This window comes from Mesorhizobium sp. ESP-6-4 (assembly GCF_020164735.1).
Taxonomy (GTDB): Bacteria; Pseudomonadota; Alphaproteobacteria; order Rhizobiales; family Rhizobiaceae; genus Mesorhizobium.
In genome coordinates this window covers 284529-399871 of sequence record NZ_JAIUGS010000001.1, presented here as the reverse complement: position 1 = coordinate 399871, position 115343 = coordinate 284529, and the positions used below count along the sequence as shown (strand labels likewise).

Annotated in this window: 94 protein-coding genes and 2 pseudogenes (1 of these 96 only partly in view); 42 read left to right on the top strand and 54 right to left on the bottom strand. The window is 62.3% G+C overall.

The genetic code is table 11. The features are described 5' to 3' along the window. The 5 genes in view from LB523_RS01820 to pcaD are tightly spaced (at most 11 nt apart) and all read right to left on the bottom strand, a layout consistent with a single transcriptional unit that may run on beyond the window. A protein-coding gene (locus LB523_RS01820) for a 3-carboxy-cis,cis-muconate cycloisomerase (protein WP_224600697.1) crosses the window boundary here: on the bottom strand, positions 1 to 425 show its beginning. The gene continues 628 nt to the left of window position 1, outside the view; 425 of the gene's 1053 nt are visible here — the first part of the coding sequence; it begins with the start codon at positions 423 to 425; the stop codon falls past the left edge of the window. Between the two features lie 11 nt (positions 426 to 436). Continuing rightward, positions 437 to 1051 (bottom strand): protocatechuate 3,4-dioxygenase subunit alpha, encoded by a 615-nt coding sequence (gene pcaG / locus LB523_RS01815; RefSeq protein WP_224600696.1) that lies wholly within the window; start codon positions 1049 to 1051, stop codon positions 437 to 439. Then, complete coding sequence (pcaH, locus tag LB523_RS01810) at positions 1051 to 1803, bottom strand: protocatechuate 3,4-dioxygenase subunit beta (protein WP_224600695.1); 753 nt, start codon at positions 1801 to 1803, stop codon at positions 1051 to 1053. The genes pcaG and pcaH overlap by 1 nt, the downstream gene beginning before the upstream one ends. Next, positions 1796 to 2194: a 4-carboxymuconolactone decarboxylase gene (pcaC, locus tag LB523_RS01805; RefSeq protein ID WP_224600694.1), complete on the bottom strand. Its 399-nt coding sequence runs from the start codon at positions 2192 to 2194 to the stop codon at positions 1796 to 1798. The genes pcaH and pcaC overlap by 8 nt, the downstream gene beginning before the upstream one ends. Next, the gene (gene pcaD / locus LB523_RS01800) at positions 2187 to 2999 is read right to left on the bottom strand and encodes a 3-oxoadipate enol-lactonase (RefSeq protein ID WP_411966428.1); all 813 of its coding nucleotides are present in this window, start codon (positions 2997 to 2999) and stop codon (positions 2187 to 2189) included. Before pcaD ends, pcaC begins: the two co-directional genes overlap by 8 nt. Before the next feature lie 92 nt (positions 3000 to 3091). Here pcaD and pcaQ point away from each other — a divergent pair, with 92 nt between their 5' ends. From pcaQ to LB523_RS01760, 8 genes are all read left to right on the top strand, one after another. Further along, positions 3092 to 4009 carry a pca operon transcription factor PcaQ gene (gene pcaQ / locus LB523_RS01795; RefSeq protein ID WP_224600692.1) on the top strand — a complete coding sequence of 306 codons (918 nt, stop codon included), beginning with the start codon at positions 3092 to 3094 and terminating at the stop codon, positions 4007 to 4009. A gap of 181 nt (positions 4010 to 4190) precedes the next feature. Continuing rightward, the gene (locus LB523_RS01790; RefSeq protein ID WP_224600691.1) at positions 4191 to 5507 is read left to right on the top strand and encodes an ABC transporter substrate-binding protein; all 1317 of its coding nucleotides are present in this window, start codon (positions 4191 to 4193) and stop codon (positions 5505 to 5507) included. An 85-nt stretch (positions 5508 to 5592) separates the two neighbouring features. After that, complete coding sequence (locus LB523_RS01785) at positions 5593 to 6267, top strand: ABC transporter ATP-binding protein (protein WP_224600990.1); 675 nt, start codon at positions 5593 to 5595, stop codon at positions 6265 to 6267. Next, entirely contained in the window at positions 6264 to 6992 is a 729-nt protein-coding gene (locus LB523_RS01780) for an ABC transporter ATP-binding protein (protein WP_224600690.1), read from the top strand. Before LB523_RS01785 ends, LB523_RS01780 begins: the two co-directional genes overlap by 4 nt. Next, entirely contained in the window at positions 6989 to 7885 is an 897-nt protein-coding gene (locus LB523_RS01775) for a branched-chain amino acid ABC transporter permease (RefSeq protein ID WP_224600689.1), read from the top strand. The genes LB523_RS01780 and LB523_RS01775 overlap by 4 nt, the downstream gene beginning before the upstream one ends. Beyond that, positions 7882 to 8943 (top strand): branched-chain amino acid ABC transporter permease, encoded by a 1062-nt coding sequence (locus LB523_RS01770; protein WP_224600688.1) that lies wholly within the window; start codon positions 7882 to 7884, stop codon positions 8941 to 8943. Before LB523_RS01775 ends, LB523_RS01770 begins: the two co-directional genes overlap by 4 nt. A 2-nt stretch (positions 8944 to 8945) precedes the next feature. After that, positions 8946 to 9731, top strand: a complete 786-nt coding sequence (locus tag LB523_RS01765; RefSeq protein WP_224523338.1) for a coniferyl-alcohol dehydrogenase — start codon at positions 8946 to 8948, stop codon at positions 9729 to 9731. A 36-nt stretch (positions 9732 to 9767) separates the two neighbouring features. Beyond that, complete coding sequence (locus tag LB523_RS01760) at positions 9768 to 11213, top strand: aldehyde dehydrogenase (RefSeq protein WP_224600687.1); 1446 nt, start codon at positions 9768 to 9770, stop codon at positions 11211 to 11213. Positions 11214 to 11382: 169 nt separating this feature from the next. Here LB523_RS01760 and LB523_RS01755 read toward each other — a convergent pair whose 3' ends face one another. The 5 genes from LB523_RS01755 to LB523_RS01735 all read right to left on the bottom strand — a co-directional run bounded on the left by LB523_RS01755 (position 11383) and on the right by LB523_RS01735 (position 16249). Further along, on the bottom strand, positions 11383 to 12255 hold the full coding sequence (locus LB523_RS01755) for a sugar phosphate isomerase/epimerase family protein (protein WP_224600686.1): 873 nt from the start codon (positions 12253 to 12255) through the stop codon (positions 11383 to 11385). Then, positions 12239 to 13015, bottom strand: coding sequence for an ATP-binding cassette domain-containing protein (locus LB523_RS01750; RefSeq protein WP_140546490.1), 777 nt, complete (start codon positions 13013 to 13015; stop codon positions 12239 to 12241). The genes LB523_RS01755 and LB523_RS01750 overlap by 17 nt, the downstream gene beginning before the upstream one ends. After that, positions 13012 to 13998 carry an ABC transporter permease gene (locus tag LB523_RS01745; protein WP_224600685.1) on the bottom strand — a complete coding sequence of 329 codons (987 nt, stop codon included), beginning with the start codon at positions 13996 to 13998 and terminating at the stop codon, positions 13012 to 13014. The genes LB523_RS01750 and LB523_RS01745 overlap by 4 nt, the downstream gene beginning before the upstream one ends. Before the next feature lie 124 nt (positions 13999 to 14122). Next, the gene (locus LB523_RS01740; protein WP_224544927.1) at positions 14123 to 15112 is read right to left on the bottom strand and encodes a substrate-binding domain-containing protein; all 990 of its coding nucleotides are present in this window, start codon (positions 15110 to 15112) and stop codon (positions 14123 to 14125) included. Between the two features lie 60 nt (positions 15113 to 15172). After that, entirely contained in the window at positions 15173 to 16249 is a 1077-nt protein-coding gene (locus LB523_RS01735) for a LacI family DNA-binding transcriptional regulator (RefSeq protein WP_224600684.1), read from the bottom strand. Between the two features lie 144 nt (positions 16250 to 16393). Here LB523_RS01735 and LB523_RS01730 point away from each other — a divergent pair, with 144 nt between their 5' ends. Further along, on the top strand, positions 16394 to 17425 hold the full coding sequence (locus LB523_RS01730) for a hydroxyacid dehydrogenase (protein WP_224600683.1): 1032 nt from the start codon (positions 16394 to 16396) through the stop codon (positions 17423 to 17425). A gap of 15 nt (positions 17426 to 17440) precedes the next feature. Here LB523_RS01730 and LB523_RS01725 read toward each other — a convergent pair whose 3' ends face one another. Then, positions 17441 to 18115, bottom strand: a complete 675-nt coding sequence (locus LB523_RS01725; RefSeq protein ID WP_140838959.1) for a GntR family transcriptional regulator — start codon at positions 18113 to 18115, stop codon at positions 17441 to 17443. Positions 18116 to 18254: 139 nt separating this feature from the next. Here LB523_RS01725 and LB523_RS01720 point away from each other — a divergent pair, with 139 nt between their 5' ends. The 8 genes from LB523_RS01720 (at position 18255) to LB523_RS01685 (ending at position 27073) form a co-directional block, all read left to right on the top strand. After that, a complete protein-coding gene (locus tag LB523_RS01720) occupies positions 18255 to 18842 on the top strand; it encodes an amino acid synthesis family protein (RefSeq protein WP_224544930.1) in 588 nt (195 codons plus the stop codon). Next, the gene (locus tag LB523_RS01715) at positions 18835 to 20646 is read left to right on the top strand and encodes an alpha/beta fold hydrolase (protein ID WP_224544931.1); all 1812 of its coding nucleotides are present in this window, start codon (positions 18835 to 18837) and stop codon (positions 20644 to 20646) included. The genes LB523_RS01720 and LB523_RS01715 overlap by 8 nt, the downstream gene beginning before the upstream one ends. Positions 20647 to 20651: 5 nt before the next feature. Then, the gene (locus LB523_RS01710) at positions 20652 to 21704 is read left to right on the top strand and encodes an LLM class flavin-dependent oxidoreductase (protein WP_224544932.1); all 1053 of its coding nucleotides are present in this window, start codon (positions 20652 to 20654) and stop codon (positions 21702 to 21704) included. Further along, the gene (locus tag LB523_RS01705) at positions 21701 to 23176 is read left to right on the top strand and encodes an aldehyde dehydrogenase (protein ID WP_224600682.1); all 1476 of its coding nucleotides are present in this window, start codon (positions 21701 to 21703) and stop codon (positions 23174 to 23176) included. Before LB523_RS01710 ends, LB523_RS01705 begins: the two co-directional genes overlap by 4 nt. A gap of 61 nt (positions 23177 to 23237) precedes the next feature. Beyond that, positions 23238 to 24242 carry an ABC transporter substrate-binding protein gene (locus LB523_RS01700; RefSeq protein ID WP_224544934.1) on the top strand — a complete coding sequence of 335 codons (1005 nt, stop codon included), beginning with the start codon at positions 23238 to 23240 and terminating at the stop codon, positions 24240 to 24242. Between the two features lie 65 nt (positions 24243 to 24307). After that, complete coding sequence (locus tag LB523_RS01695) at positions 24308 to 25168, top strand: ABC transporter permease (RefSeq protein ID WP_224544935.1); 861 nt, start codon at positions 24308 to 24310, stop codon at positions 25166 to 25168. A 1-nt stretch (position 25169) separates the two neighbouring features. Beyond that, the gene (locus LB523_RS01690) at positions 25170 to 25970 is read left to right on the top strand and encodes an ABC transporter permease (protein WP_224544936.1); all 801 of its coding nucleotides are present in this window, start codon (positions 25170 to 25172) and stop codon (positions 25968 to 25970) included. Continuing rightward, positions 25967 to 27073, top strand: coding sequence for an ABC transporter ATP-binding protein (locus LB523_RS01685; protein ID WP_224544937.1), 1107 nt, complete (start codon positions 25967 to 25969; stop codon positions 27071 to 27073). Before LB523_RS01690 ends, LB523_RS01685 begins: the two co-directional genes overlap by 4 nt. Before the next feature lie 106 nt (positions 27074 to 27179). Here the strand turns inward: LB523_RS01685 and otsB are convergent, their stop codons facing one another. The 8 genes from otsB to LB523_RS01645 all read right to left on the bottom strand — a co-directional run bounded on the left by otsB (position 27180) and on the right by LB523_RS01645 (position 37651). After that, complete coding sequence (gene otsB, locus LB523_RS01680) at positions 27180 to 27962, bottom strand: trehalose-phosphatase (RefSeq protein WP_224544938.1); 783 nt, start codon at positions 27960 to 27962, stop codon at positions 27180 to 27182. Then, positions 27959 to 29749 carry a trehalose-6-phosphate synthase gene (locus tag LB523_RS01675; RefSeq protein ID WP_224544939.1) on the bottom strand — a complete coding sequence of 597 codons (1791 nt, stop codon included), beginning with the start codon at positions 29747 to 29749 and terminating at the stop codon, positions 27959 to 27961. The genes otsB and LB523_RS01675 overlap by 4 nt, the downstream gene beginning before the upstream one ends. A gap of 148 nt (positions 29750 to 29897) precedes the next feature. Beyond that, positions 29898 to 32060: an amylo-alpha-1,6-glucosidase gene (locus tag LB523_RS01670; protein ID WP_095769803.1), complete on the bottom strand. Its 2163-nt coding sequence runs from the start codon at positions 32058 to 32060 to the stop codon at positions 29898 to 29900. Positions 32061 to 32213: 153 nt separating this feature from the next. Next, a complete protein-coding gene (locus LB523_RS01665) occupies positions 32214 to 33272 on the bottom strand; it encodes a glycosyltransferase family 4 protein (RefSeq protein ID WP_224600681.1) in 1059 nt (352 codons plus the stop codon). A 78-nt stretch (positions 33273 to 33350) separates the two neighbouring features. Further along, positions 33351 to 34163 (bottom strand): ABC transporter permease, encoded by an 813-nt coding sequence (locus LB523_RS01660; protein ID WP_224600680.1) that lies wholly within the window; start codon positions 34161 to 34163, stop codon positions 33351 to 33353. A gap of 3 nt (positions 34164 to 34166) precedes the next feature. After that, on the bottom strand, positions 34167 to 35447 hold the full coding sequence (locus LB523_RS01655; RefSeq protein ID WP_224600679.1) for an ABC transporter permease: 1281 nt from the start codon (positions 35445 to 35447) through the stop codon (positions 34167 to 34169). Positions 35448 to 35456: 9 nt separating this feature from the next. Then, positions 35457 to 36509, bottom strand: a complete 1053-nt coding sequence (locus LB523_RS01650; protein WP_095769807.1) for an ABC transporter substrate-binding protein — start codon at positions 36507 to 36509, stop codon at positions 35457 to 35459. After that, positions 36506 to 37651: an ABC transporter ATP-binding protein gene (locus LB523_RS01645; RefSeq protein ID WP_224600678.1), complete on the bottom strand. Its 1146-nt coding sequence runs from the start codon at positions 37649 to 37651 to the stop codon at positions 36506 to 36508. The genes LB523_RS01650 and LB523_RS01645 overlap by 4 nt, the downstream gene beginning before the upstream one ends. A gap of 283 nt (positions 37652 to 37934) precedes the next feature. Here LB523_RS01645 and LB523_RS01640 point away from each other — a divergent pair, with 283 nt between their 5' ends. The 3 genes from LB523_RS01640 (at position 37935) to LB523_RS01630 (ending at position 41916) form a co-directional block, all read left to right on the top strand. Next, positions 37935 to 39323 carry a PLP-dependent aminotransferase family protein gene (locus LB523_RS01640; protein ID WP_224544944.1) on the top strand — a complete coding sequence of 463 codons (1389 nt, stop codon included), beginning with the start codon at positions 37935 to 37937 and terminating at the stop codon, positions 39321 to 39323. Positions 39324 to 39327: 4 nt separating this feature from the next. Then, the gene (locus tag LB523_RS01635) at positions 39328 to 40572 is read left to right on the top strand and encodes an NAD(P)/FAD-dependent oxidoreductase (RefSeq protein WP_224600677.1); all 1245 of its coding nucleotides are present in this window, start codon (positions 39328 to 39330) and stop codon (positions 40570 to 40572) included. Between the two features lie 138 nt (positions 40573 to 40710). Next, complete coding sequence (locus LB523_RS01630; RefSeq protein ID WP_224600676.1) at positions 40711 to 41916, top strand: ROK family transcriptional regulator; 1206 nt, start codon at positions 40711 to 40713, stop codon at positions 41914 to 41916. 23 nt (positions 41917 to 41939) lie between these two features. On the opposite strand, the gene LB523_RS01625 is transcribed toward LB523_RS01630, so the two are convergent. The 3 genes from LB523_RS01625 to LB523_RS01615 all read right to left on the bottom strand — a co-directional run bounded on the left by LB523_RS01625 (position 41940) and on the right by LB523_RS01615 (position 45243). After that, positions 41940 to 43232, bottom strand: a complete 1293-nt coding sequence (locus LB523_RS01625; RefSeq protein WP_411966432.1) for a PQQ-dependent sugar dehydrogenase — start codon at positions 43230 to 43232, stop codon at positions 41940 to 41942. A gap of 40 nt (positions 43233 to 43272) precedes the next feature. Further along, the gene (locus tag LB523_RS01620; RefSeq protein WP_224600674.1) at positions 43273 to 43725 is read right to left on the bottom strand and encodes a DUF2231 domain-containing protein; all 453 of its coding nucleotides are present in this window, start codon (positions 43723 to 43725) and stop codon (positions 43273 to 43275) included. Positions 43726 to 43866: 141 nt separating this feature from the next. Next, positions 43867 to 45243, bottom strand: a complete 1377-nt coding sequence (locus LB523_RS01615; RefSeq protein ID WP_224600673.1) for an aspartate aminotransferase family protein — start codon at positions 45241 to 45243, stop codon at positions 43867 to 43869. Between the two features lie 204 nt (positions 45244 to 45447). Between LB523_RS01615 and LB523_RS01610 the strand changes: the two are divergent. Beyond that, positions 45448 to 46606, top strand: a pseudogene (locus LB523_RS01610) (NAD(P)/FAD-dependent oxidoreductase). Here LB523_RS01610 and fghA read toward each other — a convergent pair. Further along, complete coding sequence (gene fghA / locus LB523_RS01605; protein WP_224600672.1) at positions 46563 to 47396, bottom strand: S-formylglutathione hydrolase; 834 nt, start codon at positions 47394 to 47396, stop codon at positions 46563 to 46565. The pseudogene LB523_RS01610 and the gene fghA overlap by 44 nt on opposite strands. Before the next feature lie 276 nt (positions 47397 to 47672). Between fghA and LB523_RS01600 the strand changes: the two genes are divergently transcribed. Further along, positions 47673 to 49169, top strand: coding sequence for an aldehyde dehydrogenase family protein (locus LB523_RS01600; protein WP_224600671.1), 1497 nt, complete (start codon positions 47673 to 47675; stop codon positions 49167 to 49169). 34 nt (positions 49170 to 49203) lie between these two features. Here the strand turns inward: LB523_RS01600 and LB523_RS01595 are convergent, their stop codons facing one another. The 4 genes from LB523_RS01595 to uxuA form a co-directional block, all read right to left on the bottom strand. Beyond that, positions 49204 to 50265 (bottom strand): maleylacetate reductase, encoded by a 1062-nt coding sequence (locus LB523_RS01595; protein WP_224600670.1) that lies wholly within the window; start codon positions 50263 to 50265, stop codon positions 49204 to 49206. A gap of 270 nt (positions 50266 to 50535) precedes the next feature. Next, a complete protein-coding gene (gene ftsZ / locus LB523_RS01590; RefSeq protein ID WP_095769817.1) occupies positions 50536 to 51528 on the bottom strand; it encodes a cell division protein FtsZ in 993 nt (330 codons plus the stop codon). Positions 51529 to 51749: 221 nt separating this feature from the next. Continuing rightward, complete coding sequence (locus tag LB523_RS01585; RefSeq protein WP_224600669.1) at positions 51750 to 52790, bottom strand: proline racemase family protein; 1041 nt, start codon at positions 52788 to 52790, stop codon at positions 51750 to 51752. A gap of 134 nt (positions 52791 to 52924) precedes the next feature. Beyond that, positions 52925 to 54109, bottom strand: a complete 1185-nt coding sequence (uxuA, locus tag LB523_RS01580; protein ID WP_224600668.1) for a mannonate dehydratase — start codon at positions 54107 to 54109, stop codon at positions 52925 to 52927. Between the two features lie 168 nt (positions 54110 to 54277). On the opposite strand from uxuA, the pseudogene LB523_RS01575 reads away from it, so the two are divergent. From LB523_RS01575 to LB523_RS01525, 11 genes and pseudogenes are all read left to right on the top strand, one after another. Continuing rightward, a pseudogene (locus LB523_RS01575) lies at positions 54278 to 55062 on the top strand (SDR family NAD(P)-dependent oxidoreductase). 1037 nt (positions 55063 to 56099) lie between these two features. Further along, positions 56100 to 57431: a UDP-glucose dehydrogenase family protein gene (locus tag LB523_RS01570; RefSeq protein WP_224522961.1), complete on the top strand. Its 1332-nt coding sequence runs from the start codon at positions 56100 to 56102 to the stop codon at positions 57429 to 57431. 1083 nt (positions 57432 to 58514) lie between these two features. Continuing rightward, positions 58515 to 58943, top strand: coding sequence for a hypothetical protein (locus LB523_RS01565; protein WP_224600667.1), 429 nt, complete (start codon positions 58515 to 58517; stop codon positions 58941 to 58943). Positions 58944 to 59340: 397 nt separating this feature from the next. Next, entirely contained in the window at positions 59341 to 62079 is a 2739-nt protein-coding gene (locus tag LB523_RS01560; protein WP_224600666.1) for a non-ribosomal peptide synthetase, read from the top strand. Continuing rightward, complete coding sequence (gene nadE / locus LB523_RS01555) at positions 62076 to 63059, top strand: NAD(+) synthase (RefSeq protein ID WP_181174700.1); 984 nt, start codon at positions 62076 to 62078, stop codon at positions 63057 to 63059. Before LB523_RS01560 ends, nadE begins: the two co-directional genes overlap by 4 nt. 2 nt (positions 63060 to 63061) lie before the next feature. Next, positions 63062 to 65080, top strand: coding sequence for an asparagine synthase (glutamine-hydrolyzing) (gene asnB / locus LB523_RS01550; RefSeq protein ID WP_224600665.1), 2019 nt, complete (start codon positions 63062 to 63064; stop codon positions 65078 to 65080). Beyond that, positions 65077 to 66630 carry a class I adenylate-forming enzyme family protein gene (locus LB523_RS01545; RefSeq protein WP_224548571.1) on the top strand — a complete coding sequence of 518 codons (1554 nt, stop codon included), beginning with the start codon at positions 65077 to 65079 and terminating at the stop codon, positions 66628 to 66630. Before asnB (LB523_RS01550) ends, LB523_RS01545 begins: the two co-directional genes overlap by 4 nt. A gap of 54 nt (positions 66631 to 66684) precedes the next feature. Then, positions 66685 to 66951, top strand: coding sequence for an acyl carrier protein (locus LB523_RS01540; protein ID WP_095768673.1), 267 nt, complete (start codon positions 66685 to 66687; stop codon positions 66949 to 66951). Between the two features lie 45 nt (positions 66952 to 66996). Beyond that, positions 66997 to 67710, top strand: a complete 714-nt coding sequence (locus LB523_RS01535; RefSeq protein WP_224600664.1) for a N5-glutamine methyltransferase family protein — start codon at positions 66997 to 66999, stop codon at positions 67708 to 67710. A gap of 337 nt (positions 67711 to 68047) precedes the next feature. Beyond that, positions 68048 to 69742 carry a type I secretion system permease/ATPase gene (locus LB523_RS01530; protein ID WP_224600989.1) on the top strand — a complete coding sequence of 565 codons (1695 nt, stop codon included), beginning with the start codon at positions 68048 to 68050 and terminating at the stop codon, positions 69740 to 69742. 11 nt (positions 69743 to 69753) lie between these two features. Next, positions 69754 to 71109, top strand: coding sequence for an HlyD family type I secretion periplasmic adaptor subunit (locus LB523_RS01525; protein ID WP_224522968.1), 1356 nt, complete (start codon positions 69754 to 69756; stop codon positions 71107 to 71109). A 21-nt stretch (positions 71110 to 71130) separates the two neighbouring features. Here the strand turns inward: LB523_RS01525 and LB523_RS01520 are convergent, their stop codons facing one another. The 6 genes from LB523_RS01520 to LB523_RS01495 are packed head-to-tail and all read right to left on the bottom strand — an operon-like array spanning position 71131 to position 77300. Beyond that, entirely contained in the window at positions 71131 to 72393 is a 1263-nt protein-coding gene (locus LB523_RS01520) for a polysaccharide biosynthesis/export family protein (protein WP_224600663.1), read from the bottom strand. A gap of 15 nt (positions 72394 to 72408) precedes the next feature. Continuing rightward, entirely contained in the window at positions 72409 to 73620 is a 1212-nt protein-coding gene (locus LB523_RS01515; protein ID WP_224600662.1) for a hypothetical protein, read from the bottom strand. A 26-nt stretch (positions 73621 to 73646) separates the two neighbouring features. Next, positions 73647 to 74651 (bottom strand): SDR family NAD(P)-dependent oxidoreductase, encoded by a 1005-nt coding sequence (locus LB523_RS01510; RefSeq protein WP_140839031.1) that lies wholly within the window; start codon positions 74649 to 74651, stop codon positions 73647 to 73649. A gap of 53 nt (positions 74652 to 74704) precedes the next feature. After that, positions 74705 to 75394: a sugar transferase gene (locus tag LB523_RS01505; RefSeq protein ID WP_224600661.1), complete on the bottom strand. Its 690-nt coding sequence runs from the start codon at positions 75392 to 75394 to the stop codon at positions 74705 to 74707. Next, entirely contained in the window at positions 75391 to 76527 is a 1137-nt protein-coding gene (locus tag LB523_RS01500) for a DegT/DnrJ/EryC1/StrS family aminotransferase (protein WP_224600660.1), read from the bottom strand. The genes LB523_RS01505 and LB523_RS01500 overlap by 4 nt, the downstream gene beginning before the upstream one ends. A 50-nt stretch (positions 76528 to 76577) precedes the next feature. Beyond that, positions 76578 to 77300, bottom strand: coding sequence for an NDP-sugar synthase (locus LB523_RS01495; RefSeq protein ID WP_095768666.1), 723 nt, complete (start codon positions 77298 to 77300; stop codon positions 76578 to 76580). A 646-nt stretch (positions 77301 to 77946) separates the two neighbouring features. Here LB523_RS01495 and LB523_RS01490 point away from each other — a divergent pair. Continuing rightward, a complete protein-coding gene (locus LB523_RS01490; protein WP_095768696.1) occupies positions 77947 to 78618 on the top strand; it encodes a LuxR C-terminal-related transcriptional regulator in 672 nt (223 codons plus the stop codon). Here LB523_RS01490 and LB523_RS01485 read toward each other — a convergent pair. Continuing rightward, positions 78615 to 80294 carry a PAS domain S-box protein gene (locus LB523_RS01485; RefSeq protein ID WP_224600659.1) on the bottom strand — a complete coding sequence of 560 codons (1680 nt, stop codon included), beginning with the start codon at positions 80292 to 80294 and terminating at the stop codon, positions 78615 to 78617. The two genes, LB523_RS01490 and LB523_RS01485, sit on opposite strands and share 4 nt — an antisense overlap. Positions 80295 to 80618: 324 nt before the next feature. Between LB523_RS01485 and LB523_RS01480 the strand changes: the two genes are divergently transcribed. Continuing rightward, positions 80619 to 81302 (top strand): helix-turn-helix transcriptional regulator, encoded by a 684-nt coding sequence (locus tag LB523_RS01480; RefSeq protein ID WP_224522975.1) that lies wholly within the window; start codon positions 80619 to 80621, stop codon positions 81300 to 81302. 241 nt (positions 81303 to 81543) lie between these two features. Further along, complete coding sequence (locus LB523_RS01475; RefSeq protein ID WP_224600988.1) at positions 81544 to 82611, top strand: NAD-dependent epimerase/dehydratase family protein; 1068 nt, start codon at positions 81544 to 81546, stop codon at positions 82609 to 82611. 260 nt (positions 82612 to 82871) lie between these two features. On the opposite strand, the gene LB523_RS01470 is transcribed toward LB523_RS01475, so the two are convergent. Genes LB523_RS01470 through LB523_RS01450 form a run of 5 tightly spaced genes read right to left on the bottom strand, consistent with a single transcriptional unit; the run spans position 82872 to position 91795 of the window. Further along, positions 82872 to 85097, bottom strand: a complete 2226-nt coding sequence (locus LB523_RS01470; protein WP_224600658.1) for a lipopolysaccharide biosynthesis protein — start codon at positions 85095 to 85097, stop codon at positions 82872 to 82874. A gap of 28 nt (positions 85098 to 85125) precedes the next feature. After that, positions 85126 to 87339: a GumC family protein gene (locus tag LB523_RS01465; RefSeq protein WP_224600657.1), complete on the bottom strand. Its 2214-nt coding sequence runs from the start codon at positions 87337 to 87339 to the stop codon at positions 85126 to 85128. Between the two features lies 1 nt (position 87340). After that, positions 87341 to 89335 carry an asparagine synthase (glutamine-hydrolyzing) gene (gene asnB / locus LB523_RS01460; protein WP_140839041.1) on the bottom strand — a complete coding sequence of 665 codons (1995 nt, stop codon included), beginning with the start codon at positions 89333 to 89335 and terminating at the stop codon, positions 87341 to 87343. Between the two features lies 1 nt (position 89336). Further along, positions 89337 to 90590, bottom strand: a complete 1254-nt coding sequence (locus LB523_RS01455; protein WP_224600656.1) for an O-antigen ligase family protein — start codon at positions 90588 to 90590, stop codon at positions 89337 to 89339. Further along, positions 90587 to 91795, bottom strand: a complete 1209-nt coding sequence (locus tag LB523_RS01450) for a glycosyltransferase family 4 protein (RefSeq protein ID WP_224600655.1) — start codon at positions 91793 to 91795, stop codon at positions 90587 to 90589. Before LB523_RS01450 ends, LB523_RS01455 begins: the two co-directional genes overlap by 4 nt. Positions 91796 to 92617: 822 nt before the next feature. On the opposite strand from LB523_RS01450, the gene LB523_RS01445 reads away from it, so the two are divergent. From LB523_RS01445 to LB523_RS01435, 3 genes are all read left to right on the top strand, one after another. Beyond that, entirely contained in the window at positions 92618 to 94093 is a 1476-nt protein-coding gene (locus LB523_RS01445; protein ID WP_224600654.1) for a calcium-binding protein, read from the top strand. 511 nt (positions 94094 to 94604) lie between these two features. Then, complete coding sequence (locus tag LB523_RS01440) at positions 94605 to 95411, top strand: hypothetical protein (protein WP_224600653.1); 807 nt, start codon at positions 94605 to 94607, stop codon at positions 95409 to 95411. Positions 95412 to 95709: 298 nt separating this feature from the next. After that, positions 95710 to 95937 (top strand): hypothetical protein, encoded by a 228-nt coding sequence (locus LB523_RS01435; protein WP_224600652.1) that lies wholly within the window; start codon positions 95710 to 95712, stop codon positions 95935 to 95937. Positions 95938 to 96780: 843 nt separating this feature from the next. Here the strand turns inward: LB523_RS01435 and LB523_RS01430 are convergent. The 15 genes from LB523_RS01430 to LB523_RS01360 form a co-directional block, all read right to left on the bottom strand. Then, positions 96781 to 97029, bottom strand: a complete 249-nt coding sequence (locus LB523_RS01430; protein ID WP_224600651.1) for a cytochrome C oxidase subunit IV family protein — start codon at positions 97027 to 97029, stop codon at positions 96781 to 96783. Next, positions 97026 to 97661: a cytochrome c oxidase subunit 3 gene (locus LB523_RS01425; RefSeq protein ID WP_140839053.1), complete on the bottom strand. Its 636-nt coding sequence runs from the start codon at positions 97659 to 97661 to the stop codon at positions 97026 to 97028. Before LB523_RS01425 ends, LB523_RS01430 begins: the two co-directional genes overlap by 4 nt. Then, positions 97658 to 99301, bottom strand: coding sequence for a cytochrome c oxidase subunit I (gene ctaD, locus LB523_RS01420; protein WP_224600650.1), 1644 nt, complete (start codon positions 99299 to 99301; stop codon positions 97658 to 97660). The genes LB523_RS01425 and ctaD overlap by 4 nt, the downstream gene beginning before the upstream one ends. Next, positions 99298 to 100251: a cytochrome c oxidase subunit II gene (gene coxB, locus LB523_RS01415; RefSeq protein ID WP_224600649.1), complete on the bottom strand. Its 954-nt coding sequence runs from the start codon at positions 100249 to 100251 to the stop codon at positions 99298 to 99300. Before coxB ends, ctaD begins: the two co-directional genes overlap by 4 nt. Continuing rightward, positions 100248 to 100988: an SCO family protein gene (locus tag LB523_RS01410; protein ID WP_224600648.1), complete on the bottom strand. Its 741-nt coding sequence runs from the start codon at positions 100986 to 100988 to the stop codon at positions 100248 to 100250. Before LB523_RS01410 ends, coxB begins: the two co-directional genes overlap by 4 nt. Positions 100989 to 100996: 8 nt before the next feature. After that, a complete protein-coding gene (locus LB523_RS01405; RefSeq protein WP_224600647.1) occupies positions 100997 to 101440 on the bottom strand; it encodes a hypothetical protein in 444 nt (147 codons plus the stop codon). After that, positions 101433 to 102539, bottom strand: coding sequence for a hypothetical protein (locus LB523_RS01400; protein WP_224600646.1), 1107 nt, complete (start codon positions 102537 to 102539; stop codon positions 101433 to 101435). The genes LB523_RS01405 and LB523_RS01400 overlap by 8 nt, the downstream gene beginning before the upstream one ends. Continuing rightward, on the bottom strand, positions 102536 to 103078 hold the full coding sequence (locus tag LB523_RS01395) for a c-type cytochrome (RefSeq protein ID WP_224548647.1): 543 nt from the start codon (positions 103076 to 103078) through the stop codon (positions 102536 to 102538). The genes LB523_RS01400 and LB523_RS01395 overlap by 4 nt, the downstream gene beginning before the upstream one ends. Beyond that, the gene (locus tag LB523_RS01390) at positions 103075 to 103602 is read right to left on the bottom strand and encodes a DUF3341 domain-containing protein (protein WP_224548649.1); all 528 of its coding nucleotides are present in this window, start codon (positions 103600 to 103602) and stop codon (positions 103075 to 103077) included. Before LB523_RS01390 ends, LB523_RS01395 begins: the two co-directional genes overlap by 4 nt. After that, complete coding sequence (gene nrfD, locus LB523_RS01385; RefSeq protein ID WP_224600645.1) at positions 103599 to 104957, bottom strand: NrfD/PsrC family molybdoenzyme membrane anchor subunit; 1359 nt, start codon at positions 104955 to 104957, stop codon at positions 103599 to 103601. Before nrfD ends, LB523_RS01390 begins: the two co-directional genes overlap by 4 nt. Beyond that, the gene (locus LB523_RS01380) at positions 104950 to 107916 is read right to left on the bottom strand and encodes a TAT-variant-translocated molybdopterin oxidoreductase (RefSeq protein ID WP_224600644.1); all 2967 of its coding nucleotides are present in this window, start codon (positions 107914 to 107916) and stop codon (positions 104950 to 104952) included. Before LB523_RS01380 ends, nrfD begins: the two co-directional genes overlap by 8 nt. After that, complete coding sequence (locus LB523_RS01375; RefSeq protein ID WP_224600643.1) at positions 107900 to 108556, bottom strand: cytochrome c3 family protein; 657 nt, start codon at positions 108554 to 108556, stop codon at positions 107900 to 107902. Before LB523_RS01375 ends, LB523_RS01380 begins: the two co-directional genes overlap by 17 nt. Positions 108557 to 109028: 472 nt before the next feature. After that, entirely contained in the window at positions 109029 to 111308 is a 2280-nt protein-coding gene (locus tag LB523_RS01370) for a xanthine dehydrogenase family protein molybdopterin-binding subunit (RefSeq protein WP_224600642.1), read from the bottom strand. A gap of 2 nt (positions 111309 to 111310) precedes the next feature. After that, a complete protein-coding gene (locus LB523_RS01365; RefSeq protein WP_224600641.1) occupies positions 111311 to 112333 on the bottom strand; it encodes an FAD binding domain-containing protein in 1023 nt (340 codons plus the stop codon). A 1-nt stretch (position 112334) separates the two neighbouring features. Further along, entirely contained in the window at positions 112335 to 112901 is a 567-nt protein-coding gene (locus LB523_RS01360) for a (2Fe-2S)-binding protein (protein WP_224600640.1), read from the bottom strand. 238 nt (positions 112902 to 113139) lie between these two features. Here LB523_RS01360 and LB523_RS01355 point away from each other — a divergent pair, with 238 nt between their 5' ends. The 3 genes from LB523_RS01355 (at position 113140) to LB523_RS01345 (ending at position 114977) form a co-directional block, all read left to right on the top strand. Then, a complete protein-coding gene (locus LB523_RS01355; protein ID WP_224600639.1) occupies positions 113140 to 113583 on the top strand; it encodes a PPC domain-containing DNA-binding protein in 444 nt (147 codons plus the stop codon). Between the two features lie 9 nt (positions 113584 to 113592). Further along, entirely contained in the window at positions 113593 to 114606 is a 1014-nt protein-coding gene (locus LB523_RS01350) for an ATP-dependent DNA ligase (RefSeq protein ID WP_140839077.1), read from the top strand. 89 nt (positions 114607 to 114695) lie between these two features. Further along, positions 114696 to 114977 (top strand): hypothetical protein, encoded by a 282-nt coding sequence (locus tag LB523_RS01345; RefSeq protein ID WP_095768638.1) that lies wholly within the window; start codon positions 114696 to 114698, stop codon positions 114975 to 114977. The last annotated feature ends 366 nt before the right edge of the window (positions 114978 to 115343 follow it).

The following is a 115343-nucleotide window of genomic DNA, read 5'->3' as shown; positions in this document are numbered from 1 at the left end:
TCGAGACCGGCGAGCCGCACGACATTCTCGCTGAGCAGCAGGCCGACATGCTCGACCGCCCCGCTCAGGCGCAGCACCAGTGATGTATCGATCACATCCTGGCTGGTGGCGCCGAAATGAACGAATGCATCGTGCGGCACGCCAACAGCAGCCTTGATCTGTCGCACCAGTTCCGGCACCACGACGCCGTCGGCGGCGACGCCGGCGCGCAGCTTCGCCGTATCCGGCCGGAACGCCGCCAGCGCCTTCGAGATCGCCGTCGCCGCATCGCGGGAAATCGCGCCGCACTCGGCCTCCGCCTCGGCCAGCGCCCGCTCGAAGCTGAGCATCGCGGCGATGTCGGCTTCGACGGAAAAATGTCTGGCCGCCTCTTCGTCGCCGAGCAGGCCGGAAAGCAGCGGGTGATCGAAGGGCGAAACGGTCATGGCGGCCACGGTCAGCTGTCGAAGAAGACCGTCTCCTTTTCGCCCTGCAGGTGGATGTCGAAGACGTAAGTATCGCCCCGGCGCTCGGCGATCAGCGTCGGCACACGCAGGCGATGCTCGATGCGGGCGAGGATCGGGTCCTCGGCATTGGCCTTTTCCTCGTCCGAAAAATAGAGCCTGGTGTGCAGGCCGACATTGATGCCGCGCGCCACGATCCACAGCGTGATGTGCGGCGCCATCAGCCGGCCGTCGCGAAACGGCACGCGGCCCGGCTTGATCGTCCGGAACAGGCAGACGCCCGTTTCCATGTCGGTCGGCTGCCGGCCCCATCCAGGGAAATTCGGATCGGCGGCGCCGCGCAATTCCGACGGCGAATTGTAGAGCCCGTTGGCGTCCGCCTGCCAGATCTCGATCAGCACATCCTTGAGCGGCGTGCCGGTGCCGTCGAGCACGCGGATGCGCAGCTCGATGCGCTCGCCCTTGGTCTCGCCGTTGAGCATCGTCGAGCCAAGGTCGTTCGCATAGACGCCGCCGATGCCGCAGAAATTGGGCGTCAGCCCGATATGCACGTAAGGGCCGGCGGTCTGCGAAGGGCTTTCCTTCAACCGGTCGAGCGACTGCGCCATCAATTGCCCTCCGGCCTGTTCTCGAACAATGTCGAGCGGCGCCCGCGCAGCACGATGTCGAACTTGTAGGCGAGCGCATCCATCGGGATGGTCGACTGCATGTCGAGCGCGGCGATCAGCGCCTCGATAGCTTCCCTGTTGGAAATGCCGCCGACGATCGGACAACGCCAGATCAGCGGATCGCCCTCGAAATACATCTGTGTGATCAGCCGCTGCGCGAAGCCATGGCCGAACACGGAAAAATGGATATGCGCCGGCCGCCAGTCGTTCGGCCCATTCGGCCACGGATAGGGCCCGGGCCTGACCGTGCGAAAGGCGTAGCTGCCGTCTTCGCCGGTGATCGTGCGGCCGCAGCCGCCGAAATTAGGATCGAGGGGGGCGAGATAGGCGTCCTTCTTGTGACGGTAGCGGCCGCCGGCATTGGCCTGCCAGAATTCGAGCAGCACGCCAGGCACGCCCTTGCCCCGCTCGTCGAGCACGCGTCCATGGACGATGATGCGCTCGCCGAGGGCGCTCTCGCCAGGCCTGGCGAAATTGTGGATCAGGTCGTTGTCGAGCTCGCCGAACATCGCGTGCCCGAAGACCGGTCCGGTCAGTTCCGACAGCGTGTTGCCGAACGACACCAATGCCTTCTGCGGCGAGCGCAACACCGAGCTTTTGTAGTTCGGCGTCAACGCCGGCGGATGCCGTTGGCGGTCGCGCTGGAAGAAGGCGCCGGTCTCGGGTGAACGGTTCGAGCCTCGCTCAGCCATGGGCGGCTCCGTCCATCTGCGCGAACACCTCCTTGGCAATCTTGAAGGCGCGGTTGGCTGCCGGCACGCCGGCATAGACCGCGACGTGCAGGAAGGCCTCGCAGATGTCGTCGCGCGACGCGCCGGTATTGGCGGTGGCCCGCACATGCATGGCGACCTCCTCGTCATGGCCAAGTGCTGCAAGCAGCGCCAGCGTCACGATCGAACGCTCGCGCTTCGACCAGCCCGGCCGCGCCCATACCGTTCCCCAGGCGGCCTCGGTGATCAACTGCTGGAACGGCCGGTCGAAATCGGTCGCGGCATCCTCGGCACGGTCGACGTGGGGATCGCCAAGCACGGAGCGGCGGACCTCGAGACCCGTCCGGTAGCGGTTCTTCGTGACATCATCCATGGGCAGACGTTTCCTCAGGCAACGAGGCGACGAAATCGCGGATCAAGCTGACGAGCGCGTCGGGCTGCTCGATGCACGGGATGTGCGCGGCATTGCGGATCACTTCAAAGCGCGCGCCGGGGATCATTCCGGCCAGCGAGCGGACAAGATCCGGCGGCGTCGAACCGTCCTGATCGCCGACGATGCAAAGCGTCGGCACCGCGATGCGCCGCGCGCTTTCGGTGAAATCGGCATCGCGCACCGCCATGCAGGTGCCGATGTAGCCAGACAGAGCCTGCCTGGTCAGCATGTTGCAGCAGCCGGCCAGGTCCGCCGCACGCTTGGCATGGAATTGCGGCGTGAACCACACTTTCATGATGCCTTCGGCGATCGCCTCGATGCCGTCACGCTCGACAGTCGCGATGCGCGTGTTCCAGCTTTCGGCGGTGCCGATCTTGTGCGCCGTGTCGCTGAGGATCAGCGCCTCCACGCGTTTGGGATGGCGGGTATAGAGGCGCTGCGCGATCAGGCCGCCGACCGACAGGCCGCACAGCACCACCTTCCCGAAGCCGAAATGATCGATGAGGCCCAGCAGGTCGTCGACATGGTCGTCGATCGAGCGCACGCCGCCGCCGATATCCGACAACCCATGCCCGCGCTTGTCGTAGACGAGCATCGGTATTTCGCCGGCAAGCCGCGCGACGACGTCGTCCCAGATCCGGAAATCGGTGCCCAGCGAATTGATGAAGATGATCGGACGCGACGTGCCCGTCGCCTCGATGTAGCGGTGATGCAGCGTCACGCCGCCTATGCTGACGAATGGCACGATTTCGATCCTCCAAAGCCACATTGCACCAGCGGTTTGGTTCGGTAAAATGATATTTTGCGGCGTTTCATTAACTCTGAGGTTATCGAACCATGGCCGAAAGCCGGATCCGCTTCCGCCATCTGCAGGCCTTTCTCGAAGTCGCTCGGCAAGGCAGCGTGGCGCGCGCGGCCGACTTCCTGCATGTCAGTGCGCCGGCCGTGACCAAGACCTTGCGTGAGCTGGAAGAAGCGCTCGGCGTCGCCGTGGTCGAGCGCGACGGGCGCGGCATCCGGGTCACGCGTCTCGGCGAGATCTTCCTCGGCCATGCCGGCTCGGCGATCTCGGCGCTGAAGCGCGGCGTCGATTCCGTACGCCAGGACGGCGCTCTCCATCGCGACCCGATCCGCATCGGCGCGCTGCCGACGGTGTCGGCGCGCGTGATGCCGCTCGCCATGAACCTGTTCCTCGAGGAAAACACCGGCGCCGCGCTCAAGATCGTCACCGGCGAGAACGCCGTGCTGCTCGAACAGTTGCGCGTCGGCGCGCTCGACCTCGTCGTCGGCCGGCTCGCGGCGCCGGAGCACATGACCGGCTTCTTCTTCGAACATCTCTATTCCGAGCAGGTGCTGTTCGTGGTGCGGGCCGGGCATCCCCTGTCGGAACCCGGGGCAGACATCTTCGCGCGGCTCGACGACTTCCCCGTCCTGATGCCGACGCGGGAATCCGTCATACGCCCCTTCGTCGACCGGCTCTTCATCACCAACGGCATGACCGCGCCCGCCACGGAGATCGAAACCGTTTCCGATTCCTTCGGCCGTTCCTTCATGCGCCAGAGCAATGCGATATGGATCATCTCGGCCGGCGTCGTTGCCAATGAGATCGCCAGCGGCGCTTTCGTCGCACTGCCGGTGGATACGGAGGAGACCAAAGGGCCGGTGGGTTTGACCATGCGCACCGACACCGCGCCCTCGCCCGCCTTCACCATCCTGTTGCAGACGATCCGCGAAGCCGCGCGGCACCACGCCTGACGATCGGGCTAGCAGTTCGAATTTCGCTAACCCAGCGGTTAATAAAACACCGTAAAATATCATTTTACCGAACCAAACCGCTAGTGCAATGTGATCTCCGGAGGATCGAAAGCCGTGCCGTCCGGCCGCAAGCGGAAGACCCGTTTGCCGTCGTGTCGAACGGCGACTGAGGGAGGAGCAGATGTCTCATAATATCGGCAGCAAGCCCGCCAAATCGGGCATTTCACGACGCCAGTTCATCGCCACATCGATGGCCGGTGGCGCAGCACTTGCGTTCGGCCGCGGCAAGGCTTTCGCGCAGGCCGCCGACACGCTCAAGGTCGGCTTCGTCAGCCCGCGCACCGGCCCGCTCGCCGGCTTCGGCGAAACCGACGGCTATGTGCTTGACCTCGCCCGCAAGGCCCTGGCCAACGGCATCGAGCTCGGCGGCAAGAAATACAGCGTCGAGATCCTCGACCAGGACACCCAGTCGGATCCGTCGCGCGCCGGCCAGTTGGCAAAAGACCTGATCAACAACCAGGCCATCGACCTGATGCTGGCCGTTTCCACGCCCGAGGTGATCAACCCGGTCGCCGATGCCTGCGAGGCGGCCGGCGTGCCGTGCCTCTCCACCGTCATGCCGTGGGAGGCGTGGTATTTCGGCCGCGGCGCCAAGCCGGGCGCGCCCTCGCCTTTCAAATGGACCTATCATTTCGGCTTCGGCGTCGGCGAATTCTTCAAGACCTATATTTCGCAGTGGAACCTGATCGAGACCAACAAGAAGGTCGGCGTCATGTATCCGAACGACGCCGACGGCAACGCCATTCGCGCCAACCTCGCGCCGCTCCTGGCCAAGCAGGGTTTTACGATCGTCGATCCCGGCGCCTATGAGACCGGCACAACCGACTATTCCTCGCAGATCGCGCTGTTCAAGCAGGAAGGCGTCGAGATCTTCAACTCCTTCCCGATCCCGCCGGACTTCGCCGCCTTCTGGCGCCAGGCCGCGCAGCAGGGGCTGACCCGGCAGATCAAGATCGCCCAGGTCGCCAAGACCGGCCTGTTCCCCTCCGACATCGAGGCGCTCGGCGATCTCGGCATGAAGATCTCGAGCGCCGCCTATTGGCACAAGGCCTTCCCCTACAAGTCGCCGCTGACCGGCGTCTCCGGCACCGCGCTTGCCGACGGTTACGAGGCGGCGAGCGGCAAGCAGTGGACACAGCAGCTCGGCGCCTCGATGTCGCTGCTCGACGCCGGCTTCGAAGCCCTGAAGGCGAGTTCCAACGCCAAGGACAAGGCGGCGGTCGCCAAGGCACTGAGCGTGCTGAAGACCGAGACCATGATCGGCAAGGTCGACTTCACCAGCGGCCCCGTCGCGAACGTGTCCCCCGGCCCGATCATCGGCACGCAATGGGTCGCCGCCAAGGAAGGCTCGAAATTCCCGCTCGACTATGTCGTGACCGAGAACGCCACCGACCCGAACGTGCCGGTCGGGGCCAAGCTCCAGCCTTACAACGGCTGATTAAGTCGGGGCCCGCATCGTGAACGCGACGCCCAACGGTGCCGTCCTCAGCGCCGCCGGCATCCACAAGCGCTTCGGCGCGCTTGTGGTGCTCGACGACATCGACTTCGCCATGGGCGCCGAGGAAGCGGTCGGCATCGTCGGCCCGAACGGCGCCGGCAAGACGACGCTGCTCAGCGTGCTCTCCGGCGCCTATCCGCCGAGCGCCGGAACCATCGCCTTCAAGGGCGATGACGTGACCGCGCTGCCGGCCACGCAGCGCTGCCGGCTGGGCCTTGTGCGCACCCATCAGGTACCGAAACCCTTCGGCGGCATGACCGTCTTCGAGAATGTCTTCGTCGCCGCCTCGCATGGCGCCGGACTCGGCCGCGACGAGGCTTATGAGGAAGCGCTCGGCTCGCTGAAGCTCTGCGGCATGCTCAGCATAGCCAACCGCCGCGCCGAAACGCTCGGCCTGCTCGACCGCAAGCGGCTGGAGCTCGCCCGCGCGCTCGCCGCGAAACCGACGCTGCTTCTGCTCGACGAGATCGGCGGCGGCCTGACCGACGGCGAGGCGGGCGAGCTCGTCGAGACCATCCGCGAATTGCGCCGCCGCAGGATAGGCATCGTCTGGATCGAGCACATCGTCCACGTGCTTTTGCAAGTGGCCGAACGGCTGATCTGCATGGACGCCGGCAAGATTATCGCCGACGGCGAGCCGCAGGCGGTGATGGCCGACCCGCAGGTGATCAGCGCCTATCTCGGCGGAGGCCCGAAATGAGCCTGCTGTCGGCCGAGGATCTCGTTGTCCGCCACGGCCTGCTGCAGGCGGTGCGCGGCGTCAGCTTCAGCCTCGAGCGCGGCGAGACGCTGGCGCTGGTCGGCGCCAACGGCGCGGGCAAGACGACGCTGCTGCGCGCAATCGCCGGCGCGCACCAGGCGGCCTCGGGCCGTGTGGTCTTCGACGGCGACGATCTCTCCGGTGTGCCTTCGCATGAACGCGTCCGCAAGGGCATCGCCCTGGTTCCCGAAGGCCGGCGGCTGTTCGTGCAGATGACGGTCGAGGAAAACCTTCTGCTTGGCCGCACTGCCGGCCGCCCCGGCGACTGGAGCGTCGAACGCGTGCTCGACACCTTCCCCAACTTGAAGCCGCGCCGCCATGCCAAGGCCGGGCATCTTTCCGGTGGCGAGCAGCAGGCGACCGCAATCGGCCGTGCGCTGATGAGCAATCCCGACCTGCTCCTGCTCGACGAGGTCTCGCTCGGCCTGTCGCCGCTGGTCGTCGACCGCGTCTATGCCTCCCTGCAGGGGCTGATCGGCTCCGGCACGACGATCATCCTGGTCGAGCAGGACCTCAACCGCGCGCTCTCCGTCTCCGACAAGGTGATCTGCATGCTGGAGGGCCGGATCGTCCTTGCCGGCGACAGCAAGAGCGTGTCGCGCGATGAGGTGACCAAGGCCTATTTCGGCCTGCACCGGAAGGGCGCCGGAGGCGTGCCGGCATGATGAACCAGATCGTCCAGGGCGTCCTGCTCGGCGGCTATTACGCGCTGATCGCCTGTGGCCTCTCCTTCATGTTCTCGGTGATGCGCATCATCAACCTGGCGCATGGCAGCCTCGCCGTGCTGTCGGCCTTCGCGCTGTGGCAGCTCGCCTCGCGCTTTCACATCTCGCCATTTCTGGGCCTGCTCGTCGTGCTGCCGCTGATGGCCGCGATTGGCTGGGCCCTGCAGCACTTCCTGCTCGAGCGCAGCGCGCGCGGCGGCGCGCTGCTGCCGATCCTCACAACCTTCGGCCTCGCCATCGTCATCGACAATTTGCTGTTCGAACAGTTCGGCGCCGACACGCGCTCGCTGGCGCCCTTCATCGGCAGCCTGTCCTACGATTCCTGGGAATGGCCGGGCAGCCTCTATGTCGGCAAGCTCGCGGTGATCATCTTCATCACCGCCGTCGTCCTGCTTGGTGGACTACAACTGTTCCTCACCCGCACCGGGTTAGGCCGCTCGATCCGCGCGACCTCGGAAGACCCTGATACCGCCGGCATCGTCGGTGTCGACGCGCGCCGCTCCATGGCAATAGCCGCGGCAATCGCCATGGTCACGGTCGGTCTCGCCGGCGCCTTCCTCGGCATGCGCGCCACCTTCGATCCCTATGCCGGCGCAACGCAACTGCTGTTCGCCTTCGAAGCCGCCGTCATCGGCGGCGCCGGCTCGCTCTGGGGAACGCTGATCGGCGGCATCGTGCTGGCGCTCGCCCAGACGCTCGGCGCCAGGATCCATCCGCAAGGTTTCCTCATCGGCGGCCACGTCGCTTTCCTGATCGTGCTGTTCATCCGGCTCTACACTTCCGGCCTCGGCCTGCACAGCTTGCTGCGCCTCTCCACGCGGAAAGCCTCATGAGCACCGCCTCCCCGGTCATCGAGCGCGGCACGGCCGCTTCGCGCACCGCCGGCATCGGCGTTTTAACCATCATTCTGCTACTCGCCATAGCGCCGCAATTCCTGTCGGCCGGCGCGGTCGATCGCATGACGGCGCTGTTCATCTATGTGATCCTCGCCGCCATGTGGAATGCGCTGGCCGGTTTCGGCGGGCTGGTCTCGGTCGGCCAGCAGGTGTTCTTCGGCCTTGGCGCCTACTTCGCCATCCGCCTCGCCAATGCCGGGCTCAATCCGTTTGTCTCGCTCTTCGTTTCGGCGGTCATCGTCGGCGCCGTGTCCTGGCCGATCTCGTTGTTCATGCTACGCTTGAGGAACGGCGAATTCGCCATCGGCATGTGGGTGATCGCAGCGCTCACCCACCTGCTCGTCAATCTCGACCGGCTGATCCAGGGCGAGACCGGCACGTCGCTGATCTCGCTCAACGTCTACGATGCATCGACACGCCGGCTGACCATCTATTGGCTGGCGTTGGCGTCGATGACCGCCCTGCTCGCGATCCTGTTCAGCCTGCTGCGCGGCAGCACCGGCGCCGCCATTCGCGCCATCCGCGACAATGAGGATGCGGCGGCCTCCGTCGGCGTGCGCGTCACCGATACCAAGCGGCAGCTCTTCGTGCTCGCCGCCTTCGGCATCGGCGTCGCCGGCGCGCTGTGGCTGGCCACCGCGATCACCTTCCAGCCGAAGACCTATTTCAACGTGCAGTGGACCGCTTACATGATCTTCATGGTGCTGGTCGGCGGTATTGGCACCTTCGAGGGCGCCATCCTCGGCGCGCTGCTCTTCTTCCTCATCGAGACCTGGTTCGGCGGCACCGGCGTCTGGTACCTGATTGGGCTCGGCGCCACGGCACTGGTCTTCTCGCTGCTCTTGCCGCGCGGCCTCTGGGGCACGCTCGAAGAGCGTTTTGGTTGGCGCCTGCTGTCGGTCGGCTACCGCGTCAGGCTTCCCGCCAGCGTGGCGGATCCGACCGGCGAGGCCATTTCACCAGCACCCACTGCGGCACACAGCGAGAAGGCATGAGCATGCTGTTCGGCAAGACGATCCTCATCACCGGCGTCGCCTCGGGCATCGGCGCCCGCACGGCGGAACTCGCGGGCCAACTCGGCGCCGACGTCATCGGCGTCGACCTGCGCGAGCCGGCCGGACATCAGGGCGTCTTCGTCAAGTCCGACATCTCGTCCAAAGCCGGCGTCGACGACCTCGTGGCGCGGTTGCCGCAGCGCATCGACGCGCTCTGCAACGTCGCCGGCCTTTCCGGCAATATGGGCGCGGCGCCGACGCTCGCCGTCAATTTCTACGGCCTGCGCGCGCTCTCGGAAGCGATGGCGCCAAGGCTTCGCGAAGGCGGCGCCATCGTCAATGTCGCCTCCATCGCCGGCTTCGGCTGGCGCGCCAATCTCAACCGAGCCGCCTCGATGGTTGGCGTCGAGGGCTTTCCCGATGTCGCCAGAGTGATCGCCGACCACGCGGTCAAGAACGAGGAAGGCTATCCGGTCTCGAAGGAGCTTTTGCTCCTGTGGACCTTCCGCGCGGCGCATCAGGACCTGTTCAAGAGCCGCGGCATTCGCGTCAACGCGGTCAGCCCCGGTCCGGTCGAGACGCCGATCCTGAAACAGTTCCGCTCGGTCCTCGGTGACGCCAAGGTCGACAGCGATATCGCGCGCGTCGGCCGCGCCGGCACATCGGGCGACATTGCGCCCGTCGTGCTGTTCCTGTGCTCCGACGGCGCGCGCTGGATCAACGGCGCCAACGTGCCGGTCGACGGCGGCCTCGAAGCGTCGATCAACGCGGAAGTGCTTGGCTTCTAATTTTGCAACGCTCCAGCGAAAGCGAGGGAGAAACCCATGGACATCGGACTTCTGATTGACGGCGACGAAAGGGCGGCGACCGGCAAAGCCTCTTACGAGCGCCTGGACCCCTTCACCGGCAAGCTCGCGACGCGCGCCGCCGCCGCAAGCATTGCCGACGCCAACGCCGCGGCAGATGCGGCGGCGGCAGCCTTCGACGCCTGGTCGAAGACCGGGCCTGGCGAGCGCCGGATGCTGCTTCTGAAGGCGGCCGACGTCATGGCCTCGAAGGTCGGGGAATTCACCAAGCTGATGATGGAAGAGACCGGCGCCACCGGACCCTGGGCGGGCTTCAACGTCATGCTGGCGTCCAACATGCTGCGCGAGGCGGCGGCGATGACCACGCAGATTTCCGGCGAGGTTATTCCATCCGACAAGCCGGGCACGCTCGCCATGGCGATCCGCCAGCCGGCTGGTGTGTGCCTCGGCATCGCGCCGTGGAACGCGCCGGTCATCCTCGGCACGCGCGCACTCGCAATGCCGCTCGCCTGCGGCAACACGGTGGTGCTGAAGGCCTCCGAACTATGCCCCGGCACGCATCGCCTGATCGGTCAGGTGCTGGTCGAGGCCGGCCTGCCCAAGGGCGTCGTCAATGTCGTCACCAACGACCCGAAGGACGCGGCGGCAATCGTCGAGGCGCTGATCGCGCATCCGGCGGTGAAGCGTGTGAATTTCACCGGCTCGACCAAGGTCGGCCGCATCATCGCCGAGCTCTCGGGGCGGCACCTCAAGCCGGCGCTGCTCGAGCTCGGCGGCAAGGCGCCACTGGTCGTGCTGGACGACGCCGACATCGACGCTGCCGTGAATGCCGCGACCTTCGGCGCCTTCATGCATCAGGGCCAGATCTGCATGTCGACCGAACGCCTGATCGTCGACGAGAAGATCGCCGACGAGTTCGTCGCCAAGCTTGCCGCGCGTGCCTCGCAACTGCCGGCCGGCGACCCGCGCGGTCATGTCGTGCTCGGCTCGCTGATCAGCAGCCAGGCGGCGGATAAGATGGAGGAGCTGATTGCCGACGCGACCGCGAAGGGTGCAACGCTCGCGGCCGGCGGCAAGCGGACAGGAACGGTGGTGGAAGCGACGCTCCTCGACCACGTGACGCCCGCCATGCGCGTCTATTTGGAAGAATCCTTCGGCCCGGTGAAGCCGGTCATCCGCGTGAAAGGCGAGGACGAGGCGGTGCGCGTCGCCAACGATACCGAATACGGCCTGTCGTCCGCCGTCTTCAGCCGCGACATCCGCCGTGCCATGGCCGTTGCCGCGCGCATCCACGCCGGCATCTGCCACATCAACGGCCCGACCGTCGGCGACGAGGCGCAGATGCCTTTCGGCGGCGTCAAGGGTTCGGGCTATGGCCGCTTCGGCGGCAAGGCCTCGATCGCCGAATTCACCGACCTGCGCTGGGTGACGATCGAGGACCCGGCCCAGCACTACCCGTTCTGATTGGCCGCTTCTTCCTTCTCCCCTGTGGGAGAAGGTGGATCGGCGCGCAGCGCCGAGATGGATGAGGGGTGTTCCAGCGGAGTGAGACACCAGCTTTCCCTGGAGCACCCCTCATCCGATCTCGCTTCGCGAGGCCGCTGTCCCCACAAGGGGGAAGGAAGAAATGCCCTCACCCCAGCGTCAGCCCGGCCTTCCTCGCTTCCTCGCGCAGGAACGGCAGGCCGACCTCGATCACGTCGCGCGGGTCCTCGGCCACCGGCCGCCATACGGCGAGCCCGCCGGCAATGTCGACATCGACATGGTTCATGCTTTCGAGCGTGATAGCGCCCTGGTAGCCGATGTCGGCGATGGCCTTCATGCAGGCCGCCCAGTTGAGCATGCCTCGTCCCGGCACGCCGCGGTTGGCTTCCGACACATGCACATAGCCGAGATAGGGCGCCGCCGCCTCGAAACCGGAAGCAAAGCTCTCCTCCTCGATATGCATGTGGTAGGTGTCGAGATGAATGAAGATGTTGGGCGCGCCGATGCGCTCGATGATCTTTGCTGCGTCGATGCCGCGGTTGATCAGGTGCGTCTCGTAGCGATTGCAGGGCTCGATGCCGAGCTTCAGGCCGCGCGACTTCGCCGCTTTCGCCGCGCGTTCGAGGAAACGGCACATACCGTCGATTTCCCTTTGCGTCGGCGCGCGGCCGGTGGTCTTGCCGATCGTGCCGTAGGTGACGCCGCCGAGCGCTTCCGCGCCGACCTCATTGCAGACCCGGAAAGCCGGTTCGAGGAAATCCAGCGCCTCGTCCGGCCGTTCGACCACATCGAGCGCGCGCGGCAGGCCGAGCGAGGGGACCAGTTCAACACGATAGTGATTGGCAAAGCTGCGCGTCCGCTTGGTGTCGATCTCCTCAGGCCGAAGCAAAGGGATCTCCATCAGCCCGATGCCGTATTCCTTGAGCCTGTCCATCTGCGGCTCGATGCGGGCGAGGTCCCAGACCGGTGCGATGGCGAAAGTGTGTAGTCCGAAGGTGTTCATGTCAGCCTCGTTGCTCATGCGCCGCCGCTGCGGCCGTATCGCCGCCGCCAACGATGCGGCTGACGACTTCGTTCATGTTGGTCCTGGCGGTGACGAGATCGGCGTCCGCCCTGCCGTGGCGCAGCACGACAATGCGGTCGGTGACCGACAGCACGTCGTTCAGCCGGTGCGAGATCAGGATGACGGCGATGCCTTCGGACTTCAGCCGCCGGATGAGATCGAGCACGCTCTGCACCTCGCGCACGGCAAGCGCCGCAGTCGGTTCGTCCATGATGACGAGCTTCGGATTGAAGGTGAGCGCGCGCGCGATCGCCACCGTCTGCTGCTGGCCGCCGGAGAACGAACCGACCGACCGGTTTATCGACGGCAGATGCGCGCCCAGCCGCTCGATCATTTTCGACGCTTGGCGATCCATCTCGCTTTTGTCGACGAAGCCGGGGAACAGGCCGAGCAACTTTTTCGTCGGTTCGCGTCCGAGGAAGATATTCGACGCCACGTCCTGTTGCTTGGCCAAAGACAGATCCTGGTAAATCATTTCGATGCCGAGGCGCCGCCGCTGACCGGGGTCCAGCGCCAGGATATCCTTGCCATCGAACTCGATCGAGCCGGTGTCGGCACGGTAGATGCCGGTGATGGTCTTCATCAGCGTCGACTTGCCGGCGCCATTGTCGCCGACCAGTCCGACCACCTCGCCGGCCGCGACCGAAAGATCGACGCCATGCAGCACGTCGACCGCGCCGAAGCTTTTGCGGATGCCGCGCAGCGAAAGCAGGGTCATACCCGCGACTCCTTCCGCACCTGGTACTGGTCGATGAAAACCGCGAGGATCAGCACCGCGCCGATCGCCATCTGCTGGTAATAGGATTGCACGGCAAGCAGCGTCAGCCCGTTCTGCAAGACGCCCATGATCAGCGCGCCGATCATGGTGCCGAGGATCGAGGCGCGGCCGCCGAACAGATTGGTGCCGCCGATGATCGCAGCCGTGATGGCGGTGAGCTCGTAATTGATGCCGGCGGTCGGATCGCCGGCATTGACGCGGGCTGTGAACAGCAGGCCGGCAAGCCCGGCGAGCGCGCCCGACAGCGTGTAGATGATGCGGCGGTGATGCTCGACGCGGATGCCCGCGGCTCGTGCTGCACCTTCGCTATCGCCCAGCGCCAGCGTGTGGCGGCCGAAACGCGTATAGGCGAGCACCGCATGCGCGGCGATGGCCGTCAGCACCAGGATGATCACCGGCATCGGGACGCCGAACGGCCGCCCCTGCCCGATATAGACGATCTCGGGCGGCAGGCCGTAGATCGCCCTGCCCTTCGAGATGACCAGCGCCAGACCGCGCGCCAGGCCTAGCATGCCGAGTGTGACGATGAAGGCCGGCACGAAGGCGCGGGTGACCAGTTGGCCGTTGATGTAGCCGGCGATCCCGCCGGCCAGGATGCAGGCGGCGACGGCGAAGACCGACGGCCAGCCGAGATTGACCGCCACGAAAGCGCCTGCGACGCCCGCAAGCCCCATGACCGATCCGAGCGACAGATCGAGCCCGCCCGAACCGATGACGAAGGTGGCGGCGATCGCCAGCACGCCGATCGTCGAGGTCGCGAGCAGGATGTTGAGGAAATTGCTGAGCGACAGGAAATAGGGCGACAGGAGCGCCATTGCCGTGCTCAGCGCCAGAAGCACCACCAGCGACTCCAGCCGGATGTGGAGCCTTTCGACGGATGCTCGCTGCACCCGAGCCCAGAAGCCGGGCTGTTCAGAAGCCATGTTTTCTACCCTTCGGGTAAGGGAATAGGGGAGTAGGTTAGTAGGGGAGTAGGGAAAGATGGGCGAAGCGCAAACCGCGCTCCCCTACTCCCCTACTGCCTTACTCCCCTACTCCCTTCCTTCCTCACTTCACATATTGCAGCATCGGCTCCTTGCCGGCGTCGAGCACGTCCTTGGTCAGCACCAAAGTCGGCACGGCAATGCTTTCCGGAACCTTCTCGCCGCCGAGCGCCTTCTTGACGTTCTCCACCGCCTGCTTGCCGACCAGATAGGGAAGCTGCGCCACCGAGGCATTGAGGCGGCCTTCCTTGATCGATTTCACCGCATCGACATTGCCGTCGACGCCGATGAGCGTCACCTGCGAACCCTTGCCCGCCGCATAGACAGACTCGACTGCACCAAGCGCCATGCCGTCATTGGCGCAGAAGATGGCGACGAGATCAGGATGCGCGGTCAGCGTGTCGGTGGCGATCGAAGCGGCCTTGCCGCGGTCCCAGTCGCCCGGCAGCGAAGCGACGATTTCGAGGCCGGGCGCCAGCTCCTTCAGCTTGTCGGCAAAACCCTTGGCACGCTTCTCGCCGGTGATGTTGCCGGACAGGCCTTCGATCACCAGCACCGGACCCTTGGCGTCCTTGCCGAGCTTGTTGGCGAGATACTCCGCGCCCTGCGCGCCGGCGGCGATGTTGTCGGAGCCGATATGGAAGGTGACCTTGACGCCTTCCTTGTCGAGCACCGCCTGGTCGAGATTGTTGTCGAGGTCGACGATCTTGATGCCGGCGTCCTGCGCCGACTTCAGGCAAGGTAGAAGGTTGGTCGAGTTGATGGCCGCGGTGATCATCGCCACCGGCTTGCGCTCAAGCATGGTGTTGCAGAGGTTCAACTGCGGCTCGGCTGCCTGATCGCTCTCGGCCGCCTGCTGGAAATATTTCACGCCAGCTTCCTTGGCGCCGTCCGCGACACCCTGCGCCATGGCGCCCCAGAACGGATTGGCCAGTGTCTTCATCAGCACGCCATATTCGCCGTCCTCGGCCTTGGCAACGCCGACGGCGGAAAACGCGAGCGCGACGCCGACGGCAAGGGTAAATCGATTTATCCTTGGGAAATGCGATATCATTCTATCCTCCGTTGATCCTTGGCGCCGGATGCCACGGCCAGGGCCGGCGCATGCTTCCGCTCACGACAATGGGGGCTGTTGTCGGTCTCCTCCCCCGGAATGCGGACCGCTGCCTGGCGAGCCAACGGATTCCCGCATCAACACCTGGCAGGGCTCGAGCCGCGCCGTGGGTGGTCCCACATCACCCTCGACCCTGCGAAACAAAAGGTTCATCGCCTCGCTGGCGATCCGGTGCACCGGCTGCACCACGGCGGCGATCGCCGGCCATGTCACCTGCATCCATTCGGCATCGTCGAAGCCGACCAGCGAGATGTCGTTCGGGCAATGCCAGTCACGCCGGCGGAACTCGGACAGCGCGACGAGCGTGCCCTTCAAAAGCAGCGAATAGACGGCGGTCGGCCGCTCTCCCCTGGCAAAGTAATCGCGCAGCGAGGATCGCAGCGGCTCGACGCTGACTTCCGAGGTGATGACGTCGATGCGCACCGATGGGTTGAGCGCCAGCGCCTGGCTGCGAAAACCTTCCAGGCGCGCGCGCACCGTCGCCGCCTGCTCCGCAAGGCCGATGACCAGAATGTGGCTGTGCCCATTGCCGATCAGCATCCGCGCGACCTCGGCGCTGGCTGCAGCGCTGTCGGCCGAGACCGTGTCGAAAGCGTCGTCGGACAAGACGCGGTCGATCAGCACGCCGGTCATGCCGTGGGCTTTCATGAAGGCGGCCGCCGGACCATGCTCGTTGCGCACAGGCGCCAGCACGACGCCGGCAACGCGCCAGTCATGCATGCGGGCAAGGATTTCCTTCTCGCGCGCCTCCGATTCACGGCTCGATGCGGCGACTAGTGTGTAGCCGCGCTGCTCGGCAAGGCCTTCGAGCTCGGTGACCATCTGGCCGAAGAACTCGCTTTCGAATTCGGGCATGATGGCGCCGATGATGCGGCGCTTGGCCCTGCGCATATCGGAGGCTAAAGGATCGACGCGATAGCCCAGATGCTCGACGGCATCGAAAACACGCTGCGCGTTTTCCGGCTTGACCGTGGTGACGCCGGCCAGCACCTTGGAGACGGTGGCCGCGGACACGCCGGCATGGCTTGCCACGTCGTGGATTGACGGACGCCGCTGCCGGGTTTGGTGTTGTGCCATTGACCTCCTCCCGAGGGCAGGCAGCCGATTTTGTGCCTCGCTATTGTAATCGATAAATCGATTTTTCGTTCTTGTAAATCGTTTCATCGGGAGTAAGACTTGAATGCGTGGTTGACGCGATCCAATCGCGCCCGGAGGAAAAACATGCCCGACAAAGCCTTGCCGCTGGTCATCAGCGCGCCCGAACCGCGCACATTGGAGCTCATCTTCACGCCGCCACAGCTGGCGCGCCTGCGCAAACACTATCGCATTGTCGAGGCCACCCCGGAAGGCGTCGCCGCCCTGCCCGCCGAAACCCTGGCCGAGGCGCGTTTTATCATCGGTCAGCCGCCGATTTCAGCTGAGACGCTGGAGAAGCTGAAGGCGCTGCGCTGCATCTTCAACGTGGAGACCAACCTGCTCAACAACATGCCTTATGAGACGCTGTTTGCGCGCGGCATCCATGTCGTCACCACCGGCCTGGTCTTTGCTGAGCCGGTCGCGGAACTCGGCCTTGCCATGGCGCTGAACCTCGCCAGAAACATCGTCGACGCCGACCTCGCTTTCCGGCAGGGCAAGGAGTTGTGGGGCGGCGACGGCAACCAGACCGCGCGGCTTCTCTCCGGCGCCGATGTCGGCATCATCGGCTTCGGCGATCTCGGCCGCGCGCTCAACCGCCTGCTGACCGGCTTCCGCACCCGCACGAAAGTTTTCGATCCATGGCTGCCGCCATCGATCCTGATCGACAACGGCGTCGAGCCGGCCTCGCTGGACGAGGTGCTGTCGCAAAGCGATTTCGTCTTCGTCGTCGCTTCCGTCACCAGCGAGAATGAGGGTTTCCTGGGCGCCGACGCCTTTGCCAGGATGCGCAAGGGCGCGGCCTTCATCCTGCTCAGCCGCGCCGGCGTCGTCGATTTCCCGGCGTTGATGCAAGCGGTGAAGAGCGGCCACATCGTCGCTGCAAGCGACGTCTTCCCCGAGGAGCCGCTGGCCAAGGACCATCCCGTCCGCACCCTCCCCGGCTTCCTGCGTTCGGCGCATCGCGCCGGCGCGCTCGACGTCGCCTTTAAGCGCATGGGCGACATGGTGCTGGAGGACATGGACCTTATCGACCGCGGCCTGCCGCCCCTGCGTTCCAAGCGCGCCGAGCGCGAGACGGTTTCGCGCATGCGCTCCAAGCCGGTCGACAGGAATTAGTTTCGAGCAGGCTGCCTAAAGCGTCCCGAGCCGAAGCGCGTCGCGCGCGATTTGCCAGGCCGTCTCCACATGCCGCCGCGCCGCCGCCTCCGCCGCTTCTGGCTTGCGCGAACGGATCGCATCCATGATCGCCTGCATTTCGGCGATCGCCGGCTCGCGGCGGTTCTGCGACAGGATTGTCATCGAACGCAGCTGGTTGATGCGGACGTTGAGACCGGTGACGATCTCCCAAGCTATGCGCTTGTCGGCGGCTTCAAAGAGCACCTCATAGAAGCTCGCCGTCGCCCGCATCACCTCGGCCGGCACGCCCGACGCCCACGCCTCGAGCAGCTTTGCCAGCGCCGCATCGAGCAGCGCGATCTGACCGTCGGTGGCCGATGTGGCGCAGGCCTTCGCCGCAATGCCCTCCAGCAGCGCGCGCAACTCGTAGATCTCGTCGGTCCGGCCAAGATCAGGCTTCGCCACGGCCGGCCCATGTCCAGGTATCATCTGCACCAGGCCTTCGGCCTCCAACTGCCGCAGCACCTCGCGCACGACCGAACGGCTGACCCCGAGCTGGTCGCATAGCGGCCGCTCGACCAGCCTTTCGCCGGGCTGGAAATGGAAATCCATGATCGCCTCGCGCATGCGCTCCAGCGCCAGCGTCCTCAACGTTTTGGCGGAGCGGTCTATGCGAAGCGTGTCAGCCATTTTTCCTGAATCCTTAGCCTCGTCACAAAAACCGATTCCATGACCGATTGACAAGACGCATGGCACTCCATAGCATGGTATACCATAAGACGATACAGAAATCGATGGGCCCCGAGCGGCTCCCATCCTGAGGAATTTCATGCAGCCGGCCATCCGCAAGATCGTCACCTATACCGAGAACACCCTGATCGAGGGCGGCAAGACGGCCCGGCGGCCGCTGCGTCTGATCGGCGTCGCCGCGGTGCTCACCAACCCATGGGCAGGCCGCGGCTTCATCGAGGACCTCTCCCCCGAGATCCGCGCTTTCGCGCCGGTGCTCGGCGAAACGCTGACCAATGAGATTATCGGCGCGGCAGGCTCGGGCGAGGTCATCGAAGGCTACGGCAAGGCCGCCATTTGCGGCACGTCGGGTGAGGTCGAGCATGCGTCGGCGCTGATCCACACGCTGCATTTCGGCAATCACTATCGCCGGGCCGTCGGCGCCAAGACCTATCTCGCCTTCACCAATCTGCGTGGCGGTCCGAACACGCCGATCATGATCCCGCTGATGGACAAGAACGACGAAGGCCGCCGCTCGCATTACCTGACCGTGCATTTCCAGATCGGCGACGCGCCCGCGCCGGACGAGCTGGTGGTGGCGCTCGGCGCGTCCATCGGCGGCCGCCCGCATCACCGGATCGGCGACCGCTACCAGGATCTGAAGGAGCTCGGAGATCTGCATGGCTGACGCCGCGACGATCCGCAGCAAGGCGCCCGACGGCACCGGCTTCATCCGCGCCGGTTCGGGCGCGCCGGTCCTGCTCATCCACGGCGTCGGCATGGATGCCGCGATCTGGCAGCCCCAGATCGCCGCTATGCAGGACCGCTTCGACGTGATCGCCATCGACATGCTCGGCCACGGTTCTTCGCCCCTGCCGCCGGAGAACGCCCGCCTGTCGGACTTCGCCGATCAGGCGATCCGTCTGTTGGATCATCTCGGCCTTGCCCGCGTCGCTGTCATCGGCCACTCGATGGGCGCGCTTGTCGCACAGGAAATCGCGCTTCGCGCCCCGTCGCGCATCAGCGCCCTCATCTGCCTCAACGCCGTTTTCCGGCGCCCGCCCGAGCTCGCGCAGGCGGTGCGCGAACGGGCGGCAGCGCTTGGCGGACCCGGCGACCCATCGGCCATCGCCGCCACGATCGCCCGCTGGTTCGGCGATCCGATCCCGCCGGCTCTTTCGGACGCGGCCGCGACGGCCCGCGCGGCGCTCGAAGGCGTCGATCGGCAAGGCTATGCCCGCACCTACCGCCTCTTTGCCAGCGCCGATACCGCGCACGCCGATCGTCTGCCCGATCTCACAGTACCCGCGCTGTTCATGACCGGCTCGGAAGATCGCAACTCGACAGCCGCCATGTCGGCCGCGATGGCACGACTGGCGCCAGCTGGGCGATGTGTGGTGCTGAACGACGAAAAGCACATGATGACAATCGCTTCCCCGCAAAAAGTGAATCAGCGCATCATAGGTTTCCTCGACCAGGTCGCGGCTGTTGGCGGACCGGCGGTGGAAGACGGCACCGCATTCGACGCCATGGAGTTCCGACGCGCGCTTGGCTCCTTCCTGACCGGCGTCACCATCGTCACCACGATCGACGAGTCTGGCGATCCGCGCGGCTTCACCGCCAACTCCTTCACCTCCGTCTCGCTCGAGCCACCGCTGGTGCTGGTCTGCATCGCCAAGAAGGCTCTGGGGCATCAGGTCTTCTCGACCTCCAGGGGCTTTGCCGTCAACATCCTGTCGGAAGCCCAGAAATCCGCATCCGGCATCTTCGCCTCGAAGGCCGCGGATAAATTCGCCTCCGTGGCATGGCAGTCCGGACAGACCGGCAATCCGCTGATCGGGGGATCGGTCGCGGTGTTCGATTGCGGTATGGAGCAATTGGTCGATGCCGGCGACCATTCGATCCTCATCGGCCGCGTCCATGACTTCAGCCACAATGGCGCCCAGCCGCTCGGCTATTGCCGCGGCGCCTATGTCACGCCGGGCCTGAGTCAGGAGGCGTTGGCTGCCGCCGCTCCGCCCGGAACCGAGGTCGGCGCGATCCTCGAGAACGAAGGCCGCGTCCTCTTTTTCGAGACCGCCGAGGGATCCTACCAATTGCCGGCCGGCCGCGGCCTCGGTGCCGCGAACGATGCTCGCAGCCTCAGGGGAAAACTTGCCGCCAAGGCGATCGATGCCGAGCTCGGCTTCCTCTACGCAGTGTGGGATGACGCGGCGGACGCCGCACGCACGCACGTCTATTATCGCGGGACTGTGGACGCCCCCGTCTACGGCGACGGCCAGATCCGGTTTGTCGAAATCGAACGCATCTCCGAATTGAAGATCGCCGACCCGGCTGTCAGCTCGATGCTCGCCCGCTATGCGCGCGAGCGCGCCGAGGACACTTTCGGCGTCTATGTCGGAAACGAGGTCGAAGGCGAAGTCCGGCCGCTTGCCAAGCCGGCGCCGTCGGCGCCAATCCATTCCGGCCCAATCCATTCCGGCCAGCGGTGAGATCGATGAAGTTTTCGCTTTTCGTCCATATGGAGCGCTCGGATCTCGCCAAGCCGCATTCCGAATTGCTGGCTGAACTGGAAGAACTGGTTCTGTTGGCGGAGCAGGCCGGCTTCGAGACCGCCTGGATCGGCGAGCATCACGGGATGGAATTTACTATCTCGCCGAACCCGTTCATCAACATCGCCTATCTCGCCGCAAAGACGAATACTATCCGTCTCGGCACTGGCACGATCATCGCCCCCTTCTGGCACCCGATCAAACTCGCCGGCGAAGCGGCGATGGCCGATGTCATCACCCGCGGCCGGCTGGATCTGGGCATCGCCCGCGGCGCCTACAGCTACGAGTATCAGCGCGTCTTCCCGGGGCTGGATGCCTGGGGCGCCGGCCAGCGCATGCGCGAGATCATACCGACGATCCGCGGCCTCTGGGACGGCGATTACGAGCATTCCGGCGAGTTCTGGCAGTTCCCGCCGACGACTTCCTCGCCCAAGCCTTTGCAAAAACCCTACCCGCCGATCTGGGTGGCCGCGCGCGATCCGAACTCGCACGACTTCGCAGTGGCCAACCAATGCCAAGTCCAGGTGACGCCGCTGGCCTCCGGCGACGGCGAGGTCGCAAGCCTGATGGAACGCTTCAATGCCGCCTGCCAGGCGCATCCGGACATAGCGCGGCCACAGATCATGCTCCTGTTGCACACTTTCGTCGCCGAGGACGCCGCCGACGCCGACCGCCTGACCCAGGACCTCTCGCAGTTCTACTGCCAGTTCGGCGCCTGGTTCCAGAACAAGAAACCCGTCCGCCAGGGCGTTCTCGAGCCGCTGACCGAGGATGAGATCGCGGCGATGCCCCAATACGCGCCCGACAAGATCCGGCAGAACCTCGTCATCGGCGAGGCCGACGACGTGATCGCGAGGCTGAAGAGCTACGAGGCGCAAGGCTATGACCAGTACTCGATCTGGATCGACAGCGGCCTCTCGCATGAGCGCAAGAAGAAGTCGCTGCGGCTGTTCATCGACAAGGTGATGCCGGCCTTCCAGGAGATGGGGTCGCGATGAGCAGCACCGCCTTCAGGAACTACATAGACGGCCAGTTCGCCGAGGCGTCCTCCACTTTCGACAGCATCGATCCGTCGACGGGCCTGCCCTGGGCGACGATGCCCGCCGCTTCCGTTGCCGATGTCGACTGCGCCGTGGAAGCCGCCCACCGGGCGTTGCGCTCCGGCCCATGGGCGGCAATGAACGCAACCGCGCGTGGAAAACTGCTGGTCAGGCTTGGCGATCTCGTCGCCGCCAATGCCGGCCGCCTGGCCGAGCTGGAAACGCGCGACACCGGCAAGATCATCCGCGAGACCCGCGCCCAGATCGCCTATGTCGGTGACTACTACCGCTATTATGGCGGGCTGGCCGACAAGCACGAAGGCGCCTTCATCCCGATCGACAAGGCCGACATGGAAGTGACGGTGCGGCCGGAGCCGATCGGCGTCGTCGCCGCCGTCGTGCCGTGGAACTCGCAGCTCTTCTTGTCGGCGGTCAAGCTCGGCCCGGCGCTGGCCGCCGGCTGCACCGTCGTGCTCAAGGCCTCCGAGGATGGGCCGGCGCCGCTGCTCGCTTTCGCCGAGTTGGTTAGCGAAGCCGGCTTTCCAGCCGGCGCGGTCAACATCCTCACCGGCTTCGGCTATGATTGCGGGCACCGCCTGACCAGCCATCCGCTCGTCGCCCGTGTCGCCTTCACCGGCGGCCCTTCGACCGCCCGGCGGATCGTCGCCAACACCGCCGAGAATCTCGCTTACACCACGCTCGAGCTCGGTGGCAAAAGCCCGGTCGTCGTCTTCGCCGACGCCGATCTCGACAGCGCCGCCAATGCAGTAGTGGCCGGTATTTTCGCCGCCACGGGCCAGAGCTGCGTCGCGGGCTCGCGGCTGCTGGTTGAGCGCTCGGTCAAGGACGAATTCCTCGCGCGGTTGAAGCGCAAGGCGGAAGCCATCGTCATCGGCGACCCGCAGGATCCCGCAACCGAGATGGGTCCGCTGGCGACCGCGCGCCAGCGCGAAAGGATCGAGGCAATCGTGGCGGAGAGCGTGGCTGCAGGCGGCCGACTGGTCACCGGCGGCGCGCGGCCGAAGGGCAAGGCCGACGGATACTACTACGCGCCGACCATCATAGAGGCGCCGGACCAGGCTCTCGCCTGCGTGCGCGAAGAGCTGTTCGGTCCGGTGCTGAGTGTGCTTGCCTTCGACAGCGAGGCTGAAGCGCTGGCTTTGGCCAACGACACGCAATTCGGGCTCGCCTCCGGCGTCTTCACCTCAAATCTCGCCAAGGCGCATCGCATGGCCTGCGGCATCCATGCCGGCGTCGTCTGGGTCAATACCTACCGCGCCGTCTCGCCGCTGGTCCCCTTCGGCGGCTACGGCCTTTCCGGCCTCGGCCGCGAAGGCGGCCTCGACGCCATCCGCGACTACACGCGCTCGAAATCGGTGTGGATCCGCACCTCCGACGACCCGATTCCCGATCCCTTCGTCATGCGCTGAGACGGCATGGCGAGGGTGCCGACAAGAACAAGAACGGAACAACCAATCAGAGGAGAACGACATGAAACTGATTTTCGCCGGCGTCTTTGCCGGGTTGATAGCGACCACGGCCGCAAAGGCCGATGAAATGGTGTTTACCAGCTGGGGCGGGACGACGCAGGAAGCCCAGACCAAATCCTGGGCCGAGCCTTTTACCGCCTCTTCGGGCATCAAGGTGCTGCAGGACGGACCGACCGACTACGGCAAGCTGAAGGCGATGGTCGACGCCAAGAACGTCACCTGGGACGTCGTCGACGTCGAGATGGATTTCGCCATCAAGGCGGCCAAGGACGGCCTGCTCGAGCCAATCGACTTCGCCGTCGTGCCGAAGGCCGATCTCGATCCGCGCTTCAGCAATGAGAACGCCGTCGGCAGCTTTTACTATTCCTTCGTGCTCGCCTGGAACAAGGGCGCCGTCTCCGGCGAGCCGGCAAGCTGGGCGGACATGTTCGACACCAAAAAGTTTCCGGGCAAGCGAACCTTCTACAAATGGTCGGCGCCGGGCGTGATCGAGATCGCGCTGCTCGCCGACGGCGTGCCGGCCGACAAGCTCTATCCGCTCGACCTCGACCGCGCCTTCAAGAAGCTCGACACCATCAAGTCGGACATCGTCTGGTGGGGTGGCGGCGCCGAATCGCAGCAGCTGATCGCCTCTGGCGAGGCCGCCTTCGGCCAGCTCTGGAACGGCCGCGTCTTTGCGCTCGAGAAGGACGGCGCCGATGTCGGCGTGTCCTGGAACCAGAACCTCACCGCCGCCGACGTCTTGGTGGTGCCGAAGGGCGCCAAGAACAAGGACGGCGCTATGAAATTCCTCGCCGCCGCGACCAGCCCGACCGGCCAGGCGAAATTCGCCGAGGCGAGCGGCTACGCGCCGATCAACACCAGGGCCAAGGCGGAAATGCCCCCCGACGTGGTCAAGGGCCTGCCGGACGCCCATGTCGACGGACAGATCAACCTCGACATGAACTACTGGGCCGAGCATCGCGACGAGATCGCCACGCGCTGGTACGCCTGGCAGGCGAAGTAAGGACCGTCCTTTGACAGGATCGGGGCGGCACCGGCCGTCCCGACCAGCAATCCGGGATTACCGCCATGTCGGTGGAAGCACAGCAAGGGATCGCAAGCCTTCGAATACCGGCAGGCCTTGGCGGCCTGCTTCCGGCGTTGATCCTGATCGGACTGTTTTTCGTCGTGCCGGTGCTGGCGCTTTTGCTCCGCAGCGTCACCGACCCCGCTCCGGGCCTGCAGAACTATGCGGCGCTGCTGGGCGACGGCACATACGCGCGCGTCTTCTTCAACACTTTCCTCGTCGCCTTCGTCGTCACCATGGTCACCGTGCTCGTCGCCTTCCCAGTTGCCTGGATGCTGGCGATCATGCCGCCGGCGCTCGCCTCGATCCTGTTCGGCATCATCATCCTTTCGATGTGGACGAACCTCTTGACCCGCACCTATGCCTGGATGGTGCTGTTGCAGCGCACCGGGGTCATCAACCGGGCGCTGATGGGCGCCGGCATCATCAACCAGCCGCTGCCGCTGATCAACAATCTCACCGGCGTCACCATCGGCATGGTCTACATCATGCTGCCCTTCATGATCCTGCCGCTGGTCGGCACCTTGCGCGCCATCGATCCGATGACTTTGCGCGCCGCCGCTCTTTGTGGTGCCAGCCCGCTCGCCGCCTTCAGGCGCATCCTGTTGCCGCTGTCACTGCCCGGCATAGCCGCCGGCGGCCTGATGGTCTTCGTCATGTCGCTCGGCTATTTCGTCACGCCGGCTCTGCTTGGCGGCACGTCGAACATGATGCTCGCCGAAATGATCGCGCAGATGATCCAGTCGCTGCTCAACTGGGGCCTGGGGAGTGCTGCCGCTTTCATCTTGCTCGTCGTCACCATGGCGCTTTATGCGTTGCAGCTGCGCCTGGTCGGGTCAAAACGCCCGGCGGGAGGCGCCTGAGATGCTGCTCGATTATGACCGCCTCGGCTGGTTGAAGGTCGCGCTCCTTGCCTTCACGGCATTGGTCGCAGCCTTCCTGCTGCTGCCTGTGGTCTTCATCGTGCTTCTCTCCTTCGGCTCCTCGCGCTGGCTGGCCTTTCCGCCCCCCGGCTGGACGCTGAAATGGTATCAGGAGCTGTTCGCCGACCCGTCCTGGATCGAAGCGGCCCTCACTAGCGCGCGTATCGCCACGATGACGGCGATCCTCGCCGTCGCCATCGGCCTGCTCGCCTCCTTCGCGCTGATTCGCGGCCAGTTCCGCGGCCGCGACGTCCTGCGCGGGCTGCTGCTCACGCCGATGGTCCTGCCGGTTGTCGTTTTCGCTATCGCCATCTACGCCTTCTTGCTGCGCATGGGTCTCGGCGGCACCACGATCGGCTTCGTCGTCGCCCACACCGTGCTGGCGCTGCCCTTCGCCATCATCCCGATCGCGACCGCTCTGGAAGGCTTCGACAAGTCGATCGAGGATGCGGCCATCGTCTGCGGCGCCAGCCCGCTGCAGGCTAAGCTCAGGATCACCCTGCCCTCGATCCGCATCGGCATCTTCTCCGCCGCGATCTTTTCCTTCCTGGCGTCGTGGGATGAGGTCGTGGTCGCTATCTTCATGGCGAGCCCCACCCTGCAAACCTTGCCTGTCAAGATCTGGGGCAGTCTCCGCTCCGACCTCACCCCCGTCATCGCCGCCGCATCGAGCCTGCTGGTCGCGCTCACGCTCGCCCTGATGATCGTGACGGCACTCTTGCGCCGAAAGCTGCAGACATGACCCAACCCTTTCTCTCGATCCGCAAATTGCGCAAGGCATTCGGTGCCTTCACCGCCGTTCATGATGTGACGCTGGATATTCCGAAGGGCGAATTCCTGACCTTCCTCGGGCCGTCGGGCTCGGGCAAGTCGACCACGCTCTACGCCATCGCCGGCTTCCAGGACCCGACCGCCGGGAACGTGCTGCTGCAAGGCAAGTCGTTGCTGTCGGTGCCTTCGCACAAGCGCAACATTGGCATGGTCTTTCAGCGCTACACGCTGTTTCCGCATCTGAGCGTCGCCGAAAACGTCGCCTTCCCGCTCCGCGTCCGCCGCCGGCCCGAGGCCGACGTCAGGCGCAAGGTCGCCGACATGCTCTCCCTGGTGCGGCTGGAAAGCTTCGCCGAGCGTCTGCCCGCCGCGCTCTCGGGCGGCCAGCAGCAGCGCGTCGCGCTCGCCCGCGCGCTGGCCTACGATCCGCCCATCCTGCTGATGGACGAGCCGCTCTCGGCGCTGGACAAGAAGCTGCGCGAGGAGATCCAGGCCGAGATCCGCCGCATCCATCGCGAAACCGGCGTCACCATCCTTTACGTCACCCACGATCAGGAAGAAGCGCTGCATCTGTCGGACCGCATCGCCCTCTTCAGGGACGGCCGCATCGAACAGATTGGGACCGGCGAGGACCTCTACCTTAGGCCCGCAACCGATTTTGTTGCCGGGTTCATCGGCAACTCGAATTTCCTCGCAGCCGAGCATCTGGAAACGGTGGGCGGCGCCTCGACCATCCGCCTCGCGGACGGCGCGCTTGTCTCCGGCATCAATTCCAATGGCAGCTTCGCGCCCGGACAGAAAACCAGGCTGATGATCAGGCCGGAAGCGTTTCGCCTGGAGCGCTCGCCCAACAATGCGGAGCTTGCGGTCGAGATCGTCGATGTCGCCTTCTACGGCGAGCGCCGGCGTATTGTGGCGCGCACGAGCGCCGGACAGGAAATCGACATCCGGCCGACATCTTCGGCAGCGGCAAAGCATGATGCCACGCTGGGTAGGCGGCAGATATTCTTCGATCCCGGCGGTGCCTTCCTGTTTCCCGCCTCGAGTAAAACCGGTAAGGAGCTGACGTATTAACGATCCGACCAAGCTTGAGCGCTCGGCAAGCAGATCGGCGTGTGCGAGACGAAGAAGGCGGATAAGAACGAGATTATCGCCATGATCACGGGCCTGCAGCGCCTGCCTAAGCGACTAGATCACTCCTTGGCGTTTGCGTGGCCGGCCCTCCGAAATTGGCCTCGAGCCAGGCAATGGCGCTCGCAACATCCTCGATGGCGAAGCGCGCGGTGGTCTCGCCCTGCGGCTTGACCCGGATCGAAATTCCCCCGGCGGCATTGACCGTTTCGAAGCCGTTCTCGTCGGACGTATCGTCGCCAAGGAACACAGGACGCCTGCCGCTGAACGGACCCGTCTGCATGAAGCGCCGGATCGCGGCGCCCTTGGCGGCCTCGAGCGGCATCAGCTCGACGCCGGCATTGCCGGCGATGACACGGTAACCTTTCGGCAGGCGCTCAAGCGCTGCCTCGACCAGTTCCGTCGCCCGTGCCAGAAGCTGGGGCGCTGCCCTCGTATGGATGGCGAGCACAGGTCCCTTGCGCTCGACATAGACGGCCTTGCTTGCCAGCTCCAGTTCGATCTCGTCGGCGAGCGCCGCCATGTCCGCCGGCTCGTCGGCGGCCTCGATCCGGCCATCCGGCGCAAGCCTGTGCTCCAGCCCGTAGAGGCCGGCGATCCTGAGCTTCAAGGGATCGAACAGATGGTCCACGGCCGCGATCGAGCGGCCGGTGATGAAGGCGAGCGCTCCGTCCAGCCGCCGTTCGATCGTCTGCAGCAATTGCCGCAACTCGGCGCTGACCGACACGCTGTCGGGATGCGCCGCGTGCTCCAGCAAGGTGCCGTCGATGTCGAGGAAAAGCGCCCACCGGCCTTCGGGAAGCGGCGGGGTAAGGTCTGCCTGACTATTCATCGGAATCCGACTGCCTGCTTGCGTTCGAACATGGAAACGACATTGTCGCCGGTGGGGCTTGCCGGCCGGTCGTATAGGGCCGTGACCCGGTCGAGGTCGCCGCGCTTCCTGAGCCGCGCCGCGTCGAGCAGCATGCTGCCGGCCCAGCGATAGACATTGTTGTCGCGCACGATGTCGCGCATGCGCCGCATGCGCTCGTGCTGCTCGTCCGGCCCCATGGTCATCGCCTGCAGCATCGCCTCGCTCATCATCGCCGCGTCGTACGGATTGACGATCAGCGCCTCCAGCAATTCGCGCGAGGCGCCCGCGAAGGTGCTGAGCAGCAGCACGCCCTGCTCGTCGTCGCGCGACGCCACGAACTCCTTGGCGACGAGATTCATGCCGTCATGCAGGCTGGTGACGAGGCAGATGTCGGCGGCGCGATAAAGCTCATAGACCGCGGCTTGTGAATGGTGCTCGGCCACCATGACGACCGGCTGATAGGATTTGCTGCCGTAGCGCTGGTTGAGCTCGTCGGCATAGCGCAGGCATTCATCGTGCAGCTGCTTGTAGGCAGGCAGCGTGCCCCGGCTTGGTGCAGCGATCTGCAGAAATACGACGTTGCCGATCGTTTCTGGATGACGGATGAACAGTTCCTCAAGCGCATGGAAGCGATCGAGGATGCCTTTGGTGTAGTCGAGGCGTTCGACGCCGACGCAAAGCTTGGCGCCAGCTGGAATTCTGAACCGCTTGCGCACGCGCGCCCGGCACTCCTCGACGCTCGGAAGAGTTTTCAGCAGCTCAACCGGCCACTCGATCGAGATCGGATAGGAATGCACCAGCGTCACCTGGCCGCCATAGGAAATGGCCGCGTCGGCTCGCTCGATCCGGCTTTCCATGAAACGGTCGACGCTTTCGGTGAAGTTGTTGGCGTGGAACTGGGTGTGGAAGCCCACGATCGAGCTGCCGAGCAGGCCGTCGAGGATACGCTCGCGCCACGGGCAGATGCTGAACACTTCCGAGTTCGGCCACGGTATGTGCCAGAAGGTGATGACGATCGCCTCCGGCAGGCGCTCGCGGATCATGCGCGGCAGAAGCGCGAAGTGGTAGTCCTGGACCAGCACGATCGGCCGCTCGTTGCGCGCCTCGGCAACCACCGTCTCCGCGAATTTGCGGTTGACGGCCTCATAAGCCTCCCAGTCGGATTCGCGGAAGATCGGGCGCGTGAACGCGATATGGCAGAGCGGCCACAGGCCCTCATTGGCGAAGCCAAGATAGTAGCCCTGATATTCGTCGTCGCTCAGCCAGACGCGGCGCAGCGTGTAGGAAGGATTGCCGGGCGGCACCTGCACCCGGTCGTTCCTGTCCACCACCGTCCGGTCGGCAGTGCCGCCGCCATAGGCGATCCAGGTGCCGGCGCAAGCGCGCGTGATCGGTTCCAGCGCCGAGACCAGTCCGCTCGCCGGCACGACAAGCTCGACGTCGCCGTTCCTGGTTTCGTTGTGGATATAGGGCTCGCGATTGGAGACGATGATGACCTGCGCATCCGGCAACTCGTCAGCGAGGATCTTGCGCAACGTCTCCGGCGACCATGTGACCAGGGCCGCGTCGACCGACTGCCCGTTCTTTTCGAATTCGCGCAGCACCTTGCGCGCGGCCTCTGTGGCGAAGTCGTCGCCGGGGCCTGCCACAGCCGAAATCCTCGGGTGATTGCGACGGTACCGGGATATCGAAATGAAAATGGCGAATGCGGAAAGTCCAAGGCTTGCGAGAATAAGGACCAGTAACAGAACGCTGTATTGTGTCATTGAAATGCCAGGCTGCCTCCGGCTGTCCGCTCATTATTTTCGTTCTTGCCGGCTGCGGACGGCAGACCGGTCCACCTGTGCAACGCACAAGCCGGCCATGGGTTCCGACATTTTTCGATTGTTGAACGCGGGCTTGCGACGCCTTCTTCTAAGTCCGCACGATAAGCGGCACCTGGCCTTCATGACGATCGGAAAGGAAGGCGGCGACACGGTCGCCGACCCGCTGGAAGGTCACATCGACGACCTTGTCCCCGACACTCAGATGCCGGAGCATCAGGGTGTCGATACCGATCGGCAGCCTCGGGCGCGTGACATGCAATTCGCCTTTCCAGCCATCGATTTCCAGGCCCAGACAGGCCTGCATCAGCATGAAGGTTGAGCCTGCCGACCAGGCTTGCGGCAGGCAGGCCACCGGATAGGCGATCGGCGCTTCGCCCGGCGCCCGGGCGAAACCGCAGAACAATTCGGGCAGCCGCATATTGAAATGAACGGCCGATTCGAAAGTGCCGCTCATCAGCCGCACAACGCTGTCGCGTTCGCCATAGCGGGCGAGGCCCACGCCGCAAAGCGCAGTGTCGTGCGGCCAAATCGAGCCGTTGTGGTAGGACATCGGGTTGAAGAACACCGCATCGTCGGCGAGCGTCCGCAGCCCCCAGCCGGAATGGAAGGCAGCCGACAGCAGCTGCTCGGCGACCAGCTTGGCGCGGTCGGGCTGCGGCAGCCCGACAAAAAGCAGGTGCCCGGCATTTGTCGTTCGAACCTTGCAGGGCTGGCCCTCGCCATCGATGGCCAAGGCGTAGAAATTCAGGTCGTCCAGCCAGAAATCGCGTTCCACGGCGATCCGCATTTCCTCGGCGCGGCCCTCCCAGTGCTCGGCGTCGGCGAATTCGCCGCGGCGGCGTGCGAGCGCCGCCATGCCGCGGAAGGCGGCAAAGACATAGCCCTGCACCTCGACCAGCGCGATCGGCCCCTTTGGGATGCGCCCATCGGCGTGGAAGACCGAATCGAAGCTGTCCTTCCACCCCTGGTTGGCGAGGCCGGACTCGGCGGCGCGCTGGTAGGTGACGAAACCGGTGGCGCGGCTCGCCTCCTCCGTCCAGTCGGCAGCGGCTTTCAGCGAAGGCCAAAGCTTGTCGATGAAGGCCATGTCGCCGGTGCGGTCGGCATAGGCGGAAGCCAGATGGATATAAAGCGGCGTGGTGTCGACGCCTCCGTAATAGCGGCCGAAAGGAAGCTCGCGCAGCGCCGCCATCTCGCCCTTGCGCGTCTCATGCATGATCTTGCCGGGCTGCGAATCCGAAAAGGGCGACGTTTCGGTCGCTTGGTGCTCGGCCAGAAAAGCAAGCACCCCGCGCGCCAGGCCGGGATTGAGCCAAAGCATCTGCAGGCTTGAGATCACGCCGTCGCGCCCGAATGCGGTCGAAAACCATGGGATGCCGGCATAGGGATAGGGGCCGGTCGGAAGCTCGGTGGTAAGCAGCGCCACGTCGGCGCGGGCGCGCTCGACCCAATCGTTGAACACGCGCCCCGAGCTGTGCACCGTGGCGCCGTGCCTGCGCTTGGCGCGCATGCCGAACCGCGCGCGCGCCGCCGCGGCGCGGAAGCGGTCGCGATCGGGCGGGTCGGCGATCGCGGGGCCGACCTCGACATAAAGCACCTTTCGGCTGCGCTTGGTTACGGCGATGAGGAAATCGGCGCGATTGTCGCTCAACTGGTCTGGCGCCTGCGAAAAGGAGATTGCCGAAAGTCGCGGCAAGCCGTCCAGGCCGTCATAGCCGAGCAGGACCGTGGTCTTGTCGGTCTTGGCGATATGCGTGGTGCCCCGCTTCACCCGGGTCGAGCCGCGCACCTCGAACATGTCGCGAAAGTCGGCGGCGAAATGCAGCGACGCGGTTATGGTGGAATGCTCGCGGCTGTAGTTGGAAAGCGTGATGCGCTCGAACAGCCTGTCCTGCCAGATCAGCCTGACGCGCTCGATATGGATCGCGCCCTGCGGCATATCGCGGCCGGCAGCGCTTTGAATAGGCAGGTTGGTCAGGTTGGACGTGAACAGCACATTGTCCTGGCTGAGCGATGCACCGAGCAGCGACATCGGCCTGCCGCCGATGGTCAGCCGGAATTCGGACAGCACGCGCGTGTCGTCGCGGAAGAACCCGTCGCCCGAACCCCTGATGTCGCCATAGGCGTCGGCGACGGCGAAGCAGTCGCCCTGCTTGAGGGCAAAAAGCCGGTGCGGTTCTCGCGGCGCCGTCTCGTCGAGCGAGGAAAGGGCCACGGCAGGATCGAGCTTGCGCTCGTCGAGCTCCGTCATTCGTCACCTCTTCGGTTGCCCCACCCTAGAGCATGATGCCGAAAAGTGTGAGGCGGGTTTCGGACGACATCATGCTCTATCTCTTTGATTTGGAGCCGGATTCAGATTTCAGGTCGAACAGACCTGAAATCATCCGGCTCTAGGCAGTCAAGGTCAGGAGGCCCTGGCCTCCGGCATGCCGGTCAGACGCATATAGGCAGAAAGGTAGTCGCGCGCCATTCTTGTCGCCGAGAACCCTTTCTCGAAGACTGCCCTCACCTGCCGCCGGTCGAGTTCGAGAAGCGCGGGCATCGATGCGACCGCATCGTCGACATTGTCCACGACGAAGCCGGTGACGCCATTGTCGACGATCTCCGGCAGGGCGCCGTTGTTCCAGGCGATCACCGGTGTGCCGCAGGCCATGGCCTCGATCGCGACGAGACCGAACGGTTCCGGCCAGTCGATCGGGAACAGCAGGCCTGCCGCGTTGCCCAGGAATTCGGCCTTCTCGTCTTCCGTGATCTCGCCGACATAGTCGATGTGGTCGCCATCGATGAGCGCCTCGATGTTGTCGCGGAAATAGGTGCGGTCGTCGTCGCCGATCTTGGCCGCCAGCTTCAGCTTCAACCCGGACCGGCGCGCGATCTCGATGGCGCGGTCCGGTCGCTTGTCGCGCGACAGGCGGCCGAGGAAAGCGAGATACGGCTCTTCCCCATGTGGTTCATAGGTCGGCCGGTAGGCATCGAGCGGCAGTCCGTGATGGATCGTCGCCAGCCAGTTCGCATCCGGCAAGCCGCGCTTCTGGCTGTGCGAGATCGAGATCATCGGGAAACGCGGGAAACGTTTGTAGGCCGGCGCCAGGTCGACATAGTCGAGCCTGCCATGCGGCGTCGTCACCGTGCGACCCGCGATCTGCTCGAAGAACGGAAAATGCAGGAAATGGCTGAGATGGAAATGAATGACGTCGAATTCGCCGGCGCGTTCGCGCACATCGGCGAGCATCGCCAGATGCGCGGCGATTTCCGATTTCTTCGGCCGCGGATCGAGGCGTATCGCCTGGTCGCGGCCTGGCACCAGTCGCGCCGATGTCTCGCTGTCACCGCTCGCGAACAGCGTGACGTCATGCCCGAGCTCGACGAGTGCTTGGGTGATGTAGAAGACGATCCGTTCCGTGCCGCCGTAAAGTTTCGGCGGCACGGATTCATAAAGTGGCGCGACATGGGCTATGCGCATCTGGTCCCTCAGCTGTTGACGCGAGGCAAAATGCGTCAGCCGCGAGATCGTTCCTGCCCAATTGGTCGCGGGTTAGCCTCAGGGCTTACGGCTGCGCCGTGCCAAAATGTTCGCCACCAGCAGAAGCAGGATGGATAGCGCCATCATTAGGGTCGCCGCGGCAGTGATGGCGGGCGAGAGTTTTTCGCGCAGGCCGATGAACATTTCGAGCGGCATGGTGCGCTGGCTGGCGCTGGCCAGGAACTGCACGACGACCACTTCGTCGAAGGAGGTGACGAAGGCGAAGGCCGCGCCCGAAAGCACGCCGGGCAGAATCAGCGGCAGCATGACGCGGAAGAACGACGTCAGGGGTTTGGCGCCGGAGATCGCCGCGGCTCGCATCAGGTTGCGGTCGAAGCCGGTCAGGCTAGCGCCTACCGTCACCACCACGAAGGGGCTGGCCAAGGCGGTATGCGCCAGGATGATGCCGGCATAAGTGCTGGCGAGCCCGACGCGGGCGTAGAATAGATAGGAACCGACGGCTGTGATCACCACCGGCACGATCAGCGGCGAAAGAAGCAGCGGCGTGATAATGCGCCGACCCGGAAACTTCTCGTCGGAAAGTGCGATCGCCGTTAGTGTCCCGAGCGTCGTCGCGATCACCGTCGTCCCGAGGGCGATGATCAGGCTATTGCCGATCGCCGACTGCCAGCGCTGGGTGCCGAGCACGACCTCGTACCAGCGCGTCGAGATGCCCTCCAGCGGGAAGATGAAGAAGGCGCCGCTGTTGAAGGAGAGCGGCACCGGGATGAGGATCGGCACCAACAGGAACAGGATGACCAGCCCGCACCAAATCCACAGCAGCGTGATGCGGATGCGTTCGCCTGTTGTGGGATAGGGAGAGAGCAGCATGGGTTACACCAGCTTCAGGCGGTCGAGGCCGAGGACGCGGGCAAAAATGCCGAACAGCGCCAAGGTGAAGACGAGCAGGATGAAGGACAGCGCCGCCGCCATCTCCCAGTTCAGTTCGACATTGACGTAATTGGCGATGAAATTGCTGATGAGTTGGTCGCCTGCCCCGCCTATCAGCGCCGGCGTGATGTAATAGCCGAGGCACAGGATGAAGGTGAGCATGCAACCGGCCATCACGCCCGGAAACACCTGCGGGATGTAAATACGGCGAAACGCGGTGAAAGGCCTGGCGCCTAGCGAATAGGCGGCCTTCATCTGCGAAGGCGGGATGGTGCGCATGACGCTGTAGATCGGCAGCAGCGTGAACGGCAACTGGATATGCGTCATGGCGATGACCAGCCCGATGCGGCTGTACATCAAGTCGAGCCGGTCGCTGGTAACGCCGATAAGAAGCAGGAAATCATTGACCAGGCCGAACTTTTGCAAAAGCACGGTCCAGGCCGCGGTGCGCACCAGGATCGAGGTCCAGAACGGCAGCAGCACCGCAACGATCAGGATGGCGGCCAGCCCTTTCGGCACGTTGGCGATGAGATAGGCGAGCGGAAAGCCGAGGATCAACGTTGCTAGCGTCACCGACGCCGCAACGAAGAAAGTGCGCAGGAACACCTGTATGAAGATCGCCTGCTCGGGTGGCACCCGCTCGATGCCGCCATCGGCGTTCCAGCGCAGATCGAGCGCGCTGAGCAGGTAGAACGAGGTAAGGCTGCTTGTGCCGCTCTGGATCACCGGCCAGGTCGATGGTACGGACCAGAACGGCACCGATTTCATGGTGTCGAGCGCGGCCTGACCGTCGGCGCTTTCCAGCTTGCGAACCGTCTTCAACACCTGGCTGCGGGCTCCAGGCAGCCGCGCGTTCAGGCTCTTGGCCAGTTCATAGGCTGTGCCCTTGGCCTGGTTTTCCTTGAGGTCCGCCGCCAACGCGGCGAAGGCGTCGTCGCCGGGAAGGCCCTGGCCGTTCCAGCCGGCCAGGGCCGCGGTCGTCTTGGGCAGTGCGTCCGCGATGGTCGGGTCATAGACCGCGCGGGACAAAAGCAGCACGATCGGAATACCGAAACTTAAGGCCAGAAGGACGAGCAGCGGCGCTGCCAGAAGCAACGAGCGCATCCGGTCGCCGAGTTCGGCGCGGCGGAGCGCTGCCGACACGGATTTCAGATCCGCGTCGGCGGCTGACCGGTCGCGGGCCAGCGTCGGCCGATCGATTTCGCTGGGCTGGAACGCCGACATCCCGCCTTCCTACTGAGCAAGCCAGGCGTTGAAGCGCTTGACAAGGTCCTCGCCATAGTCGCCCCAGAACTCGGTGTCGGCGACGAGATAGGCGCCGGCGAGATGATCGGGAGCATTGGGTAGCTTCGGCAGCGCGTCGGGTGCGACGAAGGAAGCCGCGTCGGTGCGCACCGGCCCATAGGTGATGTAGCTTGCGAGCTTGGCGTTGTTCTCGGGCTTGCTGATATAGGCGAGATATTTGTAGGCAAGCTCCGGATTGCGCGCGCCCTTCGGAATGCTGATCATGTCGTATTCGAGGATCTGGTTGTTCCAGACGATCTTGAACGGCTTCTTGTCGGTGTCGATCGCGTTCTGGATGCGGCCGTTCCAGGCGGTGGTCATCACCACTTCCTTGGAAGCGAGAAGCTGTGCCGGCTGCGCGCCGGCGTCCCACCAGACGATATCCTTCTTGATTGTGTCGAGCTTCTTGAACGCACGGTCGACGCCTTCCGGCGTGGCCAGCACCTTATAGACGTCGGCGGGTGCGACGCCGTCCGCCATCAGCGCCCATTCGAGGTTCTGCGCCGGGAACTTGCGCATGGCGCGCTTTCCCGGGAATTTCGTCGTGTCGAAGAGGTCGAGGACCGAGGTCGGAGCTTCCTTCAGCACGGTCGGGTCATAAGCAAGGATATCGCCGTAAGCATCGAGGCCGACTCCACAATCCAGCGCCGAGCCTTCGATGAATTTGTCGCGCGGCCCGATCTTGGAATAGTCGAGCCGCTCGAGGATGCCGGCGTCGCAACCCTGCAGCACGGTCGCGGTCTCGACCGTCACCAGGTCGATCGGCACATTGCCGGTCTCAACCATCGCTTTCACCTTGCCGAGATCGCCGAGATATTCCTGTTCCAGGATTTTTGCTCCGGTCTCCTTGCTGAACGGCTCGAACCATGCCTTGCGCTGCGCATCTTGCCAGGCGCCGCCGCTCGCCATGATCGACAATTCGTCCGCGAAGGCGGCGCCGGCAATGCTCATGCAGGCCGTGGCGGCCGCGAGCGAGAGTAGTCGTGTTCTCAATTGTGTCATTGCATTTTCCCCTGTTTTGGAATGGCGCCGCCCGTTCCGGCATCGGCCGGGAAGGCGCGGCAATCGTTGGGCGCGCAGGAGACCGTCACGGTCTCGCCGTTCGCCATCGTCGCTTCGGGGCCGACCTTGACGGTCAGCACCTGGTCGTTGGCGAGCCTGGCCACCAGGCGCAGGTGATCGCCGAGATAGATGCGTCCATCGACGGTCGCCGCCAGCGCGTTGCCGCCACTGGCGGCAGCCGACAGGCTGAGCCGCTCGGGCCGGACGGCGACGTGGCAGGCGGCGCCTTGCGTCACCCCGACCGCCAGCGCGTTGATCTCGCCGCCGCCGCTCAGCCGGACACGGCATTCCTGGCCTGAAACGCGGTCGACCACGCCTTCCAGCGTGTTGTTCTCGCCGATGAAGCTCGCCACGAATGAGCTTTGCGGGGTGTTGTAGAGATCGTCGGGCGAGCCCAGCTGGACGATCCCGCCATTGTTGAACACCGCGACGCGGTCCGACATCGTCAGCGCCTCGCTCTGGTCGTGCGTGACATAGACGATGGTGACGCCGAGCATGGTGTGGATCTGCTTGATTTCGAGCTGCATATGCTCGCGCAATTTCTTGTCGAGCGCGCCGAGCGGCTCGTCCATCAGCACCAGGTTCGGCTGAAAGACCAGCGCGCGGGCCAGCGCCACGCGCTGCTGCTGGCCGCCGGAAAGCTGCGTCGGGCGGCGGTCGCCGAATTGCTTCAGCCGCACCATGTCGAGCGCGCGGCCCACACGGGCCGCGATGTCGGCCTTGCTCACCTGGCGGACGGAAAGCGGAAAGCCGACATTCTCCTCTACCGTCATATGCGGGAACAGCGCATAATTCTGAAACACCATGCCGATATTGCGCTGGTAGGGCGGCAGCCGATCGACCGGCTGGCCCTCTAGCGTGATCGTGCCATGCGTCGGTCGCTCGAAGCCGGCGAGCATATTGAGCGTGGTGGTCTTGCCGGAGCCGGATGGGCCGAGCAGCGTCAGGAACTCGCCGCGCGCGACGGCAAGGTTCATCCGCGTTACCGCGAAGCTGCGTCCGTCATAGGACTTCTCGACGTCGGCGAATTCGACAAAGCCTTGGTTGGCGCTTGCCGACACGACGGTCTGGCCGGCGCTCATCGCGCGCCTTCCCGGCTGCCGCGGGGCGATTCGGTCTGCTGCTTGCGATCCATGCCTCGTCCTCCCGGAACCGGCCCGCTGAACAGGAAGCGTCCGGCTTGTATGATCACACAATAAGGCTGAAAGCGACCATAGATGCAGACAACTTTCACCGTCAAGCGCAAAAATGCGGCATTGTGTGATAATTTTGATCGGATTGAGTCCGTACAACCTCTATTGTATGGATCGTTGTCTTATGCTAGATGCCCCACAAGTGAGACGTCAGCCGCAGTTCGAATCCCTCATGCTTGAAAATCTTCGCCTCACCGAGGATGAAAGTCCGGTCTATCGCCGTCTTGCCGACGCGATCGCCGAACGCATTGCCGCGGGCACGCTTGCCGTCGGCGACCGGCTGCCGCCGCAACGCGAGATCGCCCGTGCATTGGGCATCAATGTCACGACCGTGACGCGGGCACTGTCCACCTTGCAGGAGCAAGGCTTGCTCGAGGCGCGCCCCGGGCGCGGCACCACGGTCGCCGCCCGCGATATTGTCGAGCGTCCGGGATTCGTGTCGGCGCCGAGCGACCAGAGCGGCATCGTCGATCTTTCCGTCAACAGGCCGCCCACGTCAGCCTATCTCGACGCCGTCGCGGCGCTGATGCCGCGCCTTTCCAAGGATCGCCACTACGCCTCGCTGCAGGATTATCATCCGCCAGAGGGGCCGCTTTGGGGCCGTGTCGCGGTCGCCGATTGGCTGAAATCGGTCGCCGGCGATGGCGATCCCGGCCGCGTCGTGCTCGCAGCCGGCGCCCAACACGGCCTCGACTGCGTGCTCGGCGCCGTCACCAGGGATGGCGAAGTGATACTTGCCGACGAGGTGACCTATCAGGGCATCAACGCGCTGTGTCGCGTCCATGGTCTCGATCTGCGTGGCGTCGCGATGGATCGCGGCGGCATGCGTCCGGATGCCTTCGAGGCAGCTTGCGTTCAGCTCCGCCCCCGTGCCGTTTTTCTGGTGCCGACACTGCACAATCCAACGACGATCACGCTGAGCGAGGAGCGCCGGCATGAATTGGCGGCCGTCGCACGCCGTCACAACGTGCTGATCATCGAGGACGACGTCTACCGTCCATTGGCCGACGATCCGCCGCCCTCCTTCGCCAGCCTCGAGCCGGAGCTGACGATCCATCTCGGCGCATTGTCGAAATGCCTAGCGCCCGGCCTGCGCCTCGGCTTCGTCATCGCCCCGCGCCCGATCGCCGGCCAGGTCGCCGCGGCACTCCGCATCAATTGCTGGAGCATCAGCCCGCTCACGGCGTTGATCGGCGCCAGGCTGATCGAGGAAGGGGCCGCCGCCCGCATCATCGACATCCAGAAGCAGGAGTTGCGCCAGCGCCAGGCGATCTTGAGCGAAATCCTCGGCCGTTTCGACGTCCAAAGCAACCCGATCTCGACGCATGCCTGGCTGCGCCTGCCCGAGCCCTGGCGTGGCGCCGGCTTTGCCCGCACCTGCCTGGAGCGCGGCGTCGCCGTGCTGCCGGGCGACGCTTTCGCCGTCGGGCGCGAGCCGGTGCAGCACGGCGTGCGCATCAATGTCGGCGCGGCGCGATCGCAGGAGGACCTGCGTTCGGCGCTGACCATCATGGCCGAGCTGCTCGCCGCTGGCCATCTGCAATTGCCGGGCTTCGTCTGAGGCCATGACCTCCGCGCCGAAATCAGTCGAGATCGCCATCATCGGCGCCGGCGTCGTCGGGCTGGCTACGGCCCTGCGCCTTGCCGGCGAAGGACGCGAGGTCCTGGTCATCGACCCGAACGAGCCCGGCTCGGGCGCTTCGTTCGGCAATGCCGGCACGATCGCCGAATATGCCTGCATGCCGGTCGGTAATCCTGGTGTGCTGCGCGCGCTGCCGAAACTGCTGCTCGATCCCGACAGCCCGTTCTCGCTGCGCTGGGCAGCACTTTTCCAGCTCGCGCCATGGCTGGTTCGCTTTGTTCGCCAATCGCTGCCGGCGGCAACCCGAGCCAATGCACTGGCGCTAGCCGGCCTGCTCGCCGAAGCCCTGCCGGCCTGGGGCGAAATGGTGCAGGAGGCCGGGCTTCAGGATCTGATGCGCCGAAACGGCTGCCTCTATGTCTACCGCCGCGACAGCGATTTTGCCGCCTCCGAGGGCGGACGGGCTTTGCGGGCCGAACTCGGCGTCCATCAGCAGGTTCTGACCGCCGATGAGGTGGCCGCGCTGGAGCCGCGGCTCGCGGCGTTCGAGGCTAAAGGCCTCTATTTCCCGGATTCGATCAATGTCAGCGATCCTAGGACGGTGATGGCGCGGCTGGCGGCAGCCGCTGCCGCCAAGGGCGCTCAATTCATGCGCGCGAGCGTGACCGGTCTCGCAGCGGGTGCCGGCGTGCGGCTGAGCGGCCCAGGGCTTGTCATCGCGGCGCAAAAAGTGGTGATTGCGGCTGGCGCGCGATCCCGCCCGCTCACGGCCCAGGCCGGCGACCGCATCCCACTGGACACCGAGCGCGGCTACCATCTGGAGTTTCCGACCACGGCACCTTTGCTCAACCGCCCGGTCTGCCCGGTCGATCTCGGTTTCTATATGACGCCGATGGACGGCAGGCTCCGGGTTGCCGGCACTGTCGAGCTCGGCGGGCTCAATGCGCCGCCCAATCCGCGCCGGCTGGCGCTGCTCGGTCGCGGCGTGCGGCAGTTTTTCCCCGACATCGGCAAGCCTTCGTCGCAATGGCTGGGCTTCAGGCCCTCGCTGCCGGACTCTCGCCCGGTGATCGGACCCTCGACGAAATCGCCTGATGTGATCTATGCCTTCGGCCATGGCCATCTGGGGCTGACGCTGGCCCCGGTGACAGCACGCTGGGTCGCCAGCTTAATCGCCGGCCGATCCCTGCCATCGGCCGCCGATTTTTCCGCGGCCCGTTTCGGCTGAACGGCCGAGCCCGGCAATCGATTCCGATATGTGAAATGCGAGCCTGTGGACCGGCCTAAGCTTTCGGCCAGCCGATAATCAAATCAACTTGATTTTCTAAAGTGGCATTCTAGGGTTGCCGCGGCTGGTAACTATCTCATGATCCCCAAGAAAGCCATCTCCGGCACCAATCTCGAGCAGGCGAAATCGCACAACCGGCGTGTGGTGATCGAAGCGATCCGCATCAACGGCGCGCTGTCGCGGGCGGCGATCGCGAGGCTGACGGCGCTGTCGTCGCAGACCATTTCCAACATCGTCGAGGAATTGGAAGCGGCCGGGCTGCTGCAACCTGAAGCAACGCTGAAAGGCGCGCGCGGCCAACCCGCCGTCCCCTACTCGATCAACCCCGATGGCGGTTATTCGATCGGCCTGCAGCTCGACCACCAGCTGGCCGTCGGCGTCGTCACCGATCTCTCCGGCACCGTGCGCGTGCGCATCGAGAGAGATGTCGACCGCCCAACCCCCACGCAGGCCATGCCGCTGCTAGCCGCGATCTCGAGCGACCTGATCGCAACCAGCCGGCTGGACCGCACCAGACTGCTCGGCATAGGGATGGCGATGCCCGGGCCGTTCGGCGTCGAAGGCATGACTTCGGTCGGGCCGACCGCCCTTCCCGGCTGGCAGGACTTTCCGGTGGCCGAAGAACTGGAACGCCTGACCGGCATCGCCGTGATCGTCGAGAACGACGCCACAGCGGCGGCAGTAGGCGAGCGGCTTTATGGCGTTGCCCGCAAGCTCGACAGCTTCGTCTATCTCTTCATCGGAACAGGCCTCGGCGCCGGCCTCTTCCTCGACGGCCATCTCTACAAGGGCAGCCGCCACAATGCCGGCGAGATCGGCCACATCATCGTGAGGCCCGGCGGCCTGCCCTGCGACTGCGGCAAGCGCGGCTGCCTGGAGCGCTACGTCTCGCTGCGCGCCGCTTATGACAAGCTCGACCTGCCGGATCCGGACCATGCCTCACCCGACCTGCTGGAAGAGCTTCTGGCAACCGGCGACAGCCGCTTCGAAGCATGGCTCGCAGAGGCGGTCGAGCCGTTGCGGCAGGCGATCGACGTCCTTGAAATGGCGCTCGACCCCGAGACTGTCGTGCTCGGCGGCTTCATGCCGCTGCCGGTGATCGAGGCACTGGCCGGCCGGCTGGAACCGCTCCATCTCTCGGTGAGCTCGACCAGCGCCCGTACCACGCCGCGCGTCGTGGTCGGCGCCGCGGGAAAGGACACATCCGTCCTCGGCGCCGCGGCCCTGCCGATCTTCTCGGAAACCAACCCGCAATTCGACGTGCTGCAGAAGCCGGTCGGCTGATACGTCGGCGTTGAGCCAGGTTCCTACGAGGAACCGGGTGCCGCAGCGGTCACCCGCCACACCGTGTTGCCGACGTCGTCGGCGATCAGCAGCGCGCCGGATTTATCAACGGCAACACCGACCGGGCGGCCCCTCGCCTCGCCCTTGTCGTTGAGGAAGCCGGTGACGACATCCTGCGCCATGCCGTTAGGATGCCCGCCGCTGAACGGCACGAAGACGACCTTGTAGCCGTTGAAGCGGGAGCGGTTCCAGCTGCCATGCTCGCCGACAAAGGCGCCGCCGCGATAGGATTGCGGCAGGTTGTTCGCGGTATAGAAGGCAAGCCCGAGCGGCGCGACATGCGAGCTCAGCGCGTAGTCCGGCGGGATGGCCTTCGCCACCATGTCCGGACGCTGCGGCATCACGCGCGGATCGACATGCTGGCCATAGTAGCTGTAGGGCCAGCCATAGAAGGCGCCGTCCTTCACCGAGGTCATGTAATCCGGCACCAGGTTCGGCCCGAGCTCGTCGCGCTCGTTGACAACCGTCCAAAGCGCCTTGCTTTCAGGTTCGAACGTCAGGCCGTTGGGATTGCGCAGCCCGCTGGCGAAAATGCGCGAGCGGCCGGTGGCGCGGTCGACCTCCCAGATCGCAGCGCGGTCCTTCTCGGCCTGGATGCCGTTCTCGGTGATGTTGGAGTTCGAGCCGACGCCGACATAGAGCAGCGAACCGTCTGGGCTCGCCACCAGGCTCTTCGTCCAGTGGTGATCGATCGGCCCGCCCGGCAGTTCCGTCAGCACCTTGCCCGGCGCCGTGATCTTCGTGTCGCCCGGCTGATAGGGATAGCGCATGATGGCATCGGTGTTGGCGACATAGAAGTCGTTGCCGACCAGCGCCACGCCGAAGGGCGCGTTGAGATGGTCGAGGAACACGCCCTGGTAATCCGGCTTGCCGTCGCTATTGGTGTCGCGCAAGATCGTGATGCGGTTGCTCGGGCCGGTGTCGCCGCCGGAGGTGACCCAGCTTTCGACCAGACCCATGACGATGTCCTTCGGCCGCTTGACCGACGCTTCTTTCGGTGCCTTGGACTCCACCACCAGGATGTCGCCATTGGGCAGCATGTAAACCGAACGCGGATGCTGAAGCCCCTTGGCCATCGCCTCGATCTGCAGGCCTTGCGCGACCGTCGGCTTTTCGTCGTTTTTCCAGCCGACCACCGAGGCCAGATGCATCGGCGGGAATAGGTATTGCTTTATCTCCGGCAGTTTCGGATTTGGGCCGATCTGCGCGCTCGGGTCGGTGTTGTCGTCGCTGCAGCCGGCAACGCCCAGGATCATTGCGTAGCAAAGCGCCGCCGTCGTCCATTTGATTGCGCTGTCAAGTCGTCTCATCGGCCACTCCTACATGATGGCGATAGACTAGCGCCCAGCCAAGCCAGCCGGTGAAGATTAGGATGACCACCACCAGCGCCGACAAGATCAGCCCGGTCGGCACGACGGACGTCCAGGCGTCGCGCGTGTGAACGAGCATGTTGAAGAAGGACAGCACGAGCACGACGAGGTTACCTCCCATGTGCAGCCATGCGGTCGGCTGAGCGCGTATCCTGCGGTCCCCAAGAAAGTCGGTAAGTCCTGCAATGGCGGCCAGGATGGCGACAATGACACCCACGGTCAGCAGCCAGGCCGAGAAATTGGCCCAGGTCATTTCCGCTGTCCGCCAGTAGGCAATATCGGTGAGCAAGGTCCCGACGAAACAGGCGATCGGGATGGTGACAAGCATGGGATGGATGGGATGGCCGGCAATGCTCGCCGTGGATTGCGGATTTTCCATACGGAAGCTCCTTTCCGCGCTGCAGCTTGGATGTAACAGCGCAAAAAGGCGAATGTTCCGCCGGAATTTCTCGCGCTCACCGGAAGGTGAACGTCGATTATCAGCCCGCAGGCTACCGCTGGCTAGGCCTTCGCGGCTTGGTCAGCTCCGCGGGTGGACCTGCGGTATCGCCTCGTCGAGCGAGCGCTCGAACGCATCGACCAAGGCATCGACCTGCGCCTCGGTGATGATCAGCGGCGGACAGAAGGCGATCGCGTCGCCCATATTGCGCGAGATAACGCCGTTCCGCTGCAGCAAGCCATTGACCAGCGCGCCGAGCGCTGCCGGCTTGCCCCAGGGAGCCTTGGTTGCCTTGTCGGCGACGAGCTCGACGGCGGCGATGAGACCGACGCCGCGCACCTCGCCCACCAGCGGATGCGAGGCGAGTTGGCTGAGTCGCGCCTGCAGATGCGCGCCGACCTTGCGCGCATTGCCGACCAGGTCGCGCTCCTCGATCAGCTTGATGTTCTCCAGCGCCACGGCGGCTGCGACGGGATGACCGCCACCGGTGAAGCCGTGGCCGAAGGTGCCGATGCGGTCGCTCTCGTCGGCGATCGGCTCGAACACACGATCGTTGATCAGCAGCGCCGAGATCGGCAGGTAGGACGAGGAAATCTGCTTCGACAGCACCATGATGTCTGGCTTGATGCCGAAGGTGTGCGAACCGAACATCTCGCCGGTACGGCCGAAGCCGCAGATCACCTCGTCGGCCACCAGCAGGATGTCGTGTTTCGCCAGCACCGCCTGGATCTTCTCCCAATAGCCGGCGGGCGGAACGACGACCCCGCCGGCGCCCATGATCGGCTCGCCGATGAAGGCGGCGATCGTTTCGGGACCCTCGGCAAGGATAAGCTTTTCCAGCTCCTCGGCGAGTCGCGCGGAATACTGCTCCTCGCTCTCGCCGGGCTCGGCGTCGCGCCAGTGGTGCGGTGTCGACGTGTGCAGGATATTGGCGATCGGCAGGTCGAAGGAGAGATGGTTGTTGGGCAGGCCGGTCAGGCTTGCCGACGCGATGGTGACGCCATGATAGCCGCGCTTGCGGCTGATGATCTTCTTGCGCGCCGGCTGTCCAAGCGCGTTCGATCGATACCAGATCATCTTGATCGCAGTGTCGTTGGCCTCGGAGCCGGAATTGGTGAAATAGGCCTTGTTCATCGGCACCAGCGCCATCTGCACCAGCTTCTCCGCGAGATCGATCAGCGGCGAATGCGCCTTGGAGCCGAAGTCGTGATAGAAGGGCAGCTTCGACATCTGTTTTGTCGCCGCTTCGACCAGCCGCTTTTCCGAGAAACCGACGGCGACGCTCCACAGGCCCGCCATCGCCTCGATGTAGCGGTTGCCGGCAATGTCCTCGACATAGATGCCGTCGCCCTTTTCGATGATCAGCGGACCGGTTTCCTGATGCTTGCGGGCGTTGGTATAGCCATGCATGTGATAGCGGATGTCGCGGGCTTCAGGCGAATTCGGTGTGGCGTCCATCGTGATGGCTCCTGTGTGCAGGCGTCAAAGCGGAAATAGGACCGCTCCTCTGATCGAGAAGTCCGAAGATTCCGCCTTGCATTGTGGCGGTTGATGCCTCATCGCGCTGGCTGATCGCAAGAGCCGCGACGTCGGGATCGATAGCGCCAACAAGCTTCGGCCTGTCTCGGCAATGATATAAGTGACGCGCAGCAGGATCAGGACGTGGAGCAGGTCGATTGCATCATCGCGGGCGCCGGCGTGATCGGTCTGGCGATTGCGCGCAAATTGGCGGCGCTTGGCCTCGAAACCCTGATCGTCGAAGCGGCGGACGCCATCGGCACCGAAACGAGTTCGCGCAACTCCGAAGTCATCCACGCCGGCATCTATTACCCGCAAGGTTCGCTGAAAGCCCGGCTCTGCGTCGCCGGACGCGATATGCTCTATCGCTACTGCGCCGACCGTTCCGGTCCCTCATCGCCGCTGCGGCAAGCTGATTGTTGCGACGGACGAGACGCAGGAGCCGGCGCTGGCCGCCATTCGCGCCAACGCCGCGGCCTGCGGTGTCGATGACCTGCGCTTCCTCACCGCCGAGGAGGCGCAAGCGCTGGAGCCGGCGCTGCATTGCACCGCAGCACTACTCTCGCCCTCGACCGGCATTGTCGACAGTCACGGGCTGATGCTTGCCCTGCTCGGCGATGCCGAGGGGAGCGGCGCAATGCTCTCGCTCAACACCCGCATCGTCTCCGGCCGCGTCGAGCCCGGCCGCATCGTGCTGCGGACGATGGATTGCGCAAGCGGCGCAGAGTTTGAGATCGCCGCACCGCGTCTCATCAACGCGGCCGGTCTCGGCGCGGTCGCGCTTGCCGGCTCGATCGAAGGCTTCGGCCTGCAATTCCTGCCGGCGCTTCGCTACGCCAAGGGCAATTATTTCTCGATTGTCGGGCGGGCGCCGTTTTCACATCTGGTCTATCCCGTGCCCGAGCCTGGCGGCCTCGGCGTCCATCTGACCCTCGACCTTGCCGGCATCGCCCGTTTCGGGCCTGATGTCGAGTGGACGGACTCGGTCGACTATCGCGTCGATCCGGCGCGCGGCGAGCGCTTCTATGCCCAAATCCGCAAATACTGGCCCGATCTGGCCGACGACAGCCTGCAGGCAGCCTATAGCGGCATCCGGCCGAAATTGTCAGGGCCGGGCGACGCCAACAGCGACTTCGTGATCCAGGATGCCGCAACGCATGGCATCGAAGGCCTTGTCAATCTGTTCGGCATCGAAAGTCCCGGCCTGACCTCCAGCATGGCGATCGCCGACCATGTGGCGCGCGTCCTGACGCCGAAAATCACCCAAGGCAGCGGGCATGCCATTTCAGGTGATCGTCCATGAAGGTCGAGATGAAGTTGTAGGAATGGTCGTAGCCTTCCTGCATGCGCAGGGTGAGGTCGATCCCTGCCTTCTTGCAGGACTCTTCGAGCAGCCATGGGCGGAGGCCATCCTGCAGGAAGCCGTCCGCCGTACCCTGGTCCACCAGGAATTCCGGATATCGCTTGCCGTCCTCGATCAACAGTGTCGCGTCATAGGCGCGCCAGGTCTTTTCGTCCGATCCGAGATATTTTTCGAAAGCCGGCCGCGACCACCCGGCCGTCGACGGCTGCACGATCGGCGCGAAGGCCGAGCAGCTCCGGTAGCGCTGCGGATTCTTGAGCGCGATCGTCAGCGCGCCATGTCCGCCCATCGAATGGCCGAAGATGGCCTGGCGTGACATGTCGGCGGGGAAGTTGGCGGCGACGAGCGCCGGCAGTTCCTCGGCGATATAGGAATACATCCGGTAGTTCTTCGCATAAGGCTCTTGCGTCGCATCGAGGTAGAAGCCGGCGCCGCAGCCGAACTGCCAATTGTCCTTTTCGTCCGGAACGTCGGGTCCGCGCGGGCTGGTGTCGGGACACACGACGACCACCCCGAGCTCGGATGCCATCCGCCGGTACTCGCCCTTGTCCATGACATTTGCGTGCGTGCAGGTGAGGCCCGACAGGTACCACAGGACCGGGAGCCGCCCGTCCTTGGCTTGCGGCGGTACGAATACCGCAAAGGTCATGTCGCAGGCGCAGCCTTCGGAAGCGTGCGAATAGACGCCCTGGATTCCGCCATGCGATTTGGAGATGGAAACGACCTTCATCAGCCCTGCCTCTCTCGGGAAAATCTCAATCCGGCATAACCGCCGGTCGGAGCCTGCGCAACCGTACGCTTGGCAAAACTGTCGAGGCGATGGAACAGCCCGGCGCTCGTTAGCCCCGCCGGAGCAACAGCGGCCTGTGCCACCGCCCATCGATGCATCGCCGAGGGGAAGACGCGCGTTGCACGTCCGATTATCTGAACGCCCTTTTGGCTTTCCTTGTTTGAGGTCGTCGGCCGCGGGAGTAATAGTCGCGTCGGAATTCATGAGGAGGAGACAATGACGCTGAACTTCGACCCGAGGGCGAAGGCCGCCATGCTCTACCATGGCGAATTCCGGCCGATGTTCATCGGCGGCAAGTGGGTCGCGGCGCAATCCGGCCAGCAGATGCAGGCGCTGAACCCGGCGACGGGCGAAGTGCTGGCGACGGTGCCGCGCGGCGGAGCCGCCGATATCGACGCTGCGGTGGCCGCGGCACGCGCGGCCTTCGAGGGCCCCTGGTCGAAATTCTCGCCTTATGAGCGGCAATGCGTGCTTCTGCGGATCGCCGACCTGTTCGAGAAGCATTGGGAAGAGCTCAGCGTCTCCGACACGCTCGACATGGGGTTGCCGATCACCCGCACGCTGGCCAACCGGCGCCGGGTCATCGGCATGCTGCGCTTCTATGGCGGCATGGCGACCGCGCTGCACGGCGAGACGATCGACAATTCCATCCCCGGCGAGATCGTCACCTTCACCCGGCGCGAGCCGGTCGGCGTCGTCGGCGCGATCATTCCCTGGAATGCGCCCACTGCCGCCTCGATCTGGAAGATCGCGCCGGCTCTGGCAACCGGCTGCACCATCGTGCTGAAGCCGTCGGAGGAGGCATCGCTGACGCCGCTCTTGATCGCGCGGCTGATGCAGGAGGCCGGCGTTCCAGACGGCGTCGTCAACATCGTCACCGGGACCGGCGCCGAGGCCGGCGCGCGCCTTGCCGAGCACCCGGATGTCAACAAGATCGTCTTCACCGGCTCGACGCTGACCGGCCAGGCGATCGCCCGCGCCGGCGTCGCCAACCTCAAGCGCGTTTCGCTTGAGCTCGGCGGCAAGTCGCCGATCATCGTCTGCCGCGACGCCGATATCGACAAGGCCGTGCCGGTCGCGGCGATGGCGGTGTTCCTGCATTCGGGCCAGATCTGCATTGCCGGCTCGCGCCTGTTCGTGGCGCGCGAGATCCATGACGAGTTCGTGCGCCGGGTCGCCGAGTTTGCCGGCAAGCTTCGCGTCGGCCACGGCATCGAGGCGGAGACGGAAATCGGGCCGCTGATCAATGCCAGGCAGGCCGGCAAGGTGGAGAGCTACATCAAGGCGGGCAGCGACGAAGGCGCCAAACTGGTCGCCGGCGGCTCGCGGCTGACGGGCGAGCTCTATGACGGCGGCAACTTCATCGCCCCGACCGTCTTCGGCGCAGTGTCGGACAAGATGACGATCGCGCGCGAAGAAATCTTCGGGCCGGTCATCTCGGCGATGCCCTTCGACACGCTGGATGAGGTTGTCGCGCGTGCCAACGCGACGCCTTACGGTCTCGCGGCCGGCATCTTCACCACCAATCTCGGCGCCGCGCACAAGCTCGCACGTCGCGTCAAGGCCGGCTCGGTCTGGGTCAACATGTATCACGCCATCGACCCGGCTGTGCCGTTCGGCGGTATGAAGATGTCCGGCTACGGCCGCGAAGGCGGCATCGAGCATCTGCACGAATATCTGGAGACGAAGGCGGTCTGGATCCAGACCGACTGATATTCAGGTGCGGCCGCCTGGGACGCTCGGTTTCTCAGGCCTGCGGCGGCTCGCCGGCATAGGCGCGCGCGATAAGAGCCCGGATCGGTTCCCGCTCCAGCGCCCGCGGATTCCAGTACGGATTGGCCAGCGCGCGGTCCGCCGCGATGTCGATCCCCTCTGACGGCATGCCTATCTCAGATAGAGCGCGTTTAGCGCCGATCCGGCCGGCGAGATCGTAGAGAGCCATGGCAGGATCGTCCGCCTTCAGCACGGTCCCCAGGGTTTCCATGACGGCCGGAATAGCGGGGGCGTTATAGGCCAGCGCATGCGGCAGCACGATCGTATGGGTCTCCGCATGCGGCAGATCGAAACTGCCGCCGAGCGTGTGGCAGAGCTTGTGGTGCAGCGCCATGCCGACCGAGCCGAGGCAGATGCCGCAGAGCCAGGCGCCGTAAAGCGCCTCGGAGCGAGCGTCGCGGTCATGCGGGTTCCCGGCTATGACCGGTAAGGCGCGCACCAACGCGCCGATGGCCTCCACGGCCATCAGATTTATTACCGGGTTGCTTTCCCTGGCATAGAGCGCCTCGACCGCATGGGCGATGGCGTTCATGCCGCTCGTTCCCGACAACGCGGCAGGAAGCGTCATCGTCAGGTCGACGTCGTAGATCACCACTTCCGGCAACACCTTCGGGCTAGACTGGGTGACCTTCACGCCATCCTTTGTCTCGCCGAGGATCGGCGTCATTTCCGAGCCGGCATAGGTCGTCGGCATCACGATCTGCGGCAGGTCGGTGCGCAAGGCGATCGCCTTGGCGAGGCCCGTCGTGGAGCCGCCGCCGACCGCAACCAACCCGTCGGCCTGCAGCTCCGCCACGACCCGCAGCGCGTCCTCGGTCACCGACACGGGCGTGTGCATCGTCGCCTTGGCGTAGATCCCGGCAGCGGTGCCGCCCAGCGATCCGGCAAGACGCCGGGCATCAGCCTCGCGCGGCGGCGTTGCCAGCACGAGCACGCGTTTCAGCCCGAGCCGGTCGATCTCTTCCGGCAATGTTGCGATGGTGCCAGATCCGAAGACGACGCGTGCCGGCTGGCTGTTATAGACGAAGCTTTTCATCGAGCCTCTCCTCCGTCAGCCGCGATTCTCGACACGCAGCAGGAAGGGATTGATGCCGACGCTTTGCCAGACATTGGCGGCATTGAACGGATCGGTCAATTAGTGTCCAATATGGACAGACGCTAGCCGGATGCCGTCGTGACGGCTTGCGACGAAGAGGCGCGCTGACCGGCAGCATGCGCGGTCCGGGATTGTCCGCGGCCGGAAGCGGATATTGACCGATCGCGTCGTGCGGTCGGGAACAAGCGCAGCCGCGAGATCGCCGTGACGTCAGGCGATCCGCTGCTCGAACTGCGCGATGTCCGCGCTCTTGCGCAGACCCGTCGCGACGACGGACACGCGGAACTTTCCGGCCAATGCGTGGTCGAAGATAGCGCCGACGATGATGTCGGCATCGGCGTCGACTTCTTCCCTTATCCGTGTCGCGGCTTCATCGACCTCGAACAGCGTCATGTCCATGCCGCCGCAGATTGATACCAGCAGCCCCCTGGCGCCGGACATGGAGGCTTCATCGAGCAGCGGATTGGCGATCGCCGCCTCGGCTGCGATCTTGGCGCGCCCCTCCCCGGAGGCCTCGCCGGTTCCCATCATCGCCCGGCCCATGTCGCGCATCACCGACTTCACGTCGGCGAAATCGAGATTGATCAGGCCTTCCTTGACGATCAGGTCCGTGATGCAGCCGACACCCGCGTAGAGAACGCGGTCCGCCATGGCGAAGGCGTCGGCGAATGTTGTCCTGGCGTCCGCGACCCTGAAGAGGTTCTGGTTTGGAATGACGATCACCGTGTCGGCGCTCTCGCGCAGCCGTTCTATGCCTTCCTCGGCCGCCTGGGTCCTGCGCTTGCCTTCGAACACGAAAGGCTTGGTGACCACGGCCACCGTCAAGATGCCGGCGTCGCGTGCGGCACGCGCAATCACGGGCGCGGCGCCCGTCCCGGTGCCGCCTCCCATCCCGGCGGTGATGAAGCACATATGCGTTCCCGCCAGGTGATCCATGATCTCGTCGATGGATTCCTCCGCGGCGGCGCTGCCGACCTGGGGCAGCGATCCGGCGCCGAGGCCCTCGGTCACATGCGCGCCCAGCTGGATCAGCCGCGACGACTTCGACATGGTGAGCGCCTGCGCATCGGTGTTGGCGACGACGAACTCGACGCCCTGCAGCCCTTCGGCGATCATGTTGTTGACGGCGTTGCCGCCGGCGCCGCCGACCCCGACAACGGTGATCTTGGGCCTCATCTCCAGGATTTCCGGCTTGGCGGTCATGTTCTCATCTTTCTACCGTAGGTACTGCTGCTCCGCCGCACGATCGTGCGGAACCGGAACAACGAGCACACGAATCAGGTGATCCCCACCAACCGCAGGGAATCAGAGCTGGCGCCTCCCTGCAAGGTCCGCTGACATTCTGCAAGCGCAAACGCCCCAGCTAAGAGCCGGAAAGCGTCTGGATGCTGGGATAATTTGAGTCGGCGTCTTTGCAGGAAATTCTATTGCGTCACCGAAGTCGAGGTGCCCCAGGTGTCCGACAGCACGTAGCCTTGCGGATACGGATCCGTCGGATCGAGGTAATAATTGTGCTCTCCTGTGATCCAGGCTCTGCCGGTTATTTGCGGCACGATCGCCTTGCGCCCTCCGATTTCGGTGAGTTCGAGGATCTTGCCGGTGAAGCGCGAGCCGATGATCGATTCATGGATCAGCACCTCGCCTTCCTTCATCTGGCCCCGCGCCTGCAGCACCGCCATGCGGGCCGAGGTGCCGGTTCCCGTCGGGCTGCGGTCCGAGCGCCCAGGCGAGACGATGCAGGTGTTGCGCGTGACGTTGCCCGGCCCTTGGAACGGCATGGCGAATTGCACGATGGACACGCCGCGCACATTGTCGAACTGCGGATGCACGACATCGAGCTGCTCGCGCGCCGCGCGGCGGACTTTCTCGCCGACCACGGCCAAGTCGCGAGCCTCGTCGGGCGCGACCGAGAAGCCGAGCGCGGGCGCATCGACAATCGCGTAGAACATGCCGCCATAGGCGATATCGGCCTTGATCGTGCCGAGCCCTTCCACCTCGATATCGGCATCGAGGCGCTCGGCGAAGGCTGGCGCGTTGCGGAAGGTGATCGACACGCATTTGCCGTCGCTGCATTCGGCGCGCACCTCGATGACGCCGCCGGGCATATCGAGCTTGAAGCGCGTCTCCGGCTCCTGCATCGGCACCATGCCGGTCTCGAGCAGCACCGTGGCGACGCAGATCGTGTTGGAGCCGGACATCGGCGGATATTCGGTTGGTTCCATGATGATAGCGCCTGCGGCGCAATCCTCGCGCGTCGAGGACACCAGGAGATTGACATGACGGGCAACGCTGCCGCGCGGCTCGCAAATCAGCATGCGCCTTATATGGTCGTGATCGCGTTCCATCGTGATCATCTTTTCCATCATCGTGCGGCCTGCCGGCGGCAGCACGCCGCCCACGATGACATCGCCGATCTCGCCCTCGGCATGGCAGCCGACGACGCGGATGCTGGTTCTGGTGCGCATTGCTTTTCTCCCCGTCCGCCGTGACTTGAGCTGCCTGCCGATGGCGGCCCGAAGGATACCCATCCCCCCTTGGCGGCGCCATTATGTCCTTGCGGATTCCAAGAGCCGGGCGCGAAGCCGAGCCGGTTTGGAAGTCAAGCCAGCCCGAACCGCTCGACGGCGCGCATGATGCCGCGCAGTTCGGCGAGGCCCTTGAGCCGGCCGATCAGCGAATAGCCCGGATTGATCCTTGTCTTACCGATGTCGTCGGCGAGCAGATGCCCATGATCGGGCCGCATCGGAATGCGCCAGTCAGCGCGGCCTTCCTTGCGGCGACGCGCTTCTTCCTGCATCAGCGCGAGGATGACATGCGCCATGTCGGTGCCTCCCTCGAGGTGCTCGGCTTCATAAAAGGAGCCGTCGCCCTCGATGGTGACGTTGCGCAGATGGACGAAATGGATGCGCTCGGCGAACTCCTTGACCATGGCGATAATGTCGTTGTCGGCGCGCGTGCCGTAGGAGCCGGTGCAGAACGTCAACCCGTTGGCCGGGCTGTCGACGGTATCGAGGATGAAGCGCGCATCCTCGGCGGTCGAGACGATGCGCGGCAGGCCGTAGAGCGAGAATGGCGGATCGTCGGGATGGATGCACATGCGCACCCCCTCCTCCTCGGCCACCGGGATGATCTCGCGCAGGAACCAGGCGAGATTGTCGCGCAATTCCTTCGGTCCGATTGCATCATAGTCAGCCAGGGCCTCGCGAAAGCTGTCGCGGTTATAGGCGCGCTCGGTGGCGGGCAGGCCGGCGATGAGATTGCGCTCGATCCTGTCGATCTTCTCGTCGCCGAGCTCCTTCAGCCGCGCTTCCGCCTCGGCGATGCGGGCAGGCGTGTAGCCGGCCTCGGCATTCCGGCGCTTCAGCACGAACAGATCGTAAGCCGCGAAATCGATCGCATCGAAGCGCAGCGCGTAACCCGTCGTCGGCAGGCGATAAGCCAGATCCGTCCGCGTCCAGTCGACCACCGGCATGAAATTGTAGCAGATCGTCGCGATACCGGCCTTCGCCAGGGCGCGGATCGTGTCCTTGTAGAAACCGACATAGCGGAGCCGCTCCGGCGAACCGATCTTGATCGAGTTGTGGACCGGAATGCTCTCGACCACCGACCAGGTCAGCCCCGCCGCCTCGATGATGCGCTTGCGCTGGAGGATGTTTTCCAGCGGCCAGACACGCCCGTCATAGATGTCGTGCAGGGCCGAGACCACGCCTGTCGCACCCGCCTGCTTGACATGATCGAGTGTTACCGGATCGTCCGGGCCATACCAGCGCCAGCACTGTTCCATTGCCGCTTTCCTCCGCGAGGTGGGCAACTTATTGTTGGAGGACAACGAGAGTCAAATAGGCCCGCGACAGGCTGGCTTACGCCTATCTGACGAGCCGCTATCTCGATTTCGGCCTGCGGTTCCAGACGGAAGAGCCGGCTTCCGAGATGTGACCAAAGGAGTTCAGCAATGAAGGATTTTGACGGCAAGGTCGCGCTGGTGACCGGAACGACCGGGATCGGTCTCGCAACTGCCAGGCGCCTCGCCGCCGGGGGCGCTGCGATCGTCGCCTGCGGCATCGACCGTTCGGCCAATGCCGCGATGCGAGCGCAGTTGGAAAGCTCCGGGGCCGGCGCGCTGGTAGTGGACACCGACGTCTCCGTGCCGGACCAGGTCCGCGGGGCCATCGCGGCCGGCGTCGAGCGTTTCGGCGGCCTCGACGTGATCGTCAATTCGGCGGCGGTCCATCCCTATGGAACCGCGACGACGACCGACTGGGAAACCTGGAACAAGGCGATGACGGTCAATGTCGGCTCGATCTATCTGACCGCCCATTTCGGCATTCCGGAAATGATCAAGCGCGGCGGCGGCGCCATCGTCAATGTCGCCTCGGTGCAGGGTTTCGCCTGCCAGCAGAACGTCGCCGCCTATGCCACCACCAAGGGTGCCATCCACACGCTGACGCGTTCGCTGGCGCTCGACTATGCGGCAGCCGGCATCCGGGTCAATTCGGTCAGCCCCGGCTCGATCCGCACGCCGATCCTCGAGAAGGCCGCGCGCGGCGACAACGGCAGCGATGCCGACGTCGAGGAAGCCTCAGGCGCTTCGGCGCGGCCCATCCGCTCGGCCGCATCGGCGAGCCCGAGGAAGTGGCGGAGCTGATCGCCTTTTTGTGCTCTTCCAAGGCCGGCTTCTGCACCGGCGCGGATTACAAGATAGATGGCGGCCTGACCGCCGGCATCGGCGTGAAGTGACCATGAAGATCGATCTTGGCCTTTACCGGGAGTCGCGCCAAAGAGGAGCGTTCCCGGCTCTATGCGCACGTCGCCGATCTAGTCGACGACCTTGCCACGCCGTGGCGCGTCAGCGCTGCTGTTGCTGCACCCCGACTGTCGGATCAGGCCACGAGTCGGCGCTGCCGACCGACACCAACCGCCTTCACCCGCTGGCTCCGGCTGGCGGTGGTCCGTCTATCAGATGCCTGTGGGTCTCGAAAATGCGTAACTTTTCAGGATATCCTAGCCGCAGCGTCGTGTTGCAGCGGGGGCATCTGAAAGTGGCAATCACCTTGAACCATGAGCCCTTGCGGATGATTGGATGCTCGCATCTTGGACAATCAAATCTGAGATATTCGTGATTTAAGCTCTCTGGGATCGGCAATCAAAACACCCCCGATTGATGCAGATCCCCCATCGCAGGTGATGGTGGGCATCCACGAACTGGCAATGAAGAGACTATGCTCGCCAGCACCCACCAATGGACTTCTCTGGAAGATGTTTCGTGGCCGGGACCTATGAGTTGCCGGGTAGGACGTTGGTCTCACGCAGGGTCCGACTGACGGACAAGCACAGCTGTTCGCGCAACAGCGCAGGCTCTCCCTCGTTGCCAAATCGCCTGCCGCACACGTTGCCAGTTTGCGCATTCCTGGGCACCCAGTAGCTGCCCGTCGGCTTCGGTCACGGGCTCTTTGTTACGCCGAATTTTAATCATGGGAAGCATTGCCTCTCCTGATGGTGCAGCACTCCGAGCAGTAGAAGAGCTGCCCGACGTCCTTCGTTCAAAGGGCGTAACCATTAGCCAGAGTTGATATAGAGGCCGCCAGCCGACTTTTTTAAAGTCGGTTAGGCCCGGCGGTTCATCCCGATCCACCCCAAAACGGCGGACTGTCGGGCCGCTCTGGTCGGCAGCGTCTCAAGAGCGGATATGACGCGGAGTGTTGTCGAACAGCCCACCTTTTCGGCATATCCAGCTTACCGGACCGCGGCCCGGCCTTTGACAGGAATAGAACCAAATGAATTTGACGGTGTTTGGGATTGGCTATGTCGGTCTCGTCCAGGCCGCTGTGCTGGCCGAGGTCGGCCATGAGGTGGTGTGCGTCGATATCGACGAGAAGAAGGTGGAGCGGCTGAACCAGGGCTTGGTGCCGATTTTCGAGCCGGGCCTGGAGGCTCTCGTCAGGGAAAACCACGCGGCCGGCCGCATCCGCTTCACCACCGACGCGGCGGCGGCGGTCAGGCATGGCCAGATCCAGATGATCGCGGTCGGCACGCCGCCCGGCGAGGATGGCTCGGCCGACCTGAAATATGTGCTGGCCGTCGCCGAAACCATCGGCCGTGAGATGGACAGCGCCAAGATCGTCGTCGGCAAGTCGACCGTGCCGGTCGGCACTTGCGAGAAGGTGAAGGCCAGGATCGCCGAAACGCTGAAGAGGCGCGGCCGCGAGGATCTCGCCTTCGACGTCGCCTCGAACCCTGAATTCCTCAAGGAGGGCTCGGCGGTCGCCGATTGCATGAAGCCGGACCGCATCATCGTCGGCACCTCCAGCGAGGACACCGAGATGGTGATGCGCGAGCTCTACGCGCCGTTCAACCGCAACCACGAGAAGATGATCGTGATGGATGTGCGCAGCGCCGAATTCACCAAATACGCCGCCAATTGCATGCTGGCGACCAAGATCAGCTTCATGAACGAGATGGCCAATCTCGCCGAGCAGCTGGGCGCCGACATCGAGGAGGTGCGCAAGGGCATCGGCTCGGATCCGCGCATCGGCTACCACTTCATCTATCCCGGCCTCGGCTATGGCGGCTCCTGCTTCCCGAAGGATGTGCGCGCGCTGATCAAGACCGCCGAGGGCGTCAAGTTCGACGCCAAGCTGCTGCGCGCCGTCGAGGAGCGCAACAATGCGCAGAAGTCGGTCCTGTTCGACAAGGTCAACCACTATTTCAAGGGCGCGCTCAGGGGCAAGACCTTCGCCGTCTGGGGGCTGGCCTTCAAGCCCAACACCGACGACATGCGCGAGGCGCCGGCGCGCACGCTGATGGAAGCGTTGTGGGCGGCCGGCGCCAAGGTGCAGGCCTACGATCCCGAGGCGATGCAGGAGTGCCAGGCGATCTACGGCCTGCGCGAGGATCTGCTTTTGTGCGGCACCAAGGAAGCGGCGCTGCGCGGCGCCGACGCGCTTTTGATCTGCACCGAATGGAAGAGCTTCCGCGCGCCGTCCTTCGACGCGCTCAAGGATGCGCTGACGACGCCGGTCATCTTCGACGGCCGCAATCTCTACGATCCCAAGGTGATCGCGCGCTACGGCATCGAATATTTCTCGATCGGCAGGATGGCGGCGTGAGGGCGCCAACCAGGCATCTTACTTCAACATGTCCGACAGGGCAGCTGTAGTTCCTATCCTTGTGGGCCGGAGCGCTTCTTCGGTTGCGCAGCCCACGTTCTGCTCTCAATCCGGCACGGGATCCCTACTTCCGAGCGCCTCGAGCATCGTTGAGAAGATGCTGCCGACCTCCTCCGAGATCTCTTCTGATCGAATTCCAGCCTTTTTTGCGTCGCTGGTTAGTCGCCTTGCAAGCTCTTGCGCTAAGATCGTGTCAGATGATGAATGATGCGGCAGATTGCTATCCATCCACTCCTGGAGGAATTTCAGGCCTCGTTCACTCACTGTAAAACCATTCCAGGGTTGTATCCATGATTAAGTGCAACCAAGCTTGACCAGTTTATCCACGCTATAATTTGTCACCGCCGGGATCGTTCCCTATTCAAACTCGCATATGGCTCATATTGTCCGCGCATGGAACGACGGCACGCCATCCGGCGGGGAATGGACAGGCTTTGGGAAGTCTACGACGTAGGCGACCAAAAAGTTTTGCTCGTTGACGGAATTCCTTTGGCGCATTTGCGGGTCGAAGAAGCGCTGGACGCTCTGGACCTGCTAGAAGGCGGCTTCCTCGTTCCAAGTGACACTCCCCTGGTAGGGTGAAGTGATTGTCGACAGCCGTTTCTTCCACGAATATCTCCGCGCCAGCTGCACACCTGCCACCCCGAGAGCACGCACAGGGTAGCAAATTTAGATACCCACCTGGTTCGTTCGCATGTTTCGCCCACAATTGGTCCGAACGGATATGTTCGTTCTGGCGAGACTGCGAAAACCTTGCTGGCTAGGCCCGGCGGCTAGCTGCTGCCACCCGCTGCTCCAGACGCCGTGTTCCCCAAACCGTTGCGACTCTCCTCTCGTACATAGCGCAACTAAACGCGTGGCTAGGTGAACCTTTTCACATCGCGGATGATCGGGTCCGCTGCGGCAACGCAGGCATATCCCGGTGTTGTTAGACCCAATGAGCTTTCACCTCCGACGCCCTCATTCATTTAGCCGATGCGCCGGCATGGCGGGGGTTCTAAGCGGGAGGATTGACGAGGTTAATTGCCGCGGCTTGAGAAAGCTCCAGCAGGCTCGATTGAAGGACTGACGCGTTTGCCGGCAACGGACACCTGCTCGCTGGTGGCGAGAATGACCTTTCCATTCGCGTTGGTGGGAATTGTTTTGTTAGCTCTGCTGCCCGGCGGTATTCTCGATATGCTGGGCATGGGTTTCACGTTCAGTCACGACAAGCTCAATCATGCGGTCGCCTTCACGACCTTGGGGGTCCTCGGCGGTCTCGGTTGGCCCAAGCAAAAATTGAGGCTGGTTGTATTCGTCCTTTTTGTAGGGGCGGCGATCGAGGTTCTTCAGGCCACCCCGCTGGTGGCGCGGGACATGGACATGTTCGACTGGATTGCTGATTTTGCAGGCGCTATCTGCGGACTGGCCATCGCCGCGTGGACAAACAGGATCGCCGGCGGAATTCGCTAAGTGCCATCGATGCAAAACCGGTCGCATAGATTGCGGTATTTCCAAAAGACCGTCAGAAGAACAGCAACCGAGTCGATCGCGCGCTGCGCGCTGTAATTATCTTCAAAAATTTTCTCGGTGGATATCGTGTAGCGAGTGGCTGAGCGCGACGTGTCTTTTGGCAAACACAGACCGCGGCGCTAGACGAGCCATTCAGAATGCAAATCTGCCCCGCCCCGCGCCGCGGCATCAGCTCTCCATGTCGCATGGCTGTTCTTTAGTCTGACGCCCCGCCGCCATGAGGCGGACGCGAAATTTTTCGATGTACACCTCTAGCGTCGCCAGCATCATCAGAATGATCGATGAAATGGTTTGGGCGGGCGGCGATAACTGACGCTATCCATAGCGTGAGCCCGTCATGTCACCAGCCTACTCAGGATCGGAACTCGCGATTGAATATCCGCGGACGGATTCTCAATCGGCGGCAAATAACAAATGGACGAACGTCCCGGAATACGCTCTCGACCAAGGCGGCCCTGTCTTGCGCCCCTATCAGCGGATGGACGCTGATTATGCCGATGTCGCCATTGTCGATCATTTGAAAAATGTGGCCAGTCAGTATCCCGAAAAGCTGGCGATTACCGACGCAACCAACCGCTTCACTTATTCGGAACTCGTCTCGGCTGTCGAAGCACTGGCTAGCCGCATCCTCGCCATCACTCCCGCCGAAAACGCCGTCGGAATTCTTCTTGCGAATACGGCCTTCTTTCCGTTGGCGATGCTGGCGAGCATGGCCGCAGGGCGGCCTTTGGTACCCCTGAACACAAGGGATCCGGATACCAGGATCAATGCGATCGTGTCCGAGGCGCGGTTATCGACCATCATAGGGGATGGAGATGTCCGACCCACGGGCCTGCCGCGAACTGTCGGCTGGATAAATGTCTCGCCCCGCGGCGAACCGAAGAGCGATCGCGTTCACCAGCTCCATCCGGTATCCGTGGATGCCCCCGCGATCGTCCTTTACACTTCGGGCAGTACAGGTCGGCCAAAAGGCATCGTTAACAGTCAACGCAGCCTGCTATGGCGTGTTCAGCAATATGTAAACGCCTGTCACATCAATGCGCAGGACGTATTTCTGCCTCTCACGGGACCGGCCACTATCGCTGGGTGTCGAGAGGTGCTCGCCGCCCTTCTTACCGGCGCCACATTGCATCTTCTTGAGGTCGAAGCCGTAGGCTTGCGCGCGGTTTTACACCGGATGCAAGCCGAGGGAGTGACTGTCACTTACCTGGTGCCGGCTCTCCTGCGGGCGCTTATGGCGAACAAATCAGAAGACGCATTCCGCAGTCTCAGGGTGGCTCGGATCGGCGGCGAAAAGGTTTCATGGTCTGACATCAAGCTGCTACGCGACGCCGTTTCAAGCAACTGCCTGGTGCAGATCGGCTACTCGTCAACCGAGACGACAGGATCACAATGGTTTGTGCCGACCGATTGGCCGGAGCAGGCTGCCTCGGTTCCTGTTGGATGGCTCCTTCCAGGGATTAGTTTCGCGATCATCGACGAGCAAGGACGCCCGGTGCCGCCCGGCGGGACTGGAGAGCTTGTCATAAAAAGTCCGTATGTCTTGCTTGGCCATTGGGAGAACGGCGTCGTCGTGCCCGTGGCTGCAGACCCCGAGAACCCGTCCGTCCGCATCTTTGAAACGGGTGATCTCGTTCAACTGGACGACCATGGCCTGCTTCAGATCATGGGTCGCAAGGGACGTCAGATAAAAATCAATGGCCGACGCGTTGAACCCGCGGAGCTGGAGCGGGTTTTGCGTGGCGCGCCTTCCGTTGAGGACGCTGTAGCGATTGTGACGGCGTCAACGGAACTCATCGCCTTCGCCGTACCTCGCGGGCCGGCCACTTCCAACTTCGCGGACGATCTCCGCCATCTTGCGCGAACGACACTGCCGCCGCCTCTGTGCCCATTGAGACTGCACGCCATTGCCGAAATTCCACGCCTGCCGGGCGGGAAGGTCGACATGGCGAGGCTTGCCGAGTTGGACGGCGCAAGCGTGAGGCAGGACCGCATTGTCCAGGCTCCGAATACAGGACCCGAACGGACTATCCAGCAGATCGTGCAACGTGCCTGGACCAAGATTCTGAACACGCGCGTTGCCGCGGGACGTTGGGATGACGCCGGCGGCGATTCGCTGAAGCTGCTGCATTGTGTCATGGAGATCGAAAGCGTCCTCGGCCTGGAGATCGACCTTGAACCTTTCACCGTCGGAATGAATTTCGACGAAATGGTGAAGGCCGTCGCGGCCGCGAAAGCAGGTAACGAGCAGGCCAGTTCGCGCAAAGAGCATCCGCCAATTCTCTTCCTGCTCCCCGGGTCCGTCGGCTATGGCCCTAGCCTTGCCGCCTTCGCGGCCTCCATGGGTAGAACCGCCCGGGTTGTTCCGATCAGGTATCCCGCCCTGGCAATGATATTGCAGGGAAAAAACTCGGTCGCAGATATGGCCGAGGCCGCGCTCGACCAGATACGCCGCGCCCAGCCTGAAGGTAACGTACGACTTCTCGGCCATTCGCTTGGCGGCGTCGTTGCTTTTGAAGTTGCTTCAAGGCTGCTGGCTGTCGGGCGAAATGTGAAGTTTCTGGGCATCCTCGACACCAGCCTGCTCGGTGAACGGAGCACTTACCGAGAGACGGTCGTCCGCACAATTCATCGAATCCGAACCAATCGTATTACTGCCTACAGAATGGCTTGCCGCGCCCTTGCAAAAGTCGTGGTCCGAATGGGCTACGAGATGCAACTGGCCCGCTTGCTTGATCGCTATGCCCAGGAGAAATTCAACGCGACCAGCTTTAGGGCCAAGCTGGAGCTTCAGGAAGTTTTGAGGGCCAAAGCGTTTTTTCAGTGGCTCCAGACGCCAAGACCCCGGCTGCCGATCACCGGTACCCTATTTCGCTGCGCCCGTCCTGGAATGCCTCGCGCCATCGGATGGGACAATGCTTTCGCAGACCTGGATGTGATCCCAATCATTGGCACCCACATCGACATGGTCTCGGAGCCTAACGTGGCCTTCAACCGACCGCTCATCGAGGCGGCCGTGGCCCGAACTTATCTGCCAGAAGAATCTCGCCAGGGGGAGGAACGGTCATCGACGTGATCTCCGGGTTTGGCAAGGATGCCCTGGTGCTCGACGCTCGTGCGGAGGTCGATCGCATCGTAGAAGCCTTGCGTCGACAGGTCTTTGGTACACTCCGGCGCCGAGGCGTCGTTGTCGGCCTCTCTGGGGGCATCGACAGCTCCGTTGTCGCAGCACTCTGCGTCGGCGCGTTCGGGAAAGATAAGGTCCTCGGCCTATTCATGCCGGAATCCCATTCTTCCGGCGACTCGCTGCGGCTTGGCCGAACGGTTGCGTCGCAACTTGGTATCGATTCGATCGTTGAAGACATCACGCCTGCCCTGGAGGGCATCGGTGCCTATTCACGTCAGATCGAGGCGATCCGGACCGTCGTTCCCGCCTACGGTCAAGGCTGGAAGTGCAAGCTGGTGATGGCGTCGGTTCTGGAAAGCAACGGCATCAACATTACCAGACTGACGGTCGAGGATCCGGATGGCAAAGTCGACACGGTCAGACTGCCACCCGCAACCTATCTGCAGATCGTCGCCGCCACCAACTACAAGCAACGCGTGCGAAAGATGACGGAGTATTATCACGCGGACCGTCTCAACTACGCGGTGGCAGGCACGCCAAACCGGCTGGAACACGACCAAGGCTTTTTCGTCAAACAGGGCGATGGAATCGCCGACGTGCTGCCGATCGTCCACCTCTACAAGACGCAAGTCTATCAACTTGCGGAGTATCTCGGGATAGACCCTGAGGTGCGGCGCAGGCCACCAACCACGGATACGTTCTCCATGGCGCAAAGCCAGGAGGAGTTCTATTTCGCATTGCCATATCACCTGACGGATTTGTGTCTCTATGGCCTGAACCACGGCATTTCTGCCAACGAGATCGCAGCGGTCGCCGGCCTCACTCCCGACCAGGTTCAGAAAGTCTTCAAGGACATTGAAAGCAAGCGGCGCGCAGCGCGTTATCTTCACGCGAGACCCCTGCCCGCCGTCGAGATGGACGAGGGCTGAGCGTGTGCGGCATAGCCGGAATCGTGGCACTGGACGCTACCGCGGCGCGGCCTTCGCGCGAGGCGCTTCTGCGCATGGCGGGGTCGCTCGTGCATCGCGGTCCGGACGAACACGGCCTCTACCGCGACAATCGCGCGGGGCTGGCCCACGCACGCCTTTCAATTGTCGACCTTTCGAATGGGCAACAGCCGCTTGCCGACACGAGCGGCAAGACCTGGATTGTCTTCAACGGCGAGATTTTCAATTACGTTGAGCTTCGCGAGAAGCTGGTCGCGCTCGGTCATCGCTTCCGCACCCGCAGCGACACCGAAGTGGCAGTTCATGCATATCGCGAATGGGGTGACTGCGCTTTTGAGCGGATGAACGGGCAATGGGCAATCGCGATCTGGGATTCGCTGGCCGGCCGCCTCGTGCTATCGCGCGATCGGTTCGGCATATGCCCCCTGCATTTTTGCGAGCACGCTGGGCGCCTCTATTTTTCCAGCGAAGTGAAGGCCATTTTCGCGGCCGACGCGGCTTTGCCGCGAGCCTTCGATCCAGCCGGCATTGATCAGACGTTCACTCTCTGGACGGTGGTTCCGCCGCAAGGCGTATTCAAAGGGGTCCGGGAACTCAAGCCTGGCCACATTCGGGTCTATGAGAACGGAACCGTTCGTGAGCAGGCATTCTGGAAACCCAGCTATCCGGAGGCGTTCGACGAACGCCATGAATTCCCGGGGGCGCTCGATGATGCCGTGGACGAAGTGCGCGAGGCTCTGCAGTCCGCGACGGCGCTGCGGATCGACCAGGCCGATGTGCCTGTTGGCTGCTACCTGTCTGGCGGACTCGACAGCTCGCTTGTCGCCATGATGGCAAGCCGCATCGCCGGCGACCGCTTCCAGACGTTTTCGCTGCGGTTTGCCGATGCTGAATATGACGAGACCAGCTACCAGCGATTGGTGGCAGGCGCGACCGGCAGCGAGCACCACGAGGTGACGGTTTCCCGCAGCGATATCGCCGATGTCTTTCCGGAGGTGATCTACCACACCGAACGTCCGATCCTGAGGACCGCGCCGGCGCCACTGCTTCTGCTTTCAAGATTGGTACGCGAGCACGGAATCAAGGTCGTGCTGACGGGCGAAGGCGCGGATGAAATGTTCGCTGGCTACGACCTGTTCCGGGAAGGGAAGGTGCGCCGTTTCTGGGGGCATCAACCATCCTCGACGAGACGCGCGCGATTGCTGGAACGCCTGTATCCCTATCTCACTCGTTCCCCGGTGCATCAGCAAGCAATGGCGCGTCAGTTCTTCGGACATGATATCCATGCCCATGATGCGCCAGGCTTCGCACATGGTACCCGTTGGCGCACGACCAGCGCTCTCAAGCGGTTGTTTTCAGCCGACATGAAAGCCGAGACGGAACCGTACAACGCGGCCGCCGCGTTCCTTGCGCGCCTGCCCGACGAATTTTCGCGCTGGGACTCTCTGGCACAGGACCAGTATATCGAAATCCAGACTTTGATGTCCGGCTATCTGCTCTCCTCGCAGGGAGACCGAATGCTGATGGGCAACTCTGTCGAAGGGCGCTTCCCGTTCCTCGACGATGACGTTGTAAAACTCGCGAACTCGCTTCCAGCCAAATACAAGCTGCGCATTCTGGACGAGAAGCATGTGCTGAAGCGGGTGGCCGAGCCGATCCTGCCGCCGGAAATCATCGCCCGCAAGAAACAGCCCTACAGGGCGCCGAACGCTCAATGCTTCGTTGCCGACAATGCACCAGCCTATGTGCGCGAGGCACTTTCGGAAAGAGCGTTGCGCGACGCAAATGTCTTCGATGCGGAGTCGGTCGCGCGCCTGCTGGGCAAGTGTCGAGCCCGGACCGTGGACCAAGATCTTTCCAATTCCGACAACATGGCGCTGGTGGGCGTGCTCTCCACGCAGCTTCTTCACCAGCAGTTTATCGCAAGCCGCCCCATCGGCAGGCAGAAGATCGAGCTCAGCGTCGACGTTGACCATGAGATCAAGGAAGAGGTGTTGGCATGATGCATGGAGCCATACCGCTGTTGCACGACTATCTCAGGCACTCGGCCGACCGGCTGGGTGACAAGGTGGCGCTGGTCTGCGGCGGGCAACGCGTGACCTATGCCGAGATCGAGACTCGTGCCAACAACGTTGCGCAACACCTGGCTGACGCCGGAGTGACGCGCGGCGATCGCGTGATGATCTTCGCCGACAACACCGTCGAGACGGTCGTCAGCTTCTGGGCCGTGCTCAAGGCGAATGCCGTGGTGTGCATCGTCAATCCGCTGACCAAGAGCGACAAGCTTCATTACCTGCTCAACGATTGCCTGCCAGCCGCGCTGATAACGGACAACCATCTGACCTCGGTCTTCAGTGAGCCGGCCCGCAACTGCCCGTCACTGCGCCGGATGATTGTCTCCGGGCCTATAGATGACGCCGAGTTGATGCAACTGCCTCATGCGGTTCGCTGGGATGTTGCGATTGCCGGCAACGGGGAGGCACCGGCGCGCCGATGCATCGACATTGATCTCGCCGCCATAATCTACACGTCAGGTTCTACCGGCGAGCCCAAGGGCGTGATGCTGACGCACACAAACATGATGGCGGCTTGCACCTCGATCGCATCGTATCTTGAGCTCGGCGAAGACGAAGTGATCCTCAATGTCCTGCCCTTGGCATTCGATTACGGCCTGTACCAGATGATCATGGCGTTCCGCACTGGCGCCCGTCTGGTGCTTGAACGCTCGTTTGCTTTTGCAGCGCAGATCCTTGGACTGATCAAGCAAGAACGGGTCACAGGTTTCCCCGGCGTGCCTACTATTTTTGCGGCGCTCTCGGAGCTCAAATCGCTGAAGGATCAGGATTTTTCGAGCATTCGCTATGTTACGAATACCGCGGCCGCCCTGCCGTTGAAGCATATTCTCATGCTCCAGGACCTTTTTCCGAGCGCGCGCATCTATTCAATGTACGGGCTCACCGAGTGCAAGCGTTGCACCTACCTGCCGCCAGAGGACCTTGAACGAAAGCCGTCGAGCGTCGGGATAGCCATCCCGAACACGGAAATGTGGATCGTCGACGACGACGACAAGCGGGTCGGCCCCGACGTCGTCGGCCAGCTCGTCATCCGCGGCGCGACCGTGATGAAGGGCTACTGGGGCAAGCCAGAGGCGACCGCAAGGAAGCTTAAACCTGGTCCTCTGCCCGGTGAACAGGTCCTCTACACCGGCGACTACTGTCGGATCGACGCGGAAGGGTACCTTTATTTCGTAGGTCGTGGCGATGAGATCATCAAATCCCGTGGCGAGAAGGTCGCGCCCAAAGAGGTTGAGAACGCGCTTGTTGGCATTCCAGGGGTACGGGAGGCCGCCGTGATAGGCGTTCCGGACGAACTTCTTGGGCAGGCGGTGAAGGCGTTCGTCGTGATGGAGCAAGGGAAGTCCATCGACGAGAAACAACTGCAGAAGGAATGTCAGAGGCGCCTGGAAAATTTCATGGTCCCAAAATCAATTGTCATTGTACCCAGCCTGCCGATGACAGATACGGGAAAACTTAAGAAGACGGCTTTGTCATGAGGCGTTTTCCGCGAGACTTGGCGTCAATTTTCTTGTTTTAACCGGGGAAGCAAAATGTTGTCCAGCGAAGACAGGATAGAGACTTACAGCGAGAAAATTCGGGGGTTTCTGGCGTCCAACTTCTATGTTGCTGACGCTGAGGCTCTGGAAAACAATACGTCCCTGCTCGACCAAGGTATCGTCGACTCGACGGGAGTCCTGGAAGTCATCGGATTCATTGAGGAAACCTTTGGCATTGTCGTCGAAGACAGCGAGCTTCTGCCTGAGAACCTCGATTCCATCCAAGGGATTGCACAATACGTCATCCGAAAAAAGAACTGATCATAGCTGTCTCCCGAACGACAGCATTGGGAAAAGCGGGTTGTCGTGAGCCAAGAAATCAGCGTCGAGGATGCCTACAGCAAAGGGCGCACCATCTTCATGGGGCTGGAGTTGCTCGTGGCACCTGGCGCGCTTGTGCCACGCCCGGAGACGGAACTGCTGGGCACAGCCGCCCTCGCCGCCTTGGATCATTTGAGGACTGCGGAACCCCGCATTATCGACATGTGCTGCGGCGCCGGCAATCTGGCATGCGCCATAGCGCACTATGCCCCCACCGCGCGGATCTGGGCGAGCGACCTAACGGATGGGTGCGTTAAAGCCGCGCGCCGCAACGTCGACCATCATGGATTGGCAGGGCGCGTTTCGGTGCTGCAGGGCGACCTGTTTGAGCCTCTCTCCGGCCCGGAACTTGTCGGCAGGATCGACATGATCGTCTGCAACCCGCCATACATCTCGGAAAAGCGGCTCGAGGGCGACCGCTCTCACTTGACCGAGCTCGAGCCGCGCGAGGCGTTTGCGGCTGGCCCTTACGGCCTGAGCATCCACATGCGGGTGATAAGAGACGCGCCGCAATACCTGCGGCCAGGTGGCATGCTGCTGTTCGAGGTTGGCCTTGGCCAGGACCGGCAAGTCGTGAGTCTGCTCAACCGCGCAAAGGCCTACGAGAATATTGGCACGATCTCGAACGAAGCTGGCGAGGGCCGTGTCGTTGTCGCCCATATGAAGAACCCCGATGAACCACGCGCGTCGAATGTCTGATCAGGTCACTTTCCTCATCCAACAGACATCAAAACGTGATCCGACAAAGGGCAAACCCCGTCGACCTTCAAATGGTCAATAAACGCTCGCTTTCCAGGGTCGGTTATCCCCAGCTTGTTTCGTGGCGATTCACGATTTAGCGTCTGAGCGTCACGATTTTGCTGCATTTTGATAAAATTTGACGAATGTTAGCTTGATGTAATGTTCGGGGTGGGCGGGTCACAACGAAAGGTAAGATCTTGTCCTACGCTGACAGCGTCCACGAGGCCGTGCGACAATCTCGAGTGAGAGATCGCGCGTCGTGAGGGAACATCGTACGCAACATTTGCTCTCAGCCATGTCGGGTTGTTGGTCCGGGCTGGTTGGCATTGGTCTCTTTTCGGCGGTGATAAACATTCTAGCCCTGACCGGCTCCGTCTACATGCTGCAGGTGTATGACCGTGTGCTTCCCTCGCAGAGCGTTCCGACGCTCGTGGGATTTACGGTCGGCATGCTGGGCCTCTATGCCATATACGGGCTGCTCGATTTCGTGCGGCTTCGCTTGCTGGTTCGAATCGGCAATCGCCTGTACAGAAATCTGCAGCAGAAGGCCTTCACCATATCGCTGTCGGTGCCCCTGGTCGCCGGGCAGGACGCGAACCGGGTGCAGCCGCTTCGCGACTTGGACCAGCTGCGCGGCTTTCTCTCCGGCCTGGGGCCGACCGTTTTTTTCGACGCCCCGTGGATGCCGTTTTACATGGTGGTCATCTACCTGTTGCACCCTTCCCTTGGGCTACTGGCAACCGTCGGCGCCGTTGTTGTCGTGCTTCTGACCGTGGTCGCAGAAATTGCCGGCCGCGGCCCCGCGGCCCGAACTTCCGAAACACTGGTCGCGCAACGCATCCTTGCCGATGCAGGCCGCCGCAATGCGGAAGTCGTTCAGGCGATGGGTCTCTCCGCCAGGCTTGGCCGACGCTGGGGAGAAGTCAGCCACGCCTATCTCAAGAACCAGGAACGGCTCTCCGACATCGTGGGCGGAACCGGATCATTGTCGAAGACACTCAGGATGGCCTTGCAATCGAGTGTACTCGGGCTGGGCGCTTATCTGGTGATCGGGGGGGACGCTTCCCCGGGTGTGATCATCGCATCTTCGATATTGCTTGGCCGCTCTTTGGCGCCGGTCGACGCCGCGATCGCAAACTGGAGAGGATTTCTGGCCGCACGCCGAAGCTACTCCGACTTGACTGCAGCGCTGGATGCTTTCGGTAGCCAAAGCGCTCCCATGGAGCTTCCCAGCCCGCGGGGGCAACTCTCCGTCGAGGAATTGACGATAGCCCCTCCAGGCGCACAACGGCCGACGGTTCTCAATGTAAGCTTTCGCCTGGCGAGCGGCGCTGGGATGGCAGTCGTCGGCCCTAGCGGTTCCGGGAAGACAACGCTGGTGCGTGCCCTGGTCGGAGTATGGAAGCCAATTCGGGGAACGGTTCGATTGGACGACGCTGCTCTCGATCAGTGGAGTTCGGAACTGCTCGGTGCTCATATCGGCTATTTGCCGCAGGATGTCGAACTGTTCGACGGAACGGTTGCCGACAACATTTCGAGATTTGGTGGCCAGAGCGACCCAAAAGGCGTCATGGCAGCCGCTCGAGCGGCTGGTGTCGACAAGATGATCATGCGATTGCCTCAAGGATTCCAAACACGAATCGGCGAAGGCGGGACGGCCCTGTCGGCCGGGCAGAGGCAACTGGTCGGATTGGCCAGGGCACTTTACGGCGATCCGTTTCTCGTCGTGCTCGACGAACCGAATTCCAACTTGGATTCAGACGGCGATGTTGCGTTGGCGGGGGCGATCCTGGCGGTGCGCCAGCGTGGCGGTATCGTGATCGTCGTGGCGCATCGCCCTTCTGCGCTCGTCAATATTGATCAGGTATTGGTCATGTCGAACGGGATGGTCCACGCATTTGGCCCGCGAGAAGATGTTCTCTCAAATGTCGTCCGCCCCTTCCCCCAGCCGGCAGTCGTTCCGCTGCAAAAAAATGCCGGTAACGCTTGAGGTCCTATTCCGTGTCTGACGCGACGATTTCTTATGCTCGTGTCAACGACGCAAGTCGTTGGCTCGGAACCAGGCTGATCAATGATCCGGATGGCATCCGCGCCAACCTGGTTCTGGGCTTGGCAACCACCGCCTTTCTGCTCGTTGGCGGAGGGACGTGGTTGGGACTAACCAAGATCGCCGGCGCTGTGATCGCGCCAGCGACCGTTGTGGTCGAAAGCAGTGTAAAGAAGGTCCAGCATCGGACCGGCGGCACCATCGGTGGAATCTTCGCCCAGGATGGTGATCATGTGCGTGCCGGCGCCGTGTTGGTCAGGCTTGACGACACGCTCACACGCTCAAACCTGCAGATTGTCAGTGAAGATCTCGACCGAGTCACCATCCGCCTGGCCAGGCTCGAGGCAGAGCGGCAAGGGCTGCCGGAAATGCAGGTTCCTCCCAGTCTGCGCGTGAGGATGAGCGACCCGCGGGTGGCTGCTCTTGTCAATGGAGAACGTGCCTTGTTTGAAAGCCGGGCTACGGCATTGGCTGGCCAAAAGGCGCAGTTGCAGAGCCGCTCGATGCAACTTCGACATCAGATTGACGGTCTCAAGGCTCAGCTTGCCGCGACGAATGACTCCTTGGATCTCCTTACCCGCAGCCTTGCCGACGTCCAAGCTCTTTACTCCAAGAAATTGGTGTCCAAGGAGCGACTGAGCAATGTCAGCCTGGAAGAGGCTCGTGCTCGCGGTGAGTCGGGGCGACTAGTTGCAGCAATCGCGGAGGTGCAAGCCCACATCAGTGAAACGGACTTGCAGGTGCTTCAGCTCGACGAGCAGATGCGCAGCGACGTGACAAGCGAGCTCCGCGAAAACGAAGCGAAGCGCACAGAGCTCGAAGAGCGCAAGATAGTGGCCGACGACGAGCTCGCAAGGACGGATATCCGATCTCCCCAGACCGGGACGGTACAAGAATCCTCTATCCACACCGTCGGAGGCGTAGTTGGACCGGGAGAGGTGCTCATGGTGGTTGTGCCCGACACCGACAACCTTGTCGTGGATGCGCTCATTCCGCCGACCCGGATGGATGATGTCCAGCCCGGGCAGCGGGTATCAATCCGCTTTCCCTCTTTCGACGTCGGAACCACACCTGTCTGCGAGGGTTCGGTGAAGCGTATCTCTGCAGATCTGATCAAGGATCAGGAACGCCAGCTTTCCTATTTTTCGGCTCGCATCCACGTCGACAACCAGGCCACCTGCCTGAAGGGTGAGAAAATCCTAAAGCCAGGCATGCCTGCCGAAGTTCACATAAGCACCGAGGAGCGCAGCGTCTGGTCGTATTTGCTTAAGCCATTGACCGATCAGATTTCCCGGGCCTTCAAGCAATAGCGGGATCGCAAACGCGGCCCCCTACTGGCTTGCTGCACGTCCTAGATCGCTGCTGAACCTCACCTCGATCGTATCTCCCGGAAGCACTTCTGAATCTTCTTCGACGAGTTGTTTGCGCCATTCTTCACCAATCTTGCGCACGATGGTGATCTGGGTCTGAATGGCTTCTCCGCTTACCGGCAGCGGCAGAGCGGACGCGCCAGCGGGTTGTAATTTCTGGCTGGTGGCGTGGAGCCTTGCGGTGGTGTCGGCAAGACGGACATCGGTATCTTTCAACTCGGTCAGCAAGCCGATCCTTCGCAGGTTTTCATTGCGCTCGCGTTGCCTGAGATAATCTTCCTGCTGGCGTCGCGCCCGCATGAGCTCGACCGATGTCTGAAGCTGCCCATTGGAAGAGAGTAGCGCGGAGCGCCTGACGTCAGACAGCCTGGCGTTGGTCAGATTGCCCGCTTGAAACAATTTCGTCACCCGAGCCAGGTCATCCTCATCCGCCTTGACCCCGTCGCTCTCGACCTGCTGGCGCTTGGTCAGAACGTCGATCTGCGCCGCGGCATCCTTTGCGCCCTGATCAACGTAGCTTTGTTCCTGCTGGAAGTTATCGAGAGAGATCTTCAGCGCCTCTCTTTCGGCGTCGGCAATGGCCGAGCTGAAGGCGGCAGACAATGGCGACCCTTGGGGGGGCTTGGTATCGAAACTTGGCTGATCCTGCAGTTCGGCGCGAATGCGAGCACTGTGGTAATAGTCGCGGGTGTATTCCCCCCAAAGCGATTCATAGTCGCGCTGCAGATCAACCGGGTCAGGACCGGTCTGATTTACGCGTGAGCGCAGAAGGCTGAGACCGCCAGACACAGCAATCGCCTGTCTCACCGTCATGAGAGGCCGATATGCCTGCTGGCCGGGAGTGAGCACCTCGCCAGTCACGTAGATCGGGCGATATTCCGCGACTATCGCGGTCACGTCGCCAGGTTGGACAACGATCATCTGCTCTCGCCCATCGGGCAAACGCTGCTGAAATATCTTGGTAGGCAAGATCGTTTCCATGCGGGCCTGCAGCTCGGCAGGCGTCAGACCGCCGATGGATATCTTCCCGACTTGGGGAAGCGCGATCGTACCGTCCATCTGGATTACCGCACGTTGAGTTCGTTCCGGTATCGAAGAGATTCCTATTTCGACGATGTCGCCGGGGGAGAGATGGTAGGCTGGCCGGTCGTTCGCCGCGGAGGCAGCATCAACCGCAGCCAGCACACCTATCGCTGCAAGAAGATTTCGGTTCATGAATGCCATCGGTGACATCTCCATTCAGTTCGACTTCGCCTCTTCCGACCAGTCGACGCGGGTGACGAAATCATAAACAGGTCCGCCGGGCACACCCCAGTTGCTGGACCAGATTACCTGCGAGCCATCGGGCGATGGCGAGGCATGGGTCTCGCTGCGGTAGTCGAAATCAACGCTGCGCGTTTGCGCTATGCGCCGAACCTCTCCGCTGCCATCGAGGCGCAGCGCGATAACCTCTCGTGCATAGGGTGCCATTTCCGGACGGGCCGAAACCACATTCGGGTCGCCGCCGTAGCTCAGGAACACCCAGCCAGGTTTGTTCAAAGCACGCAGAGAAGCATGCGAGGCCTCGCCGTATTTCATAAGCGAAGTTACTTTCCCGTCAGACAGCCGGCGTTTGATCACCTGATAGCTGTCCGGATAGGATTTGCTGATGCCGACGTAGATCTCGCTCCCATCGGCGTCGACCGTCATGTCGCCATGCCCCGGCCGATGATGCTCTGTCCACTGCTGGCCTGGAGCGCCGTCGATCGAAAATATAAACGACTGTTCGGTGCCGTCCGCCAGTGCCTGGATGCAGAGAATATTTTCGCCCAGAGGAGAGATCGAACAGTTCTCATTGACCCCAGCAAGCCGCCCAAGTGCGATATCGGCAAACTTGCTATGCTGCTTGAGATCGTACGCGAAGACGACCTCGGCACCGTCCGATCGACGTGCACGCACTGCCAGGCGATTACCGTCTCGGCTCGGGTTGCCTTTGCCTGGTCCGAAGTGCAGATCCCGATAGTCCTTTGAATCGAACAGCACATCCTCGTGATTGGTCCGCGGCGCCCAGGTCGATATTCGCTGGCCTCGAACGCAGATCATCAGATCCGCATTTTGGGGATGCCACTCACATTCGCCCGATCGATCGCGCATCAGCAGCGGTAGGAATGTGTGTCCGTCGAAAAAGCACATCCCGTTGCAGCCGTTGGTTATAACGAGAAGGCTCTGGTCCGCATTCCAGGCTTGGGCGCTGGAATAACGGTGGCTGCAATAATTTTTTATACACGCGACCCCATTTCCAAGCGGCCCGGATTTTGTGATCCGGGTGAATGTTTCCCCAAACGCGGGATCGACCGTAGGACGCAGATAGTCGGGCAACTGCATCGCCGGCGTCGCAACAAAGTGCGTTGACGTATTGCCCGCCTGGCTTGCGGCAGCATGCGGACCAAGGCACGCGACAGCGAAGATCATCGACAACGCATGTCGGCGACGACAAGTCATGTCATGTAGCCCATTTCCCGGCGCACCCGCCCCTCGCTGAGACGCGCTTTCCACCACGATATGGTGCGCTCCAACCCATCTCGCAGATTGGTACGGGCTCGCCACCCGGTCTGCGTTTCGAATTGCGTCGAGTCTGCAAGCAACGCGCGAACCTCGGAGTTCTGTGGGCGCAAGCGGCTTTCATCTCGATAGACAGGCTTCTTCGATCCGCTCAACTCGACCACCAGGTCCAGGACTTCCGCGATCGTCGCGGCACGCTGGCTTCCGGCATTGTAGGCATGGCCGAATTTGAGTTCCGCCACGCCTGCGGTCAGGAATGCTGCCGCCGTGTCTTCAACAAAGGTTAGATCGCGGATAGGGCTCGTATCCCCGACCATGATAGCCGAACAGTTCTTGTCGAGGGCCTGCCTGATTATGGTCGGCACTATCGCCCTCTCGCTCTGGCGTGGGCCGTAGGTATTGAATGGCCGCAGAGTTACGACGGGAACGTCAAATGACCTGGCGTAGGCTTCGGCCATCATGTCGGCACCGATCTTCGATGCCGAATATGGAGACTGGCCCTGCAGCGGATGAGATTCCTTGATAGGCATGGTCAGCGCCGTGCCGTAAACCTCGCTGGTCGAGGTGTGCACGACGCGTTCGGTGTCCCACTGACGCGCTGCCTCGAGAACATTCATCGTGCCCATGACATTGGTTTCCACGTATGACTGGGCAGCCGCATACGAATATGGAATCGCGATGAGAGCAGCCAGATGAAAAACCACAGCTTGGCCGCGCATGATCCTGTTCAGGAACGCGCTGTCGCGCACGTCGCCACGCACGGATTTCAGGTGGGCTCGGATGTTGTCCGGCAAATCGTCAAGCCAGCCGTGACTGTCGAACGAATTGTAGAGCGCCAATGCTGTGACATCCGCTCCATTGCGGACCAGCGCCTCGGTGAGATGCGATCCGATAAATCCATCGGCGCCCGTGACCAGTACCTTTTTGCCTTTGTAGTCCATGACCAATCGTCCCTCTTGCCATGTCCACTCTGACGGTGACACTCACCGGAGTGTCAGCCCGAATGCGCTTTAGTCGCGATCGGCGACGGCGGTACCCGGCCGACAACGGCTAGAAAACCGCGAGCCATCCAGACGGCGTCAGCCACCAGAGTTCGCTGCGGATAATAGGAAAGGTCGATCCTGGCCTTGGCGGGAAACAGGGTCTCGCGATAGTACTGCACCGGATCCGTGAACTTCGGATAGAAATTCGCTTCGTTGCGGAAGAGAACCTGGCTCGGACCGAGTAAGCCAGGCTTGTACTGCAAAACAGCCTCGGCGCCGCCGTGGAAACAGTCGGCGAACGCCAGGCTCTCCGGCCGCGGTCCGATGATTGCCATGTCGCCTATGATCACATTCCACAGTTGCGGCAATTCATCGAACTTTGTCGCGGCGAGCACGCGCCCTATCGTTGTCATGCGCTTGTCGTCGGCGACCGTCAGCGCGAGGCCGTGGGGATCGCATCGCACATCGAACTTGCGGAACTTGTACATGCGAAAAGGCTGAGCCCCGGCGCCCAGGCGGGTTTGTGCAAACAAAACCGGCCTACCGCCCTCGGCCAGAAGGGCGATGGCGATCAGCAGCATCAGTGGAGCAAACAAGACCGCAGCAACGCTCGCAATGGCAATGTCGATCAAACGCCGCGCAGACCCGTGGGCCGAGACTGCAACGAAGCGTCGGTGGAGGGATTGATCTGTCGCATTCATGCGGCCGTTCCTGCTTTGGTACAGCCGTTCACCGCAGTTGCCAGAGCCTCCACAACCGCTTCGACCACCGCTGAGGTCATCTGCGGGTGAAGTGGAATCGTCAACTCCCGCTGAGCAAAGTCTTCTGTTCGCGGCAATTGGGTCCCGGGAAAAAGCTCGCTGTACAACGTCATCCGGTGCACGGGCGGATAGTGGATCGTTGTTTGGATTCCCTGGTTGCGCAGTTCGTCGATAACGGCTTGCCTGTCGGCATATCGCGGTAAAAGTATCGGCATGATGTGGTGCGCCGATCGCCGCGATTCACTGAATGGTACGATTATTGCCGGGCAGTGCATTGCAATGAGTCGCCGATAAAGGACGACGAGGATACGCCTTACTTCGTTCCATTCTTGCAGGTTTCCTAGCTGGACAAGTCCGATTGCGGCCCGCATCTCGTCCATACGATAATTGAACCCAAGCATGGTGACGTCATACTGCGGCGTGCGGCTGTTCAGCCGCTGGTGTGTGCCGGTGGTCATCCCGTGCCCGCGCGCTTGGCGAATCCTTTCCAGCAGTTCATGGTCTTGGGCGATTACGGCGCCGCCCTCGGCGGTTGTCATGTTCTTGTTGCCGTAGAAGCTGAAGGCCGCGGCAACGCCGAAGGTCCCTACTTCTCTCAAGCCAGGAGCATGCGCCGCGTCTTCAATGATGTGCAGTCCCCGAACACGAGCGAACCTTTGCCATTGTTCTCGATTGGCCAGATACCCGGCGAAGTGAACGAGAATAATGGCCTTCGTTCGCGGCGTGCATCGAGCCTCGGCTTCTGCAAGCGACATCAACGGCAAGTCGGCTGACTCAATATCGACAAAGACGGGAGTTGCACCGACATAGAGCACTGAGTTCGCGGTCGCCACGAAAGTTAGCGACGGAACCAGCACCTCATCGCCCGGACCAATGCCAAGTCCGTGCAAAATGAGATGAAGCGCCGCAGTACAGGAACTCACCGCAACGCAATCGTCCGCGCCATGCATGCGGGCAAACGACTCTTCGAACAATCGAACCTGCTCGCCCATGGTCAACCAGCTGCTATCAATGACCTTTGATAGAGCCGCCTTCTCCGGAACACCCAAAATCGGGGCACTGACCAAGAGCATGGTGACCTCACTCCCAAATCATCATTCGTGTTTGAGTTTCTCGCCGTTTGTCAGGCAGCCGCTGCCGCGACTTCGATCGAAGCCGACTGCTCTTCCCAGGAAATGGCTTGAGCATTCTGGAAATCGTCGACGCGGCCGATATCGAGCCAGAGTCCCTCATGCTTGTAGACATGGACGACCGTGCCCTGCTGCATCATCTGCAGCATCAGGTCGTCGAATCCGAATGGAATGCCGGAGGGAATAAAACTCAGAACATCCGGATTCATGCAGTAGATGCCCATGCTAACGAGATGAGAAAGCGTCGGCTTCTCGCGGAACATCTGCACTGCATTGTCGACTTCGTCGATGACGCCGAAATCCATCTTGATAAGACGGTTTGCGGTAGCGATGGTCACCGGATCCTTGTGCTTGCGGTGGGCAGCTGTGAATCGGCTGAGGCTAAGATCGGTGAGAACGTCGCCGTTCAGCACGATAAAGGGTTCGGTTAGTTCATCTCGGATAAGCGACAGTGGCCCGATGGTGCCCAGCGGCTCCATCTCCTGAGTGTACCGTATTTTCAGGTTCCATTGCGAACCATCACCACACACGCTGCGGATGAGATGGCCGAGATACCCGGTCGTGATGTAGACCTCTTCAATGCCATTGCGTCGCAGCCACTTGAGAAGCAGCTCGAGCACCGGCCGGGCACCAATTGGCATCAGCGGCTTCGGCAACACCGACGTAAAGGGACGAAGTCGTGTTCCCATCCCACCGCATTGAATAACCGCTTTCATCCGATCCTCCATAGTTCAACGCCGCTTCAATGGTTGGTGCCTGGGCAGACGTGTTCAGACCTCTTCCGACCATGATGGGTCGGATAGAAAAGTCGCCACGTGTCCGTCCCGAGCATCTTATGAAGAACGGTATGTGAGCGTTCGAAGGATGTCGTCGTGCAATCGAATGGCACCAATCCATTGCCTCCGCAGGTTCAGCGACTAGGCCGGTCCGACCTGTCCGCCGCGAGGCACGATGGCGCCGAATATGCCGACCTGCATCTGCAAAATTGCTTAGCCACGAGACCTTCAAATGCCCCAGTGCGGACCTCAGAATCCACCTGCTGGAATTTACGTCTCGCTACCGCTCAAACAGCTGATGTCACATGGAATTTGGTAGTTGGCCATAGACGCGCCTGATCGCGATGTTGGCTTTCTGACAAGGGCAGAAACGGTGCGATTCAAGCCGGTTGAAGGTTCCTCGGAAAAAAAAAGAGATTTTTCCGCCATAGAGGAATATATTAGCAATACGGCGCGCAAGTGGTGCGGATTTCTGGGCGTTCGACGAGTGGTTGGCCACCGCCAAGGCCATTCCCCGATTGATCGTTTAGCCGCATTAGGCGTTTCAGGGCCCGCTTTGTAGGGCCTGCGTTGGGGTGGAATGCAAATGTATCGAGTCGTCATTGCGGACGATCACGGTCTGTATCGTCGTGGGCTGAGTTTGGCGCTCAAGGCCGAGCTCCCGGAACTGGAAATATTCGAAGCTGGATGTTTTGATGCCGCTGCCAGTGTCCTGGCTCAGCGGGACATCCATCTAGCCATTCTGGATCTGAACATGCCGGGACTGTTCAACCAGCAAGTGCTCGGCGACGTTTTGTCAGCGTATCCGGACACCCGTTTTGCAATCGTTTCCGGCAATGATTCACGAGCGGAAATATTGAAGGCCCTGTCGATCGGGCTGCACGGCTATATCGTGAAATCTCAGACGGACCAAGAAGTGGTATCGGCAGTGCGCGAGATTCTGGCAGGCCGCATCTATGTGCCGGCGCTGTTGTCTCGACCTTCCGGGGGTCCCGGGTCACACGCACCCCAATCGGCGAGGGCATGGACCCAACGGCGGATGGGAGCGGCCAGCCTTAGCAAGCTGACTTCAAGGCAACGTGACGTGCTCAAGCTGATGGCGGAAGGCTTTTCAAACAAGGAGATAGCTCGCGATTTGGACATTTCCGAAGCAACGACAAAAATTCACGCCGCTGCGGTAATGCGTGAGCTGGGAGTACGCAACCGCACCGAGGCAGCCGTCGCGCTACAAAACTGGCGTTCGAAATATATCGACTAGGGCGCGATTTCACGTCGAGACAGCCGCAGCGAGTATCGTAGACCGCCTTCAAATATTTCCAGCTTCGAGGCATGGCCGATAAGCGGCGCGGTGTTGACGCCCAATATCATCGAACCAATGCCATGGCCGATGTTCTTGGCCTTCCTGCGTCTTCCCGATTCTATCCAATCGAAGACGACGTCATCGCTTTCTCCACTATCGGCCCATCTAACCTCAAGGCGCCCTCGGGAACCGCCAAGCGCGCCGTGTTTGACAGAGTTCGTCGTAAGCTCGTGAACAACCATTGCGAAGGTTTCGGCAGCGCCGCTTGACATCATGACGTCAGGGCCATGGGTCTTTATCTTTCGCGTTTCCATGTAGGGCAACAGTTCCTGGACCACGAGATCCCGGAGCAATACCGAACTGTCGGTGCGACCGGAGATCATCATATGCGTGACTTCAAGCGCTCGTATCCGATCGATTAGGTCCTCCTTGAACTTCATGACATTGTTCGCCGGAGCACCAACCATTTTGACCAGCGCTATCACGACCGCGAAAAGATTGCTGAATCGATGGCGCTGTTCGATCAAAATACGATCCCGTCTCCTGACCGTGGCGCGCAAAAGCGTGGTCTGCCGACGTTCAGTCAGGTCAGCTGCTATCCCGATCAGCAGCTGCTGATCATGATACCGCTCCTCCCGTCCGCGCAGAGCGACCCAACGAATAGGTCCATCCGGACGTCGCACCCTTATCTCAACGTCGTAATTCGTGGTCGCGCCGGATTCTTTGGGGAGTGCAAGCTTTGGCCAGTCCGCGGGATAGACGACTGCAGCTAGCTCGTCTATCGGCCGGCTGGTGGCGCGCGGCAGGCCTAAGATTTCCCAAAATTTGTCGGAACCCGTGACGACGCCGCTTTGGAGGTCGACTTGCCAGGTTCCCAACCGCCCCGCCGAAAGCGCCAGATCAAGCCGTTCCTTCTGGACCCGGATCGCTTCGCGCGCCGTCCGTCTTTCCGAGATATCATCGACAACGATGATCGCGCTCTCTGAAAGGAGGCCGTCGGAACGGTACGACGATAGGTTCAGGCGAGCCCAGAATGTGGACCCGTCCTTCTTCTTCAATCGGGCTTCCATATCGAATGGCATCGCGGACTTGCCTTGATCGGCAAGCGCTTCAACAACGCTATCGCGATCATCGGGATGAACAAGCTGCGCAAGCGGAAATTGAGCAAGCTCGGCTTCGGTATATCCCGTCAGCTCACAAAGACGTTTGTTGGATTGCAGAAGCTCGCCTTTTTCATTCGTGTTCGCAAAGCCGAGGGCCGCACGCTCGAACACCGAACGGAAGCGGCTCTCGGTGGCCTCGACGGCGGCCAGTCGAGTTTCGGCGACCTTCAGGGCCTCGCTAAGGTCCTGCCGCAAGCGGTGGAACATGAAGGCGATCATGAAGCCGGAAACCAGGAGAAAGATTGCTCGCGGCCAGTCCTCTGCAGGAATCGAACCGCGCAGAAGTCGTTCGGCCCCGAGGCTGGCGGCGACTGTCACGAGAGTTGCAATGATTGCACCGCGACGGCCAACAAGATATGCAGCGACAATTATAGCTGGAATAGATGATATGAAGGTTGCTTCAGTTTCCGTCTGAATTAAGTTTGTTATTACGAATATTAGCGTGAAAACTAGCACCAGCATGGAAGCCATGTGAGCTAGCGAGATGCCCTTCAAGGCCGAAACCGTTCTACGCAGATGCAGCCCCATACCTCACAGACTACAACTTTCGGATTAGTCCGTCGAGCCTAGAACTCCACCGCCTGATCTAATACCACTGCCGGATTGCGGCCCTCAAATCCAAGCTTACTATCATTTACGAAGAGCGTCCGGTTCGCCTGGACTCTTTGTAAGAGAGCATGAAGAAACCGATGCAAGCCTCTGAGATCAAAGATTTTTGGCAGAGAAATCTGTCTTGGAGTCAAGCGTAACGATTGGAGATCTTAGCGGTTTTCGGCCAACAGGGGTGGGAAGGCAATGTCTTTCATTGATAGGCACAACGATACCGTTGCGAATAAGCGCCATATTGAATTGAGCACTGCTTACGGCGGTGTCGCTCGCCTGGCACGCTACACGTCGGACAGGCAGGGCACAGCATGCGCGTCAAAGCGTCGGAGCCTGGAATCCGTCACCGGCATGCTGGACCGCATTGGCTGTGGCTTCCTGGTCCTCAATCGCGAGAAAAAGGTGGTGGAGTGGAACATTGCCGCTCAAAGCACCTTTGAACGACAGGGTGAGACGGCCGGCACGGCTCCGGAGCTTACGGCTGCGCTGAGGCGGCTGGTCGCGAACGTTCCAACCAACTTCCTGCCAGGTTCGTTGTCGTGGGTGGTGATCCGCACCACTGACGATCGGCCGGTGATACTCAATGAGGGCGGGGTGATTGCGCCCGACGGAACAAGTATCGTCGCGTTGTTAGACCGGGAGACCCGGTCCTCGGCTAATCCGCAGACATTGCAAAAGATGTTCGGCCTCACGAGCGCTGAAACTCAGCTTGCCATGAGGTTAGCTCAAGGGGACGCACCATTGGAAATCGCCCGCAGCTGGCATCTCAGCCGCACCACGATCCGGTCCCAGCTTGCCTCGCTTTTTGCCAAAACAGAAACCAAGCGCCAGGGTGAGCTGGTAGCTCTGCTCGGACGAATTTCCGTATTGCCGTGATAATGCCGCCTCGACCGCGAGGCGGCGCGTATCCGGTATGTTGGTTTGGCATTGCGTCTGTGCGAGCGCGTTCCTGCCTGATCCAGATATAAGCCGACGATCTCGATGCAAAAATTTCGAAGCGGGGCAATTCGTCATGGCCGGACATAATTCCAAGACCGCGGGCGTGCTTGACGCACAACCTGACAAATCCAGTTCAACAGGAACGAAAGCCGGTCGATCCAGTCCGGACATGGCGGTTATGCAGCTGGCACGAAAAGGTCCTGTCGTAGTCACCGGCGCCGCAGGCTTCATCGGGTTTCATGTGGCGTCGCGGCTTTTGCGTCACGGTGCGCGGGTCATAGGCGTGGATAATTTCACGCCCTACTACGATCTAAAGCTCAAGGAAGCGCGTTTTGCGCACCTCTGCGCGGAGCCAGGTTTCACTCCGATGCGTATGGATCTGGCGGACCGATTGTTGGTGCAAGCTTTGTTCTCCGACTTTCAACCGCAATATGTCGTCCACTTGGCTGCCCAGGCGGGCGTGCGTTACTCTCTTGTCGACCCGCATGCCTATGTTCAGTCCAACATCGTGGCGTTTCTCAATGTTCTAGAGGGTTGCCGGCACTTCGATATCAAGCATCTGGTCTACGCTTCGTCCAGTTCGGTTTACGGCGCCAACCAAACCATTCCTTTTTCCGAACATGGCGGCGCTAACCATCCAATAAGCTTCTATGCCGCCACCAAGCGCTCGAATGAAGCCATGGCGCATTCCTATAGTCATCTATTTCGCTTGCCGGTGACAGGATTGCGGTTCTTCACCGTCTACGGACCATGGGGCAGGCCCGACATGGCTGTCTACGCGTTTACCCACGCCATCGCCGAGGGACGCGTGATCGAGGTGTCCAATGCCGGCCGTGTCTGGCGAGATTTTACCTACATCGACGATATCGTCGAAGGGGTGGTTCGAATACTCGCAACGCCACCGTGTGCCGACCAGAATTGGGACGGTCACGCGGCTGATCCAGCCACCAGCTCAGCCCCATATCGCCTGTACAACATTGGCAATGACCGGCCAGAGGAGATCAATAGACTAATCGCGATTATAGAGACAGCCGTAGGTCGCAAAGCTCTCAGGAGGGATGTGCCTTTGCCTCCAGGTGATGTTCTCGAGACGCGCGCCGATGTAGGCGATCTTCGCCGGGCCGTAGACTTCGCGCCGGCGACCACGCTCCAGGATGGCGTTGCCCGTTTCGTCGAATGGTATCGACACTTTCATGGAAGCGCGACGGCCCCTGAGACGGAGCAACAAACGCTCGTGTCAGCGTAGATTGCCGGCAGTTCGCGCTGCTCACTCAGACCCGCGCGATCAGCTCACTGGCGTCGCCTGAAGGTGCGGCTCCCTCTCAACGCGCTCGCCTCGCTAATCGGCAAGAACGAGGCATTCTCTGCGTCTCTTTCGTTTTGGTGCTTCATCGAGACACCGATACGCAAGCCCGCCAATCCGTACGTACATTGATGCCCGCATTAGAATGGATCACATCGCGCCAGCCGGGGTCTGTCGCCGGTCACCAATCCCAGAGCATCGAGTCAGCGCAAGAACCAAGTCCGCTGGGTGCTTTCGACCGTGCGGCGGTTAAAGGACGTAATCGCGTAGATCAGTCCGGGCGTGATCTTCAGTCGCTTGCGAATATAAATCGCCATGGCGACGTTCCAGACGACCAGGGCAAGCGCAAGCCCTATTGCTGCGCCCAGCGGACCGTAGATCTCTACTCCGATGGCACAGCCGACGACACCAAAAGCTGCCCCGAGGATCATCGTCACAGCGGCCGCCCATTCGTTTCCGGTCATGGTCAAGAGATTGAGCTGCGGTCCGCACAGGGCCACGAATACGTAGCCGAGCATCAGCACCCGCGCGATCGGTGCTCCAGTACCGAAATCCTCACCGAACCAGCTCAAAAGCGGCCGAACAATCAAGAGCAACGGGATTGCCATTGCTATTGCGGCACCGGAAGAAAGCAGGGCAGCTCGTGAAAACAGCTCTTGCAAACCTCTTCGGTCGTTTTTTGCGTAAAGCGTAGCTGCCGTCGGCGAAAACATTGTAGAGACGGCCACCAACGAGAGACCGACAAGCAACGCGACATTGAGTCCCAGGGCGAAAATGCCTGCGTCGCGTATGTGGCCGGTCCAGCCGAGCACCATTACCCCCGCTCTGTTGATGAAGACGTCAAGACCCGCCATCAGCATGATAGGGGGGACCGCCGACCACCAATCCTTGGACGCATCGGCAGGTTCAGCATGTCGTAAACCCGGCGGCTGAAATCTTGCCAACAGGACAAAGACGAACGCGACTGTTACGGCCGAACTCGTCAGCACCGCTTGCATGACCAACGGTGCATTCAGAGTCCACGAACCGGACAAGGCGGCGACACTTAGCAATGTGAGCAGCAGTCCATCACGCACAATGCGTTCTGGCAGAAGGGCAGAAACACCGCCGCCGAAGGCACGGATGAGAGCCGCGCCCAAGGCTGAAGTCGTGACCAGCGGAACGGCGGCCATACCCAAGAGCTGGCTGATCTCAAGTTCCCTGTTGTGTGAGGACGAAGACAGAAAGATGTAGGTCGCCCCTGCCAAGCCGAATAGAGACGCCACCGCCAACGAGCGTTGAAAGGCAAATCTGATTATACCGTGGGCCAGGTCCAGGCGCCCCTGGGCCCTATAGGCAGATACAAAGCGCAACAACGATACGTTGAAGCCAAGGGTTGCGAGATATGCGAGCACCGATGTGGTTGAAAGGACGTAGGAGTAGATACCATAGCTGGTAGAGCCTACGATACGAGCAATCAGCAATTGCGCCAGGCTGGTTAGACCTGCCCCGGTCACATAGATCATGAGCGCAAAAACGGTGGCATAGCCCAGGCTACGGTTTATTTCTTGCTTCCCGAGCGTTACCGCATCGTTTCCGCCTGGCGGATTTAGGGAGTTCTGTATTGTTATGGTATCCACGCCGTCATCAAGATAGGCATTGTCTACCGTCAGCGGTTGCGATGAGTGGGCAACTTGATGTCGGTACATGGGAGTGACCTGATCGCGGGCCATCTTGAAGGCGATCTTGCGGCTGACGAGTTCAACGCTTTTCGACAACGATCGGTCGTCGAGGGTTTCAACGGAGATTGTTTTCCTGTCGGTTGCCACAAGGATGTCGTTGATATTTTGAAACACTCCGAAAGCTCGCATGCTCGCTTCGAAATCCGCATCGAGAATGCGTTCGGCCGGAGCCGCTTGCATCATTCGCTCCCGCAACCGCGCCTCGGCTGCTGCACGAGGCAATACCACTCGCAAGGTAAAATCCGCGGTAGGAGTGACCTTCAGCGCTCTTGCAATCGCAACGTTGTCGACGCACCCGTGAAAAATCGACAGTGAAGCAACAGCCTGCACGTATCCCTGGTCGAATATTGTAATCTCTCTGCACTGTCGCGCTTGGTCCCAACGATTGGAAAGGTTTATGATTTTTTGCCAGACCCGAGCTCGCCAAATAAATTTCCTTGGCTCAATCGCCTTTAGCATCGACGACGCGATCGACAGATATTTTATCAAATCCGACGTATAGAAGAACAGTTTTGCAGTTGAAAATATTGCAGAAAATACTCTATAGATGAACATAAATATCCCGAGATCTACACTCCTTGACCTTCTACTTGCTTTGTGACTGAAGACCACCTTCGTAGCGTAGCCCTGCCCGCGCAGCGACTTGGCGAGCGCATGGGCAAAGAGTGCTTTACCAGCTCCAGGCGGTCCAAAGAGTTCGATAATCATTTCTCGCGACCCAGGGGGCTTGAGTGCTTTATTGTTTTCCGAACAGCAGAAGATCGCCACTGTCCCCAAAATGATATTTGGCGTGCTGCTTGAGATTTACTCCAGTGAGAGCAATCCCTACCGGAGCGGATCTCGAACCATCAGGCTGCAGCGATTCCAGAATACCGCGCGCGACACTGCGCGGTGTCTTGGCCCACCGGACAGCAAAGATAACGGCATCTGCCCAACTGCTGAGCAGTCGGGATTCCGGACCGTGCAACCCTGGCGGCCCGTTGAGAATGACGAGATTGTACACGGCGCCCAGCTTGTCCGCGAAGTGTCGCGGCACATCGACGTCGACCAACAGCTTCAAAAGATCGTCCGAAACTATGGGTGAGGCCATGAAATCGATGCCGATACCGGGCATGCTCACAACAGCCTCGTCTAACTCGCAGCGGCCCCTCACATAATCCGCAAACGACTTATGCGGCTTGGAAATGCTGAATTCGCGCACAAAGTCGTTGGTCAGTTGCTTATCCTGCGGGTCAAGATCGATGAACAGGACATTGCTGCCCAGGCGTGTGGCCGAGAGCGCCAAGCTCCATGCCAACTCTGTTTTCCCATCACCTTTATCGCTGGAAGTGACGAGCACCATCTGCGACGATCGTCCGGGGGCCGGTTCGGGTGCCACATTGATCAATAGCGACAAGGCAGCGCGGCCATAGGCGGAATTTTTCTGGCTTAGAATGAGGGTCTGCAAGCGCTTCGCACTCGCTCTTGATGCCCTGGGCAATAGGCCAACGGAAGGGAAGCCGAGCGCTGCTTCTGTCTCAGCCTCACCGCGCATTGTGCGGCTCATGCGATTTTTCAAGAGAACCAAGACGCCCCCGATGAGGCCGAATACGACCATACCCGGCGGGATGAGGAAGATCGGTGAAAGGCTCTTCGGGTTGCTCGGTGGCCATGCCGCCGAAATTATCGAAACTCCCGCAGACGGAACCGCGATGCGGTTCCTCAAATCCTGTTGCCTGTTCAGAAGATCATTGTACCGTTGCGTCAATATGGTGACTGCCGGCTCCAATGCGTGAAGCCCGGAAAGCCTGCCTGCCGTGTCGGCTACGACCGCGTCAAGCACATTCTTGCGCGCCTCCAGAGCGGAAACCTGCGCGCGATAGATGTCGGCTTCCGACTTGATGCGTTCGATGCTCTGTTCGATTTCGCGCTTGACGGCAACATTCAGATCCGCATCGGCCGCGGCGCCGCCCTGCCGGGCTATCAGATCGCTCAGCGTCGGCGATCCGATTGCGCTCGCAAGCGTGGCGCTCGTGGCACCGGACCGTTGCAATTCTTGTATATGCTGAACACGGGCCTCGGCTGTGGAGAGGTTTGCGCGAGACAATGACAGTTGCTGATTAAGCTCGGCTGTGTCGCGGACAGCATTGTCAACGGCACCCTGGTCGACGGTCCCGTGACTTAGCCGGTATTTTTCAAGGCGGTCGGTCGCTTGCGCGAGATCGGACTGCACACCAGGCAGCGCAGCGACGACGGATTCGAGCTCCAACCTATCAGCGGCCTGAGCAGTCCGCGCGAGGTCCTGGACATACACTTGCGCGAATGTGTTGGCCACGAATGCCGCCCGGACGGGATCCGGATCGGTAAAGCCGATGGTAATGACTCGCGATCGCAGTTCCTGCCCGACCCTGACGTAGCGCCTCAACGCCTTCAGCCTCGCAGCCTCCCTGCCCTCTGGGGTCATGTCAGCGTGATCCGGCCAAACCCCGGCCAAGAATGCACCTGCAAACGATTGCGATTCGGCTGGGGAAGCGGCGTTTTGCGCCGCGGCGCCGTTGAGGTTGGCCTGCCGATCGGGCGTTGCCTTGTAAATTGCGTCAATTACCCGACGCAGATGAGATTGCGAGGCCAGCATCGTCAGATGGTTGTCAATGCTGGTATCGAGCATATCCTGACCGCCCGTCGGCTGAGGAGCGCTTCTGGTCGGATTGTCGACGATGATTTGCGTGGTGGCCTCATACAGCGCCGGCCGGGCGAAGCCGGCTAGACCCGCAACCGCACCGCCCAAAACGACCATTGCGACCAAAAACCATTTGCGCGCCGCCAAGGTAACCAACAATTGGCCGAAAGGGGTCAGCTCTTCTCGGGGGTCACGCAGCGAACGCCGCATGCGCGGATTGGGCTCTCGCACTTCGACGCGCATCTCTGTGGCGCGCGGTAGCTTTGTTCGCCTAGCTATCGAACCTTCCATTTTAAACTCCCGTCATTTCAAGCATGCGCGACTGTCTCGCGGGCACTGGAAGCCGGTTGGCGTCGGCGCGCCATGCCAGGAACATCAATGTTGCCCAAAGATCCCGGGAATGATCCCGCTTTCCGTTGACATGATCGCGCCAGCACGTCTGGACCTTATCGATGTCCAGAAGCCCATCCCCTGAGTGGCGCATGTCGGCGAACAGGTCACTCGCCCATGCACGCAACGGTCCTGTCAACCAGACCGCAATCGGAACATCGAAACCCTGCTTAGGCCTATCTATCAGCCGCCGGGGAACGTAGCGATGCAACAACCGTCGAAGCAGCCACTTGCCTCGTCCATGGCGGACCATTGCATCCGGTGGCAGCCGCCAGGCGAATTCAACGACGCGATGGTCGAGCAGCGGGCAGCGGCCTTCCAGCCCGTTCGCCATGCTGGCTCGGTCCAGCTTCACCAGGATGTCGCCGGGCAGATATCCTGCCATGTCGTTGTAGAGGAGCCGGGACAGCAAATCGTCGAGTCGCGGAGTTCGCCGAGTTGACGCCCGGTGGCCAAATCGGGTCAGGCTTGTCGTCGATGACCCTGTCAGACGCTGGTACAGTTCTTCCTGGTCCGAAGCGGCGAGCAATTGAGCCAATCGCTCCAGCCGATCACCGCGCAACGCATGGCCGAAGAGCGCCGAAAGTGGCAGCCTGCCAAAAAAATCGTAACGCGTGGCGCGCGCCACAAGCCCGATGCTTGCGGCAACTGAACCACGCAGCGACGAAGGCAAACGACGACGCCGATTTGCTTGCGCCGCCATCAGATGGCGAGCGTAACCGGCGAAACATTCATCGCCTCCGTCGCCCGTCAGCGCCACAGTAACGTGCTGGCGAGCAAGTCGCGCCACCAGCAGAGTAGGGATTTGCGATTCGTCGGCGAACGGCTCGTCCCAGGCACTCGGCAATTCCGGAATGACATCGCGCGCGGAAGCAGGGGAAAGGTGCAGCTCTGTATGATCGCTGCCTATGTACTGAGCGACCGCTGCAGCATGAGGAGCTTCATCAAATCCGTGCTCCCCGAAGGCGATCGTGAAAGTGCGAATAGATTTTCGGGATTGGACCTGCATTAGCGCGGCTACGGTCGAGCTATCTACGCCGCCCGACAGGAAGGCGCCGAGCGGCACATCCGCGCACATGCGCTCTCGAACAGAAAGCCGAAGCAGCCGATCGAGTTCATTCGTCAAATCTTCGTCGCTGCCGACGATCGGGTCTTGCCGGCCCTTCGTTGCGACGTCTGCCAACGACCACCAGAATCGAACTTTGTTTCGAACGGTTCCCGTACGGCGCGCTTTTGCGAAATCCGCTGCAGTTAAGGATAGGGCCGATCCCGGCGGCAATTTGAAAACGCCGCGCCAGATACAACTGTCGTCCGGCACCCAACCTTGCGACAGCATAGCCCTTACGGCGCTGGGATTGAGTTCTGGACGGAAATCCGGGAAACACCGAATGGCCTTGAGTTCGGAGCCAAAAACCAGGGCATGGCGGGTCGGGGCGACGTAGATCGGCTTTTCCCCCATCCGGTCGCGGGCCAGATGAAGAGTTCTCGTTTTTGCGTCCCACAATCCGAACGCGAACATGCCGACAAATCGCGTAAGCGCAGCTTCGAGCCCCCACTGCTCCACGGCCCCAAGCACAACTTCTGTATCGCATGTTCCGCGAAAGCTGTGGCCGGCATCCTCAAGCTCTCGGCGCAAGTCCCGAAAATTGTATATCTCCCCATTGAAGGTGATCACGTACCGGCCGCTGTCCGAGCGCATGGGCTGGGCGCCGGTTTCCGACAAATCCACGACTGCCAGGCGGCTGTGGCCGAAAGCGATACCAGCCTCCACATCCTTCCAGAAGCTTTCGCCGTCGGGCCCTCTGTGACGGAGGGCTGTTGTCATCTGCGCTATAGCTGCGAGCGGCCTTGTGCTGGGCGAGTCTGGCGCAAGAAGGATCCCGGCGATTCCGCACATATCAACGGCTCCTCGCTCCTGCAGTTGCCGCGATAAACTTGGGCTGCCCGGCTACGAGGCAAAGTGTGATCGAGAACCAAACGATCGGGTGGCGAATGACCAAATGCGGGAAGCCGAAGATGCCGATCGACAACGCAAGTGCCACCAGAGCGTCGAGCCTTGCACGCCAGGCAGAGATGGCCGCGAGGCCAAGGATCCACAACAGGGCGAGAACCGCTAGAATGCCTCCTTGAGTATACAAGTCCAGTAGCGTGCTGTGAGCCTCGAAAGGCAGGTCGATAAACTCCTTGGTCACGACAGATCTGTCGACATGTGGTCCCGGGCCGAGGCCCAGCGAAGCAGACCCCAACCCCTTGCCCAGAGCATTGGTCCAGATATTGATGCGCAGGTTGGCTGTCTCGGCTGTTGCCTCACCACCCTCGCCTTTGGTCAGGCTCTTGGCGAAATTTTCAACAGTGCTCGTTTCCGCAAGCACATAGGGTGTTGCGGAGATTGCAAGAGGAACCAAAGCAAGCAACAGCAAAAGGCTGATTTGACGACCAAGAGTGACCCTTCCGCCAACCGCGACCCATCTCCGGACGCGCAACATCAGGAAAACCAAACCGGTTATCACTATTGTCAATAGATAGGTATCGCTCTTAGTCAATCGTCCGACGTATACTATGAGAACAATGCTTACTATGCCAAATGTCCTGGCTATCATATTACTTGTTGTCATTGAAAGGTATAGTGCGAGGGGACCGAACAGCGCGCAATAAAGTGCTAGTTGGTTTGGGTTGTCCGACCATCCTGTGAACCTGTCCCAAAACCAAGGGTTCACTCCGGACTGGTGGAGTAAGCCGAATCCAAGCGCCAGCTGGATAACAAAACACGCGTTCGCAATGACGATCACCCACCACGCGGTGCGACGCAGATGGCGATCCGCCTGAGGATCAGCCGCAAGCAGACATGTAACGAATGCCAGCAACAGATAGGCAATCATGTCGTGAACCGGCGCGTCCATGTACTGAACGCTCGTAAGCATGCCGACAATCATGCCTAGCCCGAGAGCGAATGCCATGATCCCCCAGAGGGCGGCAAAAATCGACAGGGCCGGCGTGGCTTCAAGTCGACCACCGGCAAGTACGCGACCAATCGAAATCAGTATCCAAACCGCCAGCAACAATTCGCTGATTCCGAACGGCGCGCCTGGAATTTCGAGTTGCGATGCATAAGCCATTGCAACGCCGCCGGCCAACAGGACGTCTCGGATCATTGGCGCACCTCGCCCAACGGACCAAATGCGGCATTCTTTTCGGTCTGCGAGGCCTGAACTGAGGCGCCAACGGCTTTGTCATCGAGAATATGCCGGTAAAGATCGCAATACTGGGCGACCACCAGCGGCAGCGCGAAATGCTGCTTGACGAATTCGATGGAACGAGCGCCCATGGCCGCCCCGGCGGGGCGGTCGGCCAAGACTTGATTTATCCTGGAAGCAAATGCCTCGGCATCGCCAGGCGGAACCAGGTATCCGTTCCAACCGGGCTGGACCACTTCGTTGCAGCCCGGCATATCTGACGCCACGATTGGCAGCCCAGCTAACCCCGCCTCGAGCAGGACACGTGGCACTCCCTCCCGATATTGTGTCGGAAAGGCAAACAAATCCGCCATGCCAAGAAGGGCAGGAACATCGCGCCGTGGACCCAGGGCAATGACATGAGGGGAATGGCGTTCGATTTCCGATTTGTCGACGGCGAACGGCCCCTCGGATTCCCATGGACCAACAAGCACGAAACGCGCATTCGGCCTTTTTTCAAGAACGCGGGGTACTGCCTTAAGCAGCGTTGGGATGCCCTTCTCGCGCGTCAGCCGGCCGACAAAAATGATCACTTCAGCCGATGACAGCCCAAGCTGCTCGCGCATCGCCTGCGATGACGGAGCGCTCTGTCTTGCCCTGGTAAAGCCATCGATGTCGATGCCGGAACTGCAGATCAGGCGACCAGTCCCGCGCCCGATGAGCCGGTAGCGCTCGAAGAACGCCTTGTCATCACGATTTTGGAAAACCGTGGCAGCCGTCCAGCGCGACGAAAGCCACTGCAGCCCCGAGAAGATCGGGCGCAGCGCCATGGCCCTCGGCTCACGGGAAGAAAACGTCCAGCCAAGACCATTGATGGTGCGGATGACAGGAACGCCCCCCCTTATCGCCAACGGCGTCAAGAGATTAGGCTTGGTATCAAAGCTCTGTACAATGTCCGGGCGCAGGTCCGAGATCAGTTTTCTGATCGTCCTTACGGCGCCTCCACTCCCGCTGGAAAATCGGTCGAAGCCGTAGCGACGATGCGGAATGTCGTGCTGCGAGAATGCTGTATCCGGACCGCTCGACACCGCAGTGACTTGGAAGCCCTTCTGACGCAGCGACAGCAAAAACGGAATCCTGAAGGCGTGGTCCTCGCCTCCAACACACACAAGATGCGGATTCATGCTGTCTCCCCCGACCGCCCGTCTGACTTGGGTCGCGTGCACTGGTCAGCATTTCTTCGTGCTTCCATGATCCTGGTTCGCTACTCAGATACATGTTTTGCGCCAAGGTTCACGGTACGGGCAGGCTTGCCCAATGTCCTCGTCCGTTTGAATGAGCGGACCGATCTCGGGGTGCGCGCGGCTGCGTCGGAGCGCGAATTGAATGTCCATTTCGGCGAGGGATTCGAGGCTCGGCTGCCTCTGAGCCGGTGACAAGGCCTCAGCTTGAATTGCGTCGGTTCAACCGTTCCTCAAGTCCAAGTTCGGCGAACGCGGTTGATCGCAGAACCCCGGATCTGACGAGCTGTCGACGAAGATACGTTCCTAGCAAAATGCCTAGAGGAAGAGAGCACTCAAGCGAAGTGTCCTTCGCTCGAAAAAAGGGAGTGCCTCGCACTGGGCACACCCGAGAAAATTTCAAGTTTTCCCAAAAAACCGGGAATTGATCCTGACAACCGTTTCCTTATTGCTGTGTTCTGTGCCCAGCATCAATGATTCTACCGGTATCGGGTTGTTTTGGTTCCAGCAGCGTTTCGCTCGCCGCATCGTCGGTCTTTGTGGCCTGAAGGTTGAGTAACGGAATCGTGTTATCCCCGGCTAATTTGATGCATCATCGAACACCGAAATTCGATGCAAATCACTGTAAGGTTAGGCGTTTTTGGTGCTGGTAAAGTACTCGATCAATCATTCTATCAACATATTTCCGTATTTGATTTGGCGCTAATGTACCCTCTCGGTTAGGCAGGGGGTGGGGCGCTTATCAATCAGAAGAAGGATGTTCGCATGGCTACCATGCATTACGCCTATGGCGCCCCCGCCTCCGGCGCCATAGCTAATGGCTTCAACTTGATCGACCTTCAGTACGCGTCATCGGTCAACGCGCTGCCTGACGGCACCAAGGCTTTGATATATCTCAACGAAAGCAGCGGGGTGACCCAGTCTTTCATAGACAAGGTGACGCCCCTCCTCGGCAATTCCAAGGTTTTTGGCTTTTATCTCACTGACGAGCCTGACCCCACGGGCAAATACCACACACAGGTCAGCGCTGCGAATCTGAAGGCTGAATCCGACTGGATTCACTCTCATTTCCCGGGTGCGAAAACCTTCATTACGCTGATGGATATGGGGTCGTTCACGGCCTCCGATTACACCAACACGTACAATCCCGCCAACACGGGGATCGACTATTACGGGCTCGATCCCTACCCCGTGCGCTCGACCGCGGTCGACTTCAACTACATCGACAGAGCCGTCGCTGCAGCGGAGAAGGCGGGCATTCCGCAGAGTGCGATCATTCCTGTGTTCCAGACGTTTGGCGGCGGCGGGTGGTCGACCAATACGGGCGGGTCTTATGTGATGCCTACCACCGCCCAGGAACAGACCATCATGGACCATTGGGCAAAGCTCGTCCCGTCGCCAGCCTTTGACATGGCCTATAAGTGGTCCTCGCAAAATGGCGAGACCTCGCTTGGCAACACGTCGTCGATGCAGGCGTTTTTCCTGGATCACAACACCCATACCAGCACCAGCACCAACACTGGCACCAGTACTGGTAGTGGCACTGGCACCAGTAGCGGCACGACAACCCCACCTCCCGTCACGGCCCCGATCGCCGACATAAAAGGCACCAGCGGCAACGACGTTTTACGCCCGGGCGACAACGCCGCACACACGATGGCGGGCTATGGGGGCAATGACGACTTCTATGTCAACAATGCCGCCAGCAAGGTGGTCGAGGTCGCTGGCCAGGGCCAGGACAGGGTGTGGACGTCGGTGAGTTATGCGCTTGCTGCCGGCTCGTCGATTGAGGTCCTCGGTACCCAGAAGGATGCCGGCACGACGGCAATCAATTTGACCGGCAACGAACTGCGTCAGCACATCATCGGAAATGCCGGCGACAACGTCATAAAGAGCGGCGGCGGCGGCGATTGGCTGACCGGCAATGGCGGCCACGACACCTTCGTTTTCAACAGCACCCTCAGCAAGAGCAATGTTGCCACGGTTACCGACTTCAGCCCGTCTGTGGACAAGATCCACTTGGATGACGCTGTCTTCAAAGGGCTCAGCGTTGGGGCGCTCGCAAGCAGTGCTTTCTATACCGGTACCGCCGCTCACGACAGCACCGATCATATCGTCTACAACAGCACGACCGGAGCGCTCTACTTTGACAGTGACGGCGCAGGCGGCGCAGCTCAGATTCAGTTCGCCGCCCTTTCCCCGCATCTTGCGGTTACGGCGAGCTCGTTCGCTGTGGTCTAGGACGGGCATGCTCTTCATGGGGGTCTAGCGCAGACGCGTACCTGCCATAAGATCGCCGCCGATAGGAGCCTCCAGGCTCCGCAAAGCAGGGCATTACCGGCGACAATGTTCGCCGGTAATGCCTACTCCACCGTCACAGACTTCGTCAGATCTCGCGGCTGGTCGACGTCGGCGCCGATGAAGACGGCGGTGAAATAGCCAGCATCTGGATCGGCAGCGCATCGATGACTGGGCCGCATGGGTGCCACCACTATACTGGCTTGGCAGCAGCTCCGCCTCGAAGCTGGTCCATCGATCGAACAGATGAAGCCGAATTTTTCCGCACAGCCTAAAAAGGAGACCGGTGCGGGGCGATTTGGTGGATAGTTGGAGCATGCCGACGAGTTCAACGTGCGGGTATGGCGCAGCGGTTCGAGCCGCGCAATCCATCAAGTCGGAACCCGTCGCGCCAACAGCTTGGTCGCCAAAGTTCACACGCATCAGCAATCTGTGCATATCGGCGTTGCTCATAATGCTGATCTGCAGCCAATCGGCGCTGTCTGCGAGTGGAAACGGCAAGACGCTTCACTACACCTCCGGTGGGCCGGGCGTTGCAATCGCGAGCGCGGGCTTCGACCTCGCCGATGTACAATCCGTAGAGCAACTCAATGCCTTGCCGCCAGGGATGAAGGGGCTGATATGGCTAAATGAATCCAGCGGCGTGACGCCACGCTTCATTGCCAAGGTGAAGCCATTTATCGGCAATCCGCGGCTGTTCGGTTTTCGCCTCTGCGATGAGCCGGACATCACCGGCAAATACCATTCTCCAGCAGTTAGTCCGGCGGCCCTGAAGGCCGAGACCGAGTGGATCAGAGCCAATGTCCCCGGGGCGGTTACATTTGTTACTTTGATGGACATGGGGTCTTTCGAAGCCCCCGCCTTCATGAATACCTTTAATCCCGCCAACACGGGGATTGATCTTTTCGGCCTGGATCCATATCCGGTCCGCGGCAAAGCTTTCGATTTGGACTTCATCGATCGAACGGTCGAGGCAGCCGTTGCCGCGGGCATCCCTCTCGACAGGATTGTGCCTGTATACCAGGCCTTCGGCGGCGGCAATTGGAAGACCCGTACCGGAGCGGCTGCGGACGTCTATGTACTGCCGACACCGGACCAGGCGAAGCAGATCTTCGCGCGCTGGGCCACCTACTCTCCGGCTCCTGTATTCGACTTTGCCTATGCCTGGGGTTCACAAAACGGAGACACCAAGCTAGGCAGCGCCAGCCCTGAGGCGCTCGAACTTCGCTTGGCGTTCAAAGCGCACAACACGGCGCCGTAGCAACTGCCGCGATCATTTTACCGAAGATACCCCAGCTGTGCAGAACGCAGATCCTCATCGCTGCGCATCAGCCATTCAACAGCTAGAGCAATTCCAGCAAAAGTGTGAGCGGTTTTCCGTCCGGAATTGCGTAAAAAACAAAGAGATAGGGCGTTTCGCCGTTTCCGTGAAACGGTGAAACGCACTAGCCGAACAGACGATGAACTTGGCCGTTCAGCTGTATGCCGAGTCCTCGGCTGCGAAACTTATGGACGATTGACCTCTTCTCTTGCCAGCGACGCTTCTCAGCTTGGCGCCCATGGAACCAAAGGACACCGCCAGCAAGAAGACAACATACGCCAATGCCGAATATAAAGAGAGGATCGCCCTGTTCGCCGCCACCAAAGAATATCGCCGAGACGATAAACACACCGCCCGCGAGCGCGCCGACCCAGGCTGCTATGCCGCATCTGGAAAGCCCATCGTGCTGGCCGCAAAGAAAGCGGTAGCGCTCAGCGAGGCGCGCTTCGTCTTCGCTCAGCTTTAGCGCGCAGTCTCCGTTGGCTTCATGTAGCATATTTTACCCCCTGCTTCCTTTGCATACGGGGTATCGGCGGCAAATGTTTCATTCAAGCGAGGGACAAGTTGCAATTTTTCGCACCGTTATGATGCCGTCGCGATGCAATGTGCAATAACTGGGTCAGGGGTAATGCTGAGCGTGGCTGGGCCGCTCTACGGAAGTCGCGACAATCCGTATGGCACTTTGCTTGGCCGTGATTCAGGGACGGTGTTATTGAGAGCGGTCCTTCATTCGCACGGCGGAGGCTCCATCGAGATTTGTTATAACAACATCAGCCGGCGCCCTGTATCTAGTCCGTGCCCCCGCCGGTCAGGCCCGGCCCGTGGGCTCCCCCGTTCTCGTGCCGGGCCGCTCGCTTATTACGCAACACCGGGCCGATTTCTCAGAGGCCGACCAGGCGCGGCGGTTCAACTAACGCCACTCCAGCGGGCGAGTTGTCGAGCCGCCCTTCGCGGTCCGGCTTGCGATCAGCCAAACGCCGCTGAGTGCTTTTCGAACAACGCCAATTTGTCGGCATACCCGATGCGGTTCGCAGCTCCGCAGCCCTCGCATTTGAAGGTCGAGATCACCTTGAACCACGACCCTTTCCTTTTGAAGGCATGGTTACATTCCAAGCACTTGAATTCCAAGTCGGCATCATTCAGCGCCGCGGACAGGGGCATCGCTCACCTCCAATGACGTGTTCCTCATTCGCAATCATGCTGCCCGAAGACTATGAGCAAGATCACATGTTGATGCTGGGCCTGTTGCGGCTTGATGACAGGACCTCAGTCCCAATCGGCGTGCCCGCTGGCGATTGATGCCGCTCTCCTATCGCCCGATCAGCGTCAGCCCGAAAAGGATGGCGAGCCAAAGCCCGGTTGCCCCGACGGCAAGCCGCGGCAAGGTGCCTGTCAGATGCATGAACAGCAGGGCGATCAGGACCGCCTTGGCGGCCGCGATCGCCAGGTTGAGGGCGACATTGAAGCCGCCGAGATCGAGGAAGGAGGAAGCCACCGTCAGCGCCAGCAGCGCGAGCAGCCCGAGATAGCCGAAGGTGAGTTTGCGCAATTCGCTCATCGGTTGATCAGGTAAAGGACGGGGAACATGAACACCCAGATGATGTCGACGAAATGCCAATAGAGGCCGACGGCAACCACCCGGCGCAGGCGGCTGGCAGGGCTGGCGGGCCGCCAGAGCGCAATCATGCCAGCGATGACGACGATGCCGCCGATCAGGTGCAGCGCATGCAGCGAGGTCATCGCGAAATAGAGGCCGAAGAAGAATTCGGCGTGCACGGGATCCGGTCCTGCATAGCGGAACGGCAGGCCGAGAAGCGGGGCCAGTCCTTCGCTGATCTCCTTGCCGTATTCGATCCCCTTCACGATCAGGAAGGATACGCCCAGCGCCGCAGTCGCGACCATCGCCCAAATTGTCGGGCGCCAACGTCTATGAAGCGCAAGCATATGCGCCAGCGCCATGGTGAAGCTGCTGGTGATCAGCACGGCCGTGTTGAAGGTGCCGAGTGGCAGCGAAAGATGCTTGGAAGCCGCCGCAAAGGCGGGGCCGAAATCGATATGCGCGATGAGGAAGACCAGGAAAATCGCGCCGAACAGCATCGCCTCGGAGCCGATGAACACCCACATCGCAAAATTGTCGGCGCGCCGTTCGCGCTGGGGCGTGTCGAAAGCGACGCTTTCGGTGCCGCTCATCGCGCCGCTTCCTCCCGGTGCGGGCTGAAGCGCTCGTGCTCGAGCCCCTTCATGTCGTAGGCATAGGCCGGTCGCGTCACGACCGGCATGGTCTCGAAATTATGTGGTGGCGGCGGCGAGCTCGTCTGCCATTCGAGCCCCGTGGCGTTCCACGGATTGTCGGGCGCGCGGGCGCCGCGAAACAGCGACCAGCCGAGGTAGAACAAGGGCATCAGATAGCCGATCGCCAGCACCACCGCGCCGCCCGAGGACAGGACGTTCCAGAACTGGAACTCAGGCGGATAGGTATGATAGCGCCGCGGCATGCCGTCGAAGCCCAGCACATATTGCGGGAAGAAGGTCAGATTGAAGCCGACGAAAGTGACGGTCGCCGCTATACGCCCCGCGGTTTCCGAATACGTGCGGCCGGTCAATTTCGGCCACCAGAAATGCAGGCCCGCCATGTAGGCCGTCACCATGCCGCCGACCATGATGTAGTGGAAATGCGCGATGACGAAGTAGGTGTCGTGGACATGGACATCGACGGCCAACGCCGCAAGGAACAGCCCCGCCAGCCCGCCGAAGGTGAACAGCGCCAGGAAGAACAGGGCGTAGAGCATCGGCGTCTCGAAGCTGATCTCGCCCTTGCGCAGCGTCAGGCTCCAGTTGAAAACCTTGATCGCCGACGGGATCGCGACGCAGAAGGACAGGAACGAGAACACCACGCCGGCATAGGCCGACTGCCCGCTGACGAACATGTGGTGGCCCCAGACCAGGAAGCCGAAGACGGCGATCGCCATCGACGACATCGCCACCGCCTTGTAGCCGAACAGCGGCCGGCGGCTGAAGCAGGGCAGCACCTCCGACACCACACCCATGCCGGGCAGGATCATGATGTAGACGGCCGGGTGGGAGTAGAACCAGAAGAGATGCTGGAAGAGCAGCGGATCGCCGCCGAGATCGGGATTGAAGATGCCGATGCCGAACACGCGCTCCAGCACGATCAGGATCAGCGATGCGGCGAGCACCGGCGTTGCCAGCACCATCACCAGGCTGGTGGCGTAGAGCGTCCAGACGAAAATCGGCAGTCGGAACCAGGTGAGCCCCGGCGCGCGTAGCGTGTGAACCGTGACGATGAAATTGATGCCGGTCATGATCGTCGAGAAGCCGACAATGAAGACGCCGAAGGCCGCGGTCGAGACGAAGCCGTTGGCATAAAGCGTCGACAGCGGCGTGTAGAAGGTCCAGCCGGTATCGACGCCGCCGGCCACCACCGCAAACAGCGCAAACAGGCTGCCGAAAATGAAGACGTACCAGCTGGCGAGATTGAGCCGCGGGAAAACGAGATCGCGCGCGCCGATCATCAGCGGCAAAAGGAAATTGCCCATGGTCGCTGGGATTGACGGCACCAGGAAGAACCAGACCATGATGATGCCGTGCAGCGAGAACAGCCGGTTGTAGACATCGTCGGAGACGAGGTCGCCTGCCGGTGTCGCCAGCTCGATCCGCATCAGCACCGCCATCGCGCCGCCGAGGAAGAAGAAGGCCGTTAGCGAGATGAGATAGAGCCACGCGACGCGCTTATGGTCGGTGGTGAGAAGCCATGCCCGCAGGCCGCTGCCTTCGCCGAGATATGTACCCTGCATCGCCGCGTTGCTCATGGCTTGGCTCCAGCCGTTGGCTGAGGCGAAAGCGACTTCAGATAGGCGAGCAGCATCTGCAGCTCGCCTTCATCGATCAGGCCATCGAAGCTCGGCATGACCGGCTCGTAGTCCGCCGCGATCTCCCTCTTCGGGTTGAGGATGGAGTCGCGCAAATAGCGCTCGTCGGCGATCACCGTCTGCTGATTGTCGAGCGCCACCGGCCGGCCGAAGATGCCGTCAAGCGACGGCGCCCTCACCTTGCTGCTCGCGCCATGGCAGCCGGAGCAGCCCAGCGCGCGAAACAGTTTCTCGCCGCTTGCGGCAAGCGTCTCGCCCTCGCCCTGGCTGTTCAGCCACGCGGCATATTGCTCGGGCGCCATCACAGTCACCCAGCCGCCCATTTCGGAATGCTGAGTGCCGCAATATTGAGCGCAGAACAGGTGGTAGCGGCCGGGCTCGGTGGCAATGAACCAGATATGGGTCGTGCGTCCAGGCACCGCGTCCTGCTTGATGCGGAACGCCGGCACGTAGAAGGAGTGGATGACGTCCTGCGAGGCGAGCGACACGACCACCGGTTTGCCGACCGGAACGTGCAGCTCGTTGATCTCGCGCTGGCCGCCGGGTTGCCTGAACTCCCACATCCACTGCTTGCCAAGCCCGGTGATCTCGAGCGCGTCCGCCGGCGGATGATCGCGGCGAACGAAAAGCGTCGCGCCCCAGCCGAAGAAGATGAAGGCAATGATCAGGCTGGCGACGGTCCAGCTCATCTCCAGCCACAGGGTACGGGAACGCTGTCCGGTGCGATCCGCCGGCGACCCGACGCGGTATTTCACCGCGTAGCCGACGACCAGCCCGGTGAGCGCCAGCCCGAGCACGGCTGAGAAAACGAGCAGCGTATAAAACAGCGCATCGACATGGCCGGCTTCCGACGAGGCTTCCTGCGGGAAGAAGGGAACGCCGAAGCTCACCTTGCCCTCCCCCGCATTTGCCAGAGCAAGGTCGCGGCGAGGCCGAGTACCGTGGCCAGACTTGCCACTTTCAGCGCCGCCCAGACTACGGGAGTGTACTGGCCTTTCGAACTGTCGAACCCCGCGCAGAACAGGAAGATATGATCGGCAATCGACCCGAGCTTGTTGGCCGACGCCTCGACCAGCGCGAGCTGGAGATCGCGCGGCGTGAAGGTCAAGGCCGGCAATACCTGCGAAATTCGGCCGGAAGGCGTCAGCGCAATGACTGCGATCGGATGCACGAACTGATCGATACCCTGACGTCGGTCGAAGGTGATCCCGGCCTCGTTGGCGAGCGCCGCGCCGGCGCTCTCGCTGCTGGTCAGAAAACGCCAGGCGGACAATCCCGCCGGGCCTGCGGCGGAAGCGATGTCATCCCGCGCCGCTGCGGCATCAGCGGAGGTGTCATCAGGGTCGATCGAGATGAACAACGCGCGATAATCTGCAGGGCGAAGCGATGTCTTCTTCAGATCGGATGCGACGGCCTGCTGGGTGACGCCACAAAGATTCGGGCATTTATCGTAGCCGAAGATGACAAGCGCCGGACGTCCGCCAAGCGTCTCGCCAAGCGTCAGCTTCCGGCCGCTTGTATCGACCAATTCTCGCTCAAGGCTGAGCTGCGCGCCGAGCTTCGGATCGAAGCTCGGTCGTTCCGCGGCAATCGCCATGCCGGCAATGAACAGACAAAGCGCAGCCAACAAGCTTCTCATCGCCCTGTCTCGCCTTGCTGTCGGCAATTCCGGGCCCGCAGCGCACGGGGAACCGCCGCCGTGAGCAGGGCGCAATCAGGCTCCGTGGCCGCTGCCGTCGGTCGCGACCAATCCGGCAGGCCGTGGCTGACCACCGCCCACATGGCGTCGTCGATCGGGATGCGGGCGATGCCGGCGTTGCGATCCACCCAGCCAAGCGTCTTGAGCTGGCGATCCTCCTCGGCGCGGAGCGCGGTCAGATCCTGCTGCGGCGTGGTCTGGAGATCCGGGTTCTCGGGATTGGTATTGGCTGGCAGCGGCAACCAGGTCGGCGCGGTGTTGAAGACGAGCTTCACGCCGATCGCAGCTAAAGCGATGAACAGCAGCAGCCCGCCGCCGAAGGCGAGCAGCACACGCGGCTGGACATCGCGCGTCTCGGGATGACGGTCCGCATTAGCCATGGGCGACCTCCCGCTTCCACCAGACGATCCTGTCTGGCCGGCGGAGCAGGAAAAGGAACAGCGTGAGCCACAGCCCGCCCAATCCCATCCAGGCGGCCGCATCGTGCCACAATGCCAGCAGGCCGTCGGCAAAGAGCGGTGGCCGGACTCGCCAAAAGACGTCGATGAAATGGCCGGCCAGAGCGACAGCGGCGAGCCAGACAAGGCCGCGATGGCTGCGCTTCAGCCTGCGGCTGAGCAGGCCCGCGAAAGCCGCGACGTGCACGGCAATCAGCAGCCAAAGAAGATATAGCCAGCCGCCCGTGGAGCGCACGCCGTACCAGCGGATCTCGTCGGGCAAGTCGCCACCCCAGACCACCAGCCATTGCATGAAAGCGAGATAGATCCAGGTCAGCACGAAGCCGAGCAGCATGTTGGCAAGATCCTCGCTGAGCGCGACATCTTCCTCGCCTCCGGGCATGACTTCCACTGCCCGCCTTGCCGCCAGCACCAGGATCGCCAGGGCGAATGCGCCGACCACCTCGGCGGCAGCTTCGCAAAGCGCATAGATGGTCGAGGTGAATTCAGGCTCGAGCGACAGCATCCAGTCGATGGCAAAAACGCTGACGGAAAGCGCGTGAAGGATGAGGCCGAGGGCATATTTCTTTCCGCTGCCACGCTTTGCGGGGTCCTCTGTAGTTAGCATCGTCCAGGCCAGAACGAGCCAGACCGCAGCGCAGAAGGCGAAGCGCAGCAGGAAGAACGGCACATTGAGATAAGCAAGCTTCTCTCGAACCTGCTCAGCAAGCATCGCGGGATCGGCGCCGGCCCATGGGAAGATCAGGTCGAGCCGCATCAGCACCGGCAGGAGCAGGACGAGCGCAAATGGCAGCATCGCGATCATGATCCGCAAAGGCTGGCGGACCGCATCGCCCCAGCGTCCACCGGTCAGCCCGTGTACCATCAGTATGGTCAGCGCGCCGAGCGGCAGGCTGAGCGCGAAGAGAATTGCGGGGAGCCAGGCGCTCAGCATCGCCTTGGCGTCGAGCGATACGCCCAGACCGCAGACGACAAGTCCTACGGCGCCCGCCGACAGAAAGCCTTGCTCGAGGCGGCTCATGGCGAGGCCTCCGCTTCGAGCCGCGCGCGCATGCTTTGCGGAAGTTCGGCGACCGGAGCGTCGCGCGAATATTGCAGCGCGCGGATATAGGCGATGATCGCCCAGCGGTCCTGCGGCGGCACCCTGGCTGCATAAGAATACATGGCGCCATAGCCGTTGGTGATGACGTCGTAGAAGTGCCGGTCCGAGGCCTTGCGCAGGGCTTCCTGGTGGTAGCTCGGCGGCGCCGGAAAGCCGCGCTGGACGATCATGCCGTGACCATCGCCGGTGCGGCCGTGACAGGGCGAGCAGAAGATGTCGAAACGCTGCTGCCCGCGCTGCAGCAGCTCGATCGTGATCGGATAAGGGATTTTGTCCGGGACCGGCGTCAGATCGGCGTCGCGCGCCACCGTTCCTGTAACGGGCGTCCGCGCCGACATGCCGTCGGCGAACTGGTTGCTGGCCTCCAGCGGATCGTAGCGCGGCTGGTCCTCCATATCCTGCCGGCAGCCGGCGACGGCCAGCGCACCCAACATAAGCGTGAGGCCGAGGCGCCTCACGCCTCGACCTCCTCGACCATCTCGGCGCCGAGCCGCGTCAGCTGGCCCCTGGTCACGCCCTTGCGGTATTTGGGATCGGCCGCTTCGATCAGCAGATAGAACTTGCCGCCGCGCGCGTAGCTGAAGCTCTCGGCGTTGAAGACGGGGTGATGATAGCGGGGCAGCCCATTGGCCGCGAGCACCCCCAGGAAACCCGCGAAGGCGGCGCCGAGAATGCCGGCCTCGAACGCGATGATGACGAAAGGCGGCCAGGAGTGCAGCGGCCGGCCACCGACATTGATGGGATAATCGACTTCGACAGAGTACCAGATCAGCGCATAGACGAGTGCCGCGCCGGCAATGCCGCCGGCGAGCACGGCCCAGGGCAGGCGCGTCTTCGGTATCTCCAATATCCGTTCCAGTTCCTTCATCGGGAACGGCGAGAACGCATCCATGCGCCGATAGCCGCGCTCGCGCATGCCGCGCGCCGCCGCGATGAGCGCTTCGGGACCGGCAAACACCGCCATGAGGCCGTAGAGGCTCATCGGATCTTGCCCTCCTCTTCGGCCAGTTCCTCGACCTCGAAGATGGTGATCGCCGGCAGGATACGGATGAACAGGAAGACGAGCGCGAAGAAGGTGCCGATCGAGCCGAACAGGATGCCGAAATCGAGCCAGGCCAGCGACTGCTCGCCCCAGGCAGACGGCAGGTAATCGCGGCTCGGCCCCGTCACGACGATGATGTAGCGCTCGATCCACATGCCGACATTGATGGCGACGGCGATCGCGAACAGCAGCGGCATGTTGCGGCGGATGCGTCTGAACCACAGCAATTGCAGCACGCCGCAGTTCAGGCTCAGCATTATCCAGAACAGCGGCGCATAGGGACCCAGCGCGCGCTGCGCCATCATGGTGCGTTCGTAAGGCTCGCCCGAATACCAGGCGAAGAATGCTTCCGAGACATAACCATAGGCGACGACCATGCCGGCGGCGATCATCAGCTTGGCGGCATTGTCCATATGCCTGAGCGTGATCAGGTCCTTGACTGAGAAGGCCCACCGCAATGGAATGGCGATGGTGAGCACCATGGCGAAGCCGGAGAGCAGCGCGCCGGCGACGAAATAGGGCGGGAAGATCGTCGAGTGGTAACCGGGCGTGATCGCGAAGGTGAAGTCGAGCGAGACGATCGAATGCACCGAAACGACCAGCGGCGTGGCGAGCGCCGCAAGCAGGAAATAAACGACCTGGTAACGCGCCCAGTGATAGGCCGAGCCGCGCCAGCCGAGCGCCAATATGCCGTAGAAGAGCTGCGCCGGTCTCGACCTGGCACAGTCGCGCAGCACTGCAAGGTCCGGCAGCAGCCCCATATACCAGAACAGCAGCGAGACGGTCGCGTAGGTGGCGATTGCCGCGAAGTCCCAGACCAGCGGGCTTCGCCATTGCGGCCAGTGCATATGCACATTGGGCAGCGGCAGCAGCCAGTAGAAGAACCACGGTCGCCCAAGATGCAGGATGGGAAACAGGCCGGCCATGGCGACGGCAAACAGCGTCATGGCCTCGGCGAAGCGGTTGATCGAGGCGCGCCAGGGTTGGCGCAGCAGCAACAGCACCGCCGAGATCAGCGTGCCGGCATGACCGATGCCGATCCACCAGACGAAATTGGAGATCATCGTGCCCCAGACCACCGGCATGTTGATGCCGAGGCCGCCGACGCCGACCGCGATGAGATAGGTGATCGAATAGAGCAGCAGCAAAACCAGCAGGAAGCAGAGGAAGAACGCAGTCCAGAAATGGCGCGGCATGCGGCCGCTGAGCACGATCGAACCGATGCGCCCGCTGATCTCGGGAAAATCGTGACGGCCGCGCAGGACAGCCGGGCTGTTCGCGCTCGCTTCAGCCATCGGTCGCCTCGCCCGGCTTGGCAAGCTTGCCGTTCGGATTGGAGATCTTGCCGAGATAGGTGGTGCGCGGCCGTGTGTTCAGTTCCTCCAGCAGCGCGTAATTCTGCGGCGCGCTTTTCTCGCGAACGACCTTTGCATCTTTCTTGTTGCGATCGCCGAAGGCGATGGCTTGCGTCGGGCAGGCCTGCTGGCAGGCGGTGACAACTTCGCCATCCGCGATGTCGCGGTTCTCGATCTGCGCCTGGATGCGCTTGGCGCTGATGCGCTGGACGCAATAGGTGCATTTCTCCATCACCCCGCGCGAGCGCACGCTGACATTGGGGTTATGGACGCCCTGCTCCGGACCTGCGTCGTCCTTGTCGAGGGATTGATGATCGAGGAAGTTGAAGCGCCGCACCTTGTAGGGGCAATTCTGCGAGCAGTAGCGCGTGCCGATGCAGCGGTTATAGACCTGCGCATTCAGCCCATCATGCGTGTGCACGGTGGCGTTGACCGGACACACCACCTCGCAAGGCGCCTTCTCGCAATGCATGCAGGGCACCGGCTGGAAAAACGTCTCGGGCGCGTCGACCGGCCCGGCATAGTAGCGGTCGACCCGCAGCCAATGCATCTCGTGGCCGCGTTCGCATTCCTCAGGCCCGACCGCCGCGATGTTATTCTCCGCCTGGCAGGCCGAGACGCAGGCCATGCAGCCGGTGCAGGCCGAGAGGTCGATCGCCATCGCCCAGGCTTCCTGGTCGTAAGGCCAGTCGGGATAGAGCGATTCCGTCGGCGCCGGCGGCGCATTCTTGCGCACGAAATCCGGGTTCTGTCGGAATGCATCGAGAGACGCGTAGCGCACGATGGCGCGCCCCTCCATAGCCTGGTGATGCTGCGTGGTGATGACCCGCATGCTGTTCTTGCGGGGCGCGATGGCCGCGCCGGTCGCGAACCATTCCGAACCACGGCGCAAGGGGAAGGCGTCGTAGCCTTGCGATAGCGCAGCAACGGAACCGACTTTCCGTCCGAAGCCGAAGGACAGCGTTATCGTCTCGTCCGGGTGGCCGGGCACGATCCAGGCAGGTGCATCGACATCCGCCCCATTGGAGGCGACATTGACGACCTCGCCATTTCCGATCTTCAGTCGCTCGGCGGTGGCGGGCGAGACGAGCGCGGCGTTGCCCCACACAATCTTCGTCAAGGGTCGCGGCAGTTCCTGCAGCCATGAGGCGTTGGCAAAACGGCCGTCGCGCAACCAGGGGTCCGCGACGAAGCGGATATCGATGCCGTTGCCTGCCTTTGCCGGCTTCAGTCCCGCCAGGTCCGGCGGCACTGTGACGGATACCGGCTTGGCAGCACTGTCCGCCATGACGCCGTCGCGCAGAGCCTTTCTCCAGGCATCGTCATCGAGTTGCGTCCAATGCTGCCGGATAAGCGAAAGCGGATCGGCCTCGAACCCGCCGCCAAGCACGGCAAGAAGCTGATGTGCGCTCTTGCCGTCGTAAAGCGGCTTGATCAGCGGCTGGACCAGGGAGGTGCTGCCGTCATAGGCGCGGATGTCGCTCCAGCTCTCGAGCTCATGCGCCGCGGGCACATGCCAGTGCGCCAGGAACGCCGTCTCGTCGCGGTAGAGGCCGTGATGGACCAGCAGATTCAGTCCCGAAAAAGCCTTGCGCATATCGAGGTTTGCCGGTGCCGTGTGCAACGGATTTGTCCCTAGCGCCACGACGGCGTCAACAGCCCCATCGCCGATTGCCTCGCGCAGCGCTCCGAGATCGCCGTCGACCGACAGCGCATCCGGCGCCTCGATCAGCTCGACCGTGTTGCCAAGCGCGCCAAGCTTCGCATTGGCGGCAAGTGCGACCGCATGAACGAAGGCGCTCTGCTGCGCTCCGGCAATGACCAGCGCATCGCGGCCTGCCGCTTTCAGATCGTCGACCAGCACCGTCATCAAGGCCTGGTCGATCGAGCCGGAAGCTCCGGTTTGGCCGGTCAACGCCGCGTTCAATCCGGCAGCTACGGCTTCGACGTCGCTTGGCTTGATCGCAAGCCGGTGATCGGCGGCGGCTCCGGTGATTGTCGGCGTCGACTCCACCGCATAAAGCCGGCTCATCCGGTCGGACGGATCGCGTACACGTCGCCGCGCAGCAAAGTCGCGCGCATAAGCGAGCCGTCCCGGTCCTTCGCCGAGGAAATCGGCGTCGAGGCTGACGATCGCATCGGCCCGATCAAAGCGATAGATCGGCGTCAGCGCCGACCCGAACAGGGCACGCGACGCCTCCATCGCGGCCGGCATCGCCAACGGATCATGGCGATAGAGTTTCAGCCTCGGATAACGTGTCCGCAGCGCACCCAACTGCGCCGCGAGCGTCGGCGAGGTGGTCGCTTCAACTAGCAAGGCCCCGCCCTCCCCTTGCGATGCCGTCCATCGCGAGACAAGCGCCGCTATGTCCTTCAGGAAATCGCCGTACGATGCCGGCTGGCCGTCCTTGAGCGGCGTGCGTGAACGGTCCGGGTCGAACAGCGTCAGCACGGCTGCCTGCATCACCGCGTCGGTGGCGCCGCGCGAGGCCGGATGGTCGGGATTGCCTTCGATCTTGGTCGGCCGCCCTTCATGGCTTTCGACGATGGCGCCGATACCGAAGCCGTCACTCGACAGCGTCGTCGCATAGTAGACAGGCTTGCCGGGGACCAGGATTTCCGGCTGGCGCACATAGGGCACGATGTTTTCCGCCCTGCTGCAGGCGGCCAGCCCGGCAAGCGACAGCGAGGCGCCCATCAGCTTCAGCAGCGTGCGCCGGTTCGGCTTTGCCGGCAGGCGTTCCGCGATTGCCGGGAACTCGGCCTCGACGAAGCGGCGGAAATCGGCAGCGCCGGCGATCTCGTCGAGGCTGCGCCACATTTCACCGCCATGCGCCAGCTGCTTGCGCAGAGCCTCGATATCGATGGCGGAACCAGGCCTGTCAGCGATGGCAGACATAGCAATCCGTCATCGTCTCGGGATGGATGTCGAGCACGCCGATCAGCTGCCGCCTGATCTCAGCGATGTCGGCGGGCGGCTGCCAGCGCATCAGGAACACGTCCTGCGGGGGACGTAAATTCGGCTCCGGATTGCGATGGCACCCAAGGCACCACTCCATACTGAGCGTATGCGCCCGCATCGTCAGCGGCATCTGGTCGACCTCGCCATGGCAGGTCTCGCAGGCGACGCCTTTGTTGATGTGGATCGCATGATTGAAGAAGACAAAATCCGGAACGCCGTTGACGCGCTGCCATTCGATCGGCTTGCCGCCGGCTAGGCTTGCGCGCACCGGCGCCAGCATGCCGGCATTGGTGAAAAGCTGCGAATGGCAGGTCATGCAGACCTCAGTCGCCGGCAAACCCGCCGAAGACGAGGTCTCGACGCCATTGTGGCAATAGCGGCAGTCGATGCCGAGCTGGCCGACATGGTGCTTGTGGCTGAACGGCACCGGCTGCGCCAATGGCTCACCTACTCCCGTTACCAGGTCCGAACGGGGAAGGATTGTCCCGACCGCCGCGGCAATCAGCAAAACGGCAAAACTTCCCCAGATGACAAAGCGCGCAACGCCATTGGCGTTTTTCGAGAAGATTTGCGGCATCCCCTCGCCGATTCTGCTGAAGGCAAACCCAGAGTTGACGCCCCCTAACGGTGCTTTCGCCGCCAAGGTTCCGCGCCCGCATCGGAATCACAGAATGGTGACTGCAACCGGGAACAGGTCGCGGATTTAATCCGCAACCACCGCCGCTCCCATGCGTTCGGCGTTCGGCGGCCGCCACTTCACGGAAACCAAGGTCGGCACGAAGTCATCGCCCACGCTTTGCCGACCGGGTGACAGAGATCGGCCACCCGGGCTAAAGACTTCAGCGCTTCAGGTCGTTGCGACGCCGCCCCGTCGGCTGTGACGGACCGCCCTTCCGCTCCGCCGGCCGCCGGCTTCGGCGCCTGGCGAGGAAATACATCCAGATCAGAATGAGGATCAGAGGGATACCCGCGATGGGCAGCATCCACACCCCAAGGTGAAACATGGGTTTCGCCCTATTAGAGAAAATGCGCATGCATCGCAGGCATGCTCAAGCGAGCAACTGCTCGATCCTGATCGGCAAATCGCGGATGCGTTTGCCGGTGGCATGGTAGACTGCGCTGGCAACAGCCGCGGCCGTGCCGACATTGCCCAGTTCGCCCAAGCCCTTCACGCCGGCCGGGTTGACCGCGTGGTCGACTTCCGGAACCAGGATCACCTGCAGGTCCTTGATGTCGGCATTCACCGGCACGAGATAGTCCTGCAGGTCGCGGTTGACGTAACGGGCATAGCGGCTGTCGACTTCCGTCGCTTCATGCAGCGCCTGGCCGATGCCCCAGATCATGCCGCCCATCAGTTGGCTGCGCGCGGTGCGCGTGTTCATGATGCGGCCGGCCGCGAACGCGCCGACGATGCGCGGCACGCGGATCTCCTTCGTGTAGCGGTTGATGCGGACTTCGACGAACTCGGCGCCAAAGGCGTATTTCACCGAATCCTCATCCTGCTCGCCACCGTGGAATTCCGGCATGCCGGCATAGAGCTTCTTCAGCGCTTCGGGCGTCGCACCCTTGGGCGCGAACTCGGCATATTCCTCGATTGCGCCAACCTGCATGGTCTTCAGGACATCTTCGACCTTTGCCGAAGCGCCGCCCTTGGCCACGATCTTTCCGTCGGCGAGGTCGAGTTCCTCGTTGTGAGAGCCCGCCAGCGGCCCGCCCTCGGCGGTCGCGCCGGCATAGAGCTTGGCGCGGATGGCATCGCAGGCCTTCAGCACTGCCGAGCAGACGCTCGCGGTGGAGATCGAGCCCCCCGAGACAGGAGCGGGAGGCAGGCTGCTGTCGCCCATTTCGACGCTGATCCGATCGATGCTGACGCCGAGGCGTTCCGACGCCATCTGACCGGCCACAGTGCGCACGCCGGTTCCGATCTCATGCGAACCGCATTGCAGCCGCACATCGCCATCGACGGTCAGGCGCACCCGTGCCGCGCATGGCGCGACTGCGGTTGGATAAATCGCCGTCGCGCAGCCCATGCCGACCAGCCAGTCGCCGTCGCGCATCGCTCCCACTTTCGGGTCCCGCTTCGCCCAGCCAAAAGCCTCGGCCGCTTGGTCATAGCACTGGATCAGCGAGCGGCTGGAGAACGGCTTCTTGCCGATCGGCTCTGTCTTCGGTTCATTGATCCGGCGGAATTCCACCGGGTCCATGCCGAGCGCTACCGCCATTTCGTCCATGGCGTTTTCCAGCGCATAGACATAAGGCGTCTCGGGCGGCGAGCGCATATAGCCGGGCGTGTTGCGGTCCGCCTGCACCAGCGAGACATGTGTCAGCACAGAACCGTAAGCATACATGCGGCCGGTTGCCGACGTGCCGCCCACGACATAGGAGTCCGGCCGCGAGGTGACCTCCCAGCCTTCATGCGCGAAAGCAGTGATGCGGCCGTCCTTGCCGGCGCCGATCCGGATGCGGTGCCTTGTCTCCGCCCTATAGGTCTGGGTGCCGAAGGCCTGCATCCGGCTGGTCACGCAACGCACCGGTCGGCCGAGCCGCCTGGCGGCAACCGCGACGATGGCGGTGCGCGGCGTCATCGGTCCCTTGGAACCGAAGGCGCCGCCGATGAAGGGGCTGACGATGCGCACCTTAGCGGGATCGATCTTCAATTGCCTGGCAAGCTCGACCTTCCAGCCGGTCACGTTTTGCGACGGCTCGTGGACGATCAGTTGGTCGCCCTCCCAGAAGGCGGTGGTTGAGAACAGCTCGATCGGATTGTGGTGCTGCGTGGGCGTCGAATAGCGCGCGTCGATCTTCACCGCGGCCTCTCGATAGGCGGCATCGAAGTCGCCGGCCTTCACGTCTTCCTTGAACAGAGGACTCTTGCCGGCGGCGGGAATGGTCGCCGCGCCCGGACTGTCGAAGCTCGCCGTGGGCGTCTCCGCATCATACTCGGCGCGGATCAACTGCGCCGCCTCTTCGGCGGCTTCGAATGTCTCGGCAACCGCGAGCGCGATGATCTGGCCGTCATGGAAGATCGTCCGGTCATGCAGCGGCCCGATCGAGGTGGCGCCGGAATTGCCGAATTTCGGCTTCTCGACCTTGTCCATGTCGCCATAAGTGACGATGTCGAGCAACCCGGGCACGGCACGGGCGTCGTCGAGATGAAGCTTGGCCACCTTGCCCTTGGCAATGCTGCTGGTGGCCAGCGCGCCGTAGGCGATGTTGGCGGTCGGCAGGTCGGCTGGGTAATGCGCCTGTCCGGTGACCTTAAGCCGTGCATCGACGCGCGGCAGCGGTTGGCCCTGGTTCTCTTTCGGTCTTGGAGCGGCAGTGTCCATGGTCACACCTTCATGTCGCGGGTTTCGAGCAGCGCGCGCACCAGCGTTCGCTTGCCGAGCTCGATCTTGAATGCGTTGTGCTGGCGCGGCTCGGCCCCGGCGAACGCGGCATCCGCCGCCGCTCCCGCCGAAGCCTCGTCGAGCGTCTTTCCTTGCAGGGCTTTCTCCGCGGCTTTGGCGCGCCACGGCACGGTCGCCACGCCGCCCAAGGCAATGCGCGCCTCGCGTACGTTGTCGCCGTCCAGGTCGAGCGCAACGGCCGCCGAAGCCAGCGCGAACGCGTAGGATTCGCGGTCTCGGATCTTCAGATAAAGCGAGCGCCGCGCCCATGCCACAGCCGGCACTTCTATGGCGGTGACGATCTCGTCAGCAGCGAGATCGGTCTCGATCTCAGGCGTGTCGCGCGGCAGACGATGCAGCTTGGCGAGCGGTATCTTTCGCGCCCCACGCGAGCCCTCGGCACGCACGACGGCATCGAGCGCGATCAGCGCCTGGGCAAAGTCGCCGTGATACGTCGCGATGCAGGCATCACTGCCGCCCAGCACCGCATGCTGCCGGTTGAAACCCTCCATTGCAGCGCAGCCCGACCCTGGCACGCGCTTGTTGCAGTGCCAGGATGTCTCGCGAAAATATTCGCAGCGCGTGCGTTGCAGGACATTGCCCGCGAGACTCGCCATGTTGCGGATCTGGCCGCTTGCGGCCAGCCGCAAGCTGTCGGCAATAACGGGATAGCCGCGCTTGAGCTCAGCGTGGTCTGCCGCCTCACCCATCCGCACGAGGGCGCCGAAGCGGATGCCCTCGTCGGTCACCCGGATTTGCCTGAGGCCTGGATCCTTGAGCCGGTTGAGGTCGACCAGCCGGTTCGGCTCGGCAACGCCGAGCTTCATATAATCGGCAAGGTTGGTGCCTCCGGCGATGAACTGCGCATTCGCTCGCGTCGGCTGGTCGTCCTCGGTCGTGAAGCGGGATGCGATCGCGACGGCCGCGGAAATGTCGGTCGGCTGTTCGTAGACGAAGGGACGCATATCAGGCTCCCTTCATCTGATCGCGTGCCTGCAGGATGGCAGCAACAATGTTTGGATAGGCGGCGCAACGGCAGATATTACCACTCATATAGTCGCGGATGTCGTCTTCGGATTTTGCGTGCCCTTCATTGATGCAACCAATGGCCGACAGGATTTGGCCCGGCGTGCAGTAGCCGCACTGGAACGCATCGTGGTCGATGAAGGCCTGCTGCATCGGATGCAGCTTACCGTCGCTGGATGCCAGCCCCTCGACGGTCGTCACATCCTTGCCGGCATTCATCACCGCGAAACTGAGACAGGAGAGCACGCGTTTGCCATCGACAAGAACCGTGCACGCCCCGCACTGTCCATGGTCGCAACCCTTCTTAGTGCCGGTTAGTCCGATATGATCCCGCAAGGCGTCAAGCAGGCTGGTTCTCGTATCGAGCGACAGGTCATAGGCCTGCTTGTTGATCCGCATCGACGTCACCACTGGCTCGCGAAGCTCCGCGCCAGCGGCGGCAGGCACTTCGGCTTTCGCCGATGAAACGAGCAATGGTGCCGCGGCGGCCGAGACTGTGCCTGTCATGAAATTGCGCCGGCTGAGGCCAAGCGTGGATGGGACGGAAGGCTGGGACATGGCTCGCTCCTGGCTGGCTGCTCATCGGGGGCTAACCATTCATGCAGGCCATTGTTCCGGCCTGGTCGGCGCGGGATCCTAGGCCTCACAGAAGTGTGATCCTGCCCTTCGAAGATGCTCATCATGCGGGAACATGCATGCCGGGTTCGAGTTCTACGGCCAATACCAACGCTGATGGCGGGCCGATATGAAATCGAAACTGGTCGCACAGACTTCTGGACAAAGGACATTCGTGGTTGTGCTGGACCCAGGCGAGGAAGCATTTGCTGCCCTGTCCGACTTCGCCGACGAGCAAGGAATTGCCGGCGCCTCGCTGACCGCGATCGGCGCATTCGAGAAGGCGACCGTTGGCTGGTTCGACTTCGGCTCGAAATCTTACCGCAAGATCCCGGTCGGCGAGCAATGCGAGGTTCTGAGCGCTGTTGGCGACATCGCGGTCGACGACGGCGGCAGACCGAGCCTGCACATCCATGCTGTCCTGGGTCTAAGCGACGGATCGACGCGCGGCGGCCACCTTGTTGAAGGCATCGTCAAGCCTACGCTCGAAGTCACGGTGACGGAATCGCCCGTTCACCTGCGGCGCACCAGACGTTCCGGCCTTGGCATCGCCTTGATCGATCTCGACGCCTGAGGGCCGATGATGGCAGCGGCGGCGACCGACGCGTTTCCTCTCCCCCTCGATACATCCCCGATGGAGGCTCGGATCGACGAAAAACTGCCGCAGGACAAAGGCGTCTGGCAGTTCGAACCGAAATGGGATGGGTTTCGCTGCCTCGCTTTCAAGAATCGCAAAACGGTCGATCTCAGGGCGAAGTCGGGCAAGCCGCTTGGGCGTTACTTTCCCGAACTCACAGCAATGATGCAAAATCTCGAAGCCAAGGATTTCGTGGTCGACGGCGAAATCGTCATCGAGATCGACGGCGCCGCATCCTTCGACGCGCTGCAGATGCGGCTTCATCCGGCCGAGAGCCGCATCCGCAAGCTGAGCGCGGAGACGCCGGCGCGGCTGATCCTGTTCGATATGCTGGTCGCGCCGGGCGGCAAATCGCTGCTCGAAGTCGCGCTGACGCAAAGACGCACGGCAATTGAAGACTTCGTCGCGCAAGCAAACACGGACGCTCTTCAGCTCTCGCCCTGCACCACCAGTTTCGCGACCGCCAGGCGATGGCTGGAGGACGCCGGGCATGGATCTACCGACGGCGTCGTCGCCAAGCGGCTGAACGATCCCTATCAACCGGGCGAGCGCGCGATGATCAAGGTCAAGCGGCTGCGCACTGCCGACTGCGTGGTCGGCGGCTTCCGCTATCTGAACGGCAAGTCGCAGGTCGGATCGCTATTGCTGGGCCTCTACAATGAACGGGGCTTGCTTGACCATGTCGGCTTCACCTCGACAATCGCCAACGAGGAACGAGCCACGCTCACGAAGAAGTTGGAGGCGCTGCGTGGCGGGCCCGGCTTCACCGGCAAGGCGCCGGGCGGGCCGAGCCGCTGGAGCACCGAGCGCAGCGGCGAATGGGAGCCGTTGCGGCCGGAACTGGTCGTGGAAGTCCGCTTCGACCATGTCACCGGCGAGCGCTTCCGGCATGGCACTCGATTCATTCGCTGGCGGCCCGAAAAAGCGCCGCGTCAATGCACGTTCGAGCAGATCTCGTAGCAGCGCCCCTCCGGAACAACCGACCCCATCAAACGGTTTATGGTTAGAACAGCCCGCGTCACGGACGCACCTATCTTGGAGACGAGAAAATGGATCCGCGCGACAAACAGCGAGCCGCAAGGCGGGATGAAACCGAAGCTCCCGGCATCGAACAACAGGACTGGGACGCTCTTGATAATGGTCGGGTGCCGCCTGGCAGCGTCGCCGTAAACGGCGATCCGGAGGACGATGCCGAAGCACAAGGCGTCCTCCCCGAAGAGGATGACGACAACCCCTATCAGGAGAGCGACGAAGCCTTGCCCGACGACGAAGAAGAACGTGTGCTGTCGCGGGATCCTTCCAAGGAAGGCAGTCGTTTTGACGAAGCATAGCGAAAGCTAGCGTGCCGTCGTTGATGGCCGGTGGTGCAGAGTACCTTTGAGGACTGTGGACCAGCTTCACTTTTGTCGGCCAGTTCGCGTCCCGACATTTCGGCATCGCCACATCGGTAAGAGCAGCGATGGGATTTTCCCGCCTTTTATTGCCTGCAATGTTCCGTGGGCTGCGAGAAAGATCGCCGCAGAGCAAGGCGGTCGCGGCGCCACATCAGAAGACCGGCCATTGATCAAGGTTACGTGGGATCACTACCCATGGCCGTCAAAAATCGGGGCGCAAATCGGCAGTGGACCCTTCACTGTTTGTAACTGGGGGGAACAACGGAGTGTGGGACAAGTTTTTGATCAAGCAAGCCGCCTCAT

Coding starts and splice junctions, on each gene's coding strand:
- pcaG (WP_224600696.1), bottom strand. CDS start 1,051: ATGGCGCAGTCGCTCGACCGGTTGAAGGAAAGCCCTTCGCAGACCGCC.
- pcaH (WP_224600695.1), bottom strand. CDS start 1,803: ATGGCTGAGCGAGGCTCGAACCGTTCACCCGAGACCGGCGCCTTCTTC.
- pcaC (WP_224600694.1), bottom strand. CDS start 2,194: ATGGATGATGTCACGAAGAACCGCTACCGGACGGGTCTCGAGGTCCGC.
- pcaQ (WP_224600692.1), top strand. CDS start 3,092: ATGGCCGAAAGCCGGATCCGCTTCCGCCATCTGCAGGCCTTTCTCGAA.
- LB523_RS01790 (WP_224600691.1), top strand. CDS start 4,191: ATGTCTCATAATATCGGCAGCAAGCCCGCCAAATCGGGCATTTCACGA.
- LB523_RS01780 (WP_224600690.1), top strand. CDS start 6,264: ATGAGCCTGCTGTCGGCCGAGGATCTCGTTGTCCGCCACGGCCTGCTG.
- LB523_RS01775 (WP_224600689.1), top strand. CDS start 6,989: ATGATGAACCAGATCGTCCAGGGCGTCCTGCTCGGCGGCTATTACGCG.
- LB523_RS01770 (WP_224600688.1), top strand. CDS start 7,882: ATGAGCACCGCCTCCCCGGTCATCGAGCGCGGCACGGCCGCTTCGCGC.
- LB523_RS01765 (WP_224523338.1), top strand. CDS start 8,946: ATGCTGTTCGGCAAGACGATCCTCATCACCGGCGTCGCCTCGGGCATC.
- LB523_RS01760 (WP_224600687.1), top strand. CDS start 9,768: ATGGACATCGGACTTCTGATTGACGGCGACGAAAGGGCGGCGACCGGC.
- LB523_RS01755 (WP_224600686.1), bottom strand. CDS start 12,255: ATGAGCAACGAGGCTGACATGAACACCTTCGGACTACACACTTTCGCC.
- LB523_RS01750 (WP_140546490.1), bottom strand. CDS start 13,015: ATGACCCTGCTTTCGCTGCGCGGCATCCGCAAAAGCTTCGGCGCGGTC.
- LB523_RS01745 (WP_224600685.1), bottom strand. CDS start 13,998: ATGGCTTCTGAACAGCCCGGCTTCTGGGCTCGGGTGCAGCGAGCATCC.
- LB523_RS01740 (WP_224544927.1), bottom strand. CDS start 15,112: ATGATATCGCATTTCCCAAGGATAAATCGATTTACCCTTGCCGTCGGC.
- LB523_RS01735 (WP_224600684.1), bottom strand. CDS start 16,249: ATGGCACAACACCAAACCCGGCAGCGGCGTCCGTCAATCCACGACGTG.
- LB523_RS01730 (WP_224600683.1), top strand. CDS start 16,394: ATGCCCGACAAAGCCTTGCCGCTGGTCATCAGCGCGCCCGAACCGCGC.
- LB523_RS01725 (WP_140838959.1), bottom strand. CDS start 18,115: ATGGCTGACACGCTTCGCATAGACCGCTCCGCCAAAACGTTGAGGACG.
- LB523_RS01720 (WP_224544930.1), top strand. CDS start 18,255: ATGCAGCCGGCCATCCGCAAGATCGTCACCTATACCGAGAACACCCTG.
- LB523_RS01715 (WP_224544931.1), top strand. CDS start 18,835: ATGGCTGACGCCGCGACGATCCGCAGCAAGGCGCCCGACGGCACCGGC.
- LB523_RS01710 (WP_224544932.1), top strand. CDS start 20,652: ATGAAGTTTTCGCTTTTCGTCCATATGGAGCGCTCGGATCTCGCCAAG.
- LB523_RS01705 (WP_224600682.1), top strand. CDS start 21,701: ATGAGCAGCACCGCCTTCAGGAACTACATAGACGGCCAGTTCGCCGAG.
- LB523_RS01700 (WP_224544934.1), top strand. CDS start 23,238: ATGAAACTGATTTTCGCCGGCGTCTTTGCCGGGTTGATAGCGACCACG.
- LB523_RS01695 (WP_224544935.1), top strand. CDS start 24,308: ATGTCGGTGGAAGCACAGCAAGGGATCGCAAGCCTTCGAATACCGGCA.
- LB523_RS01690 (WP_224544936.1), top strand. CDS start 25,170: ATGCTGCTCGATTATGACCGCCTCGGCTGGTTGAAGGTCGCGCTCCTT.
- LB523_RS01685 (WP_224544937.1), top strand. CDS start 25,967: ATGACCCAACCCTTTCTCTCGATCCGCAAATTGCGCAAGGCATTCGGT.
- otsB (WP_224544938.1), bottom strand. CDS start 27,962: ATGAATAGTCAGGCAGACCTTACCCCGCCGCTTCCCGAAGGCCGGTGG.
- LB523_RS01675 (WP_224544939.1), bottom strand. CDS start 29,749: ATGACACAATACAGCGTTCTGTTACTGGTCCTTATTCTCGCAAGCCTT.
- LB523_RS01670 (WP_095769803.1), bottom strand. CDS start 32,060: ATGACGGAGCTCGACGAGCGCAAGCTCGATCCTGCCGTGGCCCTTTCC.
- LB523_RS01665 (WP_224600681.1), bottom strand. CDS start 33,272: ATGCGCATAGCCCATGTCGCGCCACTTTATGAATCCGTGCCGCCGAAA.
- LB523_RS01660 (WP_224600680.1), bottom strand. CDS start 34,163: ATGCTGCTCTCTCCCTATCCCACAACAGGCGAACGCATCCGCATCACG.
- LB523_RS01655 (WP_224600679.1), bottom strand. CDS start 35,447: ATGTCGGCGTTCCAGCCCAGCGAAATCGATCGGCCGACGCTGGCCCGC.
- LB523_RS01650 (WP_095769807.1), bottom strand. CDS start 36,509: ATGACACAATTGAGAACACGACTACTCTCGCTCGCGGCCGCCACGGCC.
- LB523_RS01645 (WP_224600678.1), bottom strand. CDS start 37,651: ATGAGCGCCGGCCAGACCGTCGTGTCGGCAAGCGCCAACCAAGGCTTT.
- LB523_RS01640 (WP_224544944.1), top strand. CDS start 37,935: ATGCTTGAAAATCTTCGCCTCACCGAGGATGAAAGTCCGGTCTATCGC.
- LB523_RS01635 (WP_224600677.1), top strand. CDS start 39,328: ATGACCTCCGCGCCGAAATCAGTCGAGATCGCCATCATCGGCGCCGGC.
- LB523_RS01630 (WP_224600676.1), top strand. CDS start 40,711: ATGATCCCCAAGAAAGCCATCTCCGGCACCAATCTCGAGCAGGCGAAA.
- LB523_RS01625 (WP_411966432.1), bottom strand. CDS start 43,232: ATGATCCTGGGCGTTGCCGGCTGCAGCGACGACAACACCGACCCGAGC.
- LB523_RS01620 (WP_224600674.1), bottom strand. CDS start 43,725: ATGGAAAATCCGCAATCCACGGCGAGCATTGCCGGCCATCCCATCCAT.
- LB523_RS01615 (WP_224600673.1), bottom strand. CDS start 45,243: ATGGACGCCACACCGAATTCGCCTGAAGCCCGCGACATCCGCTATCAC.
- fghA (WP_224600672.1), bottom strand. CDS start 47,396: ATGAAGGTCGTTTCCATCTCCAAATCGCATGGCGGAATCCAGGGCGTC.
- LB523_RS01600 (WP_224600671.1), top strand. CDS start 47,673: ATGACGCTGAACTTCGACCCGAGGGCGAAGGCCGCCATGCTCTACCAT.
- LB523_RS01595 (WP_224600670.1), bottom strand. CDS start 50,265: ATGAAAAGCTTCGTCTATAACAGCCAGCCGGCACGCGTCGTCTTCGGA.
- ftsZ (WP_095769817.1), bottom strand. CDS start 51,528: ATGACCGCCAAGCCGGAAATCCTGGAGATGAGGCCCAAGATCACCGTT.
- LB523_RS01585 (WP_224600669.1), bottom strand. CDS start 52,790: ATGCGCACCAGAACCAGCATCCGCGTCGTCGGCTGCCATGCCGAGGGC.
- uxuA (WP_224600668.1), bottom strand. CDS start 54,109: ATGGAACAGTGCTGGCGCTGGTATGGCCCGGACGATCCGGTAACACTC.
- LB523_RS01570 (WP_224522961.1), top strand. CDS start 56,100: ATGAATTTGACGGTGTTTGGGATTGGCTATGTCGGTCTCGTCCAGGCC.
- LB523_RS01560 (WP_224600666.1), top strand. CDS start 59,341: ATGTCACCAGCCTACTCAGGATCGGAACTCGCGATTGAATATCCGCGG.
- LB523_RS01545 (WP_224548571.1), top strand. CDS start 65,077: ATGATGCATGGAGCCATACCGCTGTTGCACGACTATCTCAGGCACTCG.
- LB523_RS01540 (WP_095768673.1), top strand. CDS start 66,685: ATGTTGTCCAGCGAAGACAGGATAGAGACTTACAGCGAGAAAATTCGG.
- LB523_RS01530 (WP_224600989.1), top strand. CDS start 68,048: ATGTCGGGTTGTTGGTCCGGGCTGGTTGGCATTGGTCTCTTTTCGGCG.
- LB523_RS01520 (WP_224600663.1), bottom strand. CDS start 72,393: ATGGCATTCATGAACCGAAATCTTCTTGCAGCGATAGGTGTGCTGGCT.
- LB523_RS01515 (WP_224600662.1), bottom strand. CDS start 73,620: ATGATCTTCGCTGTCGCGTGCCTTGGTCCGCATGCTGCCGCAAGCCAG.
- LB523_RS01510 (WP_140839031.1), bottom strand. CDS start 74,651: ATGGACTACAAAGGCAAAAAGGTACTGGTCACGGGCGCCGATGGATTT.
- LB523_RS01505 (WP_224600661.1), bottom strand. CDS start 75,394: ATGAATGCGACAGATCAATCCCTCCACCGACGCTTCGTTGCAGTCTCG.
- LB523_RS01500 (WP_224600660.1), bottom strand. CDS start 76,527: ATGCTCTTGGTCAGTGCCCCGATTTTGGGTGTTCCGGAGAAGGCGGCT.
- LB523_RS01495 (WP_095768666.1), bottom strand. CDS start 77,300: ATGAAAGCGGTTATTCAATGCGGTGGGATGGGAACACGACTTCGTCCC.
- LB523_RS01490 (WP_095768696.1), top strand. CDS start 77,947: ATGTATCGAGTCGTCATTGCGGACGATCACGGTCTGTATCGTCGTGGG.
- LB523_RS01485 (WP_224600659.1), bottom strand. CDS start 80,294: ATGGCTTCCATGCTGGTGCTAGTTTTCACGCTAATATTCGTAATAACA.
- LB523_RS01480 (WP_224522975.1), top strand. CDS start 80,619: ATGTCTTTCATTGATAGGCACAACGATACCGTTGCGAATAAGCGCCAT.
- LB523_RS01475 (WP_224600988.1), top strand. CDS start 81,544: ATGCAGCTGGCACGAAAAGGTCCTGTCGTAGTCACCGGCGCCGCAGGC.
- LB523_RS01470 (WP_224600658.1), bottom strand. CDS start 85,097: ATGATTATCGAACTCTTTGGACCGCCTGGAGCTGGTAAAGCACTCTTT.
- LB523_RS01465 (WP_224600657.1), bottom strand. CDS start 87,339: ATGGAAGGTTCGATAGCTAGGCGAACAAAGCTACCGCGCGCCACAGAG.
- asnB (WP_140839041.1), bottom strand. CDS start 89,335: ATGTGCGGAATCGCCGGGATCCTTCTTGCGCCAGACTCGCCCAGCACA.
- LB523_RS01455 (WP_224600656.1), bottom strand. CDS start 90,590: ATGATCCGAGACGTCCTGTTGGCCGGCGGCGTTGCAATGGCTTATGCA.
- LB523_RS01450 (WP_224600655.1), bottom strand. CDS start 91,795: ATGAATCCGCATCTTGTGTGTGTTGGAGGCGAGGACCACGCCTTCAGG.
- LB523_RS01445 (WP_224600654.1), top strand. CDS start 92,618: ATGGCTACCATGCATTACGCCTATGGCGCCCCCGCCTCCGGCGCCATA.
- LB523_RS01440 (WP_224600653.1), top strand. CDS start 94,605: ATGCTGATCTGCAGCCAATCGGCGCTGTCTGCGAGTGGAAACGGCAAG.
- LB523_RS01435 (WP_224600652.1), top strand. CDS start 95,710: ATGGAACCAAAGGACACCGCCAGCAAGAAGACAACATACGCCAATGCC.
- LB523_RS01430 (WP_224600651.1), bottom strand. CDS start 97,029: ATGAGCGAATTGCGCAAACTCACCTTCGGCTATCTCGGGCTGCTCGCG.
- LB523_RS01425 (WP_140839053.1), bottom strand. CDS start 97,661: ATGAGCGGCACCGAAAGCGTCGCTTTCGACACGCCCCAGCGCGAACGG.
- ctaD (WP_224600650.1), bottom strand. CDS start 99,301: ATGAGCAACGCGGCGATGCAGGGTACATATCTCGGCGAAGGCAGCGGC.
- LB523_RS01405 (WP_224600647.1), bottom strand. CDS start 101,440: ATGGCTAATGCGGACCGTCATCCCGAGACGCGCGATGTCCAGCCGCGT.
- LB523_RS01400 (WP_224600646.1), bottom strand. CDS start 102,539: ATGAGCCGCCTCGAGCAAGGCTTTCTGTCGGCGGGCGCCGTAGGACTT.
- LB523_RS01390 (WP_224548649.1), bottom strand. CDS start 103,602: ATGAGCCTCTACGGCCTCATGGCGGTGTTTGCCGGTCCCGAAGCGCTC.
- nrfD (WP_224600645.1), bottom strand. CDS start 104,957: ATGGCTGAAGCGAGCGCGAACAGCCCGGCTGTCCTGCGCGGCCGTCAC.
- LB523_RS01380 (WP_224600644.1), bottom strand. CDS start 107,916: ATGTCTGCCATCGCTGACAGGCCTGGTTCCGCCATCGATATCGAGGCT.
- LB523_RS01375 (WP_224600643.1), bottom strand. CDS start 108,556: ATGCCGCAAATCTTCTCGAAAAACGCCAATGGCGTTGCGCGCTTTGTC.
- LB523_RS01370 (WP_224600642.1), bottom strand. CDS start 111,308: ATGGACACTGCCGCTCCAAGACCGAAAGAGAACCAGGGCCAACCGCTG.
- LB523_RS01365 (WP_224600641.1), bottom strand. CDS start 112,333: ATGCGTCCCTTCGTCTACGAACAGCCGACCGACATTTCCGCGGCCGTC.
- LB523_RS01360 (WP_224600640.1), bottom strand. CDS start 112,901: ATGACAGGCACAGTCTCGGCCGCCGCGGCACCATTGCTCGTTTCATCG.
- LB523_RS01355 (WP_224600639.1), top strand. CDS start 113,140: ATGAAATCGAAACTGGTCGCACAGACTTCTGGACAAAGGACATTCGTG.
- LB523_RS01350 (WP_140839077.1), top strand. CDS start 113,593: ATGGCAGCGGCGGCGACCGACGCGTTTCCTCTCCCCCTCGATACATCC.
- LB523_RS01345 (WP_095768638.1), top strand. CDS start 114,696: ATGGATCCGCGCGACAAACAGCGAGCCGCAAGGCGGGATGAAACCGAA.